Raw genomic sequence first — 112,100 nt, forward strand, 5'->3', positions numbered from 1 at the left:
CCTCCCGCCTGGCGAACGTCGTGATCCGCGAGGTGTCCAGTCCGGCACCGGGTTCGGTGACGCCGAAGCAGACGTGCAGATCACCGTCGACGATGCGGGGCAGCGTCTCGGCCTTGAGCTCGTCGGAGCCGTGTTTGACCACCGGCTGCATGCCGAAGATCGACAGGTGGATCGCGCTGGCGCCGTTCATCGCCGCACCGGACCGGGACACCTCCTCGAGCAGCAGGGTCGCTTCCGTGATGCCCAGACCGTGTCCGCCGTACTCCTCCGGGATCGTCATGCCCAGCCAGCCACCAGAGGCGATGGCGTCGTAGAACTCCTGGGGGAATTCGTGCGCCTGGTCCTTCTCGAGCCAGTAGTGATCGTCGAACCGGGCGCACAACTCGGCCACGGACTTGCGGATCAGTTCCTGATCGTCGCTCAGCTCGAAACTCATGCCGCTCGGCATAACCATCTCCTCGGTCTCACTACCCGCCGAACATGCATTCCGGCAGGCGTCCACTCGATCTTCCCCTGCCGGAATGCCATTTCGGCGAGAGATGTCGCTCAGTCCTTGTTGCCCGTCAACTGCTTGGCGTTGGCGGCGAAATCGGCGAAGGTGGCGCCGGTCTTCTCCTTGTGCGACAGCGCCTGGATCGAGACGTCATGACCCTCGGCGGCCTTGCGCAACGCCCCGACCGTCGCCTGCTCCTTCGACAAGTGGCTGAACGGGTCGAAGTTGTACCACCGCATCGCGTTCTCGTAGGTCATCTTGTCGATCTCGTCATCGGGAACGTCGTTGGCCTTGAGCACGTCGTCGAGCTGTTCGGGAGCGCCCGGCCACATCGAATCGCTGTGGGGGTAGTCGGCTTCCCAGCAGATGTTGTCCACCCCGATCTGGTGTCGGGTCGTCACGCCGACCGGGTCGGCGATGAAGCAGGTCAGGAAGTGCTCCCGGAAGACCTCGCTGGGCAGCTTGCCCTTGAAATCCTGTCCCGTCCAGGTGGAGTGCATCTCGTAGGTCCGGTCCACCCGCTCCAGGAAGTAGGGGATCCACCCGGTGCCGCCCTCGCTCAGCGCGATCTTGAGGTCCGGGTACTCCTTGATCGGCCGCGACCACAGCAGGTCCGCGGCGGCCTGCACGATGTTCATCGGCTGCAGCGTGATCATCACGTCCATCGGCGCGTCCGGCGCCGTGATGGCCAGTCGGCCTGACGACCCGATGTGGACGTTGAGCACGGTGTCGGTGTCCACCAGTGCATCCCACATCGGCTTCCAGTGATCGAAGTCGTGGAAGCTGGGATAGCCCATGGCCGAGGGGTTCTCCGAGAACGTCAGCGAGTGCACACCGCGCGCGGCGTTGCGGCGGATCTCGGCCGCGCACGCCACCGGATCCCAGATCACCGGCAGCGTCATCGGGATGAAGCGCGCCGGATAGGCGCCGCACCACTCCTCGACATGCCAGTCGTTGTAGGCCTGCACCAACGCCAGGGAGAACTCCTGGTCCTCGGTGGCGAAGAGCCGGCCGGCGAAGCCGGGGAACGACGGGAAGCACATCGAGCCGAGGATGCCGCCGGCGTTCATGTCCTTGACCCGCTCGTCGACCTGCCAACAGCCGGGCCGGATCTCGTCGAGCCCCTGTGGCTCCAGGCCGTACTCCTCCTTCGGCCGGCCCGCGACTGCATTGAGCGCCACATTCGGGATCACCACGTCGCGGAACTGCCAGGTGTCCGATCCGTCCGGGTTGTGCACCAGACGGGGGGCCTCGTCGAGGTACTTCTTCGGGAGGTGGTTCTTGAACATGTCCGGCGGTTCGACGATGTGATCGTCCACGCTGATCAAGATCATGTCGTCCTTGTTCACGACGCTCCTCCACCTCCGCACGCGCGTTGCCACGTCACGCGCCGTTTCCGACCGATGCTTCCTCTACATGAAAACTAGCTTCTCCAGCAGCGAGAATCAATGTCCGTGCACCGCGGCTGTGCCACCTGTCTGCAATGTTGGGACGCCGGCGGGCGCCGCAAGACCCGCGAGTACGCGCACGTCGATTGACGTTTCGGCGGAGGACTGGAAATCTGTTGCTCAAATATGAGAACCTGATTCTCATGATCGAGAGGAGTGCGAAGGTGCGCATCCCCCCGCTGCCGGCGGACGAGTGGGATGACGCCGCCGACGGGGCGCTGGCCGGTCTGATGCCCGCCGAGCGGCGCAATCCCGAAGCGACCGGAAATCTGGTCGCCACGCTCGTGCGGCACCCGAGACTGGCCCGGAACTTCCTCCGGTTCAACTTCCACCTGCTCTACGGAACCACCCTGCCGCCTCGGCTGCGCGAGCTGGCCGTGCTGCGTATCGCGCTGCTCAGCGGCTGCGACTACGAGTGGCGCCACCACGTCACCATGGGCCGCGACGCCGGACTGTCCGACGCCGACATCGCCGGTATCGAGCACGGCGAGGCGTCCGATGAACTCGACCGCGCGGTGCTGGCGGCCGTCGACGAGTTGCGCGGCGACTCGACTGTCACCGACCCGACCTGGACGACGCTGTCCGCCCACCTCGACGAGCACCAACTGATGGATCTCGTCTTCACGATCGGTTGCTATGGCGCCCTGGCCATGGCCATCAACACCTTTGGGGTTCAACCCGACCCCGACACAGAGAGGTAAAATCCATGGCACACTTCCCCAAGCCTGCTGCCGGGAGCTGGACCGAGAACTGGCCGGAACTGGGCACCGCACCGGTCGACTACACGGACTCGATCGACCCGGAGCACTGGAAACTGGAGCAGCAGGCCATTTTCCGCAAGTGCTGGCTGAACGTGGGCCGCGTGGAGCGGCTGCCCAAGGTGGGCAGTTACTTTACCCGGGAGATGCCCTCGGTCGGCCCGGGGACGTCGATCATCATCGTCAAGGACAAGGACGGCGTCGTCCGGTCGTTCTACAACCTGTGCCGACACCGGGGAAACAAGCTCGTCTGGAACGACTATCCGGGCGAGGAGGTTTCGGGAGCGTGCCGGCAGTTCACCTGCAAGTACCACGCGTGGCGCTACGCCCTCAACGGCGACCTCACCTTCATCCAGCAGGAGGACGAGTTCTTCGACGTGGACAAGGCCGACTACGGACTCAAGCCGGTGCGCTGCGAGGTCTGGGAAGGCTTCATCTTCGTCAACTTCGACGACGACGCCGAACCGCTGATCGACTACCTCGGCGATTTCGCGAAGGGCCTGGAGGGCTATCCGTTCCACGAGATGACGGAGGTCTACAGCTACCGCTCGGAGATCAGGGCCAACTGGAAGCTGTTCATCGACGCGTTCACCGAGTTCTACCACGCCCCGGTGCTGCACATGAAGCAGGCGGTCAAGGAGGAGGCCGAGAAGCTCGCCAAGATCGGTTTCGAGGCACTGCACTACGACATCAAGGGCCAGCACTCGATGATCTCCTCCTGGGGCGGCATGTCGCCGCCCAAGGACGAGAGCATGGTCAAGCCGATCGAGCGGATCCTGCACAGCGGACTGTTCGGTCCGTGGGACCGGCCGGACATCAAGGGGGTTGCCGCCGACGAGTTGCCCCCGGCGATCAATCCTTCGCGCCAACCCTTCTGGGGCCAGGACTCTTTCGAGTTCTTCCCGAACTTCACGCTGTTGATCTGGGCCCCGGGCTGGTACCTGACCTATCACTACTGGCCCACGGGAGTGGACACCCACATCTTCGAGGCGAGCCTGTACTTCGTCCCCCCGAAGAACACCCGCCAGCGGCTCTCCCAGGAGTTGGCGGCGGTGACGTTCAAGGAGTACGCGCTGCAGGACGCCAACACCCTCGAGGCGACGCAGACCCAGGTCGGCACTCGCGCGGTCACCGAATTCCCGCTGTGCGACCAGGAAGTCCTGCTTCGGCATCTCCATCACACCGCACACCGCTACGTTGACGAGTACAAGGAAGCCAACGGCCTGACCAAGGCCGCCACGAACGGGAGCACCGCCCATGTCTGAGACCACGACCGTCGCGCTTCCCGCCGAGTTCGCCGATCTGGAGCGCTTCACCGACTGGTGCCTGGCGACCGAACCGGAGCGCTACGCCAAGCGGCTGGCCTCGACGATGAGCGAGATGCAGGAGCTCTACGACGCGGGTCTGGCCCGGCTCGAGGACGCGATGGTCTACCTGGACGCCCGCTTTCCGCTGCACGACATGCCCGAGGACGCCAAGAACCTGATGCACCTGATGCAGTCCGTGGTGATGGTGTCGTTCCCGATCGAGGTCTGGAAGCAACCGCGCGTCCTCGACAGCGGCGCAGCCTGGGTCGAGATCATCAAGGAGCCGGTGGTCTAGTGCCGCTGACCCTCACCGCCGCGGGCCTGCTCGACGTCGACGCCGGGGAGATCATCCGTCCGGGCATCGTCACGGTCGATGACGGCCGGATCGTCTCCGTGGGCGGCGAGATCGCCTCGGACGCCGACGTCCTCGACCTCGGCGACGCCATCCTGCTGCCCGGTCTGATGGACATGGAGGTCAACCTGCTGATGGGCGGGCGCGGGGAGAACCCCGGCCTGTCCCAGGTGCAGGACGACCCGCCCACCCGCGTTCTGCGCGCGGTCGGCAACGCGCGCCGCACGCTGCGCGCCGGGTTCACCACGGTGCGCAACCTCGGGTTGTTCGTCAAGACCGGCGGCTATCTGCTCGACGTCGCACTGTCCAAGGCCATCGACGGCGGCTTGATCGAGGGCCCGCGCGTCATCCCGGCCGGCCATGCGATCACCCCGACGGGCGGACACCTCGACCCGACGATGTTCGCGGCGTTCATGCCCGGTGTGCTCGAGTTGACGATCGAGGAGGGCATCGCCAACGGGGTCGACGAGATCCGCAAGGCGGTGCGCTACCAGATCAAGCACGGCGCGCAGCTGATCAAGGTCTGTTGTTCGGGCGGTGTCATGTCGCTGACCGGAGAGGCGGGGGCACAACACTATTCGGACGAGGAACTGCGCGTCATCGTCGACGAGGCGCACCGGCGGGGGTTGCGGGTCGCCGCGCACACCCACGGCGCCGAAGCGGTCAAGCATGCGGTCGCGTGCGGGATCGACTGCATCGAGCACGGATTCCTGATGGACGACGAAGCCATCCAGATGCTGGTCGACAACGACCGCTTCCTGGTCACCACCCGGCGGCTCGCGGAGTACATGGACGTGTCGAAGGCGCCGAAAGAGTTGCAGGACAAGGCAGCCGAGATGTTCCCGAAGGCACGTACGTCGATCAAGGCAGCGTACGAGGCGGGGGTGAAGATCGCGGTCGGCACCGACGCCCCGGCGATCCCACACGGCAAGAACGCCGACGAACTCGTCACGCTGGTCGACTGGGGCATGCCTCCCGACGCGGTGCTGCGGGCGGCGACCGTGGTCGCCGCGGACTTGATCGACAGATCGGGTTCGCTGGGCCGCATCGCCGAGGGTTACCTGGCCGACATCATCGCGGTGCCCGGGGATCCACTCGCCGACATCGGCGTTACACGCGATGTTTCTTTTGTAATGAAGGGCGGTAAGGTCTACAAGAATGACACCAACGCGAACTGAGGATCTGGTCGAGATCCAGCAGCTCCTCGCCAAGTACGCCGTCACCATCACCCAGGGTGACATCGACGGGTTGGTCGAGGTCTTCACGCCGGACGGGACCTACAGCGCATTCGGTGAGACCTACACGCTCAACAGGTTTCCGGTTCTGGTCGATGCGGCGCCCAAGGGTCTCTTCATGACCGGTACCGCGCTCGTCGACCTCGTCGAAGGCGACGACGATGCGACCGGAACCCAACCGTTGTGCTTCGTCGAGCACAGCACACACGACATGCGCATCGGCTACTACAACGACACCTATGTCCGCACCGACGACGGGTGGCGGCTGCGCACCCGGGCGATGACCTTCATCCGGCGCAACGGCGACCACGACTCCGGGCGCCCGCACGCGATCGGGAGGCCTGAAGCGGGATGAGCGACCTCCACGACCCGGCGACGTTCCGGACGCACCTGGTGGCGTGGCTGAGCGAGAACGATCTGAGCCCGGCCGACGACCACTCACTCGACGGACACCTGCGCCAGTTCGCCCGGGTGCAGCGCGCCCTGTACGACGCCGGGTGGAACCGCTACGGCTGGCCCGAGCACGCCGGCGGACTCGGCGGTCCCGCCATCCTGCGCGCCATCGTCGGCGAGGAGGTGGTGGGCCGTCGGCTGGTCGAGCCGGGACCTTACTCGATGCTCGAGGTGCTGGCGCCGACCATGATCGACTATGCCTCCCCCGCGCTCGCCGCCGAGATGGTGCCCAAGCTGCTCAGCGGAGAAGAGATGTGGTGCCAAGGGTTTTCAGAACCCGGGTCGGGCAGCGATCTCGCGTCGCTGACCACTCGCGCCGCCCCGCATGGGGACGACTGGATCGTCAACGGCCAGAAAGTGTGGACGAGCTTCGCTCAGTTCTCCCGCCGGTGCGTGCTGCTCACCCGGACCGGCGGTCCGGACGTGCCGAACCACGAGGCCATCACCGCGTTCTTCGTCGACCTCGACACCCCGGGAATCACCGTACGTCCGCTGCGCACCATGCACGGCGTCGACGAATTCTGCGAGGTCTACTTCGACGACGTCGTCGTCGAGCGCAGCCGGATGCTGGGCGCGCCCGGCGACGGCTGGCGGCTGGCCATGGATCTGCTTCCCTACGAACGCTCCACCTGCTTCTGGCAGCGCATCGCCTACCTGTACGCACGGTTCGACGCGTTGATCGCCGAGGTGAAGGCGCAGGGGCAGGCCGTGGACTCGGACATGGGTGAGACGTATCTGGCGCTGCACACCCTGCGCTGCCGGTCGCGGGCCACCCAGCACCGGCTCGCCGCCGGGCACAAACTCGGACCGGACACCTCGGTGGACAAGGTGCTGCTGGCCACTGCCGAGCAGCGGCTCTACGACACCGCACGCGATCTGCTCCCGGGTGTCGTCGAGCTCGACGACACCCCCTGGCGCACCGAGTATCTGTACTCGCGCGCGGCCACCATCTACGGCGGCACGGCCGAAGTGCAGCGCAACATCATCGCGCGCCGTCTGCTCGATCTCGGCAAGGAGTGACCATGGCCACCGGAATCGACGACACACTGGACCGCGAGTCACTCGACATGCTGGAGGCCGCGCTGCGCACGACCATGCTGTCGGCGTCGGGCCCGAAGCTCGACGCCGGCCTGGCGGAACTGGGCTGGGCCGACATGCTCACGGACACCCCGGAGGTCGCGGTGCCGCTGGTGTTCCGGCTCCTCGGCGAAACGGGCACGCACGCTTCGGTACTCGTCGACGTCGTACTGCATGCCACCGGCAACACGATCGGCGACACCGTCGAACTGCCGCTGCCGTACGCCGGCAACACGTGGGTGGTGTGGGATCGCATCAGCCCGGCCACCGCCGAGCCGACGCTGGGCGGTCTGCCGTTGCGTCGCGAGGAGGAGGGCTATCCGATCCGGCTGGCCGAGGCACGGGTGGCGGTGGGCTGGTGGCTGGTGGGCTCCGCGCGGGCAATGGTGGCGCTGGCTCGGCGGCACGCGCTGGACCGGGTCCAGTTCGGCAAGCCGATCTCCGGCTTCCAGGCGGTCCGGCACCGGCTGGCCGAGACGCTGGTGGCCATCGAGGGCGCCGAGGCGACGCTGAGCCTGCCCGCCGTGGACAACCCTGATCTGACCGCGCTGCTCGCCAAAGCGGCCGCGGGCAAAGCGGCGCTGACCGCCGCGAAGAACTGTCAGCAGGTGCTCGGCGGCATCGGCTTCACCGCCGAACACGAGCTGCACCGTCACGTCGAGCGGGTGCTGGTGCTGGACGGATTGCTGGGCAGCTCACGGGAACTCACCCGCCGGGCCGGCGCCGGCCTGCGGGCCCGCGGCTCGGCACCGCGCCTGGCCGACCTCTGAGGCATGTGCTCGCCACCCACGGCGAGGGTGCGTGTCTGCGGGCGACACTCCGGGCTCTGGCGCGAGTCCACGCACGCTCGCACCGATCTTCTAGGTGATGTTGGCCTTCATGTGCTCGAGATCCACCAGCACCGGCCATCCCCCGACACTGAGCGCGTTGCCGTGCCCGGTCTGGTGGATGTCGAACACCGACTGGATCGCGGCGTAGAAGCCCTGCACGTCCAGCGTCTGGTTCACCGCGCGCTTGGCCTGCCGCAGCGCGAACGGCGGCATCTTCGCGATCTGTTCGGCCAGCGCCCTGGTCTGGCTGTCGAGCTCGGCGCGGGGCACCACCTTGTTCACCATGCCGGTGGCCAGCACCTCCTCGGCCGTCATCGCACGTCCGGTGAACAGGATCTCCTTGGCCTTGCGCGGCCCCAATTCCCACGTGTGCCCGTGGTATTCGACACCCCCGATACCCATCAGGACCACCGGATCGGAGAACTGCGCGTCGTCGGCCGCGACGATCAGATCGCAGGGCCAGCACAGCAGCAGACCGCCCGAGATGCAGCGGCCCTGCACCGCAGCGATCGACGGCTTGGGAACATTGCGCCAGCGCAAGGTGTACTCGAGGTAGCGCCGCGCCTCGTGCTCGATGATGAACTCCAACGTGATCTTGTCCGGCACCGGTCCGCCGCCGCGCAGATCGTGACCCGCGGAGAAGTGTTTGCCGTTGGCGCGCAGCACGATCACCGCGACGCCTGGATCCTGGGCCGCCCGCGTCCATGCTGCATCGAGTTCATCGAGCAGCTCGGGGTTCTGCGCGTTGGCCGCCTCGGGACGGTTCAGGGTGATCGTCGCGATGGTGTCGGTCACGTCGTAGTCGATGTACACGGCCCGTCCTCGGGTGTCGGGAAGCCCGGTATCGCAGGGAAGACTGGGCCTTCTGTTATCACCAAAATGAGAATACTATTCTCGTGATGAGGAAGTTACAATCTCTGACACGTCGGCCGAGAGGGGGTCCTAGACCGCTATGTCACGGCGTTCTCCGGTACAGTCAGTTCATGTTCTTCCCAGTCGGCCTGCGTCTGAGCCGCCGGTGACCAGCGCCAGCGAGGAGCCGGCCTGGAAGCAGCGGGCGGTCGAGCGTTCGATCAAGACCGCCAAGTTGCGCGCCGCTCAGCGGGTGCAACGGTTCCTCGACGCCGCACAGGCGATCATCATCGAGAAGGGCAGCACCGACTTCACGGTGCAGGAGGTCGTCGACCGCTCCCGCCAGTCGTTGCGCAGCTTCTACCTCCAGTTCGACGGCAAGCACGAACTCCTGCTCGCACTCTTCGAAGACGCGCTGAGCCGTTCGGCGGAACAGATCCGCGCCGCGACCGCCGGCCAGGAGGATCCCCTCGAGCGACTCAAAGTGGCGATCTCCCTGCTGTTCGAGTCATCGCGACCCGATCCGGCCGCCAAGCGGCCGCTCTTCACCGATTTCGCTCCGCGACTGCTGGTGTCCCACCCCTCCGAGGTCAAGGTCGCTCATGCGCCGCTCCTCGCGCTCCTGACCGAGTTGATGGAGGATGCCGGAGCCGCCGGCCTGCTCCGCGACGGTGTCAATCCCAAGCGCATGGCGGCCATCACCATGCAGACCGTGATGTTCGTCGCCCAGTCGAGCGGGGACGTCGGCGAGGGCGCCGCGCACCCGATCACGGCCGACGAGGTGTGGGACTTCTGCGCCCACGGCTTCGCCGCCGACTGACCGGGCCCGGCGAGAACCTCACTCTTCACTCGTGCCGACAAGCACGGGCAATTGACAGAACTTCCTTCTGCTGTCACGCGGCAGCCGTTCTCTCACAGGCGCCTGAGAGGACCATTCTTTTTTTTGAGAGTCTCACTCGCTCGGAGTGAGTCGGTCATTGACACCCCACGGCATGCGATGTCAGAGTGTGAGACACATTGCAGCCCGATGTCTTACGCAGAGACGTGGTCAGCGAGAGGGACACCGTGACGATCAGTGCCGAGAACCCCGACGTCCAGGACGCCGAGACCGCCGGCGAGCTGTACTACGACCCCTACAGCGTCGACCTCAACATGAACCCCTACCCGGTGTTCGCGCGCTTGCGCGAGGAAGCGCCGCTGTACCACAACGTCAAGCACGACTTCTACGCGCTGAGCCGGTTCGACGACGTCAACAAGGCGCTCATCGACCACAGCACGTTCATCTCCGGCCGCGGCGCGCTGCTCGAGATCATCAAGTCGGGCATGGAGATTCCGCCGGGCACCCTGATCTTCGAGGATCCGCCGATCCACAACATCCATCGCAATCTGTTGTCGCGCATGTTCACCCCCCGCAAGGTGCTCGCACTCGAGCCGCGGATCCGCGAGTTCACGGCGCGCTGCCTCGACCCGCTGATCGGCTCCGGCCGGTTCGACTTCGTCAACGACCTGGGCGAGCAGATGCCCATGCGTGTCATCGGCATGCTGTTGGGCATCCCCGAGGCCGACCAGCGCCGGGTGACCGACCACGGCGAGGCGACGCTGCAGAGCACGGAGATCGGGCAGTGGGCCACGGGTGAGGTTTTCGCGGAGTTCATCGACTACCGCACCGAGCACCCCTCCGACGACATCATGACCGACCTGCTCAACGTCGAGTTCACCGACGAGACCGGCACCGTGCGCCGGCTGCGCCGCGACGAACTGCTGATGTATCTGACGGTGATCGCCACGGCGGGCGCCGAGACGACGACGCGTCTGATCGGCTGGGCGGGCAAGACGCTGGCCGACCACCCCGACCAACGTCGTCAACTCGCCGAGGATCCCTCGCTGATCCCCCAGGCGATCGAAGAGATCCTGCGGTGGGAGCCGCCCGCGCTGCAGGTGGCCCGGTACGTCGCCCGCGACACCGAGTACTACGGACAGACCGTGCCGGAGGGCAGCGCGATCCTGCTGCTGATGGGTGCGGCAAACCGCGACCATCGGCGCTTCCCGCCCGACGGCGACGTGTTCGACATCCACCGAGAGGTGCGATCGCACATGACGTTCGGCGCCGGGACACATTTCTGCATGGGCAACGCGCTGGCGCGCCTCGAGGGCCGGATCGCGCTCGAGGAGATCCTCAAGCGATTCCCGACCTGGGAGGTGGACTGGTCTCACGCGGTCCCGTCCCAGACCACCGCCGTCCGCGGCTGGCAGTCCATGCCCACCTTCATCCCCTGACGAACCCTCACTGACGTTACGACACAGAAGGATTGATGACCATGACGGGACGCGTCGAAGGCAAGGTCGCCTTCATCACCGGAGCCGCGCGCGGACAAGGCCGGGCACATGCCGTCCGGCTGGCGCAAGAGGGCGCCGACATCATCGCCGTCGACATCTGCCGGCAGATCGACACGGTGCGGATCCCGCTGTCCACCTCCGAGGACCTGGCGGAAACCGCGGACCTGGTCAAGAACGCCGGCGGTCGCATCCACACGGCAGAGGTCGACGTGCGTGACTTCGACGCTCTCAAGAGCGCTGTCGACGCCGGTGTCGAGGAGTTCGGCAAGCTCGACATCATCGTCGCCAATGCGGGCATCGGCAACGGCGGCCAGCTGCTGCATGAGACCGGTGAGCCGGACTGGGACGACATGATCGGGGTGAACCTGTCCGGAGTGTGGAAGACCGTCAAGGCCGGTGTGCCGCACATCCTGGCCGGCGGCAACGGCGGTTCGATCGTCCTGACCAGTTCGGTCGGCGGCCTGAAGGCCTACCCGCACACCGGGCACTACGTCGCCGCGAAACACGGTGTCGTCGGCCTGATGCGGACCTTCGCGGTGGAACTCGGCGCGCACAACATCCGTGTCAACTCAGTCCATCCCACCAACGTGAACACCCCGCTGTTCATGAACGAGCCCACGATGAAACTGTTCCGGCCCGACCTGGAGAACCCGGGGCCGGAGGACATGAAGGTCGTCGGTCAGCTGATGCACACCCTGCCCATCGGCTGGGTCGAACCGGAGGACGTCGCCAACGCCGTGCTGTTCCTGGCCTCCGACGAGGCGCGGTTCGTCACCGGTGTCACCCTTCCCGTCGACGGGGGCAGCTGCCTGAAGTGACCACCGCAGCGAATCGGGATGATCCGGTGGTCCCTCGAGGGTGGGACGAGATCACCCCAGCCTGGATGACAGCTGCTCTGGCAGAGCATTTTCCGGGTGTCATGGTGAACGACGTGCGCGTTGTCCTGCGAGACGACGGCACGAACCGGAGGGCTCGGCTGGCCCTGGAGTACTCCGCCGGTGACGGTCCGCCGACGGTGTTCGCCAAGGCGGTGGATCCGGAGCACGCCGATCTGGTGGAACTGACCAGCGGGCTCTACCACGAGCCGAGACTGTTTTCTGCGAAAGTGCCACTGCCACTCGATCATCCCGCAGTCTATGCCGCAGTGATCGACGAGGACCGACGGAACTTCCTGATGGTCATGGAGGACATCGTGGCCCGCGGCGCTGATCCGCGCGACGCCACGCGGCCGATGACCGTCGAGCAGGTCGCCTCGGGTGTACGGGGCCTGGCCGGTCTACACAGTCGGTATTGGGGCCATCGGCTGACGTCGAGGACGGAGCTGAACTGGCTGGAGCCGTTCGTCGCGTTCGCAGGGCTGGAGTACGCGCCGCTGCACATCGCGCACGAGCGACTGGGCGATTCGGTGCCCACCGAGATCCTCGAACTGTCAGGCACCGACCTGTTCTCCGACATCTGGGCCCGCTACATCGGCTCGCTCACGGAGCCGGGCCCGGCTCCCACGCTGTTGCACGGCGATCCGCACATCGGCAACACCTACGTGTTGCCTGACGGCACGGTCGGGTTCCTGGACTGGCAGATGGTCCGTCGCGGCAACTACTCCTTGGATCTCGGCTACTTCCTCCAAGGCGCCCTGACCATCGAGGATCGCCGCAGCTCCGAACGCGCACTGCTCGGCGAATACCGGGATGCGCTGCGCCTTCCGGTAGCGGAACTTCCCGCCGAGCAGGACATCTGGCTGCACTACCGGGCCTCGGTGGCGCACGGCCTCGCGATCTGGATGGCCACCCTCTCGGGCGGCGACGCATGGCAACGCGCCGACATCTGCCTCGCCTTCGCACAGCGCTACGGCGCGGCATTCGTCGACCTCGACACCCGTCAGGCAATCGAGTCCGTCTGCGGTTGACCCATTCGGCGAAACGGCGTTGATCATGACGCCCGAGTGGTTGCATGTTCTTCCATGAAGCGCCTCAACGGCATGGACGCCATGTTGTTGTACAGCGAGACGCCGAATCTGCACACGCACACGCTGAAGATCGCCGTCATCGACGCCGCCGACTACGACGGTGACTACGGATTCGAGGCGTTTCGGCGCACCGTCGCCCGCCGACTTCATCTGCTGGAACCGTTGCGCTACCGCCTCGTCGACATCCCGTGGCGGCTGCATCATCCGATGTGGTTGCAGGACTGCCCGGTCGATCTCGACTACCACCTGCGCCGTGTACGCGTGCCTGCGCCCGGCGGCCGGCGCGAACTCGACCGGTTGATCGGCGAGATCGCCAGCACGCCGCTGGACCGCAGCCGGCCGCTGTGGGAGTTCCACTTCGCCGAGGGGATGGCTGCGGACCGCTTCGCGCTCATCGGCAAAGTCCACCACACACTCGCCGACGGTGTCGCCTCGGCGAATCTGCTTGCACGGCTGATGGATCTGTCCGGCCCCGCCCAGGACGAGCGCGACGAGCCTCCGCAGAGCTGTGAGGCGCCGTCTGCAGGGCAACTGCTGTGGGAGGCCCAGCTCGACCACATCCACAACATGGCCCGACTACCCGGTCTGGTTGCCGACGCCGCCCGCGGTGTCGCGCGGCTGCGCAGGCGGACGCGGGATCGCCGCAACGATCCGGACCTCGCCAAGCCCTTCAGCGCGCCCTCGACCTTTCTCAATCACGTGGTGTCGCCGGTGCGCACCTTCGCCACCGCCACGGTGTCGCTCGCCGAGGTGAAGGAGACGGCCAGGACGCTGTCGGTGACGTTCAACGACGTCGTGCTGTCCGTCGCGGCGGGCGGCCTGCGGGAGCTGTTGCTGCGCTATGACGGTCACGCGGATCGCCCCATCATGGCGACGGTGCCCGTCGCCACCGACAAGTCCACCGAGAGGGTCACCGGAAACGAGATCGGCGGCATGATGGTGTCCCTGCCGGTGCATGTCGCGGATCCGCTGCGGCGCGTCGAGCTGACCTCCGTGGCCAGCACGCGCGCCAAGGAGGTGAACGATCTGCTGGGTCCCACGCTGCAGGGCCGGATGCTCGAGTACCTGCCACCACCGTTGGCGCCGGCACTGTTTCGCGCGCAGTCCACGCGTGCCGACCACAACCGGCTGATGAACGTCGCGATCTCGAACGTGCCCGGACCGCGGCAACGCGGCCACATCGGCGGCGCGCCGGTCAGCGAGATCTATTCGGTCGGCGTGCTGTCGGCCGGGAGCGCGTTCAACATGACGGTGTGGAGTTATGTCGATCAACTCGATATCGCTGTGCTCTCCGACGACTCAACGTTCACCGACCCGCACGAGGCGACCGACGCGATGGTGGACGCCTTCGGCGACCTGCGTCGGGCCTGCGGACTGACGCCGCCGAGAAGCGTTGCCACCGCGATGCCGCCGGCGACCGTCGACTGAGCGGGTCAGCCGAGGATCGGGAAGCGCCGCTCGCGCGCCAACTCGTCGAGCGCCGCCTGCATCACCGCCCGCACGTGCAGATCGACCTCGTCGATGTTCGGATCGTCGCCGAACTCCGCGGCGACGTCGATGGGCGCCAGCACGCGCGTGACGATCTTCGACGGCAGAGGGATGTTGGGCGGGAAGATCACCGAGAGACCGAACGGGAACCCGATGCTCACGGGCAGGATCTCCATCCGCGCACGGGTCAGGCCGATCCGGCGGGCGATGCCGTCGCCGCGCGCCAGGAACATCTGAGTTTCCTGCGCACCGATCGAGACCACCGGCACGATCGGAACGCCCGCTTCGATCGCGGTGCGTGCATAGCCGGTCCGGCCGGCGAAGTCGACCACGTTGGCGGTCAGGGTCGGCCGGTAGGAGTCGTAGTCGCCGCCGGGGAAGACGAGCACGACCGCGCCGGAACGCAGTGCCTTGGCGGCGTTCTCACGGCTGGCCTCGATGACGCCGGCACGCCGCAGGACATCGCCGAGCGGACCGAGGAAGACGCCGTAGTGTGCCAGGGTGTACAACGGGCGCGCGAAGCCGAACCGCTTGTAGAACTCGGGCGCGAAGACCAGGACATCGGGCGTGAGCATGCCGCCGGAGTGATTCGAGACCACGAGCGCGCCCCCGGTGGCGGGCATGGCCTCCAGCCCGCGGACCTCGGCACGGAAGTATCGTTTGATCAGCGGCGCCACTCGCGCCGTGATCTGCCGGGCGAGTGCCGGATCCCACTTGGCCGTCTCGGCCTGCTCCTCGGCCATCGTTTCGGAGATGCTACTCTCGCTTTCGAAGAATGTCATATTCGCAGGTGAGGGGAGCTTGAATGCCGGGAACGGTGCTGGTCACCGGAGGGTTCGGCCTCGTCGGGTCCGCCACCGTGCGACGCCTGGCCGAACTCGGCCGTACGGTCGTGGTCGCCGATCTCGACACGCCGGCCAACCGCAAGGCCGCAGAACAGCTTCCCGGGGGCGTCACGGTGCACTGGGCCGACCTGACCGACGCCGAGCAGACCGGGCGCCTGGTCGCCGAGGTCGCGCCGGAAGTCATCGTCCACCTCGCCGCGATCATCCCGCCGGGGATCTACAAGAATCGTGCGCTGGCCCGGCGGGTCAACGTCGATGCCACGGCCACTCTGGTCAGGATCGCCGAATCCCAGCCCGCTCCACCGCGATTCGTCCAGGCGTCGAGCAACGCGGTGTACGGGGCACGCAATCCGCATCGCGCCACCGGCCCGGTCACCGCCGACACGCCGATGAAGCACTCCGACCTCTACAGCGCCCACAAGGCCGAGGCCGAGACGATCGTCCGGGACTCCTCGCTGAACTGGGTGGTGCTGCGCCTGGGTGGCGTGCTCAGCGTCGACCCCGACGCCATTCCGTTCTCGATCGACGCGCTGTACTTCGAGAGCACACTGCCCACCGACGGCAGGTTGCACACCGTCGACGTCCGCGATGTCGCGTGGGCGTTCGCCGCTGCCACCACCGCCGATGTGGTCGGCGAGATCCTGTTGATCGCCGGCGACGATTCCCACCGCGTGCTGCAGGGGCAGGTCGGCCCGGCGCTGGCCGCGGCACGAGGACTGAGAAACGGACTGCCCACCGGGCGCAAGGGCGATCCCGACAGCGACGAGGACTGGTTCGTCACCGACTGGATGGACACCACTCGAGCGCAGGAAGCGCTGAATTTCCAGCACCATTCGTGGCAGGACATGCTCGACGAGGCGGCCAGGCGGGCCGGACCGGCACGGTACGTACTACCACTGGCGGCGCCGCTGGTGAAGGCGATCCTGCAGCGTCGCGCGGCCTACTGGAAGCAGCCCGGGAAGTATGCCGACCCCTGGGGCGCGGTCCGGCGCAAGCTGGGCGATCCGTCGCCGGACTCCTAGTTCAGGAGGGTCCCAGCGTCGGCGCTCCGGTACGCGGGTGGAAGTACCAGCCGCCGGCGGCCTCGGTGCCGCCGTCGACGTGCAGCGTCTGGCCGGTGATGTACGCCGACATGTCCGATGCGAGAAAGACTGCGGCGGAGGCCATCTCGTCGACCGTCCCGGCTCGGCGCATGGGGATAACTCCGCCGACGTCCCCGGAGAGCTCTCCGGCAGCGATGCCGGCGAGACCCTCGGTCATGGTGACGTCGGGGGCGAGCGCGTTGACCCGGATACCGTGGGGCGCCAGCTCGAACGACGCGGTCTTGGTGTACGTGATCACGCCGGCTTTCGCCGCCGCGTAGGCGGCGTAGCCCGGTGCGGCACGGACACCTTCGATCGAGGTGATGTTCACGACGCTTCCCGGCATGCCTGCGGCCACTAGCCGCCGTGCGATCCGCTGCGTGCAGAGCATCACATGGCGCAGATTGCTGCGATACAACGCATCCCAGCCGTTCTCGGTTGTCTCCAGCAGTGGCGACCGGAAGGTCCCGCCGGCATTGTTGACCAGTACCGAGACGGTCCCCAGCTCGGCCTCGGTGCGAGCGAGCGCAGCATCGACTGCCTGGGCGTCGCGCACGTCGACGACGATGCCGAGGCCGCCGACCTCGTCGGCCGCCGCCGCGCACGTGTCGGGATTGCGCTCCCAGATGGCCACCGACGCCCCGAAAGCAGCCAGGCCTTGGGCGATACCGCGGCCGATGCCCGCGCCGCCGCCGGTCACCACGGCGACCCGGCCGGTGAGCAGGATGTCCGACGGCGCGATGGGCATGACGGTCACCGGGCGATCGCAGTGCCGATGATGCCGTCGGCCACGAGGCGGCCGATCTCGTCGTCGTCGAGTCCGAGTTCGCGCAGCACGTCGGCGTTGTGCTCGCCCAGGAGCGGAGCCGGCGTGGTGTGTACGCGCTCGGGACCCCGGCTGGAGCGGAAGGGCAGGGTGCTGTGCGGCGCAGGTGGGTTCACCGGGTGTGCGACCGTCTCGAAGAACCCGCGCGCCGACAGCTGCGGCAGTTCCGTCTGCCGGTGTGGCTGCATGACCTTGCCGACCGGAACACCGTGGTCCCACAGCGTCGCCACGATGTCGTCGCCGACGCGGTCGCCGCACCACCGGGCCAGGTGACGGTCCAGAAGATCGTGCTGGGCGCGCCTGCCGGGGGCGGTTCTCAACTCGTCGGACATCGCCCACGGCGGGCTGCCCAGCGCCTCGCGCAGACCCTCCCACTGTTCGTCGGTCTCCACGGCAAGCGCCACCCAGGTGTCTGCACGGCCGAATTCGTCGGTCTCGTTGGTGCGGTAGAGATTCTGCGGCGCCGCGGACGGTCCGCGATTGCCCGTGCGCTGCAGCAGCGCACCGTAGGCCGAGTACTCGATCACCTGCTCGGCGGCGACGGCGAGTGCCGCGTCGACCATCGCCGCCTCGACCAGCGAACCCTCGCCGGTCTCACGGCGGTGTTCGAGCGCCAGCAGGATCGCATTGAGCGCGTGGATCCCGGCGTTGGGGTCACCGACCGAGTAGGGCTCGAACGGATTGAGGTCGGGATAGCCGGTGAGCCAGCTGATCCCGGCGGCCGCCTCGATGACGTAGGCGAAGGCCGGGTTGTCGCGCCACGGACCGTCGAGCCCGAACCCGGGCATGCGGGCCATGACGATGTCGGGCTTGATGGCCTTGACCGCCTCGTAGGTCAGGCCCATGCTCTCGAGCACGCGCGGGGTGAAGTTCTCGACGACCACGTCGGCGGTCGCGATCAGACGGCCCAGCAGTTCGCGGCCGGTCGGGTGCTGCAGGTTCAGCGTCACGCCGCGTTTGTCGGTGTTCAGTCCGGAGAAGATCGGTGAACGCTCCCACCACAGCTCTTCGGAGGCGGGGATGCCGGCGATCAGCCGGGTGCCGTCGGGGTGGCGGGTGGATTCGACATGGATGACGTCGGCGCCCAGCATCGCCAGGAGGTGGGTACAGCTCGGGCCGGCCCAGAAGGTCGTCATGTCGATCACCCGCAGCCCCGCACACGGCAGACCCTCCCGCCGCGGAGGCGCATTCCGGGCTGTGGAATCGCCCCGATCGCGACCCGGAACGCTATTCCGCGCACGGTAGGCCTCGGTGTGTTCGCCGAGGCGCGGGGCGGGCGCCGGCGGCCGGAGCGCCGCAGGGGCCATGCGATAGGGGTGGCCCGGCTGGGTGAATCCGTCGCGCGGATTGACGAGGAACGATCCGCGCTCGACATAGTGGTCGAGCCGTTCGACGTTGGCGCCGTTGGCGACCGGCGCGTTGGGGATCCGGAACGCGGTGGCGAGGTCCCGGATCTCGTCCACCGTCTGGTCCGCCACCCACGCGTACAGATCGTCGGCGTGCTCGGTGGCCTGCTGGGTGATGGTCAGCGGCGACTCCTCGTCGATCCACTCGACGTGGCCGGTCATCGCGCACAGGTCGAACCACTGCTGGGCGGTGCCGCAGCCGATGTCGACGAGACTGTCCTTGGCGCGGGCGATGCCGGGCACCGTCAGCCGCCGTGCGTCACGCCACGGCCTACCGAGCATCGCGAAATAGGTGACGGGATAGTAGGTGAGGCCGAGGATCGACGTCTCGAGCATCGACAGGTCGATCAGCTCCGCACCGCCCCGCATCCGCGACGCCAACGTGGCAGCGCTCGCGTAGGCGCCGGCCAGGTAGTCACCGACCTGCCCGCCGACGTGGACCGGCGCGCGGTCGGGTGTGCCGCGGCCGAGGCCGACGATCCCACCCGACCATGCCTGCAGTGTGAATTCCGTGGCGGGCCGGTCTTTCCAGGGTCCGTCCAGGCCGAACGGCGTGATCGCGGTGACCGTCAGGTGCGGATGTCTGCGGTGGATGTCGACAGGCCCGAACCGGGGAGCGCCGGCGATGCCGGGGCCGCGTGACCACACCACCGCGTCCGCGCCGGCGAGCAGGGTGTCGACGAGCCCGGCGTCCGTATCGGGGTCGGCCACCACACTGTGTTTGGAGCAGGCGAGGTAGGAGAACAGGGCGCCGTCGTTGCCGTCGCCGATGTCGGCCCCCGACGCCGACCACGACCGCAGCGGATCACCCTCCGGTGGTTCGACTTTCACGACCTCGGCGCCGCCGTCGGCCAGCAGCCTCGTGCAGTAGGCGCCGGCGATGCCGGTCGAGAGATCGACGACGACGTACCCGGACAGCGGGTGCTCAGGCATCGCCGTCCCGGGCGCGGTTGGACTTGCTGAGCCGGAACTCGGGAGGGAATCTGAGGTCGTTGTCGTTGACGGCGTCGCCGAGCCCCCGTTGGATCGCCTCGTTCATGTCGAAGTCGTCGCCGTCGTTGACCGCGCCGCTGCCCATGGATTCGAAGAAGGCCGCCAGTAGGCTGCCCATGTACTCGCCCTGCTGCTGCTTGAAGATCTCGAAGAACATCTTCTGCTGGAACACGGTGTCGACAGGACGGTTGCGCGCGCAGGACCGCGCGTACTTGTCCACCTCGGCTTCGAGCTGCTCCCTGGGCACGACCTTGTTCAGGAAGTTGCAGTCGTACATCTCGGCCGCGGTGAACGGCCGGCCGGTGAACACCATCTCCTGGAACTTGCGCAGGCCCATCATCTGCACCCATGTCCACATCCGGGGGCCCCAGCCGTAGTAGCGGAAGGACGGATGCCCGAAGAGTGCGTCCTGCGAGGAGATGACGAGATCGGCGTCCGCACACTGATAGAAGTGCCAGCCGTAGCAGTATCCCTTGGCCTCGACGATGCTGATCTTCTTCAGCTCCTGCAGCGGGCGGTTGCCGGCCGCCACATTGGCATACCAGGCGCTGATCGTCGCGCCATTGCGGAAGGTGCCCGTCGGCGGATAGGTGACCTCACCGACCCCGTCGTCCTCGAGCCGCAACTCGGCCAGCCGTGCGGAGGGGTCGTCGCGGCCCTCCATGAACTCGGGAAGGTCTGCACCACTGCCGAGATCGTCTCCGACGCCGCGGATGACGACCACTTTGACGTCGTTGTCGACGGTGGCCGCACGCAGCAGGTCGGCATACCGCAGCCGCGCCGCCGACGTCGGCGCGTTGAGGTAGTCGGGTCTGTTGAAGGTGATCGTGGCGATCTTGGTCGTCGGGTCCTTCGTGTAGAGGATGATCTCCTCGGGCGAAGGTCGGACGGTGCTCGACATCGGCTGCGCGTCAGCCGATTCCGGCAGTGGCCTGCGCCGGCAGCGGACTGTCGGTGAGCATCTGAGGGCCGTCCTCGGTGATCAGCACGGCATCGCGTCGGAACACCGCGCCGACACCGGCCTCCCACACGTAGGCCGTGACGGCCAGCACGGTGCCCGGGTCGAGCCGTTCGTCAGCCGAGGTCTGCGCGAGGTCCGGGGAGATCACCGGCGGGTCGAATCCCAGGCCCAGTCCGTGCGCCACCGGCATCGGCGGCAGCGACTCGCCGACGGACTCGTACGCGCCGAACAGCGCGCTCGCCGACGCTCCCGGCCCACACGCCTCGAACAGGCTGTCCCACAGTCGGTCCGAGCGCGCGAACAGCGCATCGGCACCCTCGACGTCACCGACGGGCCAGGTCCGTCCGACCTCGCCCACGTAGCCGCCCGCCAGCGCGCCCGCGGCGAACGCCACGAGATCCCCCTCGGCGATACGCCGGTCGCGGGGACCCACCCGCCACGAGTGTTCCCGCGGCGTGATCCACGCGCCGTCCTGCGTGGCCGACGTGCTCACGCCACCCGCGGCCATGGCCTCGAGCATGATCCCCGTCAGCGCCTGCTCGGTGGTTTTCGCCGTCAGTCCGGCGACCGCCGCGGCGAGCGCATCCTGGGCGACGTGCAGGGCGCCGCGTAGCGCGCCGATCTCCTCCGAGGTCTTGATGCGGCGCGCGGCCCGCATCGCGACCTCGCCGTCGACGAGTTCGGCGTTCGGGAAGGCCATCGGGAGCAGCTGACCGAACGTCGGTGACAGCGCGTCGGTTCCGACGCGTTTCGCGTCCGCTGCCCCGTCGATGTTCTTGAGGACGTCGATCAGTGTCATCGGATTCCACGCCAGCCCATACAGGTGGTCGTGCCCGATCTCCTCGGGCATCCCTTCGTCCCAGCTGCTGTTCAGATGGATCTCCCCGGTGGCCCGCACCACGACGCAGATCGGCGCGAACGGGCGGGTGCCGGCGACCCAGAGTTGGGGCGCCCCGGTGACGTAGCGGACGTTGGCCTGCCTGCCGAGCACCAGGATGTCGAGCTCGTTGGCCGCCATCTCGGCCAGGGCGCGTTCGCGGCGGCCGATCCGCAGCGCGAAGTCGTCGGGGAGGACGTCATCGGTCATGCGCGAGCGCCCATCGTGTCTCCGTAGGGTGCGTAGGGGTAGTCGGTGATCGGCAGGTAGCCGTCCTCGGTGATCACGATGATCTCCTCGCTGCGGTAGCCGCCGGTCCCGTCCTCCCAGACAACGGGTTCGAGAACCAGCGCCATGCCGGCGGGGAAGACGAAGTTGTCGTCGAATTCCTGGCCGAGATCCGTTCCGATCATGGGCATCTCGGCGGCGTTGGTGCCGATGCCGTGCCCCAGGTAGAAGTGCGGCAGCCACGGCTTGACGCCCCCGTTGGCGGCGATCGCGGCGCGCGCGAGGTCACCGCAGGTGGCACCGGCGCGGGTGACCGCCAGCACGGCGTCGAGGATGTGCCGCCAGGTGGCGAACTGCTCCTGCTGACGCGCGCTGGGCTCCTCACCGACCAGCCACGTGCGCCCGAAATCCGAGCAGTATCCCTCGTAGGTGATGCTGACATCGGTCCACAGCACATCGCCGCGGGCCAGCGCCCGCTCGGTGGTGAGCAGCGGCAGAGCGAGATCTCCGGTGGTGGTCCACGTGCCCTCGGCTTTGGAGGTGGGCATCACCTGCCAGATCGCCTCGAGCATGTTGGCGGTCGCACCGAGTTCGAACGCTCGCCGGACGAATGCCGCGGACAGGTCGATCTGGCGGACTCCGGGCGCCAGCGACTTCTGCACGTCGACGACGGCCTCCTCGGTGATCCGGCATGCCTTGCGGATGGCCGCCACCTGGTCGATGGTCTTCACGAGCTTGGCCGGGCCGATCACCTGGGCGGCATCCGACGGAGGCCCGGCCGGGAACAGCCGGCCGGCGTTGCGGCGCATCGCGCCGGTCAGTTCGTCGACGGCGACGTGCCCGCCCGCGCGCAACAACCCGGCGAGCTCCGACGCGAAATGCAGTACGCCCTCGTCGAATTCGAGGTAGAGAGGTCCGTGCACATGATCGGCGGGTACCTCGGACTCGAACGAACTGCCCTCCCGGAACGGCATGTACAGGTGGGGGTGCTCGTCGTCGGCGAGCACCACGGCGATCGGGCGTTCGACGTGGGAGAGGCCGGCGTCGAGCAGCGGCCAGCTCGCCCCGGTCGCGTAGACCACGTTGCCGTTGCCGAGCAGAACGAGCGCGTCGACGCCCTTGTCCTTCATCGTCGCCCGCAACCTGGCACCACACTCGCGGTACATCCTGCCGCGGTCGGGAAGGTCGGGAATGTCGGCGGCGGTGACGCCCGCCGTCCACGACGGAGCGAGGGTGGTCATCAGATGCCCAGGTACTTCTGCACGTTGCTGCTGACGATCTTCACCGCGTTCTCCGCGCCGACGGCGTCCACCACCGACGCCAGAGACTTGTCCGAGTAGCCGAATGTGCTCTCGTTGTGCGGATAGTCCGAGGACCACATCACGTTGTCGACGCCGATCCTGTCGATCAGCGCGAGGCCCAATGGGTCCACCATGAACGATGCGCTCATGTGGTTGGTCCAGTAGTGGTTCACCGGGTGCCGGAGTTCGTGATTGAACATGTGGCGGTAGGAGGCCAACATGTGCTCGGCATCCTGCAGCGCGGTCGGCACCCACGCGATGCCGCCTTCGAACCACCCGATCTTCAGACCGGGGTGTCGGTCGAGGATGCCGGAGAACACGTACTTGGCGAACTGCTCGCGGAACGAGTCGACGTTGACCATCATGCCGACGACCACACTGTTGTTCTGGCACGGCGTCTTCGGTGGCGTCTCGCCGATGTGGTGGCTGACCGGTAGACCGGCCGCCTCGATCTCGTCCCACACGGCGTCCATGTCGGTGCTTCCGTAGTCGTAGATGTTGCCGTCGTCGTCCTTGCCCGGATTCAGCGGCAGCAGGAAGGTCTTGAGCCCCAGTGACTTCAGCTCGGCGAGGGTGGTCCTGGTTCCGGCGGGATCCCACCAGTTGATCAGCCCGACGCCGTAGAAGTGCCCGTTGGAGCGCTCCTGCAGATCGGCGATGTGCTCGTTGTAGATGCGGAACACCCGCTCGCGCAGGGACTTGTCCGGGTAGTGGAAAAGAGCCAGCACCGCATTGGGGAACGCAAGCTCCTTGTCGATGCCGTCTTCCTTCAGCTCGCGGATGCGCGCGTCGATGTTGTTCGACGCGGCGCCGGCGAGATCGTCGTACTGCATCAGCACCCGGCCGAAGTCACCACCGGTCCACGCCTTGCCCTTCATGCCGACCATGTAGGCGCCGTCCTCGTACCAGATCCGCGGAGCGGCGCCTTTGAGCTCCTCGGGGAAGCGTTCGTAGAAGATGTCGTCGGCGACCGAGATGTGGTTGTCGGCCGAGAAGATCACGGTGTCCCGGGGAAGATCGGCGAGGCCCTCCCTCGGGAAGTGACCCTGCCGGTTCTTGGGAGCGCCGAAACCTTCGGGCGGGTAGAGCGTGGCTACGGGGGTGGACATCGTCGGTACTCCAATCGGGCTGTGGACTCGAGGTGACTACCAGGTCACCGGTAGTTCGTAGACGCCGTAGGCGAGGCGGTCGTGTTTGAAGGGCACCTCGTCGAACGGGATGGCGAGCGTCATCGCGGGCATGCGGCGCAGCAGCGTGGTGAACACGATCTGCAGTTCGGCGCGGGCGAGCTGCTGCCCGACGCATTGGTGCCTGCCGTAACCGAAGCCGAGCTGCTGGCCTGCGTCCCGGTTGAAGTCGAGCGTGTCGGGCGCGGGGAAGGCCGCCGCGTCCCAGTTGGCCGGCGCGAGGTCGATGATGATGCCCTCCCCCGCCCTGATGGTCTCACCGGCGATCTCGATGTCTTCGGTCGCGACCCGCCGCTGGCCGTTCTGGATGATGGACAGGTAGCGCATCAGTTCTTCGACCGCGTTCGCGATGAACGCGGGGTCCTCGGAATCACGCAGCAGCGCAGCCTGTTCCGGATTCTCGAGCAGCGCGAGAATGCCGATGCCGATCATGTTCGCGGTGGTCTCGTGGCCGGCGATCAGCAGCCCGGTGCCCAGCTGGGCGGCCTCCTTGACACTGATCTCGCCCGCGGTGACGCGCTCGGCGAGGTCGGACACGGCGTCTTCGGCGGGGTGGGCCTGCTTCTCCTCGACGAGATCGACCAGGTACTGGTGCAGGCTCATCGCACCCTTCTGCATGGCGTCCGCGGCCGCGTACCGCGCGAGCCCGGCATTGGCGTGCTCCTGGAAGAACTCGTGGTCGTCGTAGGGCACACCGAGCATGTCGCTGATGACCCGGGTGGGTACGGGCAGAGCCAGCTGGGCGACCATGTCGGCCGGCTGCGGACCGGCGAGGATCGCGTCGATGCACTCGTCGGTGACCTGCTGGATCACCGGCCTCAGCGCCTCGACGCGCCGGAACGTGAAGGGTTTCGACAACATCCGCCGGAATCGGGTGTGCTCCTCGGCGTCCGAGGTGAACACCGACCGGGGCCGCTTGTGCACCGTCGCGAGCATGTGCTCGTTCCAGTGCGGGAAGCCCTCCCGCCGGTCGTCGACGCTGACCCGGGAATCGGCGAACAGCGTCCTGGCCGCCTCGTGTCCGGTGACGAGCCAGGGGGTGGTGCCGTTCCAGATCCGCACGCGCGAGAGAGGTTTGGTCCGGTTCATCTCGAGCATCGGTTCGGGCGGGGCGAACGGGCAGCCCGCCGAGCGCTCCATCGGGTACTCGGGAGCGGCCGACACCGCTTCCTCGGTCAGCGTCTCCGTCATCCGTGCTCCTCGAGGTGGATGGCCAGGGCGGGGCAGGCGGCCGCGGCCTTGCGGGTCTGGTCGATGTGTTCGGGTCCCGGCTCGGGCATGAGCAACTCGACGACGCCGTCGTCGTCGCGCTGGTCGAAGACCTCGCCGGCGTTGAGCACGCACTGACCCGAGGACACGCACCGGTCCTGGTCGACGGTCACCTTCACGTCAGGGCACCTCCGTCACCGGCGCATGCCACAGCCCGACGATCGCGTCGATGAGACCCGATGCGGCTCCCTGCCAGGACGGCCGCGCGACGGGCGCCCCCTGCGCCAGCAGTCGCTCGCGTTCGGCGCAGCTGTGCATGAGCAGGTTGCGGCCCATGATGTTGCGTTCGACGCGGACCTCGACCGGCAGATCGGGCAGGCATCCGTTGATGCCGTCGAGCACCCGCACCAGCGACGACGAGGACAGCGCGTCTTTGACGATCATGTTGTGGTAGGCCGGATCGGTCATCACCTGCGCGGCGAAGCGCGCGTACCACGTCGGATTCCCCAGTTCGGCAAGGTGATCGGTCAGCGGGCACACCAGCGCCGCCACCCAGTCGCGCATGTCGGTGGAGTCGCCGATCGCGGCGATGCGCTGCTCGCGGAGTTCCTCGATCGGGCCGCGGTGCTTGTGCTCGATGGCGCGCACCAGGTCGGCCTTGGTGCCGAAGTGATACCCGACGGCGGCGTTGTTGCCCTGGCCGGCGGCCTCGCTGACCTGTCGGTTGGACACGGCGAACACCCCGTGTTCGGCGTAGAGACGTTCGGCCGCCTTCAGGATCGCTTCTTGCGTGCTCGAGGCCCGGTCGGCACGCACGGTCCGCGCAGTGGTCACCACCTCAGTGAACCGGGCCACACTCACTAAGTCAAGCGACTGATTTAATTGGGTCACGGCGACGGCCTCTCCGCCGCCGGCTTCCGCACGATCACCTTTCCCGCGACGGTCCCGCCGTCGACGGGCAGCACGATGCCGGTCACGTACCGGGACCGGTCCGTGGCGAGGTACAGAGCCGCCTCCGCCACGTCGTCTGCGGTGCCCTCCCGTTTGAGCGGGCGGTCGTCACGCATCTGCGCCCGGATCCGCGCCTCGAAGCGCTCCAGGCGTTCGCGGTCCTCCGCGGTGGCCGACGACGCCAGAATGGGTGTCGGGATGTTGCCCGGCGCAATGCAGTTGACGCGGACCTCGTAGTGCGCCAGTTCGATCGCCGCGCACTTGGTGAAGTGAATGATGGCGGCCTTGGAGGCGCGGTAGGTCGACACCCCGCCGCCGGCCTGGATGCCGCCGATGGATCCGAGGTTGATCACCGAACCGCCACCGTGCTCGGCCATGTGGCGTGCCGCATCGCGGGTGCCGGCCATGACCCCCAGCAGGTTCACGCGCATCACGCGGTCGAATTCCTCGAGATCCTCGTGGAAGAGGCCCTTCCTGAGCGGGCTCGAGATACCGGCGTTGTTGACCATCACGTGCAGGCCACCGAAGGCGCTGACGGTCGTCTCGACCAGTTCGCGCACCTGCGCCTGATCTCCGACGTCGGTGTGCCGGAAATGTGCAGTGCCACCGGCGGAGGTCAGCTCGGCGACAAGGTCCTCGCCGTCCTCGTCGCGGACGTCGGCGATGACGACCGCGGCTCCCTCGGCGGCGAATCGCTCGGCGATACCGCGCCCGATCCCTGACGACCCCCCGGTGATGATCGCGACCTTGCCCGCCAGTTCTGTCATCTGTGCTCTCCCCCTGACCTTCGGCGGGGCGGTACCCCGGCGAAGAAGTCCGACAGCAGGGCGTTGACGGCCGCGGGTTGCTCGATCTGCGGGCAGTGCCCGGCATCGTCGATCACCGCGGATCGGCCCTGCCCGATCTGGGCGGCGATCTGCGCGGCCCAGCCCGGCGGCAGTAGTTTGTCGCTGCCGCCCTCCACCATCAGCGTCGGGACGGCGATGCGGTCGTAGGCGCGGGCGGTGCTCGGCGTGGCAGGCGCTGCGAGGCCCGGACGGCGAAACCGTGCTGCAGCCAAGGACTCCCAGGCACCCGGCGCGATGCTGGATTCGTATCGGCGCCGGACGTACTGCTCGTCGCCGGGATAGGCCGGATCGTGGAACAGCGCCGCGACGATGCGGCGCATACCCTCGAGTGTCGCGTCGTAGTCGTAGAGCGCACTGACGTGCTCGTTGCGCTGGATCTCTCCGCCGCCGCAGAGGGCCACGAGGCTGCGGACCGGCAGCACCGGCGCCTCCGACGTCATGTCGACGAGCAGGTTCACCGCACCCATCGAATTGCCCACGAAGTGGGCCGATTCCACTCCGAGCACCTCGCAGAAGCGCGCGATGTGGCGGATCCGCATGCCGCGCCCGTCGGTGAAGTCGACCACCTTGGCCGACCCTCCGAAGCCCAGCATGTCGGGCGCGAGCAGCCGGTGACGCTGCGCGAGGGTCCCGATGGTGTGCTCCCACGCCAGGCACGCGTCGGCGCCGAACTCTCCGCCGTGCAGCAGTACCACCGGATCACCCTGGCCTGCCTCGAGATAACTGGTGAGCAGGCCGTCGACCAGCACCGTGTGGCGACCGATCACGCCGATTCCCTGCTCGTGTGCGCGAACGCCAGCACCTGGGTGGCCAGCAGGTCGAGCTGGTTGGCGACGGCTCTGCCCTGGTCGGTGTCGGCGAGGCCGCCCGAGGTGTCCCAGACCGGTTCGGCGGAGTTGATCGCGACGCCTAGCGGTGTCGGCCAGGCGCGCAGGGCGTGGCCGATGCTGCGCAGCTGGGTCAGCGTGCCGACCGCCGCCTGCCACCCGTAGGCGCAACTGATACATCCCCAGGGCGTGTTGTCGAGGTAGACGCGGGGATCCTCGCGCAGGTCCTCGATGTAGTCGAGGGCGTTCTTGACCAGACCCGACACCGCGCCGTGGTAGCCCGGCGATCCGACGACGACCGCATCGGCGTCGCGCAGCGTCTTCACCAGTTCGAGTGCGCGCGGGGTGCGTTCGAGTTCGTGGGGGGCGTACATCGGGAGGTCGAGTTCCTCCGCGGCGAACAGGCGGGTCCGGCCACCCTGCCGTTCCACCGCCGCCAGGCAGTGACGCAGTGCTCGCTCGGTCGAGGAGTTGGCCCGCAGGGTTCCACCCAGGCCGACGATGAACGGTCTATCGCTGGTAGTTCGCGTGCTCACCATTGCCTCACTTGATCGCTATCGGGCTGACGGGGGCGCCGACCGCACCGACCACCTTCAACGGCGGTGCGACGAGCTGGAATTCGTAGATCCCGTCGGCGGCGCAGTCGGCGGCGAGCGGGCCGAGATCCCAGTACTCGCCGAGCATCAGCCCCATGTCCCGCAGACAGAGCATGTGCATCGGGAGGAAGGTGCCCTCGACCCCGTTGGCCGGGTCGGGGTCTTCCACCATGAGGTTGTCGGCGGCGACGGCGGCGGCCTCGTGGTCGTGCAGCCAGCGGGCGCATGTCCAGTGCAGGCCCGAGCCGGCCTCGCCGCCGTCCCCGGTGGCCAGGAAGCGGGTCCACCACCCGGTGTGGACGACGACGATGTCGCCCGAGCGGATCTCGACGTTCTGCGCGGCGACGATCTCGTCGAGTTCGGCGGGGGTGATGGGTTGCCCGGGCGCACAGAACATGTCGGCGCCGCGGTGGGCGACCACGTCGAGCAGCACTCCGCACGACGTGATGCCCTTGCCGTCGACCTTCTCGATGCCGAGGTGGAAAGCGCCGAAACTGGTGACGGAGTCGGCCGGGAAGCCGTTGTAGAGCTTGTCCTCGTAGTAGACGTGCGACAGCGCGTCCCACTGGGTCGCGGCCTGCAGCGGCATCACGATGAGGTCGTCGTTGAATCGGAACGGGTTGTCGGCGAAGAACGCGCTCATGTCGGCGGCGACCGCGTTGCGCAGCCACTGCGGGCCGTACTCGACGAGCGTGGAGGCGTCTCCGCCGTCGACGGTCATCACGTGCACGGGGTTCTGCCGGAACTTGAAGGCGCCCTGGGGACCGCCCGCGCTGAAGTCACCGCCGAGCGAGATCACCTTGCCCTGTGTGACCAATCGCGCTGCCTCGGTGACTTTCTCGGCGGTGATGAAGTTCAGGGTGCCGAGTTCGTCGTCGTCACCCCAGCGGCCCCAGTTGCGCAGCTCCTCGGCGGCCTCCCGGAAGAGCCTCATGTCGTCGGCCATCATCGACTCCCCTGTGCCGCGGCGCTGTCCCGCATCTGAGCCGCGTACCGCTGGGCGAGGATCCCGCCGTCGGCCCACACCACCTGCCCGGTGATGTAGCCGGCCGCCCGGCTGCCCAGGAAGACCAGCACGGCGGCCTGTTCCCCGGGGTCGGAGATTCGGCCCAGCGGCGTGGTGAAGGAGTCCAGGTAGCCCTGGCCGTACGCCGAGCGCAACTGGTCGAGGATCGGGGTCTCGGTGACCCCGGGTGCGGTGCAGTTGATCCTGATGCCCCGGGCGCCCAGCTCGGTGACACAGCGCATGCCGTAGAGGATGATCGCCTCCTTGGAGAGCCGGTAGCCGCCGTCAGCGAGCGCGTGCGGGTTCTGCCTGCACCAGGCCACCCCCTCGGCCACCGAGGAGGTGTCGAGTAGACCCGTTGTCACGGAGGCGTTCTCGCGGTAGCCCGACGCTGCCAGGGAGGACACGTTGGTGATCGTCGCACTCGCGGGCATCCGGTCGGTCAGCGCTTCGGTGAACTGTCGCGTGCCCAGGAAGTTGATCCGCACCACCAGCTGCGCGTCGCCGATGCCGGACGACACACCGGCCACGTTGAACAACGCGTCGACCTCACCGTCGACGGCGGCCGCCGCGGCGTCCACCGACTCGGGATCGGCGAGATCGACCTCGACGAAGTCCTCCAGCGGCGAGGTGTCGGAGGGAGCGCGCAGATCGAGCCCTGTGACGCGCGCACCGAGGCGGCTGAGGTGGTCCGCCACGTGGGCCCCGATACCGGACGCGCATCCGGTGACGACGGCATGTCTGCCGTCGTAGCGCACCAATTCGTCGAGTGCACTCACGCTCTGCTCGCAGGTTCCTTCGCTGCCTTGGCGTCCTTCTCGGCCTGCGCGGCCTTGACCCGGCCCTCGTTGATCTCGGCCATGGCCTCGGGGATCTCCCCCGCGGTGAACTTCCCACCCCGGCCGGTCGGCAGACCGCCGAATGCATACGTCTCGTCGAACATCGGTGCGTCCGAGGGCTGCCTGCGCGCCTCGACCTTCTCGATCACCGGCGCCAGCCGCTTGGCCTTGTCCTTGACCGCCTTCTCGTCGCGCTCGATGAACTCGGGCAGGATCTCGCGGCCCATGATCTCGATGGACTCCATGGTGCCCTCATGGCTGCGCGGGTTGAGCAGCAGGATGATTTCGTCGACGCCGCTCTCCTCGTAGCCGCGCAGGAACTCGCGCACCGTGTCCGGCGAGCCGATCGCACCCCGGCCGGGGCCGTAGGCCAATGTCGGATCGTCCTTGACGGCCTGCTCGTAGAGTTCCCAGACACCGGTGCGGCCGGGCGTGTGCATGCCGGTCAGGTAGTAGTGCATGATCCCGAACGAGAAGAAGCCACCGCCGATGCCGAGGTGCTCGAGCGCCTGTTCGTCGGTCTTGGCCACCATCATCGACAGGTCGCCGCCGATGGCGAGCAGGTTGGGGTTGATCGCCGGGGTGACGGGTGTGCCCTGTTCCTCGAACTCCCGGTAGTAGCCGTCGACTCGCTCCTTGAGCGCCTCCGGTCCGGTGTAGGCGAAACTCAGTGCGCCGATGGCCTTCTGGGCGGCCATCTGGACCGACGACGGGCGGGTACAGGCCACCCACACCGGCGGGTGCGGGTCCTGCAGCGGCTTCGGAATCACATTGCGGGCCGGCATCTCGACGTGCTCGCCCTTGAAGCCGGTGAACGGCGCCTCGGTCATGCAGCGGATCGAGACCTCCAGGGCCTCCTCCCACTGGGTGCGCTTGTCGGCGGGATCGATGTTGAAGCCGCCGAGTTCGGCGACCGACGAGCCCTCCCCGGTGCCGAACTCCACCCTGCCGTTGGACAGGTGGTCGAGCGTGGCGACCCGCTCGGCGATGCGGGCCGGGTGGTTGATCGGCGGTGGGAGGTGCATGACGCCGAAGCCGAGCCGGATGTTCTTGGTCCGCTGGCTCGCGGCCGCGAGGAACATCTCCGGGGCCGTGGAATGGCAGTACTCCTCGAGGAAGTGGTGCTCGGTGAGCCAGACGGTGGAGAACCCCGCCTTGTCGGCGAGTTCCACCTCGTCGAGCCCGTGCTGGAACAGCTGGTGCTCGTCGTCGTCGGACCACGGTCGGGGCAGCGGGAACTCGTAGAACAGGGAAATCTTCACTTCTGGTTACCTCCTTGAAGTTCGGGCGAGTGGGACGGGAGAGCGGCGTCGGCGATGTGGCGGGCCGCGACGAAGCCGAAGGTCATGGCCGGCCCGATCGTGGCGCCGGCCCCGGCGTAGCTGCGGCCCATCACCGCGGCCGAGGCGTTGCCGACGGCGTAGAGACCGTCGATCACGGTGTCGTCGGCACGCAGCACCCGCGCGTGCTCGTCGGTGCGCAGGCCGCCCGAGGTGCCGAGGTCGCCCAGGATGATCTGGAAGGCGTAGTAGGGCGGATCGCCGAGGGGATACAGATTCGGGTTGGGCAGCGTCGGGTCGCCGTAGTAGTTGTCGTAGGCGCTGTCGCCGCGGTTGAAGTCGTCGTCGTGCCCGCTGCGGGCCAGCGCGTTGAAGCGGTCGGCGGTGGCGCGCAACCGGTCTGGGGGCACGCCGATCTCGCGGGCGAGGTCCTCGAAGCTGCGGCCCTGCTTCACCACGCCGGACTCCAGCCACGCCGCCGGTATCTTCCGTCCGGTCGGCACCGGCGCGAACGGCACCTTCGGGATCGGCAGATGCCCGGCGACCACATAGCGGTGGAACGACCGGACGTCGGTGACGAGCCAGCACGGGATGTGGGTGACGCCGCAGCGCTGGCCCTCGATCATCGCGTGCGCGAAGTCCATGTAGGGCGCGGCCTCGTTGATGAATCGCTCGCCGGCGCCGTTGACCACGAACTGCGACGGCATCATCCGTTCGTTGAGCATGAACTGCAGCCGGCCGTCCGGCCAGCAGATCGCCGGGAACCACCACGCCTCGTCGAGCAGCTCTGTCGAGGCGCCGACCTTCTCCCCCGCCCGGATGCCGTCCCCCGTCGCCGCGGGGTTACCGAAGCTCCAGTCCTGCTCGAGTTCGGGCAGATGTTCACGCCGCCAGGCCATGTCGTGATCGAAGCCGCCGCTGGCCAGGATCACGCCGCGGCGGGCGCGGATGCGGACCGCATGCCCGTCCCTCTCCACGACCGCCCCGACCACCGTGCCGTCCACATCGGTGATCAGTTCGGTCATCGGCGCGTCGAGCCACAGCGGAATGTCGTGCTGCTTCATCGCCAGCCGGAGCCGCGCGGCCAGCGACTGCCCGATGGCCGCCATCCGGTCGCCGAACACCCGCGCCCGGAACATCCGCCAGATCAGTTTCAGCAGAACGGCTTTGCCGCGCCAGGATTGCCGCACCTGATAGAACAGCCGCAGGTCCTTGGGTCCGAACCAGATGCCCTTGGGCGCCAGCGCCAGCGGGGCCAGCAGATTCTGTTCCTCGTCGCCGAGCACACGCAGGTCGATCGCGTCCACGTTGATGGTGCTGCCCAGCGCCGAACCGCCCCGTACCTCCGGGTAGTAGTCGGCGTAGCCGGGCTTCCACACGAATTCCAGCCATGGGCTGCGGTTCTCGAGGAACTCCATCATCTGCGGTGCGGCGTCGACATAGGTGCGCAGCCGGGCGTCGCTGACGAGTCCGCCGGTGATCTCCTTCAGATAGAGGAACACCTCGTCGGGGTCGGGCACGTGCCCCGCACGGCGCTGCGACGGCGCGCCGGGCACCCAGATGCCGCCGCCGGACAGCGCCGTGGAGCCGCCGAACCGCGGCGACTTCTCCACGACCAAGGTGTCCAGCCCGGCGGCGTCCGCGGTCAGGGCCGCGGTCATGCCCCCGCCACCGGACCCCACGATCAGCACGTCGGTGGTGTGGTCGAAGTCCGGGTCGGCGGCCTGCGCGTTCACGCGGTCACCGCCGTCCGGATCGCGAAGCCGGCGATCAGTTCCGGGGCAGCCCGGTAGAACCGGTGCCCGGTCGTATACGGGCCCTGGGTCGCCAGCGCCGCGAAGGCCGCCACCCAGGTTCTGACCTCGTGTGCCGAATTGCCTGCCTGCGCGGCGATCCAGGCGTTGTCCCAGCCGTCGACCTCGTCGAGTCGGTTGGTGTCCAGCAGGTCGAGGAACGCCTGATCCCAGGCCGGATTCAGCGGGGCCAGCGATCCCTGCCCGGCGGCGAACTCACGCGCCGCCTCGATCACCGCGGTCTGGCGAGCCTGCCGCTGTTCGGAGGTCATCGGGACGCCGTGCACGATGCGGTCGAGCGCTGCCGGAGGTGCGGTGGCCAGCGTGGGCACCGGCGGATCGTGCGACAGTCCCCCCGACCCGATGATCAGCACCCGTTTCCCGAGCGAGGCGAGGTAGCCGCCGACAGCCGCACCGAGGGCCCGGACCCGCCGCATCGGTCCGAGCGGGGTGGCCACCGAATTGACGAAGACGGGGATGACCGGCTTGGCGGTCGCGTCGCCGAACAGTTTCTCCAGCGGTTGCACGGTGCCGTGGTCGACCTGCATCGCCGCCGACAGCGCCACGTCCACATCGGCGCCGAGAACGGCTACCGCGCAATCGGTTGCGAGGTCACCGGGAACGTCGAGCGGGCCCTGGTACGTGCCGTAGTCGCCGACGCCCTCGGCGGCGGTGCCGATGCAGAACGGCGGCATCGCCCGATAGAAGAACCCGTTGTAGTGGTCGGGCGAGAACGTCACGACGAGATCGGGGTCGAAGTCGGCGACGAAGTCCCGTGCCGCATCGATCGCCGACCCGATGTCGTCAAGCAGATCCGGTGACGGTCCCGGAAGGTTCAGCAACGGACTGTGCGACATGGTGCACACCGCGAGTGTCGACATGAGAACCGGATCCTCCTTCCGTGGTCAGATGGAGCGCCGCGAACACGGCCTGCGACACCTCCGGTGCGCGCTGGGCGATACACGCGGCGGCGATACAGCGGTCGGGACGCAGGAACAGCACCGAGTCGGTGGAGGCGTCAAACCATGACTTGAGCGCGCCCGAGCGGTCGCCGACGACCGTCACCGCCGCGTCGTCATGACCCGTCCAGTGCAGCTGTGTCATCGGCCGGACCTCGATGAACCTGGCGCCCAACATCTTCCACCGTGTAAAGGCGGCGTCACCGAGCACGGCGCGCAGATTGTTGCTCCAGCACAGCACCGCGAAGCCGGGCCCGAGCACATCGTCGAGAAGCAGATTCCGGCCGTGGCGGGTGTCGACCCGAGGCTGGATGAACAGCGTGCCCGTCGGCGAGTTCGCCGTTGTCGGGGACGACGCAGCAGCGTGGTACACGGCGCCCTCGGTGTAGCGAGGCATCGGTTTGAACCGCATCTCGAGCACGTAGCGCTTCAGCGTGGGGACCGCCGAGGCCGCGTGGATCACCCGGTCCCGCAGTGCGGCCACCCGGGTGTTGGTGGGCGAGATGACCCGGCCGACCATCGTGGACAGGTCGATCATCGCGCGGGCGTGTCGGCGGCGTTCGACATCGTAGGTGTCCAGCAGCGCGTCGTCGGCCTGTCCGGTCACCACCGCGGCGAGCTTCCAGCCGAGGTTGGCGGCGTCGCGGATGCCACTGTTGTAGCCCTGGCCCTGCCACACCGGCATCAGGTGGGCGGCGTCGCCGGCGAGCAGCAGCCGGCCCGCGCGGAACGACGAGGCGATCCGCGAATGGTGGGTGTAGACCCGGTGGCGGATCATGTGCACGCGCTCGGGATACGGGATCCGCTCGGCGAGCATCTGGGAGACGAACGCCGGATCGTCTGCCTGCTCGTCGGTTTCGTGCGGGTGGATGAGGAACTCGAAACGACGGATGCCGTGGGCGATGGCGATCGAGACGTAGGGTCTGCGCGGATCGGCACCGACCTCACTGTTGGGATGGCCCAGCGGATCATTGGCGAGGTCGACGACGAGCCACCGGGTCGACGAGGTGGTGCCGTCGAACGACACCCCCATCAGCCGCCGCGTCGCGCTGCGGCCGCCGTCGCACCCCACGACATAGCGCGCGCGCACCCGGGCGCCGTCGCTCAACTCGACCGTCACGCCGTCGGCATCCTCCCGGCATGTCCGCATGCCGCGCCCGAACTGCACGTCGACGTGGTCGAAGCGGTCGAGGCCGGCGAACAGTTCGGCGTCGACCATCGGCTGGACGAAACCGTTGCGCTTCGGCCATCCGAATCGCGCGTCCGGAGGCGCCATCTCGGCGAGCAGACGCCGCTTCCCGTCGAAGAACCGCAGGATCTGGTTGGGCACCGTGTGGGGCAGGACGCGGTCGACCAGTCCGATGGACTGGAAGGTGCGCAACGCCTCGTCGTCCAGGCCGACACCGCGCGGATAGTCGATGAGCGTGTCGCGCTCCTCGGCGACGAGTGTCCGGACTCCCTGCAGGCCCAGGATGTTGGCCAGCGTCAGGCCGGAGGGCCCTGCCCCGACGATGACGACGTCCACCTCGTGGTCGGCGTTCATGTGCGCCCCAGCAGGAAGTCCAGGTGCAACCGGTCGAAGGTCTTGGGATCTTCGTACTGCGGCCAGTGGCCGCACCCCGCCATCACCTCGAACCGGGCGCCCGGGATCATCGACGCGATCCGTCGGCCCTCCTCGACGTCGGCGGTCGGGTCGTCACTGGTCCACAACACCAGCGTGGGCGCGCTGATCGCGCCGTACTCGTTCGGGCCCAACAGGTTCCGGGCGCGGATCTGCGGATCCTGCAGCGCCATGATGTCGCGCATCGCATCCACGAACCCGGGCTGGCGGTAGACCCGCTGCCGGCTGGCCACGATGTCGTCGTAATCCCTGGACTTGTCGGCCATCAGCCACTTGATGCGGGCCTGCACCGTCTCCCACGTCGGGTTCTCGGCCGCGGCCATCGACAGCGTGACGATGCGCTTCATCACCTCGGGGTCGGCCTGCGATCCGCCCGCGGTGTTGAGGACGAGCCGGTCCACCCGGTCGGGGTGGTCGACGGCGAACCGGGAGGCCACCCACCCGCCAAGCGACTCACCGCTGATGTGCGCCCGTTGCGCGCCGATCGCGTCGAGGAACGCCGCCAGATGCCCGACGTAGTGGGCGATTTCGAGAGGATGGCCCGGCTTGTCGGTGTACCCGTGCCCGAGCATGTCGATCGACCAGGTGGAGAAGTGCCCGGCGTGCGCCTCGAGGTTGCGCACGTACGCCTCGGCGTGCCCACCCGAGCCGTGCAACAGCACCAGGGCCGGAGCGGCGGGATCACCCGCGTGCAGGAACCGTGTGCGCACGCCACCGGCATCGAGGTAACCCTGCGAGAACGGGACGCCCTGCAGGTCGCTCCACACGCTCTCGAACTCCGCCACCCGGCGCTCCTTCCTGCCGTTCGCGATGGTCCTCCGGACCACGCCGCTGAGAATTGTATTCTCTTTTTTTGTAAGCACTTTGCTCATTTATCGCACATCAATGTGCACTATAGTCAGAGCATCACTCTCGCCCTCGTGTCTGTCAAGGAAGGTCGCCCATGACCCGAGCGTCCGCAGCCCCCGGCCGTCACCTCACCCCGGACGGAGCCGCCGCGGGCGCACCGGGATCGCAGACCCTGGCGCGCGGCCTGAGTGCATTGCAGCTCGTCGCCAGTTCCCCCACCGGCATGACCGTGGCGCAGGTCGCCGACGACATCGGCGTGCACCGCACCATCGCCTACCGGCTGCTCAGCACCCTGGCGTCGTTCCGGTTCGTGGCCAAGGGTGAGGACGGCCGCTACCGGTCCGCGGCGGCACTGGCGGTGCTCGGCGCGTCGTTCGACAACAACATCCGCACCCTGGCCGTCCCCACATTGCGCAGCCTGGCCGACGAGCTCGGCACCACGGTCTCCCTGCTGGTCGCCGAGGGCGATCAACAGGTCGCGGTGGCCGTCATGGTCCCGACGAACGTCTTCTACCAGCTGTCCTTCCACGAGGGCAGTCGCTACCCCCTGGACCGCGGGGCTGCCGGCATCGCGTTGCTGGCCGGCATGCCGCCCCGCCCCGGCGAGCGCGAGCTCGTCGGCGAAGCCCGCCACCGAGGCTGGGTGATCACCCACGGCGAGATCGAGCCGAACACCTACGGGCTCGCGGTGCCGGTGCGCCGCCGACCGCCGTCACCGCCCACCTGCATCAACCTGATCTCGCATCGCGAGGACGTCGTCCACGACGGCCGCGAGTCAGTCATCAAGGCAGCCAACGAATTATCGGCGATCCTCGGCTGAGGAAGCCCGGAAGGAGACAGCGGTGACCGACTGGGACCACGACGTCGACGTCGTCGTACTGGGCAGTGGCGGCGCCGGCCTGACCGCCGCACTGACCGCGGCGGTCAACGGCGCCTCGGTGGAGGTGTACGAGAAAGCCGCCACCGTGGGCGGAACGACCGCGGTGTCGGGCGGAATCGTCTGGATTCCGGCGCACGACCGTGCGGCCGAGGGCGAGCTGTCCGCCGACGACGCGATGGCCTATCTGCGCGCACAGTCGCTGGGCGTGATGGACGACGACCTGGTCGAGACGTTCGTGCGCACGGGTGCATCGATGCTCGACTTCGTCGAGACGCACAGCGATCTCGTGTTCGAGGTGGCCGAGGGCTTTCCCGACTACAAGCCCGAGCTCCCCGGCGGCCGTCCCGCCGGCGGCCGGTCGCTGAACACGAAGCCGTTCGACCTCGCCACGCTCGGCGAATGGCGCGACCGCATCACCTCCTTCCCGGCCGACTTCAGCAACGTCGGTATCGACGCCGAGACCCGGGCGCGCATCCACGCCTCGGTGGACAGCGGGTCGGGCGACTACTGCGTCGCGGGTACCTCCCTGATCGCCGGGTTGCTGAAGGCACTCCTGGACGCCGGCGTCGAACCGCACACCGAGGCCCGCGCGGTCGAGCTCATCGCCGACCCGCTCGGCATCACCGGCGTCCGAATCCAGCAGCACGACAGTGATTTCCGCGTCCGTGCGCGCCGCGGCGTGGTGCTCGGCACCGGCGGGTTCGAATGGGACAGAAGTCTCGTCGAGGCCTATCTGCGCGGGCCGATGCGTGGCGCGGTCTCGCCGCCCAACAACACCGGCGACGGGCTGCGCATGGCGATGGCGCACGGCGCCGATCTGGCCAACATGGGCGAGGCCTGGTGGGTGCCCATCGTGCAGATCCCCGGCGACACCTTCGACGGGCGTCCGCGCAGCCGCAGCGTCCGCCTCGAACGCACCCGCCCGCGAAGCATCATCGTCAACCGGGCCGGCAAGAGGTTCCTCAACGAGGCCGGCGAGTACAACTCGATGGCCGGGCCGTTCCACTTCCTCGACCCCAAACTCGGCTACGCCAACGATCCGGCGTGGATCGTGTTCGACTCGCTGCACCTCAAGCACTACGGATTTCTCGGTGTGGACCCCGACGGTCCGATCCCCGACTGGTTCTGCCAGTCCGCGGACCTCGACGAACTCAGCGAGAAGACCGGAATCGACGCGGCAGGCCTGGCCCGGACGCTGCAGGCGTGGAACACCCACGTCGCCGACGAGCACGATCCCGACTTCGGGCGCGGCGACAGCGCCTACGACGGCTACTGGGGCGACACCTCGGCACCGACCACGGCGGCGCAGACCCTGGGTCCCATCGACACCGCGCCGTACTTCGCGGTGCCGGTGTCGGTCGGCGCGATGGGGACCAAGGGCGGCCCGCGCACCGACCGCGACGGCCGGGTGCTGCACGTCAACGGCACGGCGATCACCGGACTGTTCGCGGCGGGCAACGCGATGGCCGGTCCGACCGGCAAGGCCTACGGCGGCGCGGGCGGAACCCTCGGGCCCGCCATGGTGTTCGGCTACCGGGCGGGCTACACCGCGGCGACGGGCCGCTCGGCGTCCTGACGGCGGCCACCCGGGTAGCCGGTCGGCTACCCTCGGCGAATGACGTCGCCGCGCAGCGGAACCAGGTTCAGTGCGATCCGGCGCACGGCAGCACAAACCCGCGTGCTCGATGCCGCCCTGAGCCTGATCACCGAGCACGGCGTGAGCGGGACCTCGCTGCAGATGATCGCCGACGCGATGGGCGTCACCAAAGCCGCGGTCTACCGCCAGTTCAAGACCAAGGACGAGATCGTCCTCGCGTTGACCGAACGCGAACTCGGCCGGCTGGAAGAGGCGCTGGAGGCCGCGGAGGCCGAGCCGTCGGCGTCGCGGGCGCGAGAACTCCTCCTCCACCGCGTCATCGACGAGGCCGTCGAGCGGCGGCGTGCTGCCGCGACACTGCAGTTCGATCCGGTCATCGTCCGGTTCCTGGCCGACCACCCGCCGTTTCAGCAGTTCATCGGCCGGCTGTTCGCGGTCCTCATCGGCGAGAACACGCCGCAGGCTCGCCTGCCCGCCGCGATGCTGTCGGGCGCCATCGCCGTCGGCGTGATGCATCCCCTGGTGGACGACATCGACGACGACACGCTGCGCAGCCAATTGCTCTTCTACACAAAGAAACTGGTGGACCTGCCGGAGTAGGTCAGCGGTCGTCGCCGACCACCAACTGCGCAGCCGCCGCGTAGGGATCGCAGGTGCCGTCGGCCACGGCCGCCGCCAACCGGTCGAGGTCGGTGTGTGCACGCAGCAGCGTCGCGGCCATCGACAGGATCTGGGAACGGGCTCGCGCCGCCCGCCGGGTCGGGCTGTCGGAACGGTGGTGTGCGGAGATCGCCTCGACGAGTTCGGGCACGCCGTCGCCCTGTGCGGCGACGAGTTTGAGGATGGGCGCGTGGGTTTCGGCGCGCAGATCGCGCACGGTCTGGTCGGCTCCTGCGCGATCGGCCTTGTTGACGACGACGATGTCGGCGACCTCGAGGAGGCCGGCCTTGGCGGCCTGTACCGCGTCTCCGGCGCCGGGGTTGAGGATCACCACCGTCGGATCGGCCACCGCGGCGATCTCGATCTCGGACTGGCCCACCCCGACGGTCTCGACGATCACCAGGCCGTATCCGAGCGCCGACAGCAGGGTGATCGCGGCGGGGACCGCCGCGGCCAGTCCACCGAGATGTCCCCGGGTCGCGACCGACCGGATCAGCACATCGGGATCGTTGATGTGGGCGGCCATCCGGATGCGGTCACCGAGCAGCGCCCCGCCGCTGTAGGGCGACGACGGGTCGACCGCGAGGACCGCGACCCGTTCCCCGCCTGCGCGATAGGCCCCGACCAGGGCGCCCACCGTGGTGGACTTCCCCGCACCCGGAGGACCGGTGATCCCGATGATGCGGGCGGGCGCCGGGACGCCGACCGCTGCCAGCACCTCCGGTCGTCGTGGACCCTCCACAAAGGTCAGCAACCGGCCGGTGGCCCTCGCCGACCCGCCGCGGGCCGCGCAGATCAGCTCGTCGATGGTCACGTCACGCACCTTACGCAGGCGTTCTGCTCGTGGTCAGCTGCCCGCTCCACTGTTGAGAATGCTATTCTCCCTGACTGAGAGTCTCAGTTTCAAGGAGGACGCATGCAGATCAGCGGCAGTTCCGCACTGGTGGTGGGCGGGGCGGGCGGTCTCGGGGAGGCGACGGTGCGCCGGCTGCACGGCGCGGGCGCCAAGGTGGTGGTCGCCGACATGGCCGACGACAAGGGCGCTGCGCTCGAGTCGGAGCTCGGAGTGCGGTACGTGCGCACCGACGCCACCTCCGAGGAGTCGGTCAACGCCGCCATCGCCGAGGCCGAAGCCCTTGCTCCCCTGCGCATCTCGGTGGACACCCACGGCGGTCCGGCCAGCGGCGGGCGGCTCGTCGGCAAGGACGGGTCGCCGCTGGACCTCGAGGGGTTCAAGACGACCGTCGAGTTCTACCTGACCGCGGTGTTCAACGTGATGCGACTCTCCGCGGCGGCGATCGCGAAGACCGAACCGCTCGAGGAGGGCGGCCGGGGCGTCATCGTCACCACGGCGTCGATCGCCGGGTACGAGGGACAGATCGGGCAGCTGCCCTACGCCGCGGCCAAGGGTGGGGTGCTCGGCATGACCCTGGTCGCCGCACGCGACCTGTCGCCGCTGGGCATCCGCGTGGTGACCATCGCGCCCGGGACCATCAACACTCCCGCCTACGGCAAGGCCGCCGACCAGCTCGAGCAGTACTGGGGGCCGCAGGTGCCGTTCCCGAAGCGGATGGGCCGCGCGGGCGAATACGCGCAACTGGCGCAGAGCATCATCGAGAACGACTACCTCAACGGCGAGACCATCCGCCTCGACGGGGCGCTGCGCTTCCCACCGCGATGAGCCTGACCGGCAAGGTCGCGTTCGTCGCCGGCGCGAGCCGCGGCATCGGCGCCACCATCGCCTCGGCGCTGGCCGCCGCCGGCGCGTCGGTCGCCGTCGCGGCGCGTTCCGAACAGGAGGGCAGGGTCCCGGGCACGATCGGGTCCGTCGCGCAACGCATCACCGCGGCGGGCGGCTCTGCGCTGCCGGTGGTCTGCGACGTCACGTGCGAAGAGTCCGTGAGCACCGCAGTGGCGCAGACCGTCTCGGAGTTCGGGGGTATCGACATCCTCGTCGCCAACGCCGGCGTGCTGTGGCTGGGGCCGGTCGAGACCACCCCGCTCACACGGTGGCAGCGCTGCCTCGACGTGAACCTCACCGGCGTCTTCCTGGTCACCAGGGCCGTCATCCCGCATGTACGCACGCGCGGCGGCGGCTCGCTGATCGCGGTGACCACGACGGGCGTCGGGATGACCGGGCACGGCGCGAACGCCTACTGGGTGTCCAAGGCTGCCGTCGAACGGCTCTACCTCGGGCTGGCCACCGATCTGGCGGCCGACAACATCGCGGTGAACTGTCTGAGCCCGTCGCGGGTGGTGCTCACCGAGGGCTGGCAAGCCGGCGGTGGCGGTATCGAGGTGCCCCCCGAGATGGTCGAACCGCCCCAGGCCATGGCCGAGGCCGCGCTGCTGCTGGCGCGCCAGGACGCCTCCGGCATCACCGGCACGGTCCAGCGCTCCGAGCAGCTCGCCGCGGAATAGCATTCCCGGCTGCGATTTTCGCGTGTGCGCGACCAGGAATGCGCTTCCGCGGGAATTTAAGCGAAGAGTCGAAATCGTCCGGGCGGACGCCAACGCTGCGAGACTGAGCCCGAGCTCGACGGAATCAAGGAGGCGCCGTGCCAGACCACGACTATGCAGAGATGAAGAAGGACGCCGAGCAATACATCCGATTCGAGAAGGACACCGCGAACCGGATCGCGACGATCACCTTCGACCGGCCCGACGCGCAGAACTCGACCACGCTGGGCATGCGGCAGCTCTATGCCGACCTGATCCACAAGTGCAACGTGGACGACGACGTCAAAGTGGTCGTCATCCGCGGTGAGGGCCAGGACTTCGGCAGCGGAGGCGATCTGCCCGAGCAGCGGGACATGCTGGAGAACCCGGGCATGCCGCTGCTGCACGAGGTCGCGATCAACGACGACGACGTGAAGTATCCGCCCGGCGGCTCGTACCGCTACCTGTCCACCGTGACCGACTTCTACGCCAAGGCCCCCGCGGGCAACCGGCCGCTGCAGGAACTGCGCAAGATCAGCATCGTCGAGGCCAAGGGGTACTGCTACGGCTGGCACTTCTACCAAGCCGGTGACGCCGACCTGGTGGTCTCCTCCGACGATGCGCTGTTCGGGCACCCGGCCTTCCGGTATGTGGGCTGGGGCCCGCGGCTGTGGTGGTGGGCCGAGACCATGGGGCTGCGCAAGTTCTCCGAGATGCTTTTCACCGGACGGCCTTTCACGGCCAAGGAGATGGACGACTGCGGGTTCCTCAACAGCGTGGTGCCCCGCGACGCCTTGGAAGCCGAGACGCACAAGTACGCGCTGGCGTGCTCGCGGTCGCGTCCCACCGACACCGTCGCAGTGCAGAAGACCTTCCTGGAGCTCTACAAGCAGCACAAGGGCGAGTACTTCGGCAGCCTGCTCACCGGCATGGTCGAGGGGATGCTGCCGCTCATCCAGAACGATCAGCAGCGCGATGTCGACCTCACCGAGGGCACCTTCGAGAAGGGGCTCAACAACGTGGTCAAGGACAACGATCTGAACTTCCCGCCGGAGTGGCGGCTCAGCCGTTCGGGGCGCAACAAGCCCTAGTCCTTGGCGATCAGACCGTCGACGATCGTGTTGAACTCGGGCGTGCCGAACGACACGTACTCGGCGAGGTTGGCGTAGTCCAGCGACGCCATCACCGAGCGCTCCAGCTGGATGTTCATCAGCCGCTTGGTGGCTTCGACAGCCTGCTGGGGCAGCGTCATGATCTTCTTCGCGCACGCGATCGCGTCGGAGACCGGCTCGGCGACAACGTGATTCGCCAGACCCAGCTCCAGTGCGCGCGGCGCCTTGATCCGCACGCCCGTCAACGCGAACTCCTTGGCCTGCAACAGGCTGATCTGCGACCCCCACACCAGCGGCCCTCCGTCGGCGGCGACCAGACCGATCTGCACGTGCGGATCGGCGAAGTGCGCGGTCTCGGCCATGTAGACGATGTCGGACAGCGCGGCCAGACTGCAGCCCAGGCCGACCGCCGGACCGTTGACCGCGGCGATCACCGGTACCCGGCAGCGCACCATGCCGATCACCAGATCACGGCCGTGCTTGATGGTCTTGCGCCGCAACGCTTCGTCGCGGCGCAGCTCGTCGAGATAGTGGAAGTCGCCGCCGGCCGAGAACGCCCGGCCGGCGCCGGTGATGACCACGGCCCGAACGTCGGCGTCCTCGTTGAGCGCCTCCCAGATCCGGGCCAGGCCCACGTGCAGCGCGTCGTTGACCGCGTTGAGCTCGTCGGGCCGGTTGAGCGTGATGATGCGCAGTCCACCGTCGGCGCGGACGTCGATCTCGTCGGGCATGGCGTACATACCGGGTCCTCCACTGGTCGTCGATCTGGTGTCTGCCGGGGGCATCACGGGGCCGGCAGTCCGAGGATGCGTTGGGCGATGATGTTCTTCTGGATCTGCGACGTGCCGCCCATCACGCTCTGGGCGCGGCTGTACATGTAGGCGCCGAACAGCTCCTCGTCGCCGGTGCCGACGGTGTGCAGCGCGGCGTGGCCGACGGACTGCTCGACCCAGGTCATCAGCAGCTTGTCGAGTGACCCCTGGGGACCGTGAGTCAGGCCGTCGAGCTGCTCGGAGAGCCGTCTGCGCACATGCAGCCGCAGCATCTCGGTCTGGACCCATGCCCACAGCAGCTCGGCGTTCGGTGCGCCGTCGACGCGGGACGCCATCTGGCGCACCGTCTTTCCGTAGCGTGCCGAGAACCCGAGCGTCGAGGGCTCCCGCTCGTGGCTGACCACCGTCATGGCCAGCTTCCACCCCTCGCCCGGCGCGCCGACCATGTTCTCGGCGGGCACCCGGGCGCCGTCGAAGCTCACCTGACCGAACTCCCGGGTCACGCCGCTGATCATCTTCAGCGGACGCTGCTCGATGCCGGGTTGGTGCATGTCCACGATGAACGCCGAGATGCCCTTGTGTTTGGGCACGGTCTTGTCGGTGCGCGCGAGCACCAGGCACCAGTCGGCCACGTCGGAGTAACTCGTCCAGATCTTGTGGCCGTGGATCACGTACTCAGACCCGTCCTGCACTGCCGTCGTCGTCAGCGACGCGAGATCGGATCCCGCGCCCGGCTCGGAGAAACCCTGACACCACCGCTCGGTGCCGTTGATCATGCCGGGCAGGAAGCGCCGCCGAAGATCCTCGCTACCGTGGTGACTGAGGCCGACGACGAGGTAGCCCAGACTCGGCCGTGCGGGCGCACCGGCTTTCGCGATCTCCTCGTCGACGATCACGTCGTACACCGGCGGCAGATCGTGACCGCCGTACGCCTTCGGCCACGACGTGCCGAAGAACCCCGCCTCGAACAGTGCCCGGTGCCACTGTCCGGCCTTGGCCCAGTACGCGTCGCCCGACGTCGGGAACCTGCCCTTCTGTTCGATCAGCCAGGTCCGCAGGCGCTTCCGGAACGCGGCCTCGTCGGCGGAATCACGAAAGTCCAATGGTCAGCTCCTCCAGCTTCACGGGCCACACCTCGGTGGCGGCCAGGACCCGGCGCAGATAGACATGGGCCAGGCATTCCCAGGTGTTGCCGATGCCGCCGTGCACCTGGATCGACGTCTCGCACACCGTCATCGCGGCGCGCGCGCAGTAGATCTTGGCGATCCGGGCGGCCTCGACGGCCTCGGCCACCGGGAGTTCGTCGACGGCCCAGGCGGCGTGGCGCACCACGCTGATCGCCCCTTCGATCAGCGCCAGGCCTTCGGCGAGCAGATGCGCCACGGCCTGATAGGAACCGATCGCCGCGCCGTACTGCTCGCGCACGGCGGCGTATTCGGTTGCCAGCGCGTGCGTTCCCCTGGCCGCGCCGAGGATGTCCGCGGTGCTGGTCGCCAGCGCGAGCGCATACCAGCGGCCCGACTCCTCCTCGGACAGCCGGCTCAGTTCCGGCGGCGACTCGACGACACCGGCGAGGGCGCCGGTCAGATCCACCGACGTCAGCGGCTCATCGCTGACCGCGACCGTGCGGCCCAGCCGGCGCTGCAGTTCGTCGACGAGCACAGGCCCCAGGAACGGCACATCGACCAGCCGCCTGCCGAACTCCTCGGCCACGATCGCGACCTCCACAGCGGACGCCCCGTCGGAGCGCAACACGCGAAAGCCGGTCGCGTCCAACGCCTTCTCCAACCGCGCGACGCGGACCTCGTCGTCGAGCTCGGCCACCGACCCGGGCCCCAGGCCGGCCGCCAACTCGGCAGCCGCAGCACGCAGCTGCTCCTGTTCACTGGTCAGACGAACGTCCACGGATTCCTCCACTCTCAGCGCAACCGCTCAACGCCCGCTCCCTGAGCACTCGGCGCAGCACCTTGCCCGACGGCAGGCGCGGGATCTCGTCGACGATCACCACCCGGCTGGGCCGCTTGTAGGACGCCAGCCGGTCGGCCACGACGGCGATCAGCGCGTCGGGCTCCACGGCGGCGCCCACCGTCACGGCGGCGATGATCGCCTCCCCGTCGGGGGCCGGGACACCGAACACCGCGCAGTCCTCGACGGCGGGATGGCCGTGCAGCACCGCTTCGATCTCGGCGGGCGCGACCTGGAAGCCGCGCACCTTGATCATCTCGCGGGCGCGGTCGGTGATGCGCAGGTGGCCGTCGGCATCGAGGCTGCCGATGTCGCCGGTCCGGTACCAACCCTCCGAAAACGCCTCGGCCGTAGCGCTTTCCGGGAGGTAGCCGGCCATGGTGGCCTCCGATCGCACCTGGATCTCCCCGTCGGCGCCGATGCTCAGCGGCGTCCCGGTCTCGGTGTCGACGACCCGCACGCGCACGCCGTCGACAGCACGGCCCACGGTGTCCAGGCGCGCCGAGGGCAGATCGTTGCAGGAGATGACGGGCAGCTCGCTGGCTCCGTACGCGGTCACCCACGCGACCCCGGTGCGCTCGGTGACGGCGTGGGCCACGCTGCTGGTGACCGGCGTGGCGCACCACATGAGGTAGCGCAGCGACGACAGGTCGTGGGCTTCCAGGCCGGGGTGCGCCGACAGCGCCAGCGCGATCGGGGCGACTGCCATGTCGACGGTGATGCGGTCGGCCTCGATGTGGCGCAGCATCGTCTCGATGTCGAAGCGTGGATGCAGCCGAATCCACGCCCCGGTGTCGAGCGCCGTCGCGATGTTGAGCAGTCCGAGGATGTGCGACGGGGGTGTCATCACCTGCAGACGATCTGCCGAGGTGAGCTGCAGCGCCCCGCGCCAGTGCCGGATCGCGGCAGCCAGCGAGGCGTGCGTGTGCCGAACGGCTTTGGGCATCCCGGTGGTGCCCGAGCTGAACACCAGGACCGCGTCCGCCCCGGGGTCGACCGCCTCCGCCGCGCACGATGCCGGTGGGATCGGCTCGTCCACATGCAGCATCGGCATCGCCGCGGCGAGCACCGCGTGGTCGCCCACCGCATACGCCGGCCGGGTCAGTGACAGTGCGTGGCCGACCTCCGCCGGCTTCCACGCCGGGCTGAGCAACACCGCCGCCGACCCGAGGCGCCAGATCGCCCGCAGCGCGACAACGAATTCCGGCCGGTTCGACGACATCACGGCGACTCGGGACGACGGACCGACCCCGCGCAGGCGCAGTGCGGCGGCCATCGCCTCGGCCTGGGCGTCGAGGTCGGCGAGACTGTACTGCCGTTCCCCGAACGCGAGCGCCATGGGCTCACTCACGTCGCGCACGCCCTCCTCGTGGATGATGATGAGAGGAATACCGTTTGTCGAGGAGAATAGTATTCTCCTATTATCAGAATGACAATGTCGATCGGTGAAGGAGCGGGACGTCGCGTGGACGCCGAAACAGGTCTGACCGGGGGCACCATCACCATCCAGCTGGACGGGAGCACCGCGTCGGTGCCGACCAGACCCGGGGAGACGCTGCTCGACAGCGCGCGCCGCGCCGGGATGGGTCCGCCCTTCTCCTGCGAGGCCGGCAACTGCGGGACGTGCATGGCGCTGTTGAAGACCGGCCGGGCCACGATGCGGGTCAACGATGCACTGACCGAGGACGAGGTCGACGAGGGATACGTGCTGACCTGCCAGGCAGTTCCGGACACTCCCGATGTAGCGGTCACCTACGACGAGTGAGCGGTGCGCGCGTGTTCGTCGAGACGGGGCGCGGGACGGTACGCGGGTTGATGGTCCGCGATCCGGATCGGGCTGCGCACCAACCGGAAGTCCCCCGCGGTGACCACTGCCTCGGGGGTGGCGGCCAACGCCTCGGGCAGCGTCCGCACCGCTGACACCGGGATGCCGAGCGGCCGCAGCCGGGCTTCCCAGTGGGCGGCGGTGTCCGTCGCGAGCGCGGCGCCGACCAGCTCCAGCACCTCGTCGCGCCGAGAGGCCCGTTCGGCCATGGCGGTGAAGCCGGCGATTCCGGCCTCCGCGGCGAACGCCGCCCAGAAGGCGTCGTGGGTGACGAACAGCGCGAGATATCCGTCGGCGGTCGGGAACAGCTGCGCCGGAACATAATACGAATGCGCGCCGTACGGGTGCCGGCGCGGCTCGGTACCGTCGTTGAGATACGCGGCGGCGCGGTAGTTCAGCTGCGAGAGCATGACGTCGCGCAGCGACACGTCGACCTGTCCCCCTCGCCCGGAGACGATCTGGGCCAGCAGGCCGAGTGCCGCGGTGAGGCCGGTCGAGTTGTCGGCCGACGAGTACCCCGGCAGCGTCGGCGGACCCTCCGGGTCGCCGGTCATCGCCGCCACCCCCGTCGACGCCTGGATCACGTAGTCGAACGCCGGGTCATCCCCGCCGTCGAGGCCGTAGCCCGTCAGCGCCACGCACACGATGCCCTCGTTGTACTGCCGCAGCGACTCGTAGGTCAGGCCCAGCCGCCGGATCGCCGAGGGCTTCATGTTGACCAGCAGCGCATGGGAATCCGCGACCAGCTCGCCGAGCCGTTGCCTGCCCTCAGCGGACCGCAGATCCAGGCAGACGCTCTGCTTGTTGCGGTTCAGGCTCGCGAAGTAGCTGTCGCTGACCTGGCGGGAGATCTCGCCGCCCGGCGGCTCGATCTTGAGCACGTCTGCGCCGAGGTCGGCGAGCATCATCGTGGCGTACGGACCCGCCAGCATGACGCCGACCTCCAGGACGCGGATGCCGGCCAGCGGGCCCTTCACTGCACGGCCTTGGCGAGCTCCGCGATCACCTCGCGGGTGCGGTACTTCGACGCCACCAGCTCGTCGCGGGTGTCGCCGATCGGCAGCAGTCGCACCGACAGATCGGTGACGCCGGCGTCGGCGAACTGCTTGAACCGCGCCAGAATGTGTTCCATGTCGCCTGCAGCGCAGAGGTCTCCGACGTTGCGCGCGTCGCCGCGGTCGAGCAGCCGCTGATAATTCGGCGACGTCTCGGCCTCGGCCAGGATGCGGTTGGCGCGCTCCTTGGCCGCGTCGATCTCGCTGGTGGCACACAGACACACCGGGATTCCGGCGACGATGCGCGGCGCGGGACGCCCCGCCTCGCTGGCGGCCTTGGTGATCTTCGGGGCGATGTGCTCGCCGATCGCCTTCTCATCGGCCATCCACAGCACGGTTCCGTCGGCACGCTCGCCGGCGATCTGCAGCATGACCGGTCCGAGCGCGGCCACGAGCACCGGAAGCGGGGTCTCGGCGGCCAGCACCGTCGGATTGTGCACGGTGAACGATGCGTTCTCGACGTCGACGTCGCCCGGTCCGGCGAGCGCGGCGTCGAGCACCTCGAGATAGTCGCGGGTGTAGGCCGCGGGCTTGTCGTAGGGCAGGCCCAGCATGTCGCGCACGATCCAGTGGTGCGACGGGCCCACCCCGAGCGCGAGCCGGCCGGAGGCCATCGCGTGCACCGAAAGAGCCTGGCGGGCCAGCGCGATCGGGTGCTGGGCCTGCAGCGGCACGACGGCGGTACCGAGTTCGATCCGCGTCGTGTGGGCGGCCATCAGCGCGACCATGGTCAGGCAGTCGAAGTCGTTGGGCACCTGCGGCATCCACGCGGTGTCCAGACCGGCCGACTCGGCCCACTGGATGTCGGAGACCAGCTTGGCGACCTTGCGCGCCATGTCCCCGCGCTCGGCCCCGATCATGACGCCCAGTCTCATGACCGGTCCGCCGTCTCGGTCAGCTCGCGGACGTCACGGACCAGATCCTCGAGCGAGGTCCCCGTCGGGAACACCGCGGCCGCTCCCGCGTCGAGCAGCTTCTGGACGTCGGCCTGCGGGATGGTGCCGCCGACGACGACGGCGATGTCGCCGGCGTCGGCCGCCCGCAGCGCATCGACAGTGCGCTGGGTCAGCGCGACGTGCGCACCGGAGAGTATCGAAAGACCCACCAGCGCAACATCTTCCTGCAGAGCGATCGACACGATGTCCTCGATCCGCTGGCGGATGCCGGTGTAGATGACTTCGAAGCCCGCGTCACGCAGCGTGCGTGCGACGATCTTCGCGCCGCGGTCGTGGCCGTCCAGGCCGGGCTTGGCGACGAGTACCCGGGTGGTCACTAGAACACCACCGGCTGGACGAACTCGCCCCACACCGACTTCAGCGTGGACACCATCTCACCGACGGTGCAGTAGGCGTTGGCGCAGTCGATCAGGTTGTGCATCAGATTGTCGGTGCCTTCCGCGCTCTTCGCGAGCGCTGTCAGTGCCTGCCGGACGGCGACGGCATCACGTTCGGCCTTGACCTTCGCGAGCCGCTTGAGCTGCAGATCCCGTCCCTCGGCGTCGAGTTCGTAGGTGGCGATCTCGGGCGGCGGCTCGTCGGTGACGAATCTGTTCACGCCGACCACGGGCCGCGCACCCGATTCGACCTCCTGATGGATCGTGTAGGCCTCGTCGGCGATCAGCCCCTGCAGGTAGCCGTCCTCGATGCAGCGCACCATGCCACCGTGCTCCTCGAGATCGCGCATGATCTCGATGATCTTCTCCTCGGTGGCGTCGGTGAGCGCCTCGACGAAGTACGAACCACCCAGCGGATCGGCGACTTTGGTGACACCCGTCTCGTAGGCCAGGATCTGCTGGGTCCGCAGCGCGAGCGTCGCGGACTCCTCGCTGGGTAGCGCGAACGGCTCGTCCCAGGCCGCGGTGAACATCGACTGGACACCGCCGAGCACCGCCGCCATCGCCTCGTAGGCCACGCGGACCAGATTGTTCTGCGCCTGGGGCGCATACAGCGACGCACCACCGGCCACGCAGCCGAACCGGAACATCGACGCCTTGTCGGTGGTGGCGCCGTAGCGCTCCCGCACCAGCGTCGCCCAGCGCCGCCGACCCGCCCGGTACTTCGCGATCTCCTCGAAGAAGTCACCGTGGGTGTAGAAGAAGAACGAGATCTGCGGTGCGAACTTGTCGATCGTCATCCGGCCGCGCTCGACGACGGTGTCGCAGTAGGTGACACCGTCGGCCAGCGTGAAGGCCATCTCCTGGACGGCGTTGGCGCCGGCGTCACGGAAGTGCGCACCGGCCACCGAGATCGCGTTGAATCTCGGCACCTCGTCGGCGCAGAACTCGATCGTGTCGGCGATCAACCGCAGCGAGGGCTCGGGCGGCCAGATCCAGGTGCCGCGCGACGCGTACTCCTTGAGGATGTCGTTCTGGATGGTGCCGGTGAGCTTCTCGCGCGGGACGCCCTTCTTCTCGGCGGCCGCCACATAGAACGCCAACAGGATCGCAGCGGTGCCGTTGATCGTGAAGCTGGTGCTGATCGCGTCCAGCGGGATGCCGTCGAACAGCACCTCGGCATCGGCGAGCGTGTCCACGGCCACGCCGACCCGCCCGACCTCCTCGCCGTATTCGGGGTCGTCGGAGTCGTAGCCGCACTGGGTGGGCAGGTCGAGCGCCACCGACAACCCGGTGCCGCCCTGATCGAGCAGGTAGCGATACCGGCGGTTGGACTCCTCGGCCGTGCCGAAGCCGGAGTACTGCCGGAACGTCCACGTCTTGCCGCGGTATCCCGATGCGAAGTTGCCGCGGGTGAACGGATAGGTACCCGGCGGTGGCGGATCGCCGGCCCGGTCGGCCGGTCCGTACACGGGCTCCAGCGGCAGCCCGGAGGGTGTCTGTACTGGGTCGCTCATCAGTGGATAACGTACTTGCAAAAAATGAGAATGCCAATACCGTCTGAGGCAAAGATGCACGCAGCGACGGGTGTCGGCGGCCGTAGCGCAACTCCGAAGCCCCGGTACACAGCGATTACGTGATTCGCATAAAATGAGAACGTCACTATCCGGTGCCCACAAGGAGGCGCGATGTCCGACGTACCCACCGAGTCGCCGTTCACCGACCGCACCATGGTGGTGTCGGGCGGCAGTCGCGGGATCGGCCTGGCCATCGCCCTGGCCGCGGCACGGCGCGGCGCCAACGTGGTGCTGCTGGCCAAGACCGCCGAGCCGCACCCCCGCCTGCCGGGCACCGTGCACACCGCGGTCGCCGAGGTCGAGGCCGCCGGCGGTAAGGCGGTGGCGGTGGTCGGCGACGTGCGCAACGAGGACGACGTGGCGCGCGCGGTGGACACCGCCGTCGCGCACTTCGGCGGCATCGACATCGTCGTGAACAACGCGAGCGCCATCGCCACCGAACCGACCGAGGCACTCTCGGTTAAGAAGTTCGACCTGATGATGGACATCAACGTGCGCGGCACCTTCCTGCTCACCAAGGCAGCGCTGCCGCACCTGCGGACGTCGGCCAACCCTCATGTGCTCACGCTGGCGCCACCGCTGAACACGAATCCGCACTGGCTGGGTGCGCACCCGTCCTACACGCTGTCCAAATACGGCATGACGCTGCTGTCGCTGGGGTGGGCCGAGGAGTTCCGCGGCGAACGCGACGGGGCGGTCATCGGCTTCAGTTGCCTGTGGCCGCAGACCTACATCGCGACCTCCGCGGTGGCGAACCTCCCCGGCGGCGACGACCTCGTCGACGCCTCCCGCAGCCCGGACATCATGGGCGACGCCGCGGTGGCGATCCTGGCCAGGCCCGCCCACGAGGTGAACGGCCGGACCTTCATCGACGCCGATGTGCTGACCGCCGCCGGCGTCACCGATCTGTCGACGTACGGCGGCGGGGACGACCCGCTGTGGGATATCTTCCTGGACAAGTCATGAGTATCTCCCTGCTGCTGGAAATGGCTGCGTCGGCCGATCCGGATCGGACGGCGGTGGTCGACGACGACACCCGGCTCACCACCGGTGAGTTGAGCGCGCTCGCCGATGGCGGCGCGCAGGTGATCGCCTCCTCGGGCGCCCGGCACGTCGCATACGTCGGCACGGGCGGCGCGATGCTTCCCCTCCTGTTGTTCGCCTCGGCCCGCGCGGCGATACCGGTCACGCCGCTGAACTACCGGCTCTCCCCCGACGGCCTGCGCGCCCTTCTCGATCGCCTGCCCGACCCGCTCGTCGTCGTCGACGACGAGTACCGGGCGGCCGTCGGTGACGGGTACCGGGTACTGGGATCCGCCGAATTCCGCGCCGCGGCAGACGAAACGGAGCCCGGCCCGGACATTCCGGTGTTCGCCGATCCCGACGCCGTCGCGGTCGTGCTGTTCACCTCGGGCACCACCTCCACACCGAAGGCCGTCGAGCTCACTCACAACAACCTGACCAGTTACATCACCGGCACCGTCGAATTCGCCTCCGCGGAGCCGGGAGACGCCGCGCTGATCTGCGTGCCTCCGTACCACATCGCGGGGGTCGGCGCGGCGCTGTCGAACCTGTACGCGGGCCGGAAGATGGTGTACCTCAGGCACTTCGACGCCGAGCAGTGGGTGCGGCTGGTGATCGAGGAGGCCGTGACGTCGGCCACCGTCGTGCCGACGATGCTCGACCGCATCGTCTCGGTCCTGGAGGCACGAGCCGTCTCGCTGCCCACGCTGCGCACGCTGGCCTACGGCGGCTCGAAGGTGCCGTTGCCGCTGGTGCGCAAGGCGCTCGACCTGCTGCCCACGGTCGGCTTCGTCAACGCCTACGGTCTGACCGAGACCAGCTCCACCATCGCCGTGCTCACCCCGGACGATCACCGCGCCGCACTCGCCGCCGGCGACGAGGCGGCCATCCGCCGGCTCGGCTCGGTGGGCCGGCCGGTGCCCGGCATCGACGTGGAGGTCCGCGCCGACGACGGACGGGTGCTCGGCCCCGGCGAACCCGGAGAACTGTTCGTCCGCGGCGAGCAGGTGTCGGGCAGGTACACCGACATCGGATCCGTCCTCGACGAGAACGGCTGGTTCCCCACGAAGGATGCCGCGTACCTCGACGGTGAGGGATACCTGTTCATCGGCGGCCGCTCCGACGACACCATCATCCGCGGCGGTGAGAACATCGCGCCCGCCGAGATCGAGGACGTGCTCGTCGAGCATCCGCACGTTCGCGACTGTGCCGTGGTCGGCGCCGACGATCCCGAATGGGGTCAGATCATCGTCGCCGTCGTCGTCGCCCATCAGGGCACCGAGCCCGACATCGAGGATCTGCGCGCCCATGTCCGCGCGCAGCTGCGCGGATCCCGCACTCCCGACCGGGTGGTGTTCCGAAACGAACTCCCCACCAACGCGACCGGCAAGGTGCTGCGCCGTGAACTCGTCAACGAACTCAACGCCACGTCGAAGGAGCCCGCATGATCAAGAACGGCACCCGCCTGCAGAGCCAGGTCTGTGACACCCAGGTGATCGTGGTGCGCAGCGCCGACAGCCTCGACGATCTGCGGGCCGGCGGCGCACCGATGGTGCCGGTCGGCGACAGCGTCGACGGCGGCCTGTCGCTCGACGAGGCGCTCGCCGACGGCAACCAGATGGGCAAGCGCTACGTCGACGACGGCGGCGCCGAGGTGCTCGTGACGAAGGCCGGCAAGGGGACGCTGTCGATCGGATCCACTGCCCTGACCCTCAAGGAAGCCAAGCCGCTGCCCGCCAGCGACTGATAGCTTCTCCCCGTGTGAGGCCACGGCGGCTGCTGACCCGGTACGCGGTGGGTCTGACCACGGCCTACCTGCTCACGGTCGTGGAGGTCGCGGCCATCGTCGGCGCGCTGGGCGGCGGTGGCGTGGTCACGCTCGGCAACATCGTCACCCTGGTGGTGGTCGTGACCGTCGGTACGGCCACCGTCGGGCTCGGCGCGGTCGCCATCCTGCGGCCGTCGCTGCGGTGGCTGTCGGCGGGACGGCGGCCCACCCCTGCCGAGATCGCCACCACCGCCAAGATCATCCGTCGGCAGGCGGGGATCATGTTGGCTCCATGGCTGTTGACCGCGGCGGTGCTGGTGCCGCTCAACCGCGATGCCGAGGCGTCGGTGTTCGTCGTGATCACCACGACGCTGCTCTTCGGCGCGATCGCCGCGGTGTGCACCGGCTTCCTGTTCACCCTTCGCACGTTGCGGCCGCTGATGGCCCGCGTGCCACCGGGCGAACGACCTGCCGCACCGGGCGTGCGGGCGCGGCTGATCCTGATGTGGACGTTGTGTACGGCGCTGCCGGGCACAGCGATCGCTGTCCTGCTGATCCTGCGGTACCGCAACTGGCTGTTGACCGAGGACAGTCCGATCGAACTGGCACTGCTGGTGCTGGCTCTGGTGGCCGTCGTCCTGGGATTGCGCGCGATGCTCGTGGTGTCGATGTCGATCTCGGATCCGATCGGCCAGGTGGTGGCGGCGATGGCCGACGTGGAGCGGGGCGACATCGACGGCAGCGTCGAGGTCTACGAGTGGTCCGAGATCGGCCGTCTGCAAATCGGATTCAATCGCATGGTGGCGGGTCTTCGGGAACGTGACCGGCTGCACGACCTGTTCGGACGGCACGTCGGCGAGGAGGTGGCCCGTCGCGCGCTGGAACAGGGCGAGTCGCCCGAGGGCGACGAACGGGAGGTGGCGGTGCTGTTCGTCGACCTCACCGACTCGACCCGGTTGGCCGTCGAGCGGGAACCACACGAGGTGGCCCGGATCCTCAACGACTTCTTTCGCATCGTCGTCGCCGAGGTCGACGCGCGGCACGGATTGATCAACAAATTCCAGGGCGACGCCGCGCTCGCGGTGTTCGGTGCGCCGCTGCGCATCGCCGACCCCGCGTCGGCCGCACTGGCTGTCGCACGCACCCTCGCGGACGAATTGACCAGTCTCAGTCTCGATTTCGGCATCGGCGTGTCGGCCGGCCCGGTGTTCGCGGGCAACATCGGGGCGGAGAACCGCTACGAGTACACCGTGATCGGCGACCCCGTCAACGAGGCGGCACGGCTCGCCGACTGCGCCAAAGAGCACCCCGGTCGAGTGTTGAGTTCCGGCGCGGCCGTCGATCGGGCCGGCGCGGAGGAACAGGCCCACTGGTCACCCCGTGGCGAGACCACCCTGCGGGGACGCTCCGATGTCACCGACCTCTACACACCCGGTTCACCTGCGCGTTAGTTCCGCGCGCGAATGGGGAATGCTCGCGTATGCGAACCGCGGCAGCCCGGGATGTGACCGCTGCGGAACGGGCGCGCGCCGACATCCGGGCCGGACGGCACACCGGGCCCACCAGCGGACTGGCGCCGGGGTTCGCACAGACCAACCTGGTGATCCTGCCCGAGGCGTACGCGCTGGACTTCCTGCGATTCTGCGTCCGCAATCCGGGACCGTGCCCCCTGCTCGACGTGACCGCGACCGGCAGCCCCTGCCCGCAGATGCTGGCCCCCACCGCCGATCTGCGCAGCGACCTCCCGCGCTACCGCGTGTTCGCCGACGGGCAGTGCATCGACGAACCGACCGACGTGCACCGCCACTGGCGTGCCGACCTGGTCGCCTTCCTGCTGGGGTGTTCCTTCACCTTCGAGTGGGCGCTTGCCGAGGCCGGTATCCCTCTCGCCCATCAGCGTCAGCGCACCAACGTTCCGATGTACGTGACCGACCGCCCCTGTGTGCCCGCCGGACCGTTTCGCGGACCGATGGTGGTCTCGATGCGTCCGATGCCACCCACCGATCTGGCCCGCGCCGCGGACGTGACGGCGCGCTTCCCCGCCATGCACGGCGCCCCCGTGCACGCGGGCGACCCGGCCGCGCTGGGAATCGGCGACCTCGCCCGCCCCGATTTCGGCGATCCGGTGGCGATCGCCGACGGCGAGATCCCGGTGTTCTGGGCGTGCGGGGTGACACCGCAGACCGCGGTCCAGAGCGCCGCGCCGCCGATCGCGATCGTCCATGCGCCCGGACACATGTTCATCACCGACCTCCCCCACGAGCACTACGACAGTGCGGCCCTTGCATCCCGACTGCCCGGAGGATTGTCATGACCGTCGATCGTGAGCACTCGCGCCGCACCCACGCCGCATCAGGCACCGTTGCCAAGGCGGTGCGCGGCGCGGCGATCGGCAACACCGTCGAATGGTTCGACTTCGCGATCTATGGGTTCCTCGCGACCTACATCGCCGAGAAGTTCTTCCCCCCGGGTGACGAGACCGCGGCGCTGCTGAACACCTTCGCGATCTTCGCCGCCGCGTTCTTCATGCGGCCACTGGGCGGCTTCTTCTTCGGTCCGCTGGGCGACCGGATCGGCCGGCAGAAGGTGCTGGCGCTGGTGATCCTGATGATGTCGGCATCCACCCTCGCCATCGGGCTGGTCCCCAGCTATCAGAGTATCGGCGTGTTCGCGCCGATCCTGCTGCTGCTCCTACGCTGCCTGCAGGGGTTCTCCGCCGGTGGCGAATACGGCAGCGGCGCGTGCTATCTCGCCGAGTTCGCCTCCGACCGGCACCGCGGATTCGTGGTCTCGTTCCTGGTCTGGTCGGTGGTGGTGGGTTTCCTGCTCGGTTCGGTGACCGTGACCGCGCTGGAGGCCGTGCTGTCCGAGTCCGCCATGGACGCCTACGGCTGGCGGATACCGTTCCTGATAGCCGGCGTGCTCGGTGCCGTCGGTCTCTACATCCGGACGCGCCTGGGTGACACCCCTGAGTTCGTGGAACTGCGCGACTCGGGGGAGGTGTCGGCGTCCCCGCTCAAGGAGGCGATCACCACCGCGTGGCGGCCCATCCTGCAGATCATCGGGCTGGTGATCATCCACAATGTCGGCTTCTACGTCGTGTTCACCTTCCTGCCAAGCTATTTCACCAAGACGCTGGAGTTCAGCAAGACCGATTCCTTCGTGTCCATCACCGTCGCCAGCGTCGTCGCGATCGCGTTGATCCCCCCGCTGGGCGCGCTGTCCGACCGGATCGGGCGTAAACCGCTGCTGATCGCCGGATCGGTGCTGTTCGCGATCTTCACCTATCCGTTGTTCCTTCTGCTCAACAGTGGCTCGCTGGCCGCCGCGATCGCCGCGCATGCGGGCCTGGCCGCGATCGAGTCGGTGTTCGCGTCGACGGCGCTGGCGGCGGGCGCCGAGTTGTTCGCCACCCGCGTGCGGTCCAGTGGGTATTCGATCGGCTACAACATCTCGGTGGCCCTGTTCGGCGGCACCGCCCCGTATGTGGCCACCTGGCTGGTGGCGCGGACCGGCAACCAGATCGCCCCGGCGTATTACGTGATCGGTGCCGCCCTCGTCACGCTGCTGACCGTGCTGACGATGCGCGAGACGGCGCGCCGTCCGCTGCGCAAGCTGGTCACCCAGGGCGAAAGATCATGAGGCGCCGACCGTTTCCACCAGCACGGTGGTGAATCGGCGACGGGCGAGCCGCCAGCCCCGGTCGGTGCGTACGAACTCGTCGTCGTAGACACCTGCCGCGTGCACGCCGGAGTCGTTGTCGGCGGCCATGATCAGCGCGTCGACATAGGCCCGCGCCCGGGCGGTGTCCCCGTCGACGGTCACCACCGGGTTGGTGATCCGGTGCATCGTGTGGCCGGCCGGCGCATGCGCGGCGACCATGAACTCGGTCACCGCGTCGACGCCGTGCCAGACACCGATCTCGCCGTAGTCCAGCCGGCAGTCCTCGGTGAACACCGTGCGGAACAACGGCCAGTCGCGGGTGTCGATCCCGGTCGCATAGCGGATCAGGACGTCGGTGATCTGCTGCCGGTCGTCGACGTCGCTCATGCGACAGGCTCGTAGCGCAGCAGCGTGACGCCGTGATCGGGATAGTCGCAGAACACCGGTCGCACCCGCATCCCGATCACGATGTCGGCCGGCTCGACGTTGACCAGCTCCGTCGAGAACCGTGGTCCCTCATCCCATTCCACGATCGCAAGGAGTTGCGGCACCGCATCGGCGAAGTGCGGGCCGACCGGCCTGCGCGCGACGGTGTAGGTGTACAGCGTGCCCATCCCGGAGATCTCCCGCCACACCAGGTCGTCGGCGAGGGTGCGCGGGGCGCGCACCCGCGGATAGAAGACGTAGGACTGCGACGAGGGTGAGTACTGGATGACGACCCGGTGCTCGGCCAAGCCATCCCAGAACGGTGCCGTGGTGGGTGTCTTGACCGGCATCGGGCGCGCGAAGGTGTGGTCCACGGTCAATCCCCCTCCAGCACGAGCGTGGTCTGTTCGGACAGAATGCCGCCGTTTCCCGAGACGAACGCGCGGTGGCAGTCGGGCACCTGAGCCGCGCCCGCGCGCCCCATGATCTGCCGGGTGGCGTCACACACGTGGTGCATGCCGCCGGCGTTGGCGGCCTGACCGAAACCCAGCTGCCCGCCCGCGGTGTTGAGCGGGAAATCGCCGCGGAAGGTGAGGTCGTGCCGGGCCACGAACTCCATCCCCTTGCCCTTCTCGCAGAACCCGGCATCCTCGAGACTCAACAGCACGGTGATGGTGTAGCAGTCGTAGATCGACACCATGTCCATCTGGGCGCGCGTCAGTCCCGACATGGCGAAGGCCGTCTCGGCGGCCCGGATGATCGGCGTCTGCAGCAGATCCTCGGCGTAGGTGGGCGTCTTGTAGGGCACGTGCTCGCCGAACCCTTTGATCCACACCGGCCGGTTCGCGCAGCGCGCGGCGACGTCGGCGCCGGCCACCACGACGGCCGCGCCGCCCAGACACGGCATCACGATCTCGAGCATGTGCAGCGGGTCGGCGATCACCGGGCTGGCCAACACGTCGTCGACGGTCAGCGGCGTGTCCTTCCAGATCGCGCCCTCGGTGTGGTTGGCGTTGACCCGCTGGTCCACCACGATCTTGGCCATGGCCCGTTCGTCGTAGCCGTAGATCGACGCGTACCGCTGGGCGACCTGACCGTACGGGCCGTTCTGGCCGAGGTTGCCGTAGGGGATCTCGAATTCGGCCTGCGGCGAACCGTATTGGTTGCTCGACGCGCCGAAGAACACCGCGTCGGTCATCGGGCGGGGCAACTTGTCCGAGGTCGGGGTGAGGTAGCGCGCCGGGATGACGCACAGCACCACGTCGCAGATCCCCAGCTCGATCGCCGCCGCGGCCCGCCACACCATCCCCGCGGCGCTCGCGCCGCCGAGATCGACGAGCTCCGCGAAGTTCGCTCGCACGCCGAGGTATTCGGCAACGGTCGACGGGACGAAGATCTCCGACTCGGCGAGGTGGGTGGCGACTATCCCGTCGACGTCGGTTCCGGCGAGTCCGGCGTCGGCCAGAGCGGCGGAGGCCAGCTCGGCCCACTGCTCGATCATGAACGGGGCGACCGTCGCCTTGCTCATCCGCTCCGGCGGCAGCTCCACGTAGCCGACGATGGCGGCTTCGCCACGTAATCCCATGTGCAATCCTGTCTTTCAGGCGCGGGGCAACCCGAGGATCATCTGAGCGATGATGTTGAGCTGGATCTCTCTGGTGCCCCCGCCGATCAGTTCGGCCGGCAGGTGGAAGTACTGCTCGACCAGCGGCGCCCCTCCCTGCCCGGCATCCTCGAGCAGGCCCGCCGGAGCCGACAGGTCGAGGGTGGCCGCGAAGGTTCTGCGCAACATCACGTTCATCGCCACCTTGGCGATGCTCGACGCCGGCCCGGGCGCCTGCCCGTCGAGCAGGCGCAGCACCTCGCGCACGGCCAGCACCTTGATCGCGGTGGCGTAGGCGTCGGCTTCCCCCAGCGCGCTGCGCACCCGGACCTGATCCTGGCTGCCGTCATCGGCCAGCGCACGCAGGATGCGCGCCCGGTCGAAGTTGACGTAACCGCTGATGGCCACACGTTCCTGGGCCATGGTCGCGATCGCCAGATTCCAGCCGTCCGTCGGGCCGCCGAGCAGGAGTTCGTCGGGAACGAACACGTCGGTGAGAAAGACCTCGTTGAAGTGCGCTTCACCGGTGGCCTGCCGGATCGGCTGGATGTCGATGCCGTCGGAGCGCATGTCGACGATGAAGTACCCGATGCCCCGGTGCTTGGCCGCATCCGGATCGGTCCGTGCCAGCAGGGCCCCGAAGTCGGCGGTGTGCGCCGAGGAGGTCCAGATCTTGTGGCCGTTGATCCGCCAGCCGCCGTCGACCTTCGTCGCACGCGTCGTCAGCGCCGCCAGGTCGGACCCGGCGCCGGGCTCGCTGAACAGCTGGCACCAGCCGAGTTCGCCGCGTTGGGTCGGTGGAATGAACCGCTGCGCAACGTGTTCGGGCGCGGAGCTGATCAGCGACGGCATGATCCATTCGGCGATGCCCAACGACGGCCGCACCAGCTGTGGGCGCCTGGCGAACTCCTCGTCGATGATCAACTGCTGCAGCGCCGTGGCGTCGACGCCCCAGGGTCGCGGCCAGTGCGGCGCGATCAGCCCGGCGTCCGCGAGCAGGGTGCGCTGCGGACCCGTGGCGAGGTTCTCGTAGTCCCCCTGCCGCCCCGGCCGTTCGTTGCGCAGCGTGGCCGCTTCGTCGAGGACGCCGGCGACGGTGGCCCGGAACCCGGCCTCGAGGTCGCCGAGATCGACGGCGACGTCGCGGCTCTCGGTGCGGGTGAGCTCCCCGAGTTCGTAGCCGTAGCGGCTCGCCGGCCCGATCGAGGCGGCCAGGCTGGTGGCCTTGCGCCAGTACAGATGCAGATCGTGTTCCCAGGTGTAGCCGATCGCGCCGAACATTGTCAGCGAGTCGAGTACCAGATCGGGCGCGGGACCGACCGCCATCAGTGCGGCCGATGCGGCCGCGATCCGGTTCTGCGTCAAGGACTCCGCCGCCGAACGCGCCGCATCCCATGCCGCTGCGGTCGCCAGTTCGCTGTTGACCAGCAGCATGGCCGCCTGATGCTGCAGCGCCTGGAACGAGCCGATCGGGCGGCCGAACTGCTCGCGCGTGCGCAGGTGCTCGGTGACGGCGCGCACACACCACCGGATGACCCCGGAGGCGGCGCCGGCCGTCAGCGCGACCGCCAGGCAGCGCGCTCGTTCGTCGTCGATGCCGGTGAGCAGCCTGTCCGCCGCGCAGTGATGTCCGTCGAGCCGGAGGGCGCCCACGTCCACGGTCTTGTCGGTGCCCCGCAGCGGGGTGATCTGCGCACCCGGTGCGGCGGGGTCGATGATCAGCCACAGGGTGCGGCCTGCGGAGCGTGCGGGCGCGAGAATCACCTGCGCGGCACACAGACCGGGCGTGGCGGCCGTGGTGCCGCTCAGCGTCCAGCCGGTGTCGGCCGGCGTCGCGCGCAGCCCGTCGCGATCGGTGATCAGCGCCGCCGGCGCGCCGTCGGCGAGCCGGACGAGCAGCGCCTGTGCGGCGGCGGTGTCGTCGGCCAGCAATGCCACGGCGCCGGCGATGATCGTGGGCAGCACCGGACCGGGCAGCATGGCCGTAGCGGCGGCTTCGATCACGCAGGCCGTGTCGGTCAGCGTCCCGCCCTGTCCCCCGACACGTTCGGGCAGGTGTACGGCGTGAAAACCGTTGGCGACGAACTCGTCCCACCACGCGGGCAGCTCCCCCGCGGCGAGGGAGTCGAAGGTATGGCGAGTCTTCTCGATGGGCGCGTGCCGCTCGGCGAAATCCGTCACGGCGGCCGCCAACTGGTCCTGCTCGGGGGTGAGCCCGATCGTCACGTCAGCTCCCGCACGGTCGTCGATCGGCGGGTCGCGTCGGCACCGATCACCAGTGCCGTTCCCGCCATGGACATCTCACCCTTCGCCGGCCGCTCACGAGACGCACCGTCTCGTCTTGTGGCACACTACGGCTGCAGCACCTGCGTGTAAAGCCGTGATCAGTCAGGAGGTCGCCGATGGCCGTTACGGTCACCGCGCCCCGGCGACGCAGCGAGAGGTCGCGCCGGGCCATCGTCACGGCGACCCGCGAACTGCTGCTCGACCGGGGTTTCGACAGGCTCACCATCGAGGCGGTGGCCGCCCGGGCGGGCGTCGGCAAGCAGACGATCTACCGCTGGTGGCCCAGCAGGCATGCCCTGGTCGCCGACGTCATCCTCGAAGACGCCGACCGGATCCTGCGCCCGGTGGCCTCCGGCACCGACGTCACCGCAGACGTCAGCGCCTGGGCGGTCGACCTGGCGGCGGCGCTGACCACAGCCAGGGGCAATGCGATGCTGAGGTTTCTGACCACCGCCGGGATGGAGCACCCCGACACCGCAGCGCGACTGAACGCGGGCTTCTCGACCCCGCTGCACGACACCGTGCGCAACCGGTTGCTCGATCACGGGTGCGACAACGACGCGGCCCGCGACGCCGCCGACGCCATCGTCGGCGGCATCGTCTACGCCGTCCTGACCGAAGGCCGCGCTTTCCCGCGCCGGCGGGCCGAATCCATCACCCGCACCGTGATCGGCGGGCTGCGTGTGCCCTGATCGGCCAGCGCGGAGGGCCGTCACACGCGATGATGAGCCCATGGCACAGGTCAGCCGGACCCGCACCCTGTCCGCCGAACCGGCGACGGTCTGGGCGTTGCTCGCCGACTTCGGCGACCTGGCCGGCTGGGCGGCCGGTGTCGACCACTGCTGCCTGCTCAACCACGTCGAGGCGAAACCACCCCTGGGGCTGAGCCGGCGGGTGCAGATGGGCCGCGACACCGTGGTCGAGACGATCACCGACCACCGCGCGCCCCACGTCCTCGAATACGAGATCGCCGGCCTACCCCCGCGGCTGTCGGTGTCCAACCGCTGGGACGTGCTGCCCCACGACGGGTCTGGGACCGGCTCGGGAAGCACGGTCACGCTGACCACGTCGGTGCGTACGACGGCCCGCCCGCTGGGCCGGATCCTCGAGCGGATCGCGGCGGGGCTGGTGGCGAGACGATCGGCACCACTGCTGGATTCACTGGCAACGGCAACCGAAAGGGTTTCGTCATGACCTCTGCGCGACCGGACATCGTGATCGTGATGACCGACGAAGAGCGCGCAGCTCCTCCCTACGAACCGGCGGCACTGGCCGCGTGGCGGCGCGAGAATCTGCCGGGCACGGCGTGGTTCGACGCGCACGGGGTCAGCTTCGTCCGCCACTACACCGGCTCGCTGGCCTGCGTGCCCAGCCGACCGACGATCTTCACCGGGCAGTATCCCGACCTGCACGGCGTCACGCAGACCGACGGGATCGGCAAGGCTCACGACGATTCCCGGCTGCGCTGGCTGCGCCGCGGCGAGGTGCCGACACTGGGCAACTGGTTCCGCGCCGCCGGCTACGACACCCACTACGACGGCAAGTGGCACATCTCCCACGCCGATCTCGTCGACCCCGCCACCGGGGAGTCGCTGGCCACCAACGACGACGACGGGGTCGTCGACCCCGATGCGGTGCGCCGGTACCTCGACGCGGATCCGCTTGCACCCTACGGCTTCTCCGGGTGGGTCGGCCCTGAGCCGCACGGCGCCAAGCTGTCCAATGCCGGTGTCCGGCGCGATCCGCTGATCGCTGACCGCGTCGTCGCATGGCTCGAGGACCGCTACGCCCGGCGCCGCGCCGGTGACCCCGGGGCGGCGAGGCCCTTCCTGCTGGTCGCGAGCTTCGTCAACCCGCACGACATCGTGTTGTTTCCGGCCTGGGCACGGCGCAGTCCGTTACGACCGTCCCCACTGGACCCGCCGCACGTGCCGCCGGCCCCCACCGCCGAGGAGGATCTCGCGGGAAAGCCCGCCGCGCAGATCGCCTTCCGCGAGGCGTACTACTCCGGGTACGGCCCCGCCCGGACGATCGAGCGGACGTACCGGCGCAACGCGCAGGCCTACCGTGACCTGTACTACCGGTTGCACGCGGAGGTCGACTCCCCGATCGACCGGGTCCGCCGCGCGGTGACCGACGGCGGCTCCGCCGACGCGGTGCTCGTCCGCACGGCCGACCACGGCGACCTGCTGGGGGCGCACGGCGGGCTGCACCAGAAGTGGTTCAACCTCTACGACGAAGCCACCCGTGTCCCGTTCGTCATCGCCCGGGTCGGTGCGCGCACGTCGTCGCCGCGCACGGTGACCGCTCCCACGTCCCATGTCGACCTGGTGCCGACGCTGCTGTCGGCGGCGGGAGTCGACGTCGCGGCGACCGCGCGGGTGCTCGCCGAGTCGTTCACCGAGGTCCATGCTCTGCCCGGCCGGGACCTGATGCCGGTGGTCGACGGCGCCGATGCCGACGACGCGCGCGCCGTCTACCTGATGACGCGGGACAATGTGCTCGAGGGCGACACCGGCGCGTCCGGCCTGGCACGGATGCTGAAGCTGACCACGAATGTGCCTGCGCCCCTGCGTATCCGCATCCCCGCCCACACCGCCGCGAACTTCGAAGGCCTGGTGCTGAGGGTCGAGGACAGCGCGGCACCCGGGGGCGCAGGCCATCTCTGGAAGCTGGTGCGCTCGTTCGACGACCCCGCGACATGGACCGAGCCCGGCGTGCGTCACCTCGCGGCGACCGGCCTGGGTGGGCCGATGTACCGCAACGACCCACTCGATGACCAGTGGGAGCTCTACGACCTCACTGCGGATCCTGTGGAGGCGGTCAACCGGTGGACCGATCCGGACCTGCACGAACTGCGTTCGCACCTGCGCGCAGAGCTCAAACTGGTTCGTGCGGAATCGGTTCCGGAACGGCATCAGCCCTGGCCGTACGCGCGACGCCGGCCACCGCAGCGATGGTCGCCATTCGCCGCGGTACGCCGGCTCATTCAGGCCTGAGCGAGCTGCCTGTCGTGATAGCGCCGCGCCCACTCGGCGCGCGGCCGGATCGACACGTCGACGTCGGCCCCCTTGGCGCGCAGCGCGGCGACGGTGGCGTCGGCTTTCTCGGTGCGCGCGAACGGATCCCAGTCGAAGAAGCGGCAGGAGTTCTGCCACGTGATCTTGTCGATGTCCGCATCCGACGCCCCGGCGGCGTTCAGCTCGGCCAGCACCTGCTCGGGCGCGTCGGGCCAGAAGCAGTCGGAGTGCGGGTAATCGCACTCCCAGGCGATGATGTCGATGCCGATCTCGTGCCGCAGCTTGAGTGAGGTCTTGTCGGTGACATAGCAGGCCAGAGAGTGCTCGCGGAACACCTCGCTGGGCAGCTTGTCGCCGAAGTCGCGGCGCAGCCACTTCTGATTCGTGTAGTGCCGGTCGCTGCGATCGAGATAGAACGGGATCCAGCCGATGCCGCCCTCGGAGAAGGCGAATTTGAGGTCCGGGTAGCTGCGCATCGCCGGCCCCCACAGCAGGTCCTGGGCGCACATCGCCGAGACCTGGGTGGCCAGGATGATCATGTTGTCGATCGGGGCGTTTGGCGCCATGCTGATCGCGCCGAATCCGGTGCCGATGTGCAGGCACATGACGACGTTCTGTTCCGACAGGGTCCGGAACACCGGGCCCCAGTAGTCGTCGTCGTGATAACTCGGAAGTCCTTCCAGATGAGGAAGTTCGGGCATCGTCACCGCACGGCAGCCCTTGGCGGCCACCCGGCGGATCTCGTTGCACATCGCCTCGGGATTCCAGGTCGGCAGGATCGCGATCGGGATGAAGCGATCCGGATACGAGCCGGCCCACTCGTCGATGTGCCAGTCGTTGTAGGCCGACACCATCACCAGCGTCGCCTCCTCGCGGTGCATGTTGAGATGGCGGGCCGAGAAGCCGGTGAAGGTCGGGAAGCACATCGAGGCGAGGATGCCGTTGCGGTTCATGTCGCGGACACGCTCGTGCACGTCGTACACCCCGGGCCGCATCTCGGCGAACCCCGCCGGATCGCGGCCCCACTCCTCGGCTGGCCAGGACACGACCGCGTTCAGGCCGCTGACCCCCTGCGGGCGGCCCTGGTACATCCACTGGTCGACGCCCTTGTCGTCGGTGACGACGATCGGCGCCTCCTCCTTGTACTTGGCGGGGACGTGGCGCAGGAACATGTCGGGCGGTTCCACCACATGGTCGTCGATGCTCACCAGAATCAGGTCGTCGGCGTTCATGAGTTCAGTAGTACCGTGAGATCTCGTGACCGTCTCTGCGCGTTCGGACAGATTCTTGTCCGCAGCGGCCAACCCTCGTCCGGTGATCGAACTGCGCCGCGGCGGGCAGGCGCTCGGCGGCAGCTATCTCTACGAGGGCGACGCGTTGATCACCGGTTGGCACTCCCACGAGGTCCACCAGATCGAATACGCCCTGCACGGCGTCGTCGAGGTGGAGACCGACTCGGCGCACTATCTGCTCCCCCCGCAGCAGGCGGCCTGGATTCCCGCCGGGCTGGAACACCAGGCCGTGATGAATCCCGATGTCAAGACCGTCGCGGTGATGTTCGACCGCACGCTGCTCCCCGGGGGCGGCGACCGGGCCCGCATCCTCGCGGTGTCTCCTTTGATCAGGGAGATGATGATCTATGCGTTGCGCTGGCCGATCGATCGCCGGCCGGGCAGCGCCGAGGACGACGGCGTCTCCGAGGGGTTCTTCCGCACGCTGGCCGCGCTCGTCGGCGAGGCACTCGACCACGAGGCGCCCCTGAGTCTGCCGACCTCCGAGGAACCGCTGGTCGCCGCGGCCCTGGCCTACACCAAGGCCCACCTCGGCACGGTCACCTGCGAGGAGGTGAGCAGGGCGGTCGCGGTGTCCGAGCGAACGCTGCGCCGGTTGTTCGCCGAGACCCTCGGAATGCCTTGGCGCACTTACCTTCTGCATGCCCGCATGCTGCGGGCGATGGCGCTGCTCGCCGCCCCTGCGCAGTCGGTGCAGCAGACGGCCACCGACGTCGGATTCAGCAGCATCAGTTCCTTCACGCGCGCCTTCGCCGCGTTCAGCGGCGAGACCCCCAGCGCCTATCGCAGGCGAGTTGCCGGCGAACGCACCTGAGGGCCGTCACGACGACGATCCGGGGCGGAACAGGCCGTCACGCAGCAGCGTGTCGACGGACCTCTGCCAGCGTTCGAGTTGGCCAGGGCTGGTGAGCGGCGCGCCCAGATGTCGCTCCACATGGGATTTGAGGCTGATGGTGCCGAGCGCGAGCACCATGGAATTGATCGCGGCCCAGGTGAGGTCGATGTCGGGGCGCACCTCGCCCCGGTCGATGCGCTGCTGCCACCGCGAGATGCCCACCGCGAGAAGCGTGTCGAACAACTGCGCACCGATGGGGCTCCCGTCCACCAGGGCCCTGCTCAGATAGGCCGCAACGTCAGGGTGCTCGGCGATGATCGTGGTGACCCGGGTGCCGATCTCGGTGACCGAGTCGGCGGGCGGGTCCGGCAGCGGCCGGGCCAGCGAGGACACGAAGAGCTTCACCACGTATTCGTCGACCGCGCTGATCAGACCGGCTTTCGTCGCGAAATGATGCTGCACCAGCCCCAGTGACACCCCCGCCGCGGCGGCGACCCCGCGCATTGTCGTCGCCGACGTCCCGTGCAGCGCGAAGCTGCGCAGCGCCGCAACACGGATTCGTTCGATGTTGCGGGGCTCGCCACCCGTTTTTACGCCTGCGTCGGACATCACCTGGGTAACCGTAGACAACGCTGCCGCTCGGCGCGGGCAACGGTACAAATGTATTGTCGGCGCGATACACGCGTATCGTCGTAACCGACAGGGAACGACAGGGAAGGGGTGTGGCCATGTATCCGGTATCGATCGACGAGGAGGCGTGGACCGCGCCGTGCACGCGCGATCCCGACCGGTGGATCACCACGGCGGACGAAGGCGCCAAGGAACTCTGCAGGTCCTGCCCTCGCCGGTGGCAGTGCGCCCGCGAGGCGTGCGTGACGCCCGGAGCAGTGGGGCTGTGGGCGGGCATCGTGCTGCCCGAAGGCGGCCGTAACCGCCAGTTCGCCCTCAAGCAGTTGCGGTCACTGGCCGAGCGCAACGGGCACCCGGTCCGGAAGAGGTAGTCCGCTCAGCCGATCGGGTCGGTCACCGGCGGGGCGACCGGCTCGGTGGTCGAGGTGATGAAGTCGTCGATCAGGTCGACGACGTCGTCGGGTTTCTCGACGTGCGGGAAATGGCCGACTCCCGGGAGCACCTCGAGGCGGCATGCGGGATGGAGTTCGCTGAGCCCATAGGCGTGCTGCACCGGGATGATCCGATCGTCGTCGCCCCAGATCACCAGGGCCGGCATCTCGGAGGTGAGGTACAACCGGTTGAGCGCGCTGACGGCCTGCCCGCGGTAGTCGACCACCGAGCGCAGGGTCCGCAGGAAAGCCTGCCGGGTCTGGGCGTCGGACAGCGACGAATACGCGCTCCACATCTCCGCGCCGCGCGGCGAATGAATACTCCTGGCCGACAACCAACCGCGAATCGTGTTGCCCGCCTTGACCACCGGCGGCGGCGCGATCACGGGGAGCAGGAACTCGGCACCGGGCGCGGAGAGCAGGCGCAGGGTCCACCCGACGTCCTGCCCCAGCCCGCCGCTGCTGATCAGGATCAGACGCTGGCAGTAGTCGCGATGCTGATAGGCGAACTGCATCGCCACGCCGCCACCCAGCGACTGGCCCACGACCGTGGCCCGCGCGATGCCGAGTTCGTCGAGCAGGTCACGCAACCACACCGCGAACGCGCCCAGGGAGTAGTCACCACGCGGCTTGGCGGACTGCCCGTGCCCCAGCAGGTCCGGGGCGACCACGCGGTACCGCTTGGCGAGCCGGGGTATCACCGACCGCCACGTCTCGGAACTGCCCGCCATGCCGTGGATCAGCAGCAACACGTCGTCACCGCTGCCCTCGTCCCGGTAGGCGAGCCGGTCGCCGTGCAGATCCAGGAACTTCACGTCGCTCATAGCCTGATCTTTCCCCGCTCGAGACGGATCATGCCGTCCATGGTCGCAGAAGCGCCGCCTCGCCGGGGCGGACCGTGCGCGGCGCAACCACCGATGGTCGCGGTGACCATGGTCACGCCGTCGGAGGTTTTCCACGATTGACGAGGGGGTAACTTCCCGACAACCCGCCGGTAGGTCGGCAGCTCGAGGAGGAACACCATGGCCGAGACGGCCAGCAACGCCCACGCAGATGATCCGTTCAACGAGGCCGTCGCGACGACGGGGCTCTTCCTCCTCGTCACCGCGATCATCGCGGTGGCTTTCGCGCTCGCGAGCTGGGGACTGTCCGAGTCGCTCCTCGCGGTTCTCGCCGGCGCGGTCGCGCTGGTCAGCTTCGCCTCGAGCATCTTCTGCTTCATCGCTCAGGCCCACGAGCCGGCTGCTGTCGAGGTCTCCGCCTGACGGGTCAGCCGTGCAGGCGCGCGACGTCGATGTCGTACTGCGCGATCTTGCGGTAGAGCGTCGCGCGGCTCATCCCGAGTTCACGAGCCGCATCGGCCATCGTCGGGGTGCCGAAGGCCAGCACCCGGATGATCTCACCGCGCTCGAACGCCTCGATGCGCGACAGTCGTCGCGTGTTTCCTGCCAGCACCTCCGAGGGCAGATGCCCGACGTCGACGAGATCGGTGCGGCTCACCGCGTGCCTGACCACCGAACTGAGCTGATCGGCGTTGCCGGGCCAGCCGAACCCGTGCAGCGCCCGGGCCGCGGCGGGAGTGAAGCCGACGTCGCGGCCCCGTGCCCGGCGCGCGATGTGCGCGGCCAGCGGAAGCACGTCGCTCGGGCGGTCACGCAGCGGTGGCACCTCCACGACCGTGTCGACGAGGCGAGCGAGAGCCGCCGGGATGTCGGCGAAGCGTTCCGCAGTGACCGCGAACGGCACCGCCGCGCCGGTCGTGGCGCCGCGGGTGATCAGGTCGCGCAGCCGCTCCGCCGCCCACACGGGAAGCAGGTCCACGTCGCGCACGATCACCGCGGTGTGTGACTTTCCCAGCTCAGGAGTCCACAGGCTCAGCCAGGTCGGAACGTCGTCGGGTTCGGGCGCCCCCGCAGACAGGATCCGGTCACGGGGATGCGCGCGGCGTGCCGCCTGGCCCAGCGCGGTGGCGCGTCCGGCACCGGGTTCACCGATCGCCGCGACGATGCTGCCCGCCGCCATCGCGTCCGCCGCGTACGCCACGGCGTCGGTCCACTGGGACGACAGAGCACCCAAGGTGCCCGATCCGGGCTCCAGCCGCGGGACCTCCACCCGGAAGACCTGGCCGCGGGGCGTCGGACGCGCGCTCCGGCCGGCGTTGCGCGCGAGCATCAGCGCGGTGGTGTTGCTGGCCGCCGACCGGGCGAGCGCGAGCAGCAGATCGCTCGAGGAGTGTGACCAGGTGGTGAGGTTGACGCTGCCTTCGAGGAGCCCCGACCGCGGGTCGAGTACCGGAACGGCAGCGCAGGTGAACAGGTTCAGGCTCAGTGCGTAGTGCTGATCGGCGCGAACCAGGGTCGGTGCCCGGTCGGCCAGCGCCAGACCGAGGCCGTTGGTTCCGACGTCGCGCTCGGAGTAGGCGAACCCGGGCGCGAGGTGGACGTCGTCGAGGGCCTTCAGCAGTGAGTGGTCACCGGACAGCCGTGACAACACCACACCGTCGGCGTCGGTGAGCATCAGGCTGATCGGCTCGTCGGCCAACGTCCGGTGCAAGTCGGCCAGCACCTCGTTACCGCACTCGAAGAACAACGAGCCGAGGTTCTCCGTGCCCGTGAACACCGGCTCGACGCCGTCCAGGGGGATGCCGTAGTCCTCACTGCGTTGCCACGACGCGAGCAGCCGGTCCGGCACCGCCGTGGGTTCCAGACCGTGGGCACCGATCCGGTCGGGCAGTCCGTCGGGCATGTGATCCACGTTACAAAGCGTGGCAAGTCCTCGCCGTCATGGCAGGTCGGCGGGCGTCTCAGATTGAGACACCGCGGCCCTGCTCCCCCGCCCGCGGTCGGCCTAGCCTCGCTCGCAGTGGTGTGACAGCCCTCACACCCCCGCGAAGGAGATCCATGTACACCAAAGACGGCACGAGCTACTTCATCGTCGACGCCCACATCGCGCTGTGGGACGCGCGCCCCGAGAACCAGCGCAACATCCACGGCAAGCAGTTCATCGACTGCTTCTACGACTACCACCGCAACCTCTCCCCCGAGTCCGAGGTGTGGAGCTACGAGGATTACCTGTACCAGGGCGGCGAGCGGCTGATGCGCGACCTGTTCGAGCTGGGCTACGTCGACCACGCCATCTTCCAGCCGGCCCACCTCGGCGAGTTCTACTACAAGGGCTTCGGCCAGACGGCCCAGGCCTCCGACCTGGCGAGGGCGCATCCGGACAAGCTGACCTACAACCATCACTTCGATCCCCGCAACGGCGAGGTCGGCCTCGATCAGCTGCGCCTCGACGCCGAGAAATACGACCTGAAGGGCGTCAAGCTCTACACCGCCGAATGGCACGGGGAATCCCGCGGCTGGAAGCTCGACGATCCGTGGGCCTACCGGTACTTCGAGGCCTGCCGCGAGCTCGGCATCCGCAACATCCACGTCCACAAGGGGCCGACGATCCGGCCGCTGGACCGCGACGCGTTCGACGTCGCCGACGTGGATCACGTCGCCTCGGACTTCACGGATCTGAACTTCATCGTCGAGCACTGCGGGTTGCCCCGCCTGGAGGACTTCTGCTGGATCGCCACCCAGGAGCCCAACGTGTACGCGGGGCTCGCCGTCGCGATCCCGTTCATCCACACCCGGCCGAAGTACTTCGCCCAGATCATGGGTGAGTTGCTGTACTGGGTCGGCGAGGACCGCATCTTCTTCTCGTCGGACTACGCGCTGTGGACGCCCAAGTGGCTGATCGAGTCCTTCGTGGACTTCAACATTCCCGACGACCTCGGCGAGTACCCGCAGATCAGTGTCGACCAGAAGAAGAAGATCCTCGGCCTCAACGCCGCGAAGCTCTACGACATCCCGGTCCCCGCAGAGCTCCAGTTGCCCGACGCCGACGAACCGGCCGTCGGCCCGCGCGGAGCCGACGAAATGGCGAACGCATGACACGCGACACCGAGGCGATGACGGCGCTGTCCGCGGTCGTCGACCCCGAACTCGACGAGCCCATCACCGCGCTCGGATTCGTCCACTCGCTGGTGGTCTCGCCGTCGGGAAACGTCAAGCTCAATCTGCGACTGCCGACGTCGTTCTGTTCGCCGAACTTCGCCTACCTGATGGCCTCGGACGCCAAAGATGTTCTGAACGGGCTGGATTGGACGCGCCAGGTGGTGGTCGAGCTCGACGACCACCACGATTCGCACATCATCAACGCGGGCCTGGCGGCCGATGCCGGCTACCGGGGCACCTTCGGCCACGAGGCCGAGGACTCGCTCGACGACCTGCGGATGACGTTCAAACGCAAGGCGCACACCGCCGCGATGGAACGGTGCCTGACCTCCCTGCTACGCGCCGATCCGTCGCGCACCGAGGAGTCGATGGGATCGGTGCGGATCGGCGATCTGCCCGCCGGCGCCGACACCGAGGCGCTGCTGCACCGTCGGGCGGCACTCGGATTGTCCACGCGGGCAGGAGATTTGGTACTGGTCGACGAAACCGGTGCACCTTACGACGACGTGCCGATGGCGCTGCGGCGCGCCCGCTCGACACGGATCTCCATCGACGGCAACGCGCACTTCTGCCGTGGCCTGCTGCGCACCCGGTACGGCGGCGAACCCGCGACGTTCATCCCCCTGTCCACCCTGATGCCCAATCTCCAAGGAGCCCACTGACATGTCCACCATGCGCGCCGTCCAGGTCGTCGGTTACCACCAGAACCTGGAGATGACCGAAGTACCGGTGCCCACCCCGTCCGGACCGTTCGACGTAGTCGTCAAGATCGGCGGGGCGGGGGTGTGCCGCACGGACCTGCACATCCTCGAGGGGCAGTGGGCCGAGAAGTCGCAGGTGCAACTGCCGTACACGATCGGCCACGAGAACGCCGGCTGGGTGGCCGCGATCGGGTCGGCGGTCACCAACGTCGCCGAGGGCGACAAGGTCATCGTCCACCCGCTGATCACCTGCGGCCTGTGCCGGGCCTGCCGGTCCGGTGACGACGTGCACTGCGAGGCGAACCAGTTCCCCGGCATCGACACCAACGGCGGTTATGCCGAGTACCTGAAGACCTCGGCGCGCAGTGTCGTCCGCATCGACGACGCGCTCGAACCGGCCGACGTCGCGGCTCTCGCCGATGCCGGTCTGACGGCGTACCACGCCGCCGCCAAGGCCGCCAAGCGGCTGGGACCGCGCGACCGGGCCGTGGTGATCGGCGCAGGAGGCCTGGGCCACATCGGGATCCAGGTGCTCAAGGCGCTGTCTCCGGCGGAGTTGATCGTCGTGGACCGCAACCCCGAGGCGCTCAAACTCGCCGAGGCGATCGGGGCCGACCACGGGGTGATCGCCGACGGCTCACAGATCGACCGGGTGCTGGGCCTGACCGACGGGCACGGCGCCGAGGTGGTTGTCGATTTCGTCGGCGAGGGCGGTGCCACCGCCGAGGGGGTCGCGATGCTGCGCCGGGCCGGCGACTACCACGTGGTCGGGTACGGCGAGAACATCGACGTCCCGACCATCGACATCGTCTCGGCCGAGATCAACTTCATCGGCAACCTGGTCGGCTCGTACAACGACCTGTGCGATCTGATGGCGCTCGCGGCCCGCGGCGCGGTCAACCTGCACACCCAGAAGTACGCGCTCGACGACTTCCAGTCCGCCATCACCGATCTCGACAGCGGCAACGTCCGCGGCCGAGCCATCCTCATCCCGTAGAAGGACGTGATCCGCAGTGATCTTCATCGTCGTGAAGTTCCGCCCGAAGCCCGAGCACGTCGAGAACTTCCCCCAGCTGATGGCCGAGTTCACCGAGGCCACCCGCAACGAGCCGGGCAACCTGTGGTTCGACTGGTCCCGCAGCCTCGAGGACCCCTCGGAGTACGTCCTGGTCGAGGGCTTCCGGGACGGCGACGCGGGCAAGGAGCACGTGACCGCCGAGCACTTCAAGAAGTTCGTCGCCGAGACCCCGGCGCTGCTGGCGTCGACGCCGTTGATCATCAGTCAGGCCATCGATGCGACCGGCTGGTCGGAGATGGGAGAGATGAAAGTCGGCTAGCGGCGAGCCTGGTGTGCGTCCAGGGCGAGATTCGCGCCGGATCGTCGCTCTGGGCGCACACCAGCGGTGCGGATTCTGTGCGGGCGGTGGGACTCGAACCCACATGTTCTTTCGAACACGGGCACCTAAAGCCCGCGCGTAAACCAATTTCGCCACGCCCGCATTGCGTGAGATCGTACCAATCTCGTCGTGTCAGACGCTGCGCCTAGTTTTGCCTCAGGAGGTGGCGGTCGTGACCAGATCGGTTGATGAGTTCGAGCAGGTCAGACTGCTCATCGCAGGAGGGCTCAACGACTGTGCCATCGCCCGCGTCACGGGGATACCTCGCGGAACCGTTCGAGACTGGCGATGGAAACCGCCACCGAGCTTGATTCGCGCGAATCCAGGGGCGCCGTGCGGGACGCTGCATGATTTCGACGCACTGCCCGAGGCGGCTTATGCCTGTCTGCTCGGCATGTACCTGGGCGACGGTTGGATCTCACGCGCCGGCCGATCGTGGCGGCTGCGCATTTCCTGCGACACGAAATACCCCGCCATCATCGACCGATGCCGCCAAGTGATCGACCAGGTGATGCCGGGGCAGTTCGCATCTACGGTGAAACGGAAAGGCAACTGCGCGGACGTCAGCCTGTATTCGAATCACTGGCCGTGCCTGTTGCCTCAGCACGGACCCGGCCGCAAGCACCACAGGCGGCTTGCTGTGGAGCCCTGGCAGCAGGCGATCGTCGATCGCGAGACCGAGGAGTCCGTGCTCGGGCTCCACCACAGCGACGGGTGTCGCGTCGTCGCCAACGATCGCGGCATCCGCAGCCTGAGGTACCACTTCAGCAATCGGTCCGAGGACATCATCGGCCCCACGGCCGCCCTCGACGAGTTGGGCATCACCTGGCGGCGGTCTGACGATCACACAGTGTCCGTCTACCGCAAGGAGGCCACCGCCATGCTCGATGAGTTCGTCGGCCCCAAAGACAGCGCGGTACCGTTGTACGGTGTCCACTACGCGGCGTAGGAGGCCGGCGCTCATCCTGTTGGTGATCGCCGCTGCGTCCGGCTGCCTCGCGCTGGCCTGGTGGCAGTGGACCCGTTTCGAATCGACCTCGGGCGATTTCCAGAACCTGGGCTACGCCCTGCAGTGGCCGCTGTTCGCCGGGTTCTGCGTCTACGCGTACTACAAGTTCGTCCGCTACGAGGACGCCCCACCCGTGCCGCACCACCAGGACACCCCGACGGAGATCCCCGCCGGGCTGCTCCCGGAGCGCCCGCACGTCGCGCCCGCCGAGGCCGACGTGACCCTGCGGGAGTACAACGCCTACCTCGCCGAACTCGCCCAGGCCGACAGCGACGTCCAGAAACCGACAGGAACCGATACGTGACCGCACCCGAATCGCCCGCGCCGCTCACTCCCGTCGACACCATCCGCAAAGCCCTGACCGGCTACCGGGTGATGGCCTGGGCGACAGGCATCTGGCTGATCGCGCTCTGCTACGAGATGGTGATGAAGTACGCGTTCGCTGACGACTCGCTCAGCTGGATCGCGGTCGTGCACGGCTGGGTGTACTTCGTCTACCTGCTGTTCACCGCCAACCTGGCGGTGAAGGTCCGCTGGCCCATCGCCAAGACCGTCGGCGTGCTGCTGGCCGGCACCATCCCGCTCGTCGGCATCGTCGTCGAGCACTTCCAGACGCAGAACATCAAGAGCCAGTTCGGCATTGAGTAAGCGGGACCCCGCCCTCACCGGTCTGCGGGCGGTCGCTGCGCTGGCCGTCGTGGGCACCCACGCGGCGTTCGCGACCGGCCTGATCACCCACGGCTACGTCGGCGCGCTGACCGCCCGGCTCGACATCGGTGTGGCCCTGTTCTTCGTGCTCTCCGGTTACCTGCTCTTCCGCCCCTGGGTGCGCGCCGCCGCCGACGGAGCCCCGGCCCCGTCCGTCCGGCGATACAGCCGGCGCCGGGTGCGCCGCATCCTGCCCGCCTACGTGGTGACCGTCGTCGCGGTGTTCGAGATCTACACCGTGTTCACCCCCGGCCCGAATCCCGGCCAGTCGCTGTACGGCCTGCTGCGGTACCTGACGTTCACGCAGATCTACAGCGACGACTACCTCGGCACACTGCTGCACCCCGGGCTGTCCCAGATGTGGAGCATGGCCGTCGAGGTGTCGTTCTACCTCGCGCTGCCCGCGCTGGCCTTCGCGCTGCTGCGTGGGCGGTGGCGGCCGACACGCGTCCTGGTCGGGCTCGCGGCGCTCGCCGCGGTGACACCGGCATGGCTGGTCACAGCCGAGACCACCGACGTGCTGCCGAACTCCGCGGGCATGTGGCTGCCCGGCCACCTCGCCTGGTTCGCCGGCGGCATGGCGCTGGCCGTGCTGCAGACACTCCGGGTGCGCTGCCCGGCGGTGGTCGCGGTGCCGCTGGCGGGTGTGCTGTATCTCGTGGTGTCCACGTCGCTCGGCGGCGCGATCCTCGGCCCGGGCCCGTGGTGGGTGCCTGCGGTGAAGGCGACGCTGTACGCGGTGATCGCGACGCTCGTGGTCGCGCCCGCGGCGCTGGGCACCCGCGACTCCTACACCCGCGTGCTAGCGAGCCGGCCCGTGGTGTGGCTGGGTGAGATCTCCTACGAGATCTTCCTGCTGCACGTGGTGGCGATGGCGCTGACGATGCATCTGGTGCTGCGCTGGCCGCTGTTCACAGGTTCGATGCCCGGGCTGATCGCGGCCACCCTGGCGCTGACCGTGCCTGCGGCCTGGCTGCTGCACCGGGTCACGGCACCTCAGAACAGAGCACGCAGCGAGGGCAGCAGCGCGGCGAGCGCCCTGCCCCGGTGCGAGGCCGCGTCCTTCTCCTCGGGACTGAGTTCGGCCGCCGTCCGCTCCGAGCCCGCGGGCAGAAACACCGGGTCGTAGCCGAAGCCGCCGTCGCCGCGCGGCGCCCGCACGATGGTGCCCGTCCACTCCCCCCGCACCACGACGGCGTCGGCGTCCGTGGGCCCGTGCACCAGGGCGCAGGCGGAGACGAATGCCGCGCCGCGCCGTTCGTCGGGGACGTCGCCGAGCTGACCGAGCAGCAGTGCGGTGTTCGCGTCATCGTCGCCGTGCCGGCCCGACCAGCGTGCGCTGAGCACCCCCGGCATGCCGTTGAGCGCGTCGACCTCCAGCCCGGAATCGTCGGCGACTGCGGGCAGCCCGGTGGCGCTGTACGCGTCGCGCGCCTTGGCCAGGGCGTTCGCCTCGAACGTCGCACCCGTCTCGGGTGCCTCGTCGAACGGCGGCACATCGGCCAGCGACAGCAGCGTCACCCCGGACACCCCGGCGGCGTCGAGCACGCGGTGCAGCTCGGCCAGCTTCTTGAGGTTGCGTGTGGCAACCAGTAACCGGCTCAGCTGCCGAACACCTTCTTGGCCGGCTCCCCGGACTCCGGCAGCACGCCGGGATACGGGAGCTCGAGCGCGGCACGCTGGATCTCGAAGAGTTGATCGCAGGCGGCCATCGCGGCGTCGAGCATCTTGTCCAGCGTCGAGCGCGGGAACGTGGCGCCCTCGCCGGTGCCCTGGATCTCGACGAGCGTGCCGGTGTCGGTGGCGACGACGTTCATGTCGACCTCGGCGCGCGAGTCCTCGGTGTAGGGCAGGTCGACGCGGATGCGGCCGTCGACCACACCGACGCTGACCGCGGCGATGGCGCACGACAGCGGACGCGGATCCTTGAGCTTGCCCGCGGCCGCCAGATAGGTGACCGCGTCGGCCAGCGCGACGTAGGCACCGGTGATGGCTGCGGTGCGGGTACCGCCGTCGGCCTGCAGGACATCACAGTCGATCGCGATGGTGTTCTCGCCCAGCGCGGCGAGGTCGATGCAGGCGCGCAACGAGCGGCCGACCAGTCGACTGATCTCCTGGGTGCGGCCGCCGACCCGGCCCTTGACCGATTCCCGGTCGGACCGTTCGTGCGTCGCGGCGGGCAGCATCGCGTACTCCGCGGTCAGCCAGCCCTGGCCCGAGCCCTTGCGCCAGCGCGGCACCCCTTCGGTGACGCTCGCGGCGCACATCACCCGCGTTTCGCCGAACTGGACCAGCACCGATCCCGCGGGATGAGTGGTGAAGCCCCGGGTGATGGTGACCGGTCGGAGTTCGTCGTCGAGCCGGCCGTCTTCTCGTCTGGACACGCGCCAACCCTAACCGGTCGCCATGACAGCGCCGAGATCGACGCAAGGGCGGACGCGTCTCGCACATCCGCGCCCGAATGTCGGGTTGGGCGAAAAGGGAGAGTCAGGCGTGGGTGACGTCGAACGCCTCGTTGGACACCACCGCGTGCACGGGCCCGTCGAACTCGGCCTTGGCCTCGCTGATGACGTCCTCGCGCGACGTCCACGGCGGGATGTGGGTCAACAGGAGCTCCCCGACACCGGCGCGGGCGGCCGCGCGCCCGGCCTCGGTGCCCGACAGGTGCAGGCGCGGCGGACGCGCAGGATCGTGAGTCCAGGACGCCTCGCACAGGAACACGTCGGCGTCGCGGGCCAGGTCGATGAGCGCGTCGCAATAACCGGTGTCGCCGCTGTAGACGAGCGTGGCGCCCGACGGGTCGGAGATGCGCATGCCGTAGGACTCGGTGGGGTGGCACACCAGCCGCGGCACGATGGTCAGCGCCCCGATCTCGACAGGCTGGTTGTCCACCCAGTGCCGGATGTCGAAGATGTCGCTGAAGTCGTCGATCTCGCCGCCCTCGGGCGAGGACGCGGCGCCGAGGCGCGCCCAGGTGTTCGCGGGTCCGTACACCAGACCGCGCTCCTGCGCGGGGCTCGGGTGGTAGCGCCGCCAGACGAACAGGCCGGGCAGATCGAGGCAGTGATCGGCGTGCAGATGCGACAACAGCACGTGCACCGAGTTGGGGTCGGCGAAGCGCTGCAGCGCGCCGAGAACCCCACCGCCGAAGTCGAGCACCAGCGGTGGCGTATCGGGTGCGGTGACCAGGTAGCCGGACGCGGGCGAATCGGGTCCGACCACACTGCCGGAGCACCCCAGTACGGTGATTCGCACGCTCACTAGCTTGCCATGCCCGTGATCGCGATGGCGAAAACATGGCCGCTTTGCGCGACCAACGTCATGTTCGCGTTCCGGCGTGACGCTGCACCGGCCGGACCCCGTCCAGAGAAGGTCCGAGGAAACGTGCCGCCAGCCGGGTGAAGGCCTCCGGATCGCCGGTGGCCTCGAACACCCGGCGCGGTGCGGGTGCGTCGTCGCCGGGGTGCGCGCGCAGCAGGTCGCGTTCCGTCAGCACCCGCAACAGGTCCTTTGCTGTCTCCTCGGCACTGGACACCAGCGTGACGTCGTCGCCCATCGCCAACTGGATCAGCCCGGACAGCATCGGATAGTGCGTGCACCCGAGCACCAGCGTGTCGACCTCGGCACGCTGCAGCGGCTCCAGGTAGCCCTCGGCCAGCCCCAGCACCTGCCGCCCGCTGGTCACGCCCCGCTCCACGAAGTCGACGAAGCGGGGGCACGCGACCGCGAACACCTCCAGGTCGCGCGCGGCGGCGAAAGCGTCCTGGTAGGCCCCGGAGGCGATCGTCGCCTCGGTCCCGATCACGCCGACCCGGCCGCTGCGGGTCGTGCTGACCGCACGGCGCACCGCGGGCAGGATGACCTCGACGACGGGAATCGGCGCATACCGCTCGCGCGCATCCCGCAAGCAGGCCGACGACGCCGTGTTGCACGCGATCACCAAGGCCTTGATGCCGCGGTCGGCGAGATCATCGCCGATGGCCAGCGCGTGCGCGCGGATCTCCGGAACGGTCAGCGGCCCGTACGGCCCGTTACCGGTGTCGCCGACGTAGATGATCTCCTCGTCGGGCAGCTGGTCGATGACGGCCCGGGCGACGGTGAGGCCGCCGACGCCGGAATCGAAGATCCCGATGGGCAGGTGGGCGCTCATCGGGGCAGGTACGGCGGGGCCGTGGTGCGTCTGCCGGACGCCCGGGCCCGGCGTTCCGGCCCGGAGAGCAGATACGCCGCGAGCAGACCGGCTGCCGCGCCGCACAGATGCCCCTGCCACGACACCCCGAACGTGCCCGGAAGGACGCCGAGCAGCACGCTGCCGTACACGAACAGCACGACGACGCCGACGACGATCTCCCACACCTTGCGGGTGAAGAACCCGAAGACGATCAGGAAGGTCAGCCACCCGAAGATCAGGCCGGAGGCCCCGATGTGGTTGGTCTCGCACCGCACCCCGACATACGGGCACTGCGCGCCGACGTTGCCGATCAGCCAGGTGCCCAGCCCGCCCAGGACCCAGATGATCGCGGTGGCGAACAGGAACCTCGACAGCCCCGCCAGGGTCATCAGGAAGCCGAGCACGAGTGCGGGAACGGTGTTGGCGATCAGGTGTTCCCAGTTCGAATGCAGCAGCGGCGCGAACAGGATGCCGGCCAGGCCGTCGGTTTCGAGCGGGCGAATACCGTTCTGGTCCAAGCGGTGTCCGCTCATCGAGTCGAAAAGCTCGACCACCCAGAGCAATACGACGAACGACACGATGGTGGCCCCGCCGATGACCCATGCGGGGCGCTTGCGCGGCCCCGTGGCCGGGGCGGGATACCCACCGGCGCCCGTCATGCCCATAGCTGCCCTTCCAGTGCGTCTTCCGCGTCGTCCAGGCTACCGGCGTACGCGCCGGTCGACAGATACTTCCAGCCGGCGTCGCAGACCGTGAACGCGATGTCGGCGCGCTCACCGGCCTTGACCGCCTTGGCGGCCATGCCGAGCGCCGCGTGCAGGATGGCCCCGGTCGAGATGCCGGCGAAGATGCCCTCGGCCTGGACCAGCTCGCGCGTGCGCCGCACCGCGTCGAAGGACCCCACCGCGAAGCGGGTGGTCAGCACGTCCGGGTCGTACAGCTCCGGGATGAAGCCCTCGTCGATGTTGCGCAGCGCGTACACCCCTTCGCCGTACCGGGGTTCGGCGGCGACGATCTGCACGCCGGGCACATGCTCGCGCAGGAACCGTCCGGTCCCCATCAGCGTCCCGGTGGTGCCCAGGCCCGCGACGAAGTGCGTGATCTCGGGCAGATCGGCGAGCAGTTCGGGTCCGGTGCCCTCGTAGTGCGCGGCAGCGTTGGCCGGGTTGCCGTACTGGTAGAGCATCACCCACGAAGGATTCTGCGCGGCAAGCTCTTTGGCGTGTGCGACGGCCGTGTTGGAACCGCCCTCGGCCGGCGAGTAGATGATCCGCGCCCCGTAGAGCTCGAGCAGCTGGCGGCGCTCGATCGAGGTGTTCTCCGGCATCACGCAGACCATCTGGTAGCCCTTGAGCAGGGCCGCCATCGCCAGCGAGATGCCGGTGTTGCCGCTGGTCGGTTCCAGGATCGTGGTACCCGGATGGAGGCGGCCCTCGCGCTCGGCCTCCTCGATCATCCGCAGCGCCGGCCGGTCCTTGATCGAGCCGGTCGGGTTGCGGTCCTCGAGCTTGGCCCACAGCCGCACGTGCGGGTCGCCATCCCAGGCCGGCGAGAGCCGCTGCAGACCCACCAGCGGGGTGCCGCCGAGAGCGTCCAGAAGCGAGTCGTATCGGGTCATCAGCCTCCCGCCACGGCGGGCAGGATCGTCACCGAGTCCCCGTCGGAGATCGCGGTGTCCAGACCGCCGGAGAACCGCACGTCCTCGTCGTTGACGTAGATGTTGACGAAGCGGTGCAGCTTGCCGTTATCGACGAGGCGCTCGGAGATCCCCGAGTAGTTCGCCTCCAGATCGGCGATCACGGCCTGCAGCGTGGCGCCGGAGGCGGACACGCGCTTCTCGCCGCCGGTGTGGGTGCGCAGGATCGTCGGGATCGACACCTCAACGGCCATGGGCAGACTCCTCTTCTTCTCAGTACTGATCGACGACGGTGACGGGTTCTTCGGTGACGACGCCGTCCACGATGCGGTAGCTGCGCAGCTCGTGGGTCTCGGGGTCGCGGGTCGACACCAGGACGTAGTGGGCGTCCGGCTCGGAGGCATACGAGATGTCGGTGCGGCTCGGGTAGGCCTCGGTCGCAGTGTGCGAGTGGTAGATGACGATCGGCGCCTCGTCGGCCGCGTCCAGGGCGCGCCAGACCTTCAGCTGCTCGCCCGAGTCGAACCGGTAGAACGTCGGCGACCGCTCGGCGTTGACCATCGCGATGAACCGCTCGGGGCGGTCGGACCCCTCGGGCCCGGCGATGATGCCGCACGCCTCGTCGGGGTGATCCGCCCGGGCATGGCTGACCATCGCCTCCACGAGGTCAGCACGAATCGTCAGCACCGGCGTCGGTTTCCTTTCACTCGAACGCTCCCGGCAACAGGCCACGGTATGTCGGTATTCCGGCGACCGGCTCGGCGGCCAGCATCGCGACGAGCACCGCGCCGGCCAGGACATCGGCGGCCGCCGCCCCGACGGCCGTCATCAACGGCACCTCCGGCGACATGGACGCCGGGAGGGTCGGGTCGGGATCCACCTCGACCGCGCCGGTGGCCAGCGCGAACACCGTGTCACCGTCCAGCGGCGTGTGGCAGGGCCGGATCGTGCGGGCCAGCCCGTCCTGGGCGGCCACCGCCACCCGGCGACAGGCCGCCTTGCTCAGCGCGGCGTCGGTCGCGACGACGGCGATCGTCGTGTTGAGCGGCCCGAACTCGCTGTGCCGGTCGGCGTAGGCGGCCACCTGGTCGGCGGGCGGGGCGACCAGGCCGAAGTCCTCGATGTGGTGGGCCAGCCAGGGCAGCCCGGTGCCGGGGTCGACGACGTCGCCGGCCGAGTTGACGACGACGAGGGCGCCGACGGTGACGCCGATGTCGAGGGTCACCGAGGCGGTGCCCACCCCGCCCTTGAGCACCCCGGCCCGCGCCCCGACGCCGGCGCCGACGGTGCCGATCCCGGTGTCGCTGCCCGCGGCGGCGGCCGCGCGGTACCCGAAGTCGGCGGTCGGCCGGCACTGCCAGCCGCCGACCGGCAGGTCGAAGATGACCGCGGCGGGCACGATCGGCACCACGCCGCCGTCCATCGCCACGCCACGCTCCTGCTCCTCGAGCCAGGTCATCACGCCGTCCGCCGCGGCCAGCCCGAACGCGCTGCCGCCGGTGAGCACGACGGCATCGACGTGGCGCACGGAGTTGCCGGGGTCGAGCAGGTCGGTCTCGCGGGTGCCGGGCGCGCCGCCACGGCCGTCGACGGCGCCGACGGTGCCCGGCGGGGTGAGCACCACCGTCGTCCCGGTGGCCCAGCCGGAGCCCAGCGCCGCGTCGGGGTCGAGCACGTGGTGGTGACCGACCCGGATGCCGCCGACGTCGGTGATGGCGCCGGGCATCAGCGCCCGCCCATCAGGCTGACCACCAGGTACTCCTGCAGCACCGTCAGCCACTGGTACACGTCGAGGTGACCGGCCATCGGGTGCTCGTGCGGCAAGCGGTCGGGTCCGTCGGGCCCGATCTCGAGCATCGTGCCCAGCGCGAGGCGCACGTCGTTGACGGCCGACACCCACGCCTGCGCATCGTCTTCGGACAGCTCGAACTTGCCCCCGCCCGGCGGCACCGTCGCCAGCAGGCGTTGCGCCGCGGTGCGTTTGGCATCGATGATCTCGGGTTCGTGCAGGCTGCGCAGCGCGCTGTTCAGGCTTTCGGCCGGACCCGAACCCGCGGGATGATCGGTGGCAGGCCGGTAGAAGTCCGGCAGCAGCCGCTTCATCGTGTCGTCTTGTGGCGGAACCGAATTGCCGATACGGATACCGGTGATCTCAGCGAGTTCGTCGACGGGGGCCGACGATTCGCGATCGTCGAGCATGCCCAGCAGGGACGACACCAGGCTGGAGAGCAGATCGGCCTCGTGGGCGGCCAGCGCCGACCGGAACCGGGGGCCGTCGCCGCCTTCGACCCGCTTCCATTTACGCACAGCGAATTCAGCGGTCCTGCTGCAGCGTCGCCCACAGCCCTGCGGCATGGAGCTTGGACACGTCGACTTCCATCGACTCCCGGCTGCCGGCCGAGACCACTGCCTTGCCCTCGTTGTGCACCTGCAACATCAGCTTGGTGGCGTGCGGCTCGCTGTATCCGAAGAGCTTCTGGAAGACGTAGGTCACGTAGGTCATCAGGTTCACCGGGTCGTCCCAGACGATGGTGATCCAGGGGGTGTCGGCCGCGACGTCGGAGTCCACGTCGCGTTCTTCGCGGGTCTCCGGTCGTGCCTTCGCCGGCGTCACCATGCCGGCAAGAATACCGGGGTCACGCACGGGCCCCGAACCGATACGGTTGGGCCGTGACTTCGCCGCTCCCGGGCCCGGCCGACGCTCCGCCCCTCGCTTCGGTGGCGCTGCTGACCGACAAGTACGAACTGACGATGCTCGCCGCGGCGCTCAAGGACGGCACCGCCCACCGGCAGACCACCTTCGAGGTGTTCGCCCGCCGCCTGCCCGACGGCAGGCGCTACGGCGTGACCGGGGGCACCGGGCGCCTGGTGGAAGCGTTGCCGGACTTCAGGTTCGGCAGCGACGAGCTCGCCGCGCTCGCGGATTTCCTCGACGACGACACGCTGGCCTATCTCGCCGACTACCGGTTCACCGGCGACATCGACGGCTACCCGGAGGGCGAGTTGTACTTCCCGGGGTCCCCGGTGCTCTCGGTGCACGGCACGTTCGGTCAGTGCGTGGTGCTCGAAACGCTGGCGCTGTCGATCTTCAACCACGACACCGCGATCGCCTCCGCGGCGGCCCGCATGGTCAGCGCCGCCGAGGGCCGTCCGCTGATCGAGATGGGCTCGCGCAGAACCCACGAGTACGCCGCCGTCGCCGCGTCGCGGGCGGCCTACCTCGCCGGCTTCACCGGCTCGTCGAATCTCGAGGCCGAGCGCCGCCACGGCGTTCCCGCGCTCGGCACCAGCGCGCATGCGTTCACGTTGCTGCACACCGACGCCGGTCAGAGCGCCGGCGACGGCGAGAAGGCGGCGTTCCGGGCCCAGGTGGACGCGCTCGGGGTCGACACCACGCTGCTGGTCGACACCTACGACATCACCGCCGGGGTGGCCAATGCGATCGAGGTCGCCGGCCCGGGCCTCGGGGCGGTGCGGATCGACTCGGGTGACCTCGGCGTGCTGGCCCGGCAGGTCCGCGAGCAGCTCGACGGCCTGGGCGCCACCGGGACCAAGATCGTGGTGTCCGGCGATCTCGACGAGTTCGCGATCGCGGCGCTGCGCGCCGAACCGGTCGACCTGTACGGCGTCGGGACCTCCGTGGTCACCGGGTCGGGCGCGCCGACCGCGAGCATGGTCTACAAGCTGGTCGAGGTGGACGGCCTGCCGGTGGAGAAGCGCAGCAGCCACAAGGAGTCGCACGGGGGCCGCAAGCAGGCGGTCCGGCTCGCCAAGGAATCGGGCACCATCGTCGAGGAGATCGTCCACCCCGCCGGCCACCCGCCCGAGAGCGCGCCGGACCTCGTCGGTCGCCCCGTGACCGTCCCGCTGATGCGCGACGGCCGGCCCGTCGCCGACCTCGGCCTCGACGCCGCCCGCGAGCGTGTCCAACAGGGTCTGCGCAGCCTGCCGTGGGACGGCCTCAAGCTCTCGAAGGGCGATCCCGCGGTGCCGACCCGGATGATCGCTCCGCGCCGCGGGCGGTAGGCCGGATGGGCACCCGGGCGGGCGAGGTCGCCGATCTGCTCGCCACCGCAGTCGCCGCCCTCGGCGGCACCGGCCGCGCCGGCCAGGTCGCGATGGCCGAGGCCGTCGCGGCGGCATTCGCCAGCGGCGAGCACCTGGCCGTGCAGGCCGGGACGGGCACCGGTAAGTCGCTGGCCTATCTGGTCCCGGCGATCGCCCAGGCGGTGGCCGACGGGCGGCCGGTCGTCGTGTCGACGGCCACCATCGCGCTGCAACGTCAGCTCGTCGATCGCGACCTGCCGCGGCTGGCCGACTCGCTCACCCCGCACCTTTCCCGTAAGCCCACCTTCGCTCTGCTCAAGGGCCGCGGAAACTATCTGTGCCTGAACAAGATTCACAACGGAGCCGCCGAGCCGGCCGACGACGGACCGCAGGAGCGGCTCTTCTCGCCCGCCGCCTCAAGCGCGCTGGGCCGCGACGTCGCCCGCCTCACCGAGTGGTCGTCGGACACGCAGACCGGCGACCGCGACGAGCTGGTCCCCGGCGTGCCCGACCGGTCCTGGTCGCAGGTCAGCGTCTCGGCACGCGAGTGCATCGGCGTCTCGCGCTGCCCGTTCGGCACCGACTGCTTCGCCGAACGGGCACGCGACCGCGCCGCCGGCGCCGACGTGGTGGTGACCAATCACGCTCTGCTGGCCATCGACGCCATCGGCGAGGCCAACGTGCTGCCCGAACACGACCTGTTGATCGTCGACGAGGCCCACGAGCTGGTCGACCGGGTGACCGGGGTGGCGACCGCGGAACTGTCCGCCACGTCGCTGGGCGTCGCGCAGCGCCGCGCGGCCCGCGTGGTCGACGCCGAGCTCGCGCAGCGCTTCGAGGCGGCCTCGGCGACGTTCACCTCGGCGATCTTCGACGCGCAGCCGGGCCGCATCGACGTGCTCGACGAGGAGCTGGGCAGCTACCTGAGCGTGCTGCGCGACAGCGCCGGCCGGGCCCGCACCGCGGTCGACACGGCGCCGAGCGATCCGAAGACGGCCTCGGCGCGGGCGGAGGCGGCGACGGCGCTCGGCGACGTCGCCGACACCGCGGCCCGGATCCTGGCGTCGTTCGTCCCCGCCATCCCCGACCGCACCGACGTCGTCTGGTTGGAACACATCGACGACGGCCGCTCCGGCACCCGCACCGTGTTACGGGTCGCGCCGCTATCGGTGGCCGGACTACTGCGCACCCGGCTGTTCGGCCACACCACCGCGGTGCTGACCTCGGCGACGCTGACCGTCGGAGGCGACTTCGACGCGATGGCGTCGGCCTGGGGGCTCACCGGCGACCCCGACGCGACTCTCCGCTGGCGCGGCCTGGACGTCGGCTCCCCGTTCGACCACGCCCGCGCGGCCATCCTCTACGTCGCCGCACATCTGCCCCCACCCGGGCGCGACGGCACCGGGTCGGCCGAGCAGCTCGACGAGATCGCCGCGCTGATCACCGCGGCCGGGGGTCGCACGCTGGGCCTGTTCTCCTCGATGCGCGCGGCCAAGGCCACCGCCGAGATCATGCGCGAGCGGCTCGACACGCCCGTGCTGTGCCAGGGCGACGACAACACCGCCGCGCTGGTGGCGCGCTTCGCCGAGGACGAGGCGACGTCGCTGTTCGGCACCCTGTCCCTGTGGCAGGGCGTCGACGTGCCCGGCCCCTCCCTGTCGCTGGTGCTGATCGACCGGATCCCGTTTCCCCGGCCCGACGACCCGTTGCTGACCGCGCGGCAGCGGGCGATCGCCGCGCGGGGCGGCAACGGCTTCATGGCGGTCGCGGCCAGTCACGCCGCCCTGCTCCTGGCCCAGGGCACCGGCAGGCTGCTGCGCCGCGTCGACGACCGCGGGGTGGTGGCGGTGCTGGACTCGCGGATGGCGACGGCCCGCTACAGCGGGTTCCTCCGGTCCTCGCTGCCGCCGTTCTGGGCGACCACCGACGGCGACGCCGTCCGCGCCGCACTGCGGCGCCTGTGCGCGCCGCACTGAACCGTCGAGGTTCCGCGTCTACCGGGCAGCGGGGGCGCCGGATCACTATTGTCGACAGCGCACATGTGCGGCGGTCCAGGCCGCGGAATGACCCGAAAGGCGGCGTCATGGGTCCGTCGATCAGTCCCAGGCGGCTACTCGGCGTGACGATCGGGGTGTGCTCGCTCCTGATCGTCGCGGCGTGCTCGACGACGTTGCAGGGCAACGCCGTATCGGTGTTCGACGACCCGTTCAAGGTCGCCGGCCTGCCGGCGACGGACGGTCCGACCGGACTGCGGCCGGGCGCCGAGGGCCCGAGCCGCGACGTCGGCGGCGGCGACGGCGGCGACATCGACAACCTCGCCGCGAGCGCGGTCAGCGACATCGAGCAGTACTGGGAGACCGCGTATCCGGAGACGTTCGACGACGGGTTCACCCCGGTCAAGGCCCTGATTTCCTGGGACGCCAACGAATTCGACGGCACGTTCTGTGACGAGGACACCTACGGGCTGGTCAACGCCGCGTACTGCTACACCGACAAGACCATCGGCTGGGACCGCGGGGAGCTGCTGCCCGGCCTGCGCAGGGCCCACGGCGACATCGGCGTGGCGATGGTGCTGGCCCACGAATACGGTCACGCCGTCTCACGGGCGGCCGGGTTGTCGAATGACAACACCAAGACACTGGTGGCCGAGCAGCAGGCCGACTGCCTGGGCGGCGCGTACATGCGCTGGGTGGCCGAGGACAACTCCCCGCGGTTCTCGCTCAGTACCGGTGACGGTCTGAACAACGTGCTGGCCGGCGTGATCTCGTTCCGCGATCCGGTGATGCAGGAGGGTGACCCCGACGCCGGTTTCGACGAGCACGGATCGGCGTTCGAACGGATCTCGGCGTTCCAGTTCGGCTTCACCGACGGCCCGGCGGCGTGCGCCGGGATCGACATGCGCGAGATCGGTCAGCGCCGCGGCGACCTGCCGGTGCTGCTGCCCGAGGACCAGACCGGGGAACTGGCGATCGACGAGGAGTCGGTGCGCTCGATCGTCGACGCGATGGGCATCCTGTTCACGCCTCAGGATCCGCCGGCCTTGAGCTTCGACGCCGAAGCCGCGGACAGCTGCGCCGACGCGCGGCCGAGCCCGCCCGCGTCGTACTGTCCGGCCACCAACACCATCGTCGTCGACCTGCCCGCGCTGCAGCAGCTCGGCGCCCAGGACGACAACGGCGGCCTGGCCACCGGCGACAACGTCGCCTACTCGGTGCTGGTGTCGCGCTACATGCAGGCGATCCAGCACGCGCGCGGCGGAGTGGCGCTCGACAACGCCGAGGCCGCCCTGCGCACCGCATGCCTGACCGGGGTGGCGACGGTCAAGATGTCCAAGCAGGTCACCACCCCCGACGGCAACACGATCGCGCTGACGGCAGGTGATGTCGACGAGGCGGTGTCGGGGATGCTGACCAACGGTCTGGCGGCCAGCGACGTCAACGGTGAATCGGTGCCGTCGGGGTTCTCCCGCATCGACGCGTTCCGCGTCGGCGTCCTCGGCGACGCGGACCGCTGCTTCAAACGCTTCCCCTGATCACCCCGCGAGCGCGACCAGCCCCCACTCGTTGTCCCCGGCCAGCAGCCGGTGGTGCGGCAGCACCCGGACGGTGTAGCCGACCGGGCCGGTGACGGGCAGCGGCGTGCTCGCCGTGAAGACGTCCTGCCCGCCCTCGGCGGCACCGACGTGCGTCATCGGCAGCGTCACCGGATCGACCAGCGCGTCGCCGGTGTCGACGCGGCCGAGCACCGCCTGCACTGTCACCTCGTCGGGCCGCAAGCCCTCGAGGCACACCCGCGCGGTGAGGGTCAGCTCCGAGCCCAGCAGCGGAGTGTCGGGCAGCCCGGAGCTGTCGACCTCGAGGATCCGGATCTGCGGCCACACCTTTTCGACCCGCTGCCGGTACTCCGCCAGTTCGCGCGCGGCGCCGAACGCCATGGCGTGCTCGGCGTCCCCGGACGCGCCCGGCTCGATCGACTGCCGAAGCGCCCGTGCCGCGGGCAGGTAATAGTTCTGCGTGTAGTCGCGGACCATCCGCGAGGCCAGCACCTTGGGGCCCAGCACCTGCAGCGTGTGGCGCACCATCTCCACCCAGCGGGTGGGCACGCCCCGTTCGTCGCGGTCGTAGAACTTCGGTACGACCGCGCGCTCGAGCAGGTCGTAGAGCGCGGCGGCCTCCAGGTCGTCGCGGCGGTTCTCGTCGGCGAGTCCGTCGGCGGTGGGAATCTCCCACCCGTTCTCGCCGTCGAACCACTCGTCCCACCACCCGTCGCGGATCGACAGGTTCAGACCGCCGTTGAGCGCGCTCTTCATGCCCGAGGTGCCGCAGGCTTCCAGCGGGCGCAGCGGGTTGTTCAGCCACACGTCGCACCCGTGATACAGCGTGCGGGCCATCGACATGTCGTAGTCGGGCAGGAACGCGATGCGGTGCCGGACCTCGGCGCGGTCGGCGAAGCGCACCACCTGCTGGATCAGCGCCTTTCCGCCCTCGTCGGCGGGATGCGACTTGCCCGCCACGATGAGCTGCAGGGGACGCTCCTTGTCGAGCAGCAGCTTGGTCAACCGGTCCGGGTCACGCAGCATCAGGGTCAACCGCTTGTACGTCGGCACCCGGCGAGCGAACCCGATGGTCAGCACGTTGGGATCGAAAGCGGTTGCGATCCAACCCAGTTCGGCCTCAGCGGCACCGCGCTCCAGCCACGAGCGGTGCAGCCGGTCGCGGACGTCGTGCACCAGCGCCTCGCGCAGCTGCGAGCGGATCCACCACAGATGCCCGGGATCGACCTCGTGCAGGCGCTCCCACGTCTCGGGCTCCTGCAGGGAACTCAGGTCCTCACTGCCGATCAGCTCGCGGCCCAGCTCCAACCACTGCGGCGCGGCCCAGGTGGGCGCGTGCACGCCGTTGGTGATCGAGCCGATCGGAACCTCGGCGGGGTCGAAACCCGGCCACAGGTCGTTGAACATCTCCCGGCTGACCCGGCCGTGCAGCAGCGACACCCCGTTGGCCCGCTGGGCCAGTCGCAGACCCATGTGCGCCATGTTGAACTTCGTCGCGTCGTCCTCGGCGCCGAACGCGAGGATGCGCTCCAGCGGCACCCCGGGCAGCAGCCGTGATCCCACGCCACCGGGATCGGGGCCGAAGTAGCGTTCCACCATCTCGACCGGAAACCGGTCGATACCGGCGGGCACCGGCGTGTGCGTGGTGAACACCGTCGAGGAGCGGACCACCGTCAGCGCGGTGTCGAAATCGAGACCGGCCTCGATGAGCTCACGGATGCGCTCGGTGCCCAGGAAGCCGGCGTGCCCCTCGTTCATGTGGAAGACCTCGGGCGCGGGCAGCCCCTCGATCTCGGTGAAGGCGCGGATCGCGCGGACGCCGCCGATGCCGGCGAGGATCTCCTGCTTGATGCGGTGATCCTGGTCGCCGCCGTAGAGCCGGTCGGTCACCGACCGCAGGTCGTGATCGTTCTCGGGGATGTCGGAATCCAAGAGCAGCAACGGGATTCGGCCCACCTGGGCGATCCAGATCCGGGCTGAGAGTTGCGCACCGTCGGGCAGCGCCAGACTGATCAGCACCGCCTCACCGGAGGCGTCGGTGAGCAGACGCAGCGGAAGGCCCTGGGCGTCGAGCGACGGGTAGTTCTCGTGCTGCCACCCATCGGCGCTCAGGGACTGCCGGAAGTAACCGGAGCGGTAGTACAGGCCGACCGCGATCAGCGGCAGTCCGAGGTCCGACGCCGACTTCAGGTGGTCGCCCGCGAGGATGCCCAGGCCGCCCGAGTAGTTCGGCAGCACCTCGGCCACGCCGAACTCCATCGAGAAGTACGCGATGCCGTTGGGCAACACGGCGCCATCGCCGCCGTCAGCGCCGAGCTGCTGGTACCACAGTGGGCGGGTCAGATAGTTGTCCAGCTCCGCGGCGAGCTCCTCGAGGCGGTGGACGAACGCATCGTCGCCCGCGAGCGCCTCCAGTCGTGCCGGGCTCACCTGCCCGAGGATCGCCACCGGATCCCCGTCGACGAGTTTCCACAGCTCCGGGTCGATGGACTCGAACAGATCCTGGGTCGGTTTGTCCCATGACCACCGCAGATTGATCGACAGCCGCTCGAGCGCGGCCAGACGCTGCGGAAGGTGGGCGCGGACGGTGAACCGACGGAGAGCTTTCACGCGTGCTCACCTTACTGCCGTGCGGCCGCGCCGTGGGCAACGCTTCGGTGACGTCCGATGCCGCCCGGTGGGTTGAGGTCGACACTACGGTGGGTATAGGCGCGACGAGGTTGCACAACCGAGTTGTGAACGAGACCGACGACGACGACGGGCGGCGGCCGCCGCCTGTCGAGTGCGAAGCGATAGGGAGTTCTCACGTGACCACCGGTCGGATCGAAATCGACGACGTCCAGCCCGTGGTGTCCGGAGGTCGGTTCCCCGCCAAGGCGGTGGTCGGCGAGGTGGTTCCGGTGAGCGCGACGGTGTGGCGGGAGGGCCACGACGCGGTCGCGGCCACGCTGGTCGTCCGCTACCACGGAACCACCTATCCGGCGCTGGCCGACGAACCGGCCGGCCGGGTGCGCACCACCGAGGCCGTGCCGATCCAGGAGGTGGTGAGCCCGGCCCCGCGGACCCGGCCGATGACGCTGCCGATGGCGACGGGCCGCACCGCCGACGTCTTCCACGGCCAGTTCTCCCCCGACACCGTCGGGCTGTGGACCTACCGCGTCGACGGCTGGAGCGACCCGATCGCGACGTGGCGCCACCACGTGATCGCCAAGCTCGACGCGGGCCAGAGCGAAGGCGAGCTGTCCAACGACCTGCTGGTGGGGGCGAAACTGCTGGAGCGGGCGTCGGCGGGCGTCCCCCGCCAGGATCGCTACCCGCTGATCGAGGCCGCCGAGCGGCTGCGCACCCCCGGCGACCCGTTCTATCGGGCGGGTGCGGCGCTGTCCCCGGAGGTCACCGATCTCGTCGACCAGTACCCGCTGCGGGAACTGATCACCCGCGGTGAGGTGTACGGCATCTGGGTGGACCGGCCGCTGGCCCGGTTCAGCTCCTGGTACGAATTCTTCCCCCGGTCCACCGGCGGCTGGGACAGCTCCGGCAACCCGGTGCACGGAACGTTCGCGACGGCGACCAAGGCGCTGCCGCGGATCGCGCGGATGGGCTTCGACATCGCCTACCTGCCGCCCATCCACCCCATCGGCAAGGTTCACCGCAAGGGCCGCAACAACAGCGTCACCGCCGGCCCGCACGACGTCGGCTCGCCCTGGGCGATCGGCAGCGACGAGGGCGGCCACGACGCCGTCCACCCCGACCTCGGCACGATCGAGGACTTCGACGATTTCGTCGCGGCCGCCCGCGACGAGGGCCTCGAAGTCGCCCTCGACCTGGCGCTGCAGTGCGCGCCCGATCACCCGTGGGCACGTGCGCACCCGGAGTGGTTCACCGTGCTGCCGGACGGCACGATCGCCTACGCGGAGAATCCGCCGAAGAAGTACCAGGACATCTATCCGCTCAACTTCGACAACGACCCGGCCGGGCTGTACGAAGAGGTGCTGCGGGTCGTCCGTTTCTGGATTTCGCACGGAGTCAAGGTGTTTCGGGTCGACAACCCGCACACCAAACCGCCGAACTTCTGGGCCTGGCTGATCGGCGAGGCCAAGAACACCGATCCGGACGTGCTCTTCCTCGCCGAGGCGTTCACCCGGCCGGCCCGGCTGTTCGGGCTCGCCAAGCTCGGGTTCACGCAGTCCTACACGTACTTCACCTGGCGGACCGCCAAGTGGGAGATCACCGAGTTCGGTCGCCAGATCGCCGAACACGCCGACTACGCCCGGCAGAGCCTGTGGCCCAACACCCCCGACATCCTGCACGAGAGCCTGCAGCACGGCGGGCCGGGCATGTTCGCGATCCGGGCGGCGCTGGCGGCGACACTGAGCCCGACGTGGGGCGTGTACTCCGGTTTCGAGCTGTTCGAACACCGTGCGGTGCGGGAGGGCAGCGAGGAGTACCTGAATTCCGAGAAGTACGAACTGCGTCCGCGCGACTTCGACGCCGCCCTGGCCGACGGCGAATCCCTCGAGCCGTTCCTGACCCGCCTGAACGAGATCCGACGGCTGCATCCGGCGCTGCAGCAGACCCGGACGATCACGTTCCACCACGTCGACAACGACGCGCTGCTCGCCTACAGCAAGTTCGATCCGATCTCCGGCGACCAGGTGCTCGTCGTCGTGACCCTCAACCCGTTCGGGGCCGAAGAGGGCACGGTGTGGTTGGACATGGCTGCAGTGGGAATGGACCAGCAAGAGCGTTTCTGGGTGCGCGACGAGATCACCGGAGAGGAATACCAGTGGGGCCAGAGCAACTACGTGCGCCTGGAACCCGCCCGTGCGGTGGCGCACGTGCTCAACATGCCCCAGATCCCGGCCGACCAACGAATGAACCTACTGCGTAGGGAGTGACGACATGGCGAAAGCGTCGAACCTGACCAAACAGATCGACAGCCCGCACCTGCGGCCGCACACCGCGGATCTGAACCGACTGCTCGCCGGCGAGCACCACGATCCGCACTCGGTGCTCGGCGCCCACGAGTACGACGACCACACCGTCATCCGGGCGTACCGCCCGCACGCGGTCGAGGTCGCCGCCCAGATCGGCGGCGTGCGGTACCCGTTGCAGCACATCGAGGCGGGCGTGTTCGCCGTCGCGGTCCCGTTCACCGACCTGATCGACTATCGGCTGGAGGTGGACTACTCCGGTGAGGAGTCCGGCTTCGTCCACACCGTGGCCGACCCCTACCGGTTCCTGCCGACGCTGGGCGAGATCGACCTTCACCTGTTCTCCGAGGGGCGCCACGAGCGGCTGTGGGAGATCCTCGGCGCGCATCCGCGCAGCTTCACCACGCCCGACGGCGTCGTCGAGGGCGTGTCGTTCGCGGTGTGGGCGCCGAACGCCAAGGGCGTCAGCGTGATCGGCGACTTCAACCACTGGGGCAACGAAGCCCAGATGCGGGTGCTGGGCTCGACGGGTGTGTGGGAACTGTTCTGGCCCAACTTCCCCGAGGGCGGCCTCTACAAGTTCCGTGTGCACGGCGCGGACGGCGCGGTCACCGAGCGTGCCGACCCGATGGCGTTCGCCACCGAGGTGCCTCCGCAGACCGCGTCACGGGTGTTCGTCAGCGACTACACCTGGTCCGACGAGGAGTGGATGTCCGGGCGCGCACTGCGCAACCCGGTCTTCGAGCCAATGAGCACCTATGAGGTGCACCTGGGGTCGTGGCGGCCGGGGTTGAGCTACACCGAACTCGCCGAGCAGCTCACCGATTACGTCGTCAAGCACGGGTTCACCCACGTCGAGATGCTGCCCGTCGCCGAGCATCCGTTCGGCGGATCCTGGGGCTACCAGGTCACCTCGTACTACGCCCCGTCCTCCCGGTTCGGGACCCCCGACGAGTTCCGCTACCTCGTCGATGCGCTGCACCAGGCGGGCATCGGCGTCATCGTGGACTGGGTCCCCGCGCACTTCCCGAAGGACGCGTGGGCGCTGGGCCGGTTCGACGGCACCGCGCTCTACGAGCACGGCGACCCCCGTCGCGGTGAGCAATTGGACTGGGGCACCTACGTTTTCGACTTCGGCCGCTCGGAGGTGCGCAACTTCCTGGTCGCCAACGCGCTGTACTGGCTGCAGGAGTACCACATCGACGGGCTGCGGGTGGACGCCGTGGCCTCGATGCTCTATCTCGATTACTCCCGGCCCGAGGGCGGCTGGACGCCGAACATCTACGGCGGGCGGGAGAACCTGGAGGCGGTGCAGTTCCTGCAGGAGATGAACGCCACCGTCCACAAGATCAATCCGGGCATCGTGACGATCGCCGAGGAGTCCACCTCGTGGCCGGGCGTCACCCGGCCGACGAACCTTGGCGGACTGGGCTTTTCGATGAAGTGGAACATGGGCTGGATGAACGACACGCTGGAGTTCATCAAGCGTGATCCGATCCACCGCAGCTACCACCACCACGAGCTGACGTTCTCGCTGCTGTACGCGTTCAGCGAGAACTTCGTGCTGCCGATCAGCCACGACGAGGTGGTGCACGGCAAGGGGACGCTGTGGGGCCGCATGCCGGGCAACGACCACATGAAGGCGGCCGGCATCCGGAGTCTGCTGGCCTACCAGTGGGCACACCCGGGCAAGCAGCTGCTGTTCATGGGCCAGGAGTTCGGCCAGCGCGCCGAGTGGTCCGAGGAACGTGGCGTCGACTGGTTCCAGCTCGACGAGCAGGGCTTCTCGGACGGCATCCTGCGGATGATGACCGACGCCAACGGCATCTACAGGGGCAGGCGGGCGCTGTGGTCGCGGGACACCAAGCCCGAGGGCTATTCCTGGATCGACGCCAACGACTCGGCCAACAACGTGCTGAGCTTCATGCGGTTCGGCGACGACGGGTCGATGATGGCCTGCGTGTTCAACTTCTCCGGCTCTGAGCACAGCAGCTACCGGTTGGGCCTGCCGCACGCCGGCACGTGGCGGGAGGTGCTCAACACCGACAGCGACACCTACCACGGGTCGGGGATCGGCAACTATGGCGCCGTGGAGGCGACCGACGAGCCCTGGCACGGACGTCCGGCGTCGGCGGTGATGGTGTTGCCGCCGCTGGCCGCGCTGTGGTTCGAGCCGGAGCAGCAGCCCTAGCAGTCAGCCCGCGAGCAGACGCAAACTAGGCCGAATCGGGGCCGATTCACCCGAGTTTGTGTCTGCTCGCCGGGTCAGTACAGGGCGTTGGCAAGGTTGCGGCGTCCGGCGATGACCTCGGGGTCGGCGGGGTCGAAGAGATCGAACAGCTCGATCAGCCGGGTACGCACAGCACTGCGCTCGTCCCCGGCGGTGCGCTTGACCAGGGCGATGAGCCGATTGAAGGCAGCCTCGACGTTCTGCTGGAGAACTTCGACGTCAGCGGCGGCGAGCGCGGCGTCGACGTCGTCGGCAGACGCATCGGCGATCGCGACCGCGTCCTGCGGGTGCGTGGTCGCGCGCTGCAGGAAACCGATCTGACGGACGGCGCCCTTGGCTTCAGGATGATTCGGGTCGGCGTCCAGGATGGTCTGATAGGCGGCGCGCGCCCCGTCGAAGTCGCCCTCGTCGAGCAGCGTGCGCGCCCGTTCGACCTCGGGATCGACGTGCTCGCCCTGCTCGACGTCCTGGCCGCCGCTGAGCTTTCCGGCCGTGGCCTCGAGCAGCGAATCGACCCAGCGCCGCAACTGCTCCGGGGGCTGCATGCCCTGGAAGCTCGACAACGGCTGGCCGGCGGCCAGCGCCACCACGGTCGGCACCGCCTGGACGCCGAACATCTGCGCCACCCGCGGTGTGGTGTCGACGTTCACGATCGTCAAGGCCCACTTCCCGCCGTCGGCCTGCGCGAGGCCGGCCAGCACGTCGGCCAGTTGCACGCTGGAATCACTGCGCGGCGACCACAGCAGCACGACGACCGGCACCTCATTGGAGCGGACCAGCACCTCGGCTTCGAAGTTGACCTCGGTGACCTCCACCCCACCGCCCGGAGCGCCGCCGGCCGGACCGTCACCGGAGGGGGCCGGTCGCTGCTTGAGAGCGGACAGATCAACGGCGCCCGCCAGGGCGGGCGAGATGCGGGGTCCTGGACGTGTCACGTGAACAAGTCTGTCACGTCGTTTCGGGTGCCGTCCGTCCCGGTTGCCCGGCCGCCACAGCGACCCGATCCGACCCCATGCGACCCGTCCTATCAGCCCATATGAGGAAGATCACACTGCCCAGCGGCACGATGCTGCCCAGCAACGCCAGCAACCATGTGCCGACCCCCCACTTGAGGGCCATGCCGGTGAGCACCGCGGCGACGAGGAAAGCGATGAACACCCCGCCGTGCACCGGGCCGAAGACCTTGACGCCGACCTCGGTACGCGGAGTACCGAGGTACTTGAAGTACATGCCGATCAGCAGTCCGATCCAGCTGAGGGCCTCGGCGAAGGCGATCAGACGGAACCACGCCGCGGCGTTGCGGACGTCGAATGCGCGTGTCATGGCCCCATTGTGCCGGAGCGGCACACCAGCTACTACAGAGCGTCGTTGCCAGAGGTCGATGCGCTCAGAGCCGGCGCAGGATCAGCGCATCGCCCTGGCCACCCGCACCGCACAGCGCGGCCACCGCGTAACCCGAGCCGCGTCGCGCCAGTTCCAGCGCCGCGTGCAGCGTGATGCGTGCGCCCGACATGCCGATCGGGTGGCCCACCGCGATCGCACCGCCGTTGGTGTTGACCTTGTCCGGATCCACGCCGAGCTCCTTGGTCGACGCCAGGGCGACCGCGGCGAACGCCTCGTTGATCTCGATGACGTCGAGCTGGTCGAGCGAGATGCCCTCCTTGGCGACGGCTTTCTTGATCGCGTTGGCCGGCTGGCTCTGCAGCGTGGAATCCGGGCCGGCGACCACGCCGTGGGCGCCGATCTCGCACAGCCAGGTCAGGCCCAGCTCCTCGGCCTTCGCCTTGCTCATCACCACGACAGCGCAGGCCCCGTCGGAGATCTGCGACGCCGACCCGGCGGTGATGGTGCCGTCCTTGCGGAACGCCGGCCTGAGCCCGCCGAGCGACTCGGCGGTGGTGTCGGCGCGGATGCCCTCGTCCTCGGTGAACTCGATCGGATCGCCCTTGCGCTGCGGGATCTTCACCGGCACGACCTCATCGGCGAACACCCCGTCCTTCCAGGCCCGGGCCGCCTTCTGATGCGAGTTCGCCGCGAACTCGTCCTGCTCGGCGCGGGTGAACTGGTCCACGTCGTTGCGCTGTTCGGTCAGGGCGCCCATCGGCTGGTCGGTGAACACGTCGTGCAGACCGTCGTAGGCCATGTGGTCGAGCACCGTGACGTCGCCGTACTTGTACCCCGACCGGCTGTTCATCAGCAGGTGCGGCGCCTTCGTCATGGACTCCTGGCCGCCGGCGACGACCACCTCGAACTCACCGGCCCGGATCAGCTGGTCGGCCAACGCGATCGCGTCGATACCCGAGAGGCACATCTTGTTGATGGTCAGCGACGGCACGTCCCAGCCGATGCCGGCTGCGACCGCGGACTGGCGCGCAGGCATCTGCCCGGCGCCCGCGGTGAGCACCTGGCCCATGATCACGTACTCGACAGCAGAAGCGGGCACTCCCGCTTTCTCCAGAGCGCCGGCAATCGCGACGGCGCCCAGATCGCTGCCGGAGAAATCCTTCAGCGAACCCATCAGCTTGCCCACCGGGGTGCGGGCTCCAGCAACGATCACCGACGTCGTCATGACAACCTCCAACTGAGTTTCGAGCGCCTCCCATGAGGCTATACATCGGCACCCGTCTATTCGTAACCGATCTTGTTAGGTAACTTCGCTGTTATGACCGCCGAGCAGACTGACGCCCGTCCTGTGCTGGCCACCGCGCTGGTCACCGCCATCGATCATGTCGGCATCGCGGTGCCCGACCTGGACGCGGCGATCAAGTGGTACCACGACCATCTCGGCATGATCGTGCTGCACGAAGAGGTCAACGAAGAGCAGGGCATCCGCGAGGCGATGCTCACGGTGCGCGGCGCTCCGGTCGGCAGCACGCAGGTGCAGCTGATGGCCCCCATCGACGACGATTCGACGATCGCGAAGTTCCTCGACAAGCGCGGCCCCGGTCTGCAGCAGTTCGCCTACCGCGTCAGCGACCTCGACGCGCTGACCGACCGGCTGCGCGAACAGGGCGTCCGGTTGATCTACGACGCGCCGCGGCGCGGCACCGCGAACTCCCGCATCAACTTCATCCATCCCAAGGACGGCGGCGGCGTGCTCATCGAGCTCGTCGAGCCGGCCACCGACGCGCACTGATCCGGCGAGCCCTCACGACCAGCGCCGAGTCGGCCCCCGCGTCGCGCGGTTGGCCCAGCACGGCGTGTGCCAGTGCCGGCGGTCGTCGAGGCCGGACTCCCCCGCGTCGGCCCGCCACACCACGACGTGGGCGACGCCGGGCCTGATCTCGTGATCGCATCCGGGGCAGCGGTACACCTTGACCGCCCGGGTCCCCGACACCGGCCGCACCTCGTAGTCGTCACCGTCCGGTCCGGTCTCGATCCGCCGCGGCAGCGGCAACGGATCGTGCTGCCGGCGCTTTCTCGCCGGTCGCCTCGCCATCAGAACAGCCGGAACTCGTCGCTGTCCATGCCGCGCATCTTGTCGTAATCCAGGATCAGGCAGCGGATTCCGCGATCCACAGCGAGCGTGCGGGCCTGCGGCTTGATCTGCTGGGCGGCGAAGACCCCCGCGACGGGGGCCAGCACGCTGTCGCGGTTGAGCAGCTCGAGATAGCGGGTCAGCTGCTCGACCCCGTCGATCTCTCCGCGCCGCTTGATCTCCACGGCCACCGAGCGGCCCTGCTCGTCGCGGCACAACAGATCCACCGGCCCGATCGGGGTCATGTACTCCCGGCGCACCAGGGTGTAGCCGGCGCCGAGCAGCTCGACGTGTTCGGCCAGCAGCGCCTGCAGGTGCGCCTCCACGCCGTCCTTGACCAGACCGGGGTCGACACCGAGTTCGTGACTCGAGTCGTGCTCGATGGCCTCGATGGTGATGCGCAGTTGCTCGCCCGCCTTGTTCTGCACCACCCACAGGCCGTCGGCGTCCTCGACCATCCAGCACGGAGGACTCATCCAGTTCAACGGCTTGTAGGCACGGTCGTCGGCATGCACGCTGACCGACCCGTCGGCCTTGATCAACAGCAGACGGCGGGCGGACGGCAGATGCGCCGTGAGGCGTCCGACGTAGTCGACGGTGCACTGGGCGATCACGAGACGCACCGATCCACCTTAAACGCCCCCCGCGGTCACTAGGCTGACGCCACGATGACCGCGAACAGGACAGCGGCACAGCGGCTGGGTCGCGTGCTCGAACGTGTGACCCACCAGAGCGGCAGAGTCGCAGGCACCCCGGAATACGGATCGTGGATTCTCGGCCGGGTCTCGGAGAGTCAGCGCCGCCGCCGGGTACGCATCCAGATCATCCTCACCACCTTCGTGGTGGTCGCGAACCTGATCGGGATCGGCGTCGCGACGCTGGTGGTGACGGTCGCGTTCCCGATCCCCAGCGTGTTCGACTCCTCGGTCAGCTGGATCACGTTCATCGTGGTTCCCGCATATCTGGTGGCCGCGCTCGTCGTGGGGGTGTTCTGGGCGACCCGGCGGGTGATGAACAACGTGCGGTGGGCCATCGAGGAACGCCCGCCCACCCGCGAGGATCAACGCAACACGTTCCTGGCGCCGTGGCGGCTGACCCGCGTACTGCTGGTGCTGTGGGGCCTGGGCACGGTCTTGCTGACCACGCTCTACGGCCTGCAGGACACCGACTTCATCCCGAAGTGGCTGCTGGGCGTGAGCTTTCCGGGCATCGTCGTCTCGGCGAGCTGCTATCTGTTCACCGAGTTCGCCCTGCGGCCGGTGGCGGCTCAGGCGCTCGAGGCCGGCAAGCCGCCGCGGCGGATCGCCGACGGGCTGATGGGGCGCACCATGCTGGTGTGGGTGCTGGGTTCCGGTGTGCCGGTGGTCGGCATCTTCCTGGCCGCGGCGATCACGCTGATGCAACGCAACCTGACCCCGACGCAATTCACCGTCGCGGTGATGATCCTGGCCCTGTTCGCGCTCGTGTTCGGCGCGATCCTGATGTTCATCCTCGCCTGGCTGACGGTCACCCCGGTGCGGGTGGTGCGCGAGGCCCTCAACCGGGTGGAGCGCGGCGATTTCGACACCGATCTCGTGGTGTTCGACGGGACCGAGCTGGGTCAGTTGCAGCGAGGCTTCAACTCGATGGTGCACGGACTGCGGGAACGGGAGCGGGTGCGCGACCTGTTCGGCCGGCACGTGGGCCGGGAGGTGGCACTACTGGCAGAGAAGGAGCGGCCCCAGCTGGGCGGCGAAGAGCGTTATGCCGCAGTCATCTTCGTCGACATCATCGGATCGACGAAGTTGGTCACCAGCCTGCCGGCCGTGGAGGTCGTCGAACTGCTCAATCGGTTCTTCGCCGTGATCGTCGAGGAGGTCGACCGGCATCACGGCCTGGTGAACAAGTTCGAGGGCGACGCGGTGCTGGCCGTGTTCGGCGCACCGGTGTCACTCGACCACCCCGAGGACGAGGCCCTGGCCGCGGCGCGGGAGATCGCCCGGCGGCTGTGCGACGAGGTGCCCGAATGCGAGGCGGGCATCGGCGTGGCGGCGGGTACCGTCGTCGCCGGGAATGTCGGTGCGCGGGAACGCTTCGAGTACACCGTGATCGGGGAACCGGTGAACGAGGCCGCTCGGCTCTGCGAGCTGGCCAAGAACGAGCCGTCACGTCTGGTCGCGTCGTCGGAAACAGTGGACAGCGCAACCGATTCCGAACGGTCGCACTGGCGGTTGGGTGACACGGTGACGCTGCGCGGGCACGACGAGCCGACACGGCTGGCCACGCCGGTCCGGCAGAATTGAGCCGCTGGCGGCCCACTGCTGCGATGTCGTTTTTCCGCTAGTAATGGCCGGTGCGCCGTGACATCGTCAACGGTATGCACAACGACTTCGACCGCTGCTACCGCGCCGTCCAGGCCAAGGACGCGCGGTTCGACGGTTGGTTCGTCACCGCGGTGCTGACCACGAAGATCTATTGCCGGCCGAGCTGCCCCGTGCGTCCGCCGTTCGCCCGCAACGTGCGCTTCTATCCCACCGCTGCGGCCGCGCAGCGGGAGGGCTTCCGCGCCTGCAAGCGGTGCCGGCCCGACGCATCGCCGGGGTCTCCGGAATGGAATGTGCGTGGTGACGTCGTCGCGCGTGCCATGCGCCTGATCGCCGACGGCACCGTCGACCGCGACGGGGTCACCGGCCTGGCCGCCCGGCTCGGCTACACCGTGCGCCAACTGGAGCGGCTGATGCAGGCCGAGGTCGGGGCCACGCCGCTGGCGCTGGCCCGGGCGCAACGCTCGCACATGGCCCGGGTGCTCATCGAGACCACCGACATGCCGTTCGGCGACGTGGCGTTCGCCGCGGGCTTCGCCAGCATCCGGCAGTTCAACGACACGGTCCGTGCGGTCTGCGACCTGACGCCCACGCAATTGCGCCGGCGCGCTTTTCAACGATCACACGACGACGTGCCGACGAGCGGGGTGATGACGCTGCGCCTGGCGGTCCGGACGCCGTTCGCCTATGACGGTGTCTTCGGACACCTGGCGGCCACGGGCATCCCCGGTGTCGAGGAAGTTCGCGGAGAGACCTACCGACGCACGCTGCGGCTGCCGCACGGCAGCGGGATCGTCGGACTCACTCCGCGTCCCGATCACGTCACCTGCCAGCTGTCGATCGACGACTTCCGCGATCTCCCCGCGGCGATCGCCCGCTGCCGGCGCCTGCTCGATCTCGATGCGGACCCGGAGGCCATCGTCGAATTCCTCGGCTCCGACGCCGAACTCGCCTCGGTGATCGCCAAGTCACCGGGGCAACGTATCCCGCGCACCGTCGACGAGCACGAACTCGCGATTCGCGTGGTGCTGGGTCAGCAGGTGTCGACGGCGGCGGCACGCACCCATGCGGCCCGGCTGGCGGCCGCTTACGGGCATCCCGTCGACGATGCTGCCGGAGGGCTGACGCACGTCTTCCCGTCCACCGCCGATCTCGCCGAGATCGACCTGCGCCATCTTGCGCTGCCGAAGGCGCGCCAGCGCACGGTGACGACCTTGATCGAGGCCATCGACACCGGCGAGCTGATCCTCGACTCGGGCTGCGACTGGGACCGCGCCCGGGCACAGTTGCTGGCCCTGTCGGGCATCGGGCCGTGGACCGCCGAGATGATCGCGATGCGCGGCCTGGGCGACCCCGACGCGTTCCCCGCGACTGATCTCGGGGTGGTGGCGGCCGCCCGCCAGCTCGGTCTGCCCGACGAGCCGAAGGCGCTCGCCGGCCGCAGCGAACGTTGGCGGCCCTGGCGTTCCTATGTGACACAACATCTTTGGACCACCCTCGAGCACTCCGTCAACCAATGGCCCCCGAAGGAGAGATGATGGACAGCGTGCGTTATCGGACCATGGACAGTCCCGTCGGAATGCTGACCCTGGCGGGTGTCGGCGACCGGTTGCAGCATCTGCGGATGGTGGACCAGACCTACGAACCCAGCCGTGAAGGCTGGGAGCCCGATGAGGAGGCCTTCGCCGACGCGGTGGCACAACTCGAGGAGTACTTCCGCGGCGATCGCGTCGACTTCGACCTCGAACTGGAGATGGTCGGGACCGTCTTCCAGCGCAGGGTGTGGGAGGCACTGCGGACGATCCCCTACGGCGAGACCCGATCCTATGGGGAGATCGCCGCGCAGATCGGGTCGCCCGGCGCCTCCCGTGCCGTCGGACTGGCCAACGGGCACAACCCGATCGGCATCATCGTGCCGTGCCATCGGGTGATCGGCGCCAACGGAAGTCTGACCGGATACGGCGGCGGACTGGACCGCAAGAAGTTGCTGCTGGGGATGGAGAAGCGCTACGCGCCGGCCGTGCCGACACTCTTCACCTGAGCGGCCTGATACACAAATGCCTGTGCCCCCCAACAGAATTGGGGGGCACAGGACTTAAATGGTGTTCGGCGGTGTCCTACTTTTCCACCCGTGTGGGTAGTATCATCGGCGCTGGCAGGCTTAGCTTCCGGGTTCGGGATGGGTCCGGGCGTTTCCCTGCCGCTATGGACCGCCGTAACTTTATTCACTCGTTTTTGAGTGTGAATCTGTGAGTGNCAGGCTTAGCTTCCGGGTTCGGGATGGGTCCGGGCGTTTCCCTGCCGCTATGGACCGCCGTAACTTTATTCACTCGTTTTTGAGTGTGAATCTGTGAGTGCCCCTGGTTATTTGGTGGTGGGGTGTGGGTTGTGGTTTGTGGTGTGGTTGCGAGGTTTTGTTGTTGTTGTAAGTTTTCGGCCGGTTAGTGCCAGTTCCCTGCGACCATTGCTGGTCTTGTAGGTCTGGTCTATCGANTGTGGTGTGGTTGCGAGGTTTTGTTGTTGTTGTAAGTTTTCGGCCGGTTAGTGCCAGTTCCCTGCGACCATTGCTGGTCTTGTAGGTCTGGTCTATCGATCCCGTGGTCTGCGGGGGGCCTTATCCCACTTGAATGGGTGAGAAGCCTGGTCTTGGAGGGGGTTTCCCGCTTAGATGCTTTCAGCGGTTATCCTGTCCGAACGTGGCTATCCAGCGGTGCCCCTGGTGGGACAACTGGTGGACCAGAGGTTCGTCCGTCCCGGTCCTCTCGTACTAGGGACAGATTTCCTCAAGCTTCTGACGCGCGCGGCGGATAGAGACCGAACTGTCTCACGACGTTCTAAACCCAGCTCGCGTGCCGCTTTAATGGGCGAACAGCCCAACCCTTGGGACCTGCTCCAGCCCCAGGATGCGACGAGCCGACATCGAGGTGCCAAACCATCCCGTCGATATGGACTCTTGGGGAAGATCAGCCTGTTATCCCCGGGGTACCTTTTATCCGTTGAGCGACACCCCTTCCACTCAGAGGTGCCGGATCACTAGTCCCGACTTTCGTCCCTGCTTGACGTGTCAGTCTCGCAGTCAAGCTCCCTTGTGCACTTACACTCAACACCTGATTGCCGTCCAGGTTGAGGGAACCTTTGGGCGCCTCCGTTACTTTTTAGGAGGCAACCGCCCCAGTTAAACTACCCACCAGGCACTGTCCCTGAACCGGATATACGGTTCGAGGTTAGAGGCCCAATACGATCAGAGTGGTATTTCAACAACGACTCCACATCCACTGGCGTGAATGCTTCACAGTCTCCCACCTATCCTACACAAACCGTATCGAGCACCAATACCAAGTTGTAGTGAAGGTCCCGGGGTCTTTTCGTCCTGCCGCGCGTAACGAGCATCTTTACTCGTAATGCAATTTCGCCGAGTCTATGGTTGAGACAGTTGAGAAGTCGTTACGCCATTCGTGCAGGTCGGAACTTACCCGACAAGGAATTTCGCTACCTTAGGATGGTTATAGTTACCACCGCCGTTTACTGGGGCTTAAATTCTCCGCTTCACCCCGAAGGGTTAACAGGTCCTCTTAACCTTCCAGCACCGGGCAGGCGTCAGTCCGTATACATCGTCTTGCGACTTCGCACGGACCTGTGTTTTTAGTAAACAGTCGCTTCTCACTGGTTTGTGCCACCCCACCCCGCTTGGGCCGCAAGGGCTTACACGGTACAGGGGTCCCCCTTCTCCCGAAGTTACGGGGGCATTTTGCCGAGTTCCTTAACCATAGTTCACTCGTACGCCTTGGTATTCTCTACCTGACCACCTGTGTTGGTTTGGGGTACGGGCCGTGTGTGCGCTCGCTAGAGGCTTTTCTCGACAGCATAGGATCACCGAATTCGCCTCAATCGGCTATGCATCACCTCTCAGGATATGTGCCAGACGGATTTGCCTATCTGACTCCCTACAGGTTTGCCCCAGTATTACCACTGACTGGTACGGCTACCTTCCTGCGTCACCCCATCGCTTGACTACTACCCACCGGGGTCCCGCGCAGCCCCAGAACCCGTCACCCCGAAGGGATCAGTGGCCCTGGTTTTGGGCGGTTAGCACAATGGATTCATCAGGGACGCTCACACACGGGTACGGGAATATCAACCCGTTGTCCATCGACTACGCCTGTCGGCCTCGCCTTAGGTCCCGACTCACCCTGGGCGGACTGGCCTGGCCCAGGAACCCTTGGTCTTTCGGCGGGCAAGGTTCTCACTTGCCTTATCGCTACTCATGCCTGCATTCTCACTCCCACACCCTCCACCACTCGATCACTCGGCGGCTTCACCGGATGCAGGACGCTCCCCTACCCAGCACACAGAAGTGTGCTGCCGCGGCTTCGGCGGTGTGCTTGAGCCCCGCTACATTATCGGCGCACAATCACTTGACCAGTGAGCTATTACGCACTCTTTCAAGGGTGGCTGCTTCTAAGCCAACCTCCTGGTTGTCTTCGCGACTGCACATCCTTTTCCACTTAGCACACGCTTAGGGGCCTTAGCCGGCGATCTGGGCTGTTTCCCTCTCGACGCACGGAGCTTATCCCCCGCCGTCTCACTGCCGCATTACACCGTGTCGGCATTCGGAGTTTGGCTGACGTCAGTAACCTTGTGAGGCCCATCGGCCATCCAGTAGCTCTACCTCCGACACGAACACTGCGACGCTGCACCTAAATGCATTTCGGGGAGAACCAGCTATCACGGAGTTTGATTGGCCTTTCACCCCTACCCACAACTCATCCCCTCAGTCTTCAACCTAAGTGGGTTCGGGCCTCCACGCGGTCTTACCCGCGCTTCACCCTGGCCATGGGTAGATCACTCCGCTTCGGGTCCAGAACACACCACTACACCACACACTGTTGTGTGGATACGCCCTATTCAGACTCGCTTTCGCTACGGCTACCCCACCCGGGTTAACCTCGCGACATGTCCCTGACTCGCAGGCTCATTCTTCAAAAGGCACGCCATCACCCCACAACAAAGTCGAAGGCTCTGACGGATTGTAAGCGCACGGTTTCAGGTACTCTTTCACTCCCCTCCCGGGGTACTTTTCACCATTCCCTCACGGTACTAATCCGCTATCGGTCACTGAGAAGTATTCAGGCTTACCGGGTGGTCCCGGCAGATTCACAGCAGATTCCACGGGCCCGCTGCTACTCGGGGAAAACATTCCACAACAGATGACGGGTTTTCAGTTACGGGGCTCTCACCCGCTCCGGCAGACCATCCCAGGCCACTTCACCTAACCCACCATTTTCTCACTGTCGCCCTCATCGGCGGATGAGAGAAGAAACGCCCCACAACACCGCACACACAACCCCCGCCGGGTATCACATGCACACGGTTTAGCCATCCTCCGCTTTCGCTCGCCACTACTCACGGAATCACTTTTGTTTTCTCTTCCTACGGGTACTGAGATGTTTCACTTCCCCGCGTTCCCCCCCGACACCTATGTATTCAGTGCCGGGTGACACGACATCACTCGTGCCGGGTTTCCCCATTCGGACATCCTCGGATCCACGCTCGGTTGGCAGCTCCCCGAGGCATATCGCAGCCTCCCACGTCCTTCATCGGCTCTCAGTGCCAAGGCATCCACCATGCGCCCTTAAACACTTACAACACAAAACCAAAAAAAATGAGTCATCACCCACACACACCCCCGAAAGAATGCATGCGGGTATCAGAAAAATTTGCATTACATGCTGAACACACCAGGCCCACAAAGACCCACTGCGCTCAGATGCTCGCAACCACTATCCACAAATCAAACACCACACCCCACCACCAAAGCAGGGCAACAACCAACCCTCCCACCCCACACAGGGGCCAGAGAAAAAACGGGCTGTTGTCTCAAAGCCCAATAGTGTGTCTGATGGTCATCCTCACCGATATCTCCCAACCGGCTCGCCAAGTTTGCTGTTGCACCAGACGCGCCTCCACTACAGAGACCCGCCATCCAACGAATCGCCTGAATCACCGAACTCCCACACGATGCGGGCGGGCTCAGGTCTCGTGGTGCTCCTTAGAAAGGAGGTGATCCAGCCGCACCTTCCGGTACGGCTACCTTGTTACGACTTCGTCCCAATCGCCGATCCCACCTTCGACGGCTCCCTCCCACAAGGGGTTAGGCCACCGGCTTCGGGTGTTACCGACTTTCATGACGTGACGGGCGGTGTGTACAAGGCCCGGGAACGTATTCACCGCAGCGTTGCTGATCTGCGATTACTAGCGACTCCGACTTCACGGGGTCGAGTTGCAGACCCCGATCCGAACTGAGACCGGCTTTGAAAGGATTCGCTCCACCTCACGGCATCGCAGCCCTTTGTACCGGCCATTGTAGCATGTGTGAAGCCCTGGACATAAGGGGCATGATGACTTGACGTCATCCCCACCTTCCTCCGAGTTGACCCCGGCAGTCTCTCACGAGTCCCCACCATTACGTGCTGGCAACATGAGACAAGGGTTGCGCTCGTTGCGGGACTTAACCCAACATCTCACGACACGAGCTGACGACAGCCATGCACCACCTGCACACAGGCCACAAGGGAACCGACATCTCTGCCGGCGTCCTGTGCATGTCAAACCCAGGTAAGGTTCTTCGCGTTGCATCGAATTAATCCACATGCTCCGCCGCTTGTGCGGGCCCCCGTCAATTCCTTTGAGTTTTAGCCTTGCGGCCGTACTCCCCAGGCGGGGTACTTAATGCGTTAGCTACGGCACGGATCCCAAGGAAGGAAACCCACACCTAGTACCCACCGTTTACGGCGTGGACTACCAGGGTATCTAATCCTGTTCGCTCCCCACGCTTTCGCTCCTCAGCGTCAGTTACTGCCCAGAGACCCGCCTTCGCCACCGGTGTTCCTCCTGATATCTGCGCATTCCACCGCTACACCAGGAATTCCAGTCTCCCCTGCAGTACTCCAGTCTGCCCGTATCGCCCGCACGCCCACAGTTAAGCTGTGAGTTTTCACGAACAACGCGACAAACCACCTACGAGCTCTTTACGCCCAGTAATTCCGGACAACGCTCGCACCCTACGTATTACCGCGGCTGCTGGCACGTAGTTGGCCGGTGCTTCTTCTCCAGGTACCGTCACTTGCGCTTCGTCCCTGGCGAAAGAGGTTTACAACCCGAAGGCCGTCATCCCTCACGCGGCGTCGCTGCATCAGGCTTGCGCCCATTGTGCAATATTCCCCACTGCTGCCTCCCGTAGGAGTCTGGGCCGTATCTCAGTCCCAGTGTGGCCGGACACCCTCTCAGGCCGGCTACCCGTCGTCGCCTTGGTGAGCCGTAACCTCACCAACAAGCTGATAGGCCGCGGGCCCATCCCACACCGCAAAAGCTTTCCACCACAATCCATGCAGACCGTGGTCCTATTCGGTATTAGACCCAGTTTCCCAGGCTTATCCCAAAGTGCAGGGCAGATCACCCACGTGTTACTCACCCGTTCGCCACTCGAGTACCCCGAAGGGCCTTTCCGTTCGACTTGCATGTGTTAAGCACGCCGCCAGCGTTCGTCCTGAGCCAGGATCAAACTCTCCAAACAAAAACCCCCACACCCACCCCGAAGGGCCTTTCCGTTCGACTTGCATGTGTTAAGCACGCCGCCAGCGTTCGTCCTGAGCCAGGATCAAACTCTCCAAACAAAAACCCCCACACCCGAAAGGCGCAGGCAGAATTCGAATCAGAAAAATCCGATCACAAACAAAAGACACCAAAACTGGCATCCAAAAAAACGTTGCGCCCCCAAACGGGAAAATGCGGACACAACAAAAAAAACAACAAACAAAAACCACCAAACACACTATTGAGTTCTCAAACAACACCGCCGTTTTCAGGCAACCCTGCCACTGTACTGCATGCGATCAGGGCGGTCAAGGCTCAGCCCCGAATCTTTCGACCGGGGCCGTGCGCTTCTGTTGGAAATACTACGCGCTGTCGGCCAGACGCCCAAATGCCCAGCACACGACCCTGATTCGGCCCGCGCAAGCTACTGGACGCGCTCGATCTCCGCACCCAGACTGGCCAGATTTTCCACGAACTTCGGATACCCGCGGTCGATATGAAAGACGTCGTGCACCTCGGTGTCACCATCGGCGACGAGTCCGGCGAGGACGAGGCCGGCGCCGGCACGGATGTCCGAGGACCACACCGGGGCGCTCGACAGCTGCGGGATCCCCCGCACCACCGCATGGTGACCGTCGGTCCGCGCGTCGGCGCCGAGGCGGATCATCTCCTCGACGAAGCGGAACCTCGCCTCGAAGACGTTCTCGGTGATCATCGACGTCCCGTCGGCGATCGCGGCCAACCCGATCGCCATCGGCTGGAGATCCGTCGGGAATCCTGGGAACGGCAGCGTGGCGACGTTGACCGCTTTGGGCCGCTCGTACTGGACGACGCGGAAGCCGTCATCGGACTGCGTCACCGTCGCGCCGGCGTCATGCAGCTTGTGCAGGACCAGCTGCAGATGCGACGGGTCCACCCCGGTCACCGAGATGTCGCCGCGCGTCATCGCAGCGGCGATCCCCCACGTCGCGGCGACGATCCGGTCGCCGATGACGCGATGCTCGGTGGGATAGAGCTTGTCGACACCGGTGATCGTCAGCGTCGAGGAACCCGCACCCGAGATCTG

106 protein-coding genes, 1 tRNA gene, 3 rRNA genes and 1 pseudogene (2 of these 111 running past the window's edge) are annotated in these 112,100 nt (G+C 68.1%); 49 read left to right on the top strand and 62 right to left on the bottom strand.

Features of this window, described 5'->3' with window-relative positions:
* Positions 1–436, bottom strand: partial view of an acyl-CoA dehydrogenase family protein gene (locus tag MCHLDSM_RS29175; RefSeq protein ID WP_048473406.1) — the 5' end (the start) only. 731 nt of this gene lie to the left of the window's left edge; the window shows 436 of its 1,167 coding nt (coding positions 1–436); it begins with the start codon at positions 434–436; its stop codon lies beyond the left edge, outside the window.
* Between the two features lie 110 nt (positions 437–546).
* Complete coding sequence (locus MCHLDSM_RS29180; protein ID WP_048473283.1) at positions 547–1,842, bottom strand: amidohydrolase family protein; 1,296 nt, start codon at positions 1,840–1,842, stop codon at positions 547–549.
* A 263-nt stretch (positions 1,843–2,105) separates the two neighbouring features.
* On the opposite strand from MCHLDSM_RS29180, the gene MCHLDSM_RS29185 reads away from it, so the two are divergent.
* Genes MCHLDSM_RS29185 through MCHLDSM_RS29215 form a run of 7 tightly spaced genes read left to right on the top strand, consistent with a single transcriptional unit; the run spans position 2,106 to position 7,893 of the window.
* Positions 2,106–2,642, top strand: coding sequence for a carboxymuconolactone decarboxylase family protein (locus tag MCHLDSM_RS29185; protein WP_048473407.1), 537 nt, complete (start codon positions 2,106–2,108; stop codon positions 2,640–2,642).
* 5 nt (positions 2,643–2,647) lie between these two features.
* Complete coding sequence (locus MCHLDSM_RS29190) at positions 2,648–3,964, top strand: aromatic ring-hydroxylating oxygenase subunit alpha (RefSeq protein ID WP_048473284.1); 1,317 nt, start codon at positions 2,648–2,650, stop codon at positions 3,962–3,964.
* Entirely contained in the window at positions 3,957–4,301 is a 345-nt protein-coding gene (locus tag MCHLDSM_RS29195; protein ID WP_048473285.1) for a hypothetical protein, read from the top strand. The genes MCHLDSM_RS29190 and MCHLDSM_RS29195 overlap by 8 nt, the downstream gene beginning before the upstream one ends.
* Positions 4,301–5,536: a metal-dependent hydrolase family protein gene (locus MCHLDSM_RS29200; protein WP_048473286.1), complete on the top strand. Its 1,236-nt coding sequence runs from the start codon at positions 4,301–4,303 to the stop codon at positions 5,534–5,536. The genes MCHLDSM_RS29195 and MCHLDSM_RS29200 overlap by 1 nt, the downstream gene beginning before the upstream one ends.
* Positions 5,517–5,948 (top strand): nuclear transport factor 2 family protein, encoded by a 432-nt coding sequence (locus MCHLDSM_RS29205; protein WP_048473287.1) that lies wholly within the window; start codon positions 5,517–5,519, stop codon positions 5,946–5,948. The genes MCHLDSM_RS29200 and MCHLDSM_RS29205 overlap by 20 nt, the downstream gene beginning before the upstream one ends.
* Positions 5,945–7,066: an acyl-CoA dehydrogenase family protein gene (locus tag MCHLDSM_RS29210; RefSeq protein WP_048473288.1), complete on the top strand. Its 1,122-nt coding sequence runs from the start codon at positions 5,945–5,947 to the stop codon at positions 7,064–7,066. The genes MCHLDSM_RS29205 and MCHLDSM_RS29210 overlap by 4 nt, the downstream gene beginning before the upstream one ends.
* Positions 7,067–7,068: 2 nt before the next feature.
* Positions 7,069–7,893: an acyl-CoA dehydrogenase family protein gene (locus MCHLDSM_RS29215; protein ID WP_048473289.1), complete on the top strand. Its 825-nt coding sequence runs from the start codon at positions 7,069–7,071 to the stop codon at positions 7,891–7,893.
* A 90-nt stretch (positions 7,894–7,983) separates the two neighbouring features.
* Here MCHLDSM_RS29215 and MCHLDSM_RS29220 read toward each other — a convergent pair whose 3' ends face one another.
* The gene (locus tag MCHLDSM_RS29220) at positions 7,984–8,766 is read right to left on the bottom strand and encodes an enoyl-CoA hydratase (protein ID WP_048473290.1); all 783 of its coding nucleotides are present in this window, start codon (positions 8,764–8,766) and stop codon (positions 7,984–7,986) included.
* 139 nt (positions 8,767–8,905) lie between these two features.
* On the opposite strand from MCHLDSM_RS29220, the gene MCHLDSM_RS29225 reads away from it, so the two are divergent.
* From MCHLDSM_RS29225 to MCHLDSM_RS29245, 5 genes are all read left to right on the top strand, one after another.
* Entirely contained in the window at positions 8,906–9,625 is a 720-nt protein-coding gene (locus MCHLDSM_RS29225) for a TetR/AcrR family transcriptional regulator (RefSeq protein WP_082162147.1), read from the top strand.
* A gap of 332 nt (positions 9,626–9,957) precedes the next feature.
* Positions 9,958–11,082: a cytochrome P450 gene (locus MCHLDSM_RS29230; RefSeq protein WP_174545793.1), complete on the top strand. Its 1,125-nt coding sequence runs from the start codon at positions 9,958–9,960 to the stop codon at positions 11,080–11,082.
* Between the two features lie 41 nt (positions 11,083–11,123).
* A complete protein-coding gene (locus MCHLDSM_RS29235; RefSeq protein WP_048473409.1) occupies positions 11,124–11,960 on the top strand; it encodes a mycofactocin-coupled SDR family oxidoreductase in 837 nt (278 codons plus the stop codon).
* 65 nt (positions 11,961–12,025) lie between these two features.
* The gene (locus MCHLDSM_RS29240; protein ID WP_174545780.1) at positions 12,026–13,048 is read left to right on the top strand and encodes a phosphotransferase; all 1,023 of its coding nucleotides are present in this window, start codon (positions 12,026–12,028) and stop codon (positions 13,046–13,048) included.
* A 54-nt stretch (positions 13,049–13,102) separates the two neighbouring features.
* The gene (locus MCHLDSM_RS29245) at positions 13,103–14,536 is read left to right on the top strand and encodes a WS/DGAT/MGAT family O-acyltransferase (protein ID WP_048473292.1); all 1,434 of its coding nucleotides are present in this window, start codon (positions 13,103–13,105) and stop codon (positions 14,534–14,536) included.
* Between the two features lie 5 nt (positions 14,537–14,541).
* Here the strand turns inward: MCHLDSM_RS29245 and MCHLDSM_RS29250 are convergent, their stop codons facing one another.
* Positions 14,542–15,378, bottom strand: coding sequence for a lysophospholipid acyltransferase family protein (locus MCHLDSM_RS29250; protein WP_048473293.1), 837 nt, complete (start codon positions 15,376–15,378; stop codon positions 14,542–14,544).
* Positions 15,379–15,401: 23 nt separating this feature from the next.
* Between MCHLDSM_RS29250 and MCHLDSM_RS29255 the strand changes: the two genes are divergently transcribed.
* Positions 15,402–16,463 (top strand): NAD-dependent epimerase/dehydratase family protein, encoded by a 1,062-nt coding sequence (locus tag MCHLDSM_RS29255; RefSeq protein WP_048473294.1) that lies wholly within the window; start codon positions 15,402–15,404, stop codon positions 16,461–16,463.
* Between the two features lies 1 nt (position 16,464).
* On the opposite strand, the gene MCHLDSM_RS29260 is transcribed toward MCHLDSM_RS29255, so the two are convergent.
* The 19 genes from MCHLDSM_RS29260 to MCHLDSM_RS29350 are packed head-to-tail and all read right to left on the bottom strand — an operon-like array spanning position 16,465 to position 37,016.
* On the bottom strand, positions 16,465–17,271 hold the full coding sequence (locus MCHLDSM_RS29260) for an SDR family NAD(P)-dependent oxidoreductase (protein ID WP_048473410.1): 807 nt from the start codon (positions 17,269–17,271) through the stop codon (positions 16,465–16,467).
* Between the two features lie 5 nt (positions 17,272–17,276).
* Positions 17,277–19,688 carry a CaiB/BaiF CoA-transferase family protein gene (locus MCHLDSM_RS29265; protein ID WP_048473295.1) on the bottom strand — a complete coding sequence of 804 codons (2,412 nt, stop codon included), beginning with the start codon at positions 19,686–19,688 and terminating at the stop codon, positions 17,277–17,279.
* A complete protein-coding gene (locus MCHLDSM_RS29270; protein WP_048473296.1) occupies positions 19,681–20,649 on the bottom strand; it encodes an enoyl-CoA hydratase/isomerase family protein in 969 nt (322 codons plus the stop codon). The genes MCHLDSM_RS29265 and MCHLDSM_RS29270 overlap by 8 nt, the downstream gene beginning before the upstream one ends.
* A 10-nt stretch (positions 20,650–20,659) precedes the next feature.
* Positions 20,660–21,796, bottom strand: a complete 1,137-nt coding sequence (locus MCHLDSM_RS29275; protein ID WP_048473297.1) for a M24 family metallopeptidase — start codon at positions 21,794–21,796, stop codon at positions 20,660–20,662.
* Complete coding sequence (locus MCHLDSM_RS29280) at positions 21,793–23,055, bottom strand: M24 family metallopeptidase (protein WP_048473298.1); 1,263 nt, start codon at positions 23,053–23,055, stop codon at positions 21,793–21,795. The genes MCHLDSM_RS29275 and MCHLDSM_RS29280 overlap by 4 nt, the downstream gene beginning before the upstream one ends.
* Complete coding sequence (locus MCHLDSM_RS29285; RefSeq protein ID WP_048473299.1) at positions 23,055–24,224, bottom strand: amidohydrolase family protein; 1,170 nt, start codon at positions 24,222–24,224, stop codon at positions 23,055–23,057. Before MCHLDSM_RS29285 ends, MCHLDSM_RS29280 begins: the two co-directional genes overlap by 1 nt.
* 36 nt (positions 24,225–24,260) lie before the next feature.
* Positions 24,261–25,493 carry a cytochrome P450 gene (locus MCHLDSM_RS29290; protein WP_048473300.1) on the bottom strand — a complete coding sequence of 411 codons (1,233 nt, stop codon included), beginning with the start codon at positions 25,491–25,493 and terminating at the stop codon, positions 24,261–24,263.
* On the bottom strand, positions 25,490–25,690 hold the full coding sequence (locus MCHLDSM_RS29295; RefSeq protein WP_048473301.1) for a ferredoxin: 201 nt from the start codon (positions 25,688–25,690) through the stop codon (positions 25,490–25,492). Before MCHLDSM_RS29295 ends, MCHLDSM_RS29290 begins: the two co-directional genes overlap by 4 nt.
* Before the next feature lies 1 nt (position 25,691).
* Positions 25,692–26,345, bottom strand: coding sequence for a TetR/AcrR family transcriptional regulator (locus MCHLDSM_RS29300; protein WP_407661901.1), 654 nt, complete (start codon positions 26,343–26,345; stop codon positions 25,692–25,694).
* A gap of 53 nt (positions 26,346–26,398) precedes the next feature.
* Positions 26,399–27,229, bottom strand: a complete 831-nt coding sequence (locus tag MCHLDSM_RS29305; protein WP_048473303.1) for an SDR family NAD(P)-dependent oxidoreductase — start codon at positions 27,227–27,229, stop codon at positions 26,399–26,401.
* Complete coding sequence (locus MCHLDSM_RS29310) at positions 27,226–28,077, bottom strand: alpha/beta fold hydrolase (protein ID WP_109788972.1); 852 nt, start codon at positions 28,075–28,077, stop codon at positions 27,226–27,228. The genes MCHLDSM_RS29305 and MCHLDSM_RS29310 overlap by 4 nt, the downstream gene beginning before the upstream one ends.
* Positions 28,074–28,676 carry an NADPH-dependent FMN reductase gene (locus MCHLDSM_RS29315; protein ID WP_048473304.1) on the bottom strand — a complete coding sequence of 201 codons (603 nt, stop codon included), beginning with the start codon at positions 28,674–28,676 and terminating at the stop codon, positions 28,074–28,076. The genes MCHLDSM_RS29310 and MCHLDSM_RS29315 overlap by 4 nt, the downstream gene beginning before the upstream one ends.
* 4 nt (positions 28,677–28,680) lie before the next feature.
* Positions 28,681–29,679, bottom strand: a complete 999-nt coding sequence (locus tag MCHLDSM_RS29320) for a cyclase family protein (RefSeq protein ID WP_048473305.1) — start codon at positions 29,677–29,679, stop codon at positions 28,681–28,683.
* Entirely contained in the window at positions 29,679–30,518 is an 840-nt protein-coding gene (locus MCHLDSM_RS29325; RefSeq protein WP_048473306.1) for a coniferyl-alcohol dehydrogenase, read from the bottom strand. The genes MCHLDSM_RS29320 and MCHLDSM_RS29325 overlap by 1 nt, the downstream gene beginning before the upstream one ends.
* Positions 30,515–31,840, bottom strand: coding sequence for an LLM class flavin-dependent oxidoreductase (locus MCHLDSM_RS29330; protein ID WP_048473307.1), 1,326 nt, complete (start codon positions 31,838–31,840; stop codon positions 30,515–30,517). The genes MCHLDSM_RS29325 and MCHLDSM_RS29330 overlap by 4 nt, the downstream gene beginning before the upstream one ends.
* Positions 31,837–33,594: an FAD-binding protein gene (locus MCHLDSM_RS29335; RefSeq protein ID WP_048473308.1), complete on the bottom strand. Its 1,758-nt coding sequence runs from the start codon at positions 33,592–33,594 to the stop codon at positions 31,837–31,839. The genes MCHLDSM_RS29330 and MCHLDSM_RS29335 overlap by 4 nt, the downstream gene beginning before the upstream one ends.
* Positions 33,591–34,508, bottom strand: a complete 918-nt coding sequence (locus MCHLDSM_RS29340) for a 3-carboxyethylcatechol 2,3-dioxygenase (protein WP_048473309.1) — start codon at positions 34,506–34,508, stop codon at positions 33,591–33,593. The genes MCHLDSM_RS29335 and MCHLDSM_RS29340 overlap by 4 nt, the downstream gene beginning before the upstream one ends.
* Positions 34,456–36,153, bottom strand: a complete 1,698-nt coding sequence (locus tag MCHLDSM_RS29345; protein ID WP_048473310.1) for a bifunctional 3-(3-hydroxy-phenyl)propionate/3-hydroxycinnamic acid hydroxylase — start codon at positions 36,151–36,153, stop codon at positions 34,456–34,458. Before MCHLDSM_RS29345 ends, MCHLDSM_RS29340 begins: the two co-directional genes overlap by 53 nt.
* Positions 36,150–37,016 carry an alpha/beta fold hydrolase gene (locus tag MCHLDSM_RS29350; RefSeq protein WP_048473311.1) on the bottom strand — a complete coding sequence of 289 codons (867 nt, stop codon included), beginning with the start codon at positions 37,014–37,016 and terminating at the stop codon, positions 36,150–36,152. Before MCHLDSM_RS29350 ends, MCHLDSM_RS29345 begins: the two co-directional genes overlap by 4 nt.
* Positions 37,017–37,174: 158 nt before the next feature.
* On the opposite strand from MCHLDSM_RS29350, the gene MCHLDSM_RS29355 reads away from it, so the two are divergent.
* From MCHLDSM_RS29355 to MCHLDSM_RS29365, 3 genes are read left to right on the top strand one after another with little or no spacing between them, the layout of a single operon-like run.
* Complete coding sequence (locus tag MCHLDSM_RS29355) at positions 37,175–37,900, top strand: IclR family transcriptional regulator (protein WP_048473312.1); 726 nt, start codon at positions 37,175–37,177, stop codon at positions 37,898–37,900.
* Between the two features lie 22 nt (positions 37,901–37,922).
* Complete coding sequence (locus MCHLDSM_RS29360; protein WP_048473313.1) at positions 37,923–39,536, top strand: FAD-dependent oxidoreductase; 1,614 nt, start codon at positions 37,923–37,925, stop codon at positions 39,534–39,536.
* A gap of 39 nt (positions 39,537–39,575) precedes the next feature.
* Positions 39,576–40,157 carry a TetR/AcrR family transcriptional regulator gene (locus MCHLDSM_RS29365; RefSeq protein WP_048473314.1) on the top strand — a complete coding sequence of 194 codons (582 nt, stop codon included), beginning with the start codon at positions 39,576–39,578 and terminating at the stop codon, positions 40,155–40,157.
* Between the two features lies 1 nt (position 40,158).
* Here the strand turns inward: MCHLDSM_RS29365 and meaB are convergent, their stop codons facing one another.
* Complete coding sequence (gene meaB, locus MCHLDSM_RS29370) at positions 40,159–41,031, bottom strand: methylmalonyl Co-A mutase-associated GTPase MeaB (RefSeq protein ID WP_048473412.1); 873 nt, start codon at positions 41,029–41,031, stop codon at positions 40,159–40,161.
* A gap of 102 nt (positions 41,032–41,133) precedes the next feature.
* Here meaB and MCHLDSM_RS29375 point away from each other — a divergent pair, with 102 nt between their 5' ends.
* From MCHLDSM_RS29375 to MCHLDSM_RS29385, 3 genes are all read left to right on the top strand, one after another.
* On the top strand, positions 41,134–41,898 hold the full coding sequence (locus MCHLDSM_RS29375) for an SDR family NAD(P)-dependent oxidoreductase (protein ID WP_048473315.1): 765 nt from the start codon (positions 41,134–41,136) through the stop codon (positions 41,896–41,898).
* Positions 41,895–42,638 carry an SDR family NAD(P)-dependent oxidoreductase gene (locus MCHLDSM_RS29380; protein WP_048473316.1) on the top strand — a complete coding sequence of 248 codons (744 nt, stop codon included), beginning with the start codon at positions 41,895–41,897 and terminating at the stop codon, positions 42,636–42,638. Before MCHLDSM_RS29375 ends, MCHLDSM_RS29380 begins: the two co-directional genes overlap by 4 nt.
* Positions 42,639–42,775: 137 nt before the next feature.
* Positions 42,776–43,747, top strand: coding sequence for an enoyl-CoA hydratase/isomerase family protein (locus MCHLDSM_RS29385; protein WP_048473317.1), 972 nt, complete (start codon positions 42,776–42,778; stop codon positions 43,745–43,747).
* Here MCHLDSM_RS29385 and MCHLDSM_RS29390 read toward each other — a convergent pair.
* Genes MCHLDSM_RS29390 through MCHLDSM_RS29405 form a run of 4 tightly spaced genes read right to left on the bottom strand, consistent with a single transcriptional unit; the run spans position 43,744 to position 47,857 of the window.
* Positions 43,744–44,508 carry an enoyl-CoA hydratase/isomerase family protein gene (locus MCHLDSM_RS29390; protein WP_048473318.1) on the bottom strand — a complete coding sequence of 255 codons (765 nt, stop codon included), beginning with the start codon at positions 44,506–44,508 and terminating at the stop codon, positions 43,744–43,746. The genes MCHLDSM_RS29385 and MCHLDSM_RS29390 overlap by 4 nt on opposite strands.
* Before the next feature lie 44 nt (positions 44,509–44,552).
* The gene (locus tag MCHLDSM_RS29395; protein WP_048473319.1) at positions 44,553–45,644 is read right to left on the bottom strand and encodes an acyl-CoA dehydrogenase family protein; all 1,092 of its coding nucleotides are present in this window, start codon (positions 45,642–45,644) and stop codon (positions 44,553–44,555) included.
* On the bottom strand, positions 45,631–46,446 hold the full coding sequence (locus MCHLDSM_RS29400) for an acyl-CoA dehydrogenase family protein (protein ID WP_048473320.1): 816 nt from the start codon (positions 46,444–46,446) through the stop codon (positions 45,631–45,633). The genes MCHLDSM_RS29395 and MCHLDSM_RS29400 overlap by 14 nt, the downstream gene beginning before the upstream one ends.
* Positions 46,424–47,857 carry a class I adenylate-forming enzyme family protein gene (locus MCHLDSM_RS29405; RefSeq protein WP_048473413.1) on the bottom strand — a complete coding sequence of 478 codons (1,434 nt, stop codon included), beginning with the start codon at positions 47,855–47,857 and terminating at the stop codon, positions 46,424–46,426. Before MCHLDSM_RS29405 ends, MCHLDSM_RS29400 begins: the two co-directional genes overlap by 23 nt.
* 114 nt (positions 47,858–47,971) lie before the next feature.
* Here MCHLDSM_RS29405 and MCHLDSM_RS29410 point away from each other — a divergent pair, with 114 nt between their 5' ends.
* Positions 47,972–48,271 carry a 2Fe-2S iron-sulfur cluster-binding protein gene (locus tag MCHLDSM_RS29410; protein ID WP_234714234.1) on the top strand — a complete coding sequence of 100 codons (300 nt, stop codon included), beginning with the start codon at positions 47,972–47,974 and terminating at the stop codon, positions 48,269–48,271.
* On the opposite strand, the gene MCHLDSM_RS29415 is transcribed toward MCHLDSM_RS29410, so the two are convergent.
* Genes MCHLDSM_RS29415 through MCHLDSM_RS29430 form a run of 4 tightly spaced genes read right to left on the bottom strand, consistent with a single transcriptional unit; the run spans position 48,259 to position 52,236 of the window.
* On the bottom strand, positions 48,259–49,308 hold the full coding sequence (locus tag MCHLDSM_RS29415; RefSeq protein ID WP_082169134.1) for a CaiB/BaiF CoA transferase family protein: 1,050 nt from the start codon (positions 49,306–49,308) through the stop codon (positions 48,259–48,261). The two genes, MCHLDSM_RS29410 and MCHLDSM_RS29415, sit on opposite strands and share 13 nt — an antisense overlap.
* Positions 49,305–50,261, bottom strand: a complete 957-nt coding sequence (locus MCHLDSM_RS29420) for an LLM class F420-dependent oxidoreductase (RefSeq protein WP_048473322.1) — start codon at positions 50,259–50,261, stop codon at positions 49,305–49,307. The genes MCHLDSM_RS29415 and MCHLDSM_RS29420 overlap by 4 nt, the downstream gene beginning before the upstream one ends.
* A complete protein-coding gene (locus MCHLDSM_RS29425; RefSeq protein WP_048473323.1) occupies positions 50,258–50,659 on the bottom strand; it encodes a cobalamin B12-binding domain-containing protein in 402 nt (133 codons plus the stop codon). The genes MCHLDSM_RS29420 and MCHLDSM_RS29425 overlap by 4 nt, the downstream gene beginning before the upstream one ends.
* On the bottom strand, positions 50,659–52,236 hold the full coding sequence (locus MCHLDSM_RS29430; protein WP_048473324.1) for a methylmalonyl-CoA mutase family protein: 1,578 nt from the start codon (positions 52,234–52,236) through the stop codon (positions 50,659–50,661). Before MCHLDSM_RS29430 ends, MCHLDSM_RS29425 begins: the two co-directional genes overlap by 1 nt.
* Before the next feature lie 171 nt (positions 52,237–52,407).
* On the opposite strand from MCHLDSM_RS29430, the gene MCHLDSM_RS29435 reads away from it, so the two are divergent.
* From MCHLDSM_RS29435 to MCHLDSM_RS29460, 6 genes are read left to right on the top strand one after another with little or no spacing between them, the layout of a single operon-like run.
* Positions 52,408–53,262, top strand: coding sequence for an SDR family oxidoreductase (locus MCHLDSM_RS29435; protein WP_048473325.1), 855 nt, complete (start codon positions 52,408–52,410; stop codon positions 53,260–53,262).
* Complete coding sequence (locus MCHLDSM_RS29440) at positions 53,259–54,767, top strand: class I adenylate-forming enzyme family protein (RefSeq protein WP_048473326.1); 1,509 nt, start codon at positions 53,259–53,261, stop codon at positions 54,765–54,767. Before MCHLDSM_RS29435 ends, MCHLDSM_RS29440 begins: the two co-directional genes overlap by 4 nt.
* Positions 54,764–55,066, top strand: coding sequence for a hypothetical protein (locus MCHLDSM_RS29445; protein WP_048473327.1), 303 nt, complete (start codon positions 54,764–54,766; stop codon positions 55,064–55,066). Before MCHLDSM_RS29440 ends, MCHLDSM_RS29445 begins: the two co-directional genes overlap by 4 nt.
* 14 nt (positions 55,067–55,080) lie before the next feature.
* Positions 55,081–56,538 carry an adenylate/guanylate cyclase domain-containing protein gene (locus tag MCHLDSM_RS29450; protein ID WP_048473328.1) on the top strand — a complete coding sequence of 486 codons (1,458 nt, stop codon included), beginning with the start codon at positions 55,081–55,083 and terminating at the stop codon, positions 56,536–56,538.
* A gap of 29 nt (positions 56,539–56,567) precedes the next feature.
* Positions 56,568–57,401: a putative hydro-lyase gene (locus MCHLDSM_RS29455; RefSeq protein ID WP_048473329.1), complete on the top strand. Its 834-nt coding sequence runs from the start codon at positions 56,568–56,570 to the stop codon at positions 57,399–57,401.
* Positions 57,398–58,729 (top strand): MFS transporter, encoded by a 1,332-nt coding sequence (locus MCHLDSM_RS29460; RefSeq protein WP_048473330.1) that lies wholly within the window; start codon positions 57,398–57,400, stop codon positions 58,727–58,729. The genes MCHLDSM_RS29455 and MCHLDSM_RS29460 overlap by 4 nt, the downstream gene beginning before the upstream one ends.
* On the opposite strand, the gene MCHLDSM_RS29465 is transcribed toward MCHLDSM_RS29460, so the two are convergent.
* The 4 genes from MCHLDSM_RS29465 to MCHLDSM_RS29480 are packed head-to-tail and all read right to left on the bottom strand — an operon-like array spanning position 58,724 to position 63,005.
* Positions 58,724–59,137, bottom strand: a complete 414-nt coding sequence (locus MCHLDSM_RS29465; protein ID WP_048473331.1) for a nuclear transport factor 2 family protein — start codon at positions 59,135–59,137, stop codon at positions 58,724–58,726. The two genes, MCHLDSM_RS29460 and MCHLDSM_RS29465, sit on opposite strands and share 6 nt — an antisense overlap.
* On the bottom strand, positions 59,134–59,526 hold the full coding sequence (locus MCHLDSM_RS29470) for a Zn-ribbon domain-containing OB-fold protein (protein WP_048473415.1): 393 nt from the start codon (positions 59,524–59,526) through the stop codon (positions 59,134–59,136). The genes MCHLDSM_RS29465 and MCHLDSM_RS29470 overlap by 4 nt, the downstream gene beginning before the upstream one ends.
* Before the next feature lie 26 nt (positions 59,527–59,552).
* A complete protein-coding gene (locus MCHLDSM_RS29475; RefSeq protein WP_048473332.1) occupies positions 59,553–60,761 on the bottom strand; it encodes a thiolase family protein in 1,209 nt (402 codons plus the stop codon).
* A gap of 15 nt (positions 60,762–60,776) precedes the next feature.
* Positions 60,777–63,005: an acyl-CoA dehydrogenase family protein gene (locus MCHLDSM_RS29480; RefSeq protein WP_048473333.1), complete on the bottom strand. Its 2,229-nt coding sequence runs from the start codon at positions 63,003–63,005 to the stop codon at positions 60,777–60,779.
* 176 nt (positions 63,006–63,181) lie between these two features.
* Here MCHLDSM_RS29480 and MCHLDSM_RS29485 point away from each other — a divergent pair, with 176 nt between their 5' ends.
* From MCHLDSM_RS29485 to MCHLDSM_RS29495, 3 genes are read left to right on the top strand one after another with little or no spacing between them, the layout of a single operon-like run.
* Positions 63,182–63,757: a TetR/AcrR family transcriptional regulator gene (locus tag MCHLDSM_RS29485; RefSeq protein ID WP_048473334.1), complete on the top strand. Its 576-nt coding sequence runs from the start codon at positions 63,182–63,184 to the stop codon at positions 63,755–63,757.
* 40 nt (positions 63,758–63,797) lie between these two features.
* Positions 63,798–64,259, top strand: a complete 462-nt coding sequence (locus tag MCHLDSM_RS29490) for an SRPBCC family protein (RefSeq protein WP_048473335.1) — start codon at positions 63,798–63,800, stop codon at positions 64,257–64,259.
* A complete protein-coding gene (locus MCHLDSM_RS29495; protein ID WP_048473336.1) occupies positions 64,256–66,064 on the top strand; it encodes a sulfatase-like hydrolase/transferase in 1,809 nt (602 codons plus the stop codon). Before MCHLDSM_RS29490 ends, MCHLDSM_RS29495 begins: the two co-directional genes overlap by 4 nt.
* Here MCHLDSM_RS29495 and MCHLDSM_RS29500 read toward each other — a convergent pair.
* Positions 66,055–67,317: an amidohydrolase family protein gene (locus MCHLDSM_RS29500; RefSeq protein ID WP_048473337.1), complete on the bottom strand. Its 1,263-nt coding sequence runs from the start codon at positions 67,315–67,317 to the stop codon at positions 66,055–66,057. The genes MCHLDSM_RS29495 and MCHLDSM_RS29500 overlap by 10 nt on opposite strands.
* Before the next feature lie 25 nt (positions 67,318–67,342).
* On the opposite strand from MCHLDSM_RS29500, the gene MCHLDSM_RS29505 reads away from it, so the two are divergent.
* Entirely contained in the window at positions 67,343–68,191 is an 849-nt protein-coding gene (locus MCHLDSM_RS29505; RefSeq protein ID WP_048473338.1) for an AraC family transcriptional regulator, read from the top strand.
* Positions 68,192–68,197: 6 nt separating this feature from the next.
* Here the strand turns inward: MCHLDSM_RS29505 and MCHLDSM_RS29510 are convergent, their stop codons facing one another.
* Complete coding sequence (locus tag MCHLDSM_RS29510) at positions 68,198–68,821, bottom strand: TetR/AcrR family transcriptional regulator (protein ID WP_048473339.1); 624 nt, start codon at positions 68,819–68,821, stop codon at positions 68,198–68,200.
* 119 nt (positions 68,822–68,940) lie between these two features.
* Between MCHLDSM_RS29510 and MCHLDSM_RS29515 the strand changes: the two genes are divergently transcribed.
* Positions 68,941–69,213, top strand: coding sequence for a WhiB family transcriptional regulator (locus MCHLDSM_RS29515; protein WP_048473340.1), 273 nt, complete (start codon positions 68,941–68,943; stop codon positions 69,211–69,213).
* Between the two features lie 5 nt (positions 69,214–69,218).
* Here the strand turns inward: MCHLDSM_RS29515 and MCHLDSM_RS29520 are convergent, their stop codons facing one another.
* Entirely contained in the window at positions 69,219–70,097 is an 879-nt protein-coding gene (locus tag MCHLDSM_RS29520; RefSeq protein WP_048473341.1) for an alpha/beta fold hydrolase, read from the bottom strand.
* Positions 70,098–70,295: 198 nt separating this feature from the next.
* On the opposite strand from MCHLDSM_RS29520, the gene MCHLDSM_RS29530 reads away from it, so the two are divergent.
* Complete coding sequence (locus MCHLDSM_RS29530) at positions 70,296–70,538, top strand: hypothetical protein (protein WP_048473343.1); 243 nt, start codon at positions 70,296–70,298, stop codon at positions 70,536–70,538.
* 4 nt (positions 70,539–70,542) lie between these two features.
* Here MCHLDSM_RS29530 and MCHLDSM_RS29535 read toward each other — a convergent pair whose 3' ends face one another.
* Complete coding sequence (locus tag MCHLDSM_RS29535) at positions 70,543–72,018, bottom strand: AAA-type ATPase lid domain-containing protein (protein ID WP_048473416.1); 1,476 nt, start codon at positions 72,016–72,018, stop codon at positions 70,543–70,545.
* A gap of 155 nt (positions 72,019–72,173) precedes the next feature.
* Here MCHLDSM_RS29535 and MCHLDSM_RS29540 point away from each other — a divergent pair, with 155 nt between their 5' ends.
* From MCHLDSM_RS29540 to MCHLDSM_RS29555, 4 genes are read left to right on the top strand one after another with little or no spacing between them, the layout of a single operon-like run.
* Entirely contained in the window at positions 72,174–73,211 is a 1,038-nt protein-coding gene (locus MCHLDSM_RS29540; protein WP_048473344.1) for an amidohydrolase family protein, read from the top strand.
* Entirely contained in the window at positions 73,208–73,936 is a 729-nt protein-coding gene (locus MCHLDSM_RS29545) for an iron-sulfur cluster assembly protein (protein WP_048473345.1), read from the top strand. Before MCHLDSM_RS29540 ends, MCHLDSM_RS29545 begins: the two co-directional genes overlap by 4 nt.
* A 10-nt stretch (positions 73,937–73,946) precedes the next feature.
* A complete protein-coding gene (locus MCHLDSM_RS29550) occupies positions 73,947–74,972 on the top strand; it encodes an NAD(P)-dependent alcohol dehydrogenase (RefSeq protein ID WP_048473417.1) in 1,026 nt (341 codons plus the stop codon).
* A gap of 16 nt (positions 74,973–74,988) precedes the next feature.
* Positions 74,989–75,312: a putative quinol monooxygenase gene (locus MCHLDSM_RS29555; RefSeq protein WP_048473346.1), complete on the top strand. Its 324-nt coding sequence runs from the start codon at positions 74,989–74,991 to the stop codon at positions 75,310–75,312.
* Positions 75,313–75,390: 78 nt separating this feature from the next.
* Here MCHLDSM_RS29555 and MCHLDSM_RS29560 read toward each other — a convergent pair.
* A tRNA-Leu gene (locus MCHLDSM_RS29560) sits at positions 75,391–75,474 on the bottom strand.
* A gap of 61 nt (positions 75,475–75,535) precedes the next feature.
* Here MCHLDSM_RS29560 and MCHLDSM_RS29565 point away from each other — a divergent pair.
* The 4 genes and pseudogenes from MCHLDSM_RS29565 to MCHLDSM_RS29580 form a co-directional block, all read left to right on the top strand.
* Positions 75,536–76,321: a hypothetical protein gene (locus tag MCHLDSM_RS29565; RefSeq protein ID WP_407661900.1), complete on the top strand. Its 786-nt coding sequence runs from the start codon at positions 75,536–75,538 to the stop codon at positions 76,319–76,321.
* A complete protein-coding gene (locus MCHLDSM_RS29570) occupies positions 76,302–76,685 on the top strand; it encodes a lipoprotein LprD (protein ID WP_048473347.1) in 384 nt (127 codons plus the stop codon). Before MCHLDSM_RS29565 ends, MCHLDSM_RS29570 begins: the two co-directional genes overlap by 20 nt.
* Positions 76,682–77,029, top strand: coding sequence for a DUF3817 domain-containing protein (locus MCHLDSM_RS29575; RefSeq protein WP_048473348.1), 348 nt, complete (start codon positions 76,682–76,684; stop codon positions 77,027–77,029). The genes MCHLDSM_RS29570 and MCHLDSM_RS29575 overlap by 4 nt, the downstream gene beginning before the upstream one ends.
* Positions 77,022–78,059: pseudogene (locus MCHLDSM_RS29580) on the top strand (acyltransferase family protein); the annotation flags it as partial. The gene MCHLDSM_RS29575 and the pseudogene MCHLDSM_RS29580, both read left to right, overlap by 8 nt.
* Before the next feature lie 26 nt (positions 78,060–78,085).
* On the opposite strand, the gene rdgB reads toward MCHLDSM_RS29580, so the two are convergent.
* The 11 genes from rdgB to clpS form a co-directional block, all read right to left on the bottom strand.
* The gene (gene rdgB, locus MCHLDSM_RS36720; RefSeq protein ID WP_060937604.1) at positions 78,086–78,694 is read right to left on the bottom strand and encodes an RdgB/HAM1 family non-canonical purine NTP pyrophosphatase; all 609 of its coding nucleotides are present in this window, start codon (positions 78,692–78,694) and stop codon (positions 78,086–78,088) included.
* On the bottom strand, positions 78,691–79,473 hold the full coding sequence (rph, locus tag MCHLDSM_RS29590; RefSeq protein WP_048473351.1) for a ribonuclease PH: 783 nt from the start codon (positions 79,471–79,473) through the stop codon (positions 78,691–78,693). The genes rdgB and rph overlap by 4 nt, the downstream gene beginning before the upstream one ends.
* 103 nt (positions 79,474–79,576) lie before the next feature.
* Positions 79,577–80,350: a cyclic nucleotide-degrading phosphodiesterase gene (locus tag MCHLDSM_RS29595; RefSeq protein ID WP_048473352.1), complete on the bottom strand. Its 774-nt coding sequence runs from the start codon at positions 80,348–80,350 to the stop codon at positions 79,577–79,579.
* 58 nt (positions 80,351–80,408) lie between these two features.
* On the bottom strand, positions 80,409–81,239 hold the full coding sequence (gene murI, locus MCHLDSM_RS29600) for a glutamate racemase (protein WP_048473353.1): 831 nt from the start codon (positions 81,237–81,239) through the stop codon (positions 80,409–80,411).
* Positions 81,236–81,925 (bottom strand): rhomboid family intramembrane serine protease, encoded by a 690-nt coding sequence (locus MCHLDSM_RS29605; RefSeq protein ID WP_048473354.1) that lies wholly within the window; start codon positions 81,923–81,925, stop codon positions 81,236–81,238. Before MCHLDSM_RS29605 ends, murI begins: the two co-directional genes overlap by 4 nt.
* Complete coding sequence (locus MCHLDSM_RS29610; RefSeq protein WP_048416338.1) at positions 81,916–82,878, bottom strand: PLP-dependent cysteine synthase family protein; 963 nt, start codon at positions 82,876–82,878, stop codon at positions 81,916–81,918. Before MCHLDSM_RS29610 ends, MCHLDSM_RS29605 begins: the two co-directional genes overlap by 10 nt.
* Positions 82,878–83,150 carry a MoaD/ThiS family protein gene (locus tag MCHLDSM_RS29615; RefSeq protein WP_048473355.1) on the bottom strand — a complete coding sequence of 91 codons (273 nt, stop codon included), beginning with the start codon at positions 83,148–83,150 and terminating at the stop codon, positions 82,878–82,880. The genes MCHLDSM_RS29610 and MCHLDSM_RS29615 overlap by 1 nt, the downstream gene beginning before the upstream one ends.
* Positions 83,151–83,169: 19 nt before the next feature.
* Positions 83,170–83,583, bottom strand: coding sequence for a M67 family metallopeptidase (locus tag MCHLDSM_RS29620; protein ID WP_048473356.1), 414 nt, complete (start codon positions 83,581–83,583; stop codon positions 83,170–83,172).
* Positions 83,584–83,599: 16 nt separating this feature from the next.
* Positions 83,600–84,622, bottom strand: coding sequence for a P1 family peptidase (locus tag MCHLDSM_RS29625; RefSeq protein ID WP_048473357.1), 1,023 nt, complete (start codon positions 84,620–84,622; stop codon positions 83,600–83,602).
* Complete coding sequence (aosR, locus tag MCHLDSM_RS29630) at positions 84,622–85,203, bottom strand: oxidative stress transcriptional regulator AosR (RefSeq protein WP_048473358.1); 582 nt, start codon at positions 85,201–85,203, stop codon at positions 84,622–84,624. Before aosR ends, MCHLDSM_RS29625 begins: the two co-directional genes overlap by 1 nt.
* Before the next feature lie 7 nt (positions 85,204–85,210).
* Positions 85,211–85,513: an ATP-dependent Clp protease adapter ClpS gene (clpS, locus tag MCHLDSM_RS29635; protein ID WP_048416333.1), complete on the bottom strand. Its 303-nt coding sequence runs from the start codon at positions 85,511–85,513 to the stop codon at positions 85,211–85,213.
* A gap of 53 nt (positions 85,514–85,566) precedes the next feature.
* On the opposite strand from clpS, the gene MCHLDSM_RS29640 reads away from it, so the two are divergent.
* The 3 genes from MCHLDSM_RS29640 to MCHLDSM_RS29650 all read left to right on the top strand — a co-directional run bounded on the left by MCHLDSM_RS29640 (position 85,567) and on the right by MCHLDSM_RS29650 (position 90,475).
* Positions 85,567–86,922: a nicotinate phosphoribosyltransferase gene (locus MCHLDSM_RS29640; protein ID WP_048473359.1), complete on the top strand. Its 1,356-nt coding sequence runs from the start codon at positions 85,567–85,569 to the stop codon at positions 86,920–86,922.
* 5 nt (positions 86,923–86,927) lie between these two features.
* On the top strand, positions 86,928–88,919 hold the full coding sequence (locus tag MCHLDSM_RS29645) for an ATP-dependent DNA helicase (RefSeq protein ID WP_048473360.1): 1,992 nt from the start codon (positions 86,928–86,930) through the stop codon (positions 88,917–88,919).
* Between the two features lie 107 nt (positions 88,920–89,026).
* Entirely contained in the window at positions 89,027–90,475 is a 1,449-nt protein-coding gene (locus tag MCHLDSM_RS29650) for a neutral zinc metallopeptidase (protein WP_082169135.1), read from the top strand.
* Here the strand turns inward: MCHLDSM_RS29650 and MCHLDSM_RS29655 are convergent, their stop codons facing one another.
* Positions 90,476–93,106, bottom strand: a complete 2,631-nt coding sequence (locus MCHLDSM_RS29655; protein WP_048473361.1) for a glycosyltransferase family 1 protein — start codon at positions 93,104–93,106, stop codon at positions 90,476–90,478. It lies immediately after the preceding gene.
* A 197-nt stretch (positions 93,107–93,303) separates the two neighbouring features.
* On the opposite strand from MCHLDSM_RS29655, the gene MCHLDSM_RS29660 reads away from it, so the two are divergent.
* The gene (locus tag MCHLDSM_RS29660; RefSeq protein ID WP_048473362.1) at positions 93,304–95,394 is read left to right on the top strand and encodes an alpha-1,4-glucan--maltose-1-phosphate maltosyltransferase; all 2,091 of its coding nucleotides are present in this window, start codon (positions 93,304–93,306) and stop codon (positions 95,392–95,394) included.
* Between the two features lie 4 nt (positions 95,395–95,398).
* Entirely contained in the window at positions 95,399–97,621 is a 2,223-nt protein-coding gene (glgB, locus tag MCHLDSM_RS29665) for a 1,4-alpha-glucan branching protein GlgB (RefSeq protein ID WP_048473363.1), read from the top strand.
* Positions 97,622–97,695: 74 nt separating this feature from the next.
* Here glgB and MCHLDSM_RS29670 read toward each other — a convergent pair whose 3' ends face one another.
* The 3 genes from MCHLDSM_RS29670 to MCHLDSM_RS29680 all read right to left on the bottom strand — a co-directional run bounded on the left by MCHLDSM_RS29670 (position 97,696) and on the right by MCHLDSM_RS29680 (position 100,229).
* Positions 97,696–98,595, bottom strand: a complete 900-nt coding sequence (locus MCHLDSM_RS29670) for a tetratricopeptide repeat protein (RefSeq protein WP_048473364.1) — start codon at positions 98,593–98,595, stop codon at positions 97,696–97,698.
* 13 nt (positions 98,596–98,608) lie between these two features.
* Positions 98,609–98,983: a DUF3817 domain-containing protein gene (locus MCHLDSM_RS29675; RefSeq protein WP_048473420.1), complete on the bottom strand. Its 375-nt coding sequence runs from the start codon at positions 98,981–98,983 to the stop codon at positions 98,609–98,611.
* A 64-nt stretch (positions 98,984–99,047) separates the two neighbouring features.
* Positions 99,048–100,229 carry an acetyl-CoA C-acetyltransferase gene (locus MCHLDSM_RS29680; protein ID WP_048473365.1) on the bottom strand — a complete coding sequence of 394 codons (1,182 nt, stop codon included), beginning with the start codon at positions 100,227–100,229 and terminating at the stop codon, positions 99,048–99,050.
* Between the two features lie 93 nt (positions 100,230–100,322).
* Here MCHLDSM_RS29680 and mce point away from each other — a divergent pair, with 93 nt between their 5' ends.
* Complete coding sequence (gene mce, locus MCHLDSM_RS29685) at positions 100,323–100,796, top strand: methylmalonyl-CoA epimerase (protein ID WP_048473366.1); 474 nt, start codon at positions 100,323–100,325, stop codon at positions 100,794–100,796.
* 12 nt (positions 100,797–100,808) lie between these two features.
* On the opposite strand, the gene MCHLDSM_RS29690 is transcribed toward mce, so the two are convergent.
* Positions 100,809–101,099, bottom strand: coding sequence for an Rv1322 family protein (locus tag MCHLDSM_RS29690; RefSeq protein WP_048473367.1), 291 nt, complete (start codon positions 101,097–101,099; stop codon positions 100,809–100,811).
* Positions 101,099–101,761, bottom strand: a complete 663-nt coding sequence (gene nucS / locus MCHLDSM_RS29695) for an endonuclease NucS (protein WP_048416322.1) — start codon at positions 101,759–101,761, stop codon at positions 101,099–101,101. Before nucS ends, MCHLDSM_RS29690 begins: the two co-directional genes overlap by 1 nt.
* Positions 101,762–101,806: 45 nt before the next feature.
* Here nucS and MCHLDSM_RS29700 point away from each other — a divergent pair, with 45 nt between their 5' ends.
* From MCHLDSM_RS29700 to MCHLDSM_RS29710, 3 genes are all read left to right on the top strand, one after another.
* Positions 101,807–103,420 carry an adenylate/guanylate cyclase domain-containing protein gene (locus MCHLDSM_RS29700; protein ID WP_048473368.1) on the top strand — a complete coding sequence of 538 codons (1,614 nt, stop codon included), beginning with the start codon at positions 101,807–101,809 and terminating at the stop codon, positions 103,418–103,420.
* Between the two features lie 74 nt (positions 103,421–103,494).
* Positions 103,495–104,979: a DNA-3-methyladenine glycosylase 2 family protein gene (locus tag MCHLDSM_RS29705; RefSeq protein ID WP_048473421.1), complete on the top strand. Its 1,485-nt coding sequence runs from the start codon at positions 103,495–103,497 to the stop codon at positions 104,977–104,979.
* The gene (locus tag MCHLDSM_RS29710; RefSeq protein ID WP_048473369.1) at positions 104,979–105,482 is read left to right on the top strand and encodes a methylated-DNA--[protein]-cysteine S-methyltransferase; all 504 of its coding nucleotides are present in this window, start codon (positions 104,979–104,981) and stop codon (positions 105,480–105,482) included. The genes MCHLDSM_RS29705 and MCHLDSM_RS29710 overlap by 1 nt, the downstream gene beginning before the upstream one ends.
* A 63-nt stretch (positions 105,483–105,545) precedes the next feature.
* Here the strand turns inward: MCHLDSM_RS29710 and rrf are convergent.
* The 4 genes from rrf to MCHLDSM_RS39930 form a co-directional block, all read right to left on the bottom strand.
* Positions 105,546–105,659: ribosomal RNA gene (gene rrf, locus MCHLDSM_RS29715) — 5S ribosomal RNA — on the bottom strand.
* Positions 105,660–105,962: 303 nt separating this feature from the next.
* Positions 105,963–109,087: ribosomal RNA gene (locus MCHLDSM_RS29720) — 23S ribosomal RNA — on the bottom strand.
* A gap of 407 nt (positions 109,088–109,494) precedes the next feature.
* Positions 109,495–111,014: ribosomal RNA gene (locus tag MCHLDSM_RS29725) — 16S ribosomal RNA — on the bottom strand.
* The 16S, 23S and 5S rRNA genes sit together here, the layout of an rRNA operon.
* 444 nt (positions 111,015–111,458) lie before the next feature.
* Positions 111,459–112,100, bottom strand: the 3' portion of a protein-coding gene (locus tag MCHLDSM_RS39930; RefSeq protein WP_459542936.1) for a UDP-N-acetylglucosamine 1-carboxyvinyltransferase. Its footprint extends 99 nt past the window's final position; only the last 642 of its 741 coding nucleotides appear in the window; the start codon falls outside the window, past its right edge; its stop codon occupies positions 111,459–111,461.

Origin of the sequence: Mycolicibacterium chlorophenolicum, assembly GCF_001044235.1 — a bacterium.
Lineage (GTDB): Bacteria > Actinomycetota > Actinomycetes > Mycobacteriales > Mycobacteriaceae > Mycobacterium > Mycobacterium chlorophenolicum.

Excerpts from the sequence above, each read along its gene's own strand:
- MCHLDSM_RS29190 (WP_048473284.1), top strand. The coding sequence starts at position 2,648 with ATGGCACACTTCCCCAAGCCTGCTGCCGGGAGCTGGACCGAGAACTGG.
- MCHLDSM_RS29195 (WP_048473285.1), top strand. The coding sequence starts at position 3,957 with ATGTCTGAGACCACGACCGTCGCGCTTCCCGCCGAGTTCGCCGATCTG.
- MCHLDSM_RS29205 (WP_048473287.1), top strand. The coding sequence starts at position 5,517 with ATGACACCAACGCGAACTGAGGATCTGGTCGAGATCCAGCAGCTCCTC.
- MCHLDSM_RS29210 (WP_048473288.1), top strand. The coding sequence starts at position 5,945 with ATGAGCGACCTCCACGACCCGGCGACGTTCCGGACGCACCTGGTGGCG.
- MCHLDSM_RS29215 (WP_048473289.1), top strand. The coding sequence starts at position 7,069 with ATGGCCACCGGAATCGACGACACACTGGACCGCGAGTCACTCGACATG.
- MCHLDSM_RS29225 (WP_082162147.1), top strand. The coding sequence starts at position 8,906 with ATGTCACGGCGTTCTCCGGTACAGTCAGTTCATGTTCTTCCCAGTCGG.
- MCHLDSM_RS29230 (WP_174545793.1), top strand. The coding sequence starts at position 9,958 with ATGAACCCCTACCCGGTGTTCGCGCGCTTGCGCGAGGAAGCGCCGCTG.
- MCHLDSM_RS29235 (WP_048473409.1), top strand. The coding sequence starts at position 11,124 with ATGACGGGACGCGTCGAAGGCAAGGTCGCCTTCATCACCGGAGCCGCG.
- MCHLDSM_RS29240 (WP_174545780.1), top strand. The coding sequence starts at position 12,026 with ATGACAGCTGCTCTGGCAGAGCATTTTCCGGGTGTCATGGTGAACGAC.
- MCHLDSM_RS29245 (WP_048473292.1), top strand. The coding sequence starts at position 13,103 with ATGAAGCGCCTCAACGGCATGGACGCCATGTTGTTGTACAGCGAGACG.
- MCHLDSM_RS29250 (WP_048473293.1), bottom strand. The coding sequence starts at position 15,378 with ATGACATTCTTCGAAAGCGAGAGTAGCATCTCCGAAACGATGGCCGAG.
- MCHLDSM_RS29255 (WP_048473294.1), top strand. The coding sequence starts at position 15,402 with ATGCCGGGAACGGTGCTGGTCACCGGAGGGTTCGGCCTCGTCGGGTCC.
- MCHLDSM_RS29260 (WP_048473410.1), bottom strand. The coding sequence starts at position 17,271 with ATGCCCATCGCGCCGTCGGACATCCTGCTCACCGGCCGGGTCGCCGTG.
- MCHLDSM_RS29265 (WP_048473295.1), bottom strand. The coding sequence starts at position 19,688 with ATGCCTGAGCACCCGCTGTCCGGGTACGTCGTCGTCGATCTCTCGACC.
- MCHLDSM_RS29270 (WP_048473296.1), bottom strand. The coding sequence starts at position 20,649 with ATGTCGAGCACCGTCCGACCTTCGCCCGAGGAGATCATCCTCTACACG.
- MCHLDSM_RS29275 (WP_048473297.1), bottom strand. The coding sequence starts at position 21,796 with ATGACCGATGACGTCCTCCCCGACGACTTCGCGCTGCGGATCGGCCGC.
- MCHLDSM_RS29280 (WP_048473298.1), bottom strand. The coding sequence starts at position 23,055 with ATGACCACCCTCGCTCCGTCGTGGACGGCGGGCGTCACCGCCGCCGAC.
- MCHLDSM_RS29285 (WP_048473299.1), bottom strand. The coding sequence starts at position 24,224 with ATGTCCACCCCCGTAGCCACGCTCTACCCGCCCGAAGGTTTCGGCGCT.
- MCHLDSM_RS29290 (WP_048473300.1), bottom strand. The coding sequence starts at position 25,493 with ATGACGGAGACGCTGACCGAGGAAGCGGTGTCGGCCGCTCCCGAGTAC.
- MCHLDSM_RS29305 (WP_048473303.1), bottom strand. The coding sequence starts at position 27,229 with ATGACAGAACTGGCGGGCAAGGTCGCGATCATCACCGGGGGGTCGTCA.
- MCHLDSM_RS29315 (WP_048473304.1), bottom strand. The coding sequence starts at position 28,676 with ATGGTGAGCACGCGAACTACCAGCGATAGACCGTTCATCGTCGGCCTG.
- MCHLDSM_RS29320 (WP_048473305.1), bottom strand. The coding sequence starts at position 29,679 with ATGGCCGACGACATGAGGCTCTTCCGGGAGGCCGCCGAGGAGCTGCGC.
- MCHLDSM_RS29340 (WP_048473309.1), bottom strand. The coding sequence starts at position 34,508 with ATGTCGCACAGTCCGTTGCTGAACCTTCCGGGACCGTCACCGGATCTG.
- MCHLDSM_RS29345 (WP_048473310.1), bottom strand. The coding sequence starts at position 36,153 with ATGAACGCCGACCACGAGGTGGACGTCGTCATCGTCGGGGCAGGGCCC.
- MCHLDSM_RS29355 (WP_048473312.1), top strand. The coding sequence starts at position 37,175 with ATGACCCGAGCGTCCGCAGCCCCCGGCCGTCACCTCACCCCGGACGGA.
- MCHLDSM_RS29365 (WP_048473314.1), top strand. The coding sequence starts at position 39,576 with ATGACGTCGCCGCGCAGCGGAACCAGGTTCAGTGCGATCCGGCGCACG.
- MCHLDSM_RS29375 (WP_048473315.1), top strand. The coding sequence starts at position 41,134 with ATGCAGATCAGCGGCAGTTCCGCACTGGTGGTGGGCGGGGCGGGCGGT.
- MCHLDSM_RS29380 (WP_048473316.1), top strand. The coding sequence starts at position 41,895 with ATGAGCCTGACCGGCAAGGTCGCGTTCGTCGCCGGCGCGAGCCGCGGC.
- MCHLDSM_RS29390 (WP_048473318.1), bottom strand. The coding sequence starts at position 44,508 with ATGTACGCCATGCCCGACGAGATCGACGTCCGCGCCGACGGTGGACTG.
- MCHLDSM_RS29420 (WP_048473322.1), bottom strand. The coding sequence starts at position 50,261 with ATGAGACTGGGCGTCATGATCGGGGCCGAGCGCGGGGACATGGCGCGC.
- MCHLDSM_RS29430 (WP_048473324.1), bottom strand. The coding sequence starts at position 52,236 with ATGAGCGACCCAGTACAGACACCCTCCGGGCTGCCGCTGGAGCCCGTG.
- MCHLDSM_RS29435 (WP_048473325.1), top strand. The coding sequence starts at position 52,408 with ATGTCCGACGTACCCACCGAGTCGCCGTTCACCGACCGCACCATGGTG.
- MCHLDSM_RS29440 (WP_048473326.1), top strand. The coding sequence starts at position 53,259 with ATGAGTATCTCCCTGCTGCTGGAAATGGCTGCGTCGGCCGATCCGGAT.
- MCHLDSM_RS29445 (WP_048473327.1), top strand. The coding sequence starts at position 54,764 with ATGATCAAGAACGGCACCCGCCTGCAGAGCCAGGTCTGTGACACCCAG.
- MCHLDSM_RS29455 (WP_048473329.1), top strand. The coding sequence starts at position 56,568 with ATGCGAACCGCGGCAGCCCGGGATGTGACCGCTGCGGAACGGGCGCGC.
- MCHLDSM_RS29460 (WP_048473330.1), top strand. The coding sequence starts at position 57,398 with ATGACCGTCGATCGTGAGCACTCGCGCCGCACCCACGCCGCATCAGGC.
- MCHLDSM_RS29465 (WP_048473331.1), bottom strand. The coding sequence starts at position 59,137 with ATGAGCGACGTCGACGACCGGCAGCAGATCACCGACGTCCTGATCCGC.
- MCHLDSM_RS29470 (WP_048473415.1), bottom strand. The coding sequence starts at position 59,526 with ATGCCGGTCAAGACACCCACCACGGCACCGTTCTGGGATGGCTTGGCC.
- MCHLDSM_RS29475 (WP_048473332.1), bottom strand. The coding sequence starts at position 60,761 with ATGGGATTACGTGGCGAAGCCGCCATCGTCGGCTACGTGGAGCTGCCG.
- MCHLDSM_RS29485 (WP_048473334.1), top strand. The coding sequence starts at position 63,182 with ATGGCCGTTACGGTCACCGCGCCCCGGCGACGCAGCGAGAGGTCGCGC.
- MCHLDSM_RS29490 (WP_048473335.1), top strand. The coding sequence starts at position 63,798 with ATGGCACAGGTCAGCCGGACCCGCACCCTGTCCGCCGAACCGGCGACG.
- MCHLDSM_RS29495 (WP_048473336.1), top strand. The coding sequence starts at position 64,256 with ATGACCTCTGCGCGACCGGACATCGTGATCGTGATGACCGACGAAGAG.
- MCHLDSM_RS29500 (WP_048473337.1), bottom strand. The coding sequence starts at position 67,317 with ATGAACGCCGACGACCTGATTCTGGTGAGCATCGACGACCATGTGGTG.
- MCHLDSM_RS29510 (WP_048473339.1), bottom strand. The coding sequence starts at position 68,821 with ATGTCCGACGCAGGCGTAAAAACGGGTGGCGAGCCCCGCAACATCGAA.
- MCHLDSM_RS29515 (WP_048473340.1), top strand. The coding sequence starts at position 68,941 with ATGTATCCGGTATCGATCGACGAGGAGGCGTGGACCGCGCCGTGCACG.
- MCHLDSM_RS29520 (WP_048473341.1), bottom strand. The coding sequence starts at position 70,097 with ATGAGCGACGTGAAGTTCCTGGATCTGCACGGCGACCGGCTCGCCTAC.
- MCHLDSM_RS29530 (WP_048473343.1), top strand. The coding sequence starts at position 70,296 with ATGGCCGAGACGGCCAGCAACGCCCACGCAGATGATCCGTTCAACGAG.
- MCHLDSM_RS29535 (WP_048473416.1), bottom strand. The coding sequence starts at position 72,018 with ATGCCCGACGGACTGCCCGACCGGATCGGTGCCCACGGTCTGGAACCC.
- MCHLDSM_RS29540 (WP_048473344.1), top strand. The coding sequence starts at position 72,174 with ATGTACACCAAAGACGGCACGAGCTACTTCATCGTCGACGCCCACATC.
- MCHLDSM_RS29545 (WP_048473345.1), top strand. The coding sequence starts at position 73,208 with ATGACACGCGACACCGAGGCGATGACGGCGCTGTCCGCGGTCGTCGAC.
- MCHLDSM_RS29550 (WP_048473417.1), top strand. The coding sequence starts at position 73,947 with ATGCGCGCCGTCCAGGTCGTCGGTTACCACCAGAACCTGGAGATGACC.
- murI (WP_048473353.1), bottom strand. The coding sequence starts at position 81,239 with ATGAGCGCCCACCTGCCCATCGGGATCTTCGATTCCGGCGTCGGCGGC.
- MCHLDSM_RS29605 (WP_048473354.1), bottom strand. The coding sequence starts at position 81,925 with ATGGGCATGACGGGCGCCGGTGGGTATCCCGCCCCGGCCACGGGGCCG.
- MCHLDSM_RS29610 (WP_048416338.1), bottom strand. The coding sequence starts at position 82,878 with ATGACCCGATACGACTCGCTTCTGGACGCTCTCGGCGGCACCCCGCTG.
- MCHLDSM_RS29615 (WP_048473355.1), bottom strand. The coding sequence starts at position 83,150 with ATGGCCGTTGAGGTGTCGATCCCGACGATCCTGCGCACCCACACCGGC.
- MCHLDSM_RS29625 (WP_048473357.1), bottom strand. The coding sequence starts at position 84,622 with ATGCCCGGCGCCATCACCGACGTCGGCGGCATCCGGGTCGGTCACCAC.
- clpS (WP_048416333.1), bottom strand. The coding sequence starts at position 85,513 with ATGGTGACGCCGGCGAAGGCACGACCGGAGACCCGCGAAGAACGCGAC.
- MCHLDSM_RS29645 (WP_048473360.1), top strand. The coding sequence starts at position 86,928 with ATGGGCACCCGGGCGGGCGAGGTCGCCGATCTGCTCGCCACCGCAGTC.
- MCHLDSM_RS29650 (WP_082169135.1), top strand. The coding sequence starts at position 89,027 with ATGGGTCCGTCGATCAGTCCCAGGCGGCTACTCGGCGTGACGATCGGG.
- glgB (WP_048473363.1), top strand. The coding sequence starts at position 95,399 with ATGGCGAAAGCGTCGAACCTGACCAAACAGATCGACAGCCCGCACCTG.
- MCHLDSM_RS29675 (WP_048473420.1), bottom strand. The coding sequence starts at position 98,983 with ATGACACGCGCATTCGACGTCCGCAACGCCGCGGCGTGGTTCCGTCTG.
- MCHLDSM_RS29680 (WP_048473365.1), bottom strand. The coding sequence starts at position 100,229 with ATGACGACGTCGGTGATCGTTGCTGGAGCCCGCACCCCGGTGGGCAAG.
- mce (WP_048473366.1), top strand. The coding sequence starts at position 100,323 with ATGACCGCCGAGCAGACTGACGCCCGTCCTGTGCTGGCCACCGCGCTG.
- MCHLDSM_RS29690 (WP_048473367.1), bottom strand. The coding sequence starts at position 101,099 with ATGGCGAGGCGACCGGCGAGAAAGCGCCGGCAGCACGATCCGTTGCCG.
- MCHLDSM_RS29700 (WP_048473368.1), top strand. The coding sequence starts at position 101,807 with ATGACCGCGAACAGGACAGCGGCACAGCGGCTGGGTCGCGTGCTCGAA.
- MCHLDSM_RS29705 (WP_048473421.1), top strand. The coding sequence starts at position 103,495 with ATGCACAACGACTTCGACCGCTGCTACCGCGCCGTCCAGGCCAAGGAC.
- MCHLDSM_RS29710 (WP_048473369.1), top strand. The coding sequence starts at position 104,979 with ATGGACAGCGTGCGTTATCGGACCATGGACAGTCCCGTCGGAATGCTG.